The sequence below is a fragment of the Campylobacter concisus genome (assembly GCF_003048595.2).
In the GTDB taxonomy this organism is placed as follows: Bacteria; Campylobacterota; Campylobacteria; order Campylobacterales; family Campylobacteraceae; genus Campylobacter_A; species Campylobacter_A concisus_L.
On sequence record NZ_CP049270.1, the window covers coordinates 57,672 to 173,014 of the forward strand.

105 protein-coding genes, 2 tRNA genes and 7 pseudogenes (1 of these 114 only partly in view) are annotated in these 115,343 nt (G+C 36.3%); 71 read left to right on the forward strand and 43 right to left on the reverse strand.

The window, feature by feature from the left end:
• Positions 1 to 621: 621 nt before the first annotated feature.
• A complete protein-coding gene (locus tag CVT15_RS10250; protein WP_196373542.1) occupies positions 622 to 1,908 on the forward strand; it encodes a retention module-containing protein in 1,287 nt (428 codons plus the stop codon).
• Between the two features lie 2,791 nt (positions 1,909 to 4,699).
• Positions 4,700 to 8,776 (forward strand): hypothetical protein, encoded by a 4,077-nt coding sequence (locus CVT15_RS00275; protein WP_196373531.1) that lies wholly within the window; start codon positions 4,700 to 4,702, stop codon positions 8,774 to 8,776.
• A gap of 1,318 nt (positions 8,777 to 10,094) precedes the next feature.
• On the opposite strand, the gene CVT15_RS09810 is transcribed toward CVT15_RS00275, so the two are convergent.
• The 4 genes from CVT15_RS09810 to CVT15_RS09825 all read right to left on the reverse strand — a co-directional run bounded on the left by CVT15_RS09810 (position 10,095) and on the right by CVT15_RS09825 (position 11,460).
• Positions 10,095 to 10,277, reverse strand: a complete 183-nt coding sequence (locus CVT15_RS09810; protein WP_230853943.1) for a hypothetical protein — start codon at positions 10,275 to 10,277, stop codon at positions 10,095 to 10,097.
• The gene (locus CVT15_RS09815) at positions 10,246 to 10,416 is read right to left on the reverse strand and encodes a hypothetical protein (protein WP_230853944.1); all 171 of its coding nucleotides are present in this window, start codon (positions 10,414 to 10,416) and stop codon (positions 10,246 to 10,248) included. The genes CVT15_RS09810 and CVT15_RS09815 overlap by 32 nt, the downstream gene beginning before the upstream one ends.
• A 181-nt stretch (positions 10,417 to 10,597) precedes the next feature.
• Positions 10,598 to 11,185, reverse strand: a complete 588-nt coding sequence (locus CVT15_RS09820) for a hypothetical protein (protein ID WP_230853945.1) — start codon at positions 11,183 to 11,185, stop codon at positions 10,598 to 10,600.
• A 32-nt stretch (positions 11,186 to 11,217) separates the two neighbouring features.
• On the reverse strand, positions 11,218 to 11,460 hold the full coding sequence (locus CVT15_RS09825) for a hypothetical protein (RefSeq protein WP_107898323.1): 243 nt from the start codon (positions 11,458 to 11,460) through the stop codon (positions 11,218 to 11,220).
• 661 nt (positions 11,461 to 12,121) lie between these two features.
• Here CVT15_RS09825 and CVT15_RS00285 point away from each other — a divergent pair.
• The 23 genes and pseudogenes from CVT15_RS00285 to CVT15_RS10260 form a co-directional block, all read left to right on the forward strand.
• Positions 12,122 to 12,622 (forward strand): hypothetical protein, encoded by a 501-nt coding sequence (locus CVT15_RS00285; RefSeq protein WP_141089738.1) that lies wholly within the window; start codon positions 12,122 to 12,124, stop codon positions 12,620 to 12,622.
• Complete coding sequence (locus CVT15_RS00290; RefSeq protein WP_196373532.1) at positions 12,609 to 13,205, forward strand: hypothetical protein; 597 nt, start codon at positions 12,609 to 12,611, stop codon at positions 13,203 to 13,205. Before CVT15_RS00285 ends, CVT15_RS00290 begins: the two co-directional genes overlap by 14 nt.
• Positions 13,206 to 14,122: 917 nt before the next feature.
• Positions 14,123 to 15,553, forward strand: a pseudogene (locus tag CVT15_RS10255) (thioredoxin reductase).
• A gap of 173 nt (positions 15,554 to 15,726) precedes the next feature.
• Positions 15,727 to 16,137: a type VI secretion system lipoprotein TssJ gene (gene tssJ / locus CVT15_RS00300; protein WP_230853949.1), complete on the forward strand. Its 411-nt coding sequence runs from the start codon at positions 15,727 to 15,729 to the stop codon at positions 16,135 to 16,137.
• Between the two features lies 1 nt (position 16,138).
• The gene (gene tssK, locus CVT15_RS00305; protein WP_103576535.1) at positions 16,139 to 17,533 is read left to right on the forward strand and encodes a type VI secretion system baseplate subunit TssK; all 1,395 of its coding nucleotides are present in this window, start codon (positions 16,139 to 16,141) and stop codon (positions 17,531 to 17,533) included.
• Between the two features lie 8 nt (positions 17,534 to 17,541).
• Positions 17,542 to 18,105: pseudogene (locus CVT15_RS09845) on the forward strand (DotU family type IV/VI secretion system protein).
• Complete coding sequence (locus CVT15_RS09850; protein WP_230854003.1) at positions 18,038 to 18,319, forward strand: hypothetical protein; 282 nt, start codon at positions 18,038 to 18,040, stop codon at positions 18,317 to 18,319. The pseudogene CVT15_RS09845 and the gene CVT15_RS09850 overlap by 68 nt, the downstream one beginning before the upstream one ends.
• Positions 18,320 to 18,536: 217 nt before the next feature.
• Positions 18,537 to 18,962 (forward strand): hypothetical protein, encoded by a 426-nt coding sequence (locus tag CVT15_RS00320; protein WP_196373535.1) that lies wholly within the window; start codon positions 18,537 to 18,539, stop codon positions 18,960 to 18,962.
• A 744-nt stretch (positions 18,963 to 19,706) separates the two neighbouring features.
• Positions 19,707 to 19,901: a type VI secretion system contractile sheath small subunit gene (locus tag CVT15_RS09855; RefSeq protein WP_230853950.1), complete on the forward strand. Its 195-nt coding sequence runs from the start codon at positions 19,707 to 19,709 to the stop codon at positions 19,899 to 19,901.
• A 302-nt stretch (positions 19,902 to 20,203) separates the two neighbouring features.
• Positions 20,204 to 21,658: pseudogene (gene tssC, locus CVT15_RS00335) on the forward strand (type VI secretion system contractile sheath large subunit).
• Positions 21,659 to 21,665: 7 nt separating this feature from the next.
• Positions 21,666 to 22,055 (forward strand): hypothetical protein, encoded by a 390-nt coding sequence (locus CVT15_RS00340; protein WP_054195920.1) that lies wholly within the window; start codon positions 21,666 to 21,668, stop codon positions 22,053 to 22,055.
• Positions 22,055 to 22,663, forward strand: a complete 609-nt coding sequence (locus CVT15_RS10115) for a type VI secretion system baseplate subunit TssF (RefSeq protein ID WP_196373537.1) — start codon at positions 22,055 to 22,057, stop codon at positions 22,661 to 22,663. The genes CVT15_RS00340 and CVT15_RS10115 overlap by 1 nt, the downstream gene beginning before the upstream one ends.
• 64 nt (positions 22,664 to 22,727) lie before the next feature.
• The gene (locus tag CVT15_RS10120) at positions 22,728 to 23,228 is read left to right on the forward strand and encodes a type VI secretion system baseplate subunit TssF (protein ID WP_269059536.1); all 501 of its coding nucleotides are present in this window, start codon (positions 22,728 to 22,730) and stop codon (positions 23,226 to 23,228) included.
• Between the two features lie 49 nt (positions 23,229 to 23,277).
• The gene (locus tag CVT15_RS10125; protein ID WP_269059537.1) at positions 23,278 to 23,688 is read left to right on the forward strand and encodes a type VI secretion system baseplate subunit TssF; all 411 of its coding nucleotides are present in this window, start codon (positions 23,278 to 23,280) and stop codon (positions 23,686 to 23,688) included.
• Positions 23,689 to 24,143: 455 nt separating this feature from the next.
• On the forward strand, positions 24,144 to 24,668 hold the full coding sequence (locus CVT15_RS00360) for a type VI secretion system baseplate subunit TssG (protein WP_230853977.1): 525 nt from the start codon (positions 24,144 to 24,146) through the stop codon (positions 24,666 to 24,668).
• Between the two features lie 79 nt (positions 24,669 to 24,747).
• Positions 24,748 to 28,236: a type VI secretion system membrane subunit TssM gene (tssM, locus tag CVT15_RS00365; RefSeq protein ID WP_107898318.1), complete on the forward strand. Its 3,489-nt coding sequence runs from the start codon at positions 24,748 to 24,750 to the stop codon at positions 28,234 to 28,236.
• 9 nt (positions 28,237 to 28,245) lie between these two features.
• The gene (locus CVT15_RS00370) at positions 28,246 to 29,166 is read left to right on the forward strand and encodes a hypothetical protein (RefSeq protein WP_103577414.1); all 921 of its coding nucleotides are present in this window, start codon (positions 28,246 to 28,248) and stop codon (positions 29,164 to 29,166) included.
• A gap of 65 nt (positions 29,167 to 29,231) precedes the next feature.
• On the forward strand, positions 29,232 to 29,753 hold the full coding sequence (locus tag CVT15_RS00375; protein WP_054195925.1) for an Hcp family type VI secretion system effector: 522 nt from the start codon (positions 29,232 to 29,234) through the stop codon (positions 29,751 to 29,753).
• A 182-nt stretch (positions 29,754 to 29,935) separates the two neighbouring features.
• Positions 29,936 to 30,427, forward strand: a complete 492-nt coding sequence (locus CVT15_RS00380; RefSeq protein WP_230853951.1) for a hypothetical protein — start codon at positions 29,936 to 29,938, stop codon at positions 30,425 to 30,427.
• Entirely contained in the window at positions 30,424 to 30,969 is a 546-nt protein-coding gene (locus CVT15_RS00385; protein WP_230853952.1) for a hypothetical protein, read from the forward strand. The genes CVT15_RS00380 and CVT15_RS00385 overlap by 4 nt, the downstream gene beginning before the upstream one ends.
• On the forward strand, positions 30,969 to 31,361 hold the full coding sequence (locus CVT15_RS00390; protein WP_103577416.1) for a hypothetical protein: 393 nt from the start codon (positions 30,969 to 30,971) through the stop codon (positions 31,359 to 31,361). The genes CVT15_RS00385 and CVT15_RS00390 overlap by 1 nt, the downstream gene beginning before the upstream one ends.
• On the forward strand, positions 31,321 to 33,825 hold the full coding sequence (locus CVT15_RS00395; protein ID WP_103577417.1) for a type VI secretion system Vgr family protein: 2,505 nt from the start codon (positions 31,321 to 31,323) through the stop codon (positions 33,823 to 33,825). The genes CVT15_RS00390 and CVT15_RS00395 overlap by 41 nt, the downstream gene beginning before the upstream one ends.
• Positions 33,826 to 34,061: 236 nt before the next feature.
• Positions 34,062 to 34,397: pseudogene (locus CVT15_RS10260) on the forward strand (retention module-containing protein); the annotation flags it as partial.
• A gap of 157 nt (positions 34,398 to 34,554) precedes the next feature.
• Here the strand turns inward: CVT15_RS10260 and CVT15_RS09865 are convergent.
• The gene (locus CVT15_RS09865) at positions 34,555 to 34,773 is read right to left on the reverse strand and encodes a hypothetical protein (RefSeq protein ID WP_230853953.1); all 219 of its coding nucleotides are present in this window, start codon (positions 34,771 to 34,773) and stop codon (positions 34,555 to 34,557) included.
• Between CVT15_RS09865 and CVT15_RS00400 the strand changes: the two genes are divergently transcribed.
• Both CVT15_RS00400 and CVT15_RS00405 read left to right on the forward strand, forming a co-directional pair.
• Positions 34,773 to 39,797, forward strand: coding sequence for a beta strand repeat-containing protein (locus CVT15_RS00400; RefSeq protein ID WP_107898206.1), 5,025 nt, complete (start codon positions 34,773 to 34,775; stop codon positions 39,795 to 39,797). The genes CVT15_RS09865 and CVT15_RS00400 overlap by 1 nt on opposite strands.
• A 191-nt stretch (positions 39,798 to 39,988) precedes the next feature.
• Positions 39,989 to 40,165, forward strand: coding sequence for a hypothetical protein (locus CVT15_RS00405; protein ID WP_159070255.1), 177 nt, complete (start codon positions 39,989 to 39,991; stop codon positions 40,163 to 40,165).
• Positions 40,166 to 40,392: 227 nt separating this feature from the next.
• Here CVT15_RS00405 and CVT15_RS10205 read toward each other — a convergent pair whose 3' ends face one another.
• The 4 genes from CVT15_RS10205 to CVT15_RS00415 all read right to left on the reverse strand — a co-directional run bounded on the left by CVT15_RS10205 (position 40,393) and on the right by CVT15_RS00415 (position 43,462).
• Positions 40,393 to 40,812 (reverse strand): ABC transporter substrate-binding protein, encoded by a 420-nt coding sequence (locus tag CVT15_RS10205; protein WP_343219221.1) that lies wholly within the window; start codon positions 40,810 to 40,812, stop codon positions 40,393 to 40,395.
• Positions 40,802 to 41,098, reverse strand: coding sequence for a hypothetical protein (locus CVT15_RS10210; protein WP_343219216.1), 297 nt, complete (start codon positions 41,096 to 41,098; stop codon positions 40,802 to 40,804). The genes CVT15_RS10205 and CVT15_RS10210 overlap by 11 nt, the downstream gene beginning before the upstream one ends.
• 24 nt (positions 41,099 to 41,122) lie before the next feature.
• The gene (locus tag CVT15_RS10215; protein WP_343219217.1) at positions 41,123 to 41,392 is read right to left on the reverse strand and encodes a hypothetical protein; all 270 of its coding nucleotides are present in this window, start codon (positions 41,390 to 41,392) and stop codon (positions 41,123 to 41,125) included.
• Positions 41,393 to 41,626: 234 nt separating this feature from the next.
• Positions 41,627 to 43,462, reverse strand: a complete 1,836-nt coding sequence (locus CVT15_RS00415) for an aryl-sulfate sulfotransferase (RefSeq protein ID WP_103576297.1) — start codon at positions 43,460 to 43,462, stop codon at positions 41,627 to 41,629.
• A 277-nt stretch (positions 43,463 to 43,739) separates the two neighbouring features.
• Here CVT15_RS00415 and CVT15_RS00420 point away from each other — a divergent pair, with 277 nt between their 5' ends.
• The 7 genes from CVT15_RS00420 to CVT15_RS00450 all read left to right on the forward strand — a co-directional run bounded on the left by CVT15_RS00420 (position 43,740) and on the right by CVT15_RS00450 (position 49,751).
• Positions 43,740 to 44,486 carry a carboxymuconolactone decarboxylase family protein gene (locus tag CVT15_RS00420; RefSeq protein WP_103576296.1) on the forward strand — a complete coding sequence of 249 codons (747 nt, stop codon included), beginning with the start codon at positions 43,740 to 43,742 and terminating at the stop codon, positions 44,484 to 44,486.
• A 115-nt stretch (positions 44,487 to 44,601) separates the two neighbouring features.
• Positions 44,602 to 45,258 (forward strand): thiol:disulfide interchange protein DsbA/DsbL, encoded by a 657-nt coding sequence (locus tag CVT15_RS00425; protein WP_103576295.1) that lies wholly within the window; start codon positions 44,602 to 44,604, stop codon positions 45,256 to 45,258.
• A gap of 8 nt (positions 45,259 to 45,266) precedes the next feature.
• Entirely contained in the window at positions 45,267 to 45,887 is a 621-nt protein-coding gene (gene dsbI / locus CVT15_RS00430; protein ID WP_103576294.1) for a protein-disulfide oxidoreductase DsbI, read from the forward strand.
• Positions 45,888 to 45,932: 45 nt separating this feature from the next.
• Positions 45,933 to 47,582: a sensor histidine kinase gene (locus CVT15_RS00435; protein WP_103576293.1), complete on the forward strand. Its 1,650-nt coding sequence runs from the start codon at positions 45,933 to 45,935 to the stop codon at positions 47,580 to 47,582.
• Between the two features lies 1 nt (position 47,583).
• Complete coding sequence (locus CVT15_RS00440; RefSeq protein ID WP_103576292.1) at positions 47,584 to 48,264, forward strand: response regulator transcription factor; 681 nt, start codon at positions 47,584 to 47,586, stop codon at positions 48,262 to 48,264.
• Positions 48,265 to 48,354: 90 nt separating this feature from the next.
• Positions 48,355 to 48,924, forward strand: a complete 570-nt coding sequence (locus CVT15_RS00445) for a hypothetical protein (RefSeq protein WP_103576291.1) — start codon at positions 48,355 to 48,357, stop codon at positions 48,922 to 48,924.
• A 92-nt stretch (positions 48,925 to 49,016) separates the two neighbouring features.
• Positions 49,017 to 49,751 carry a hydroxymethylpyrimidine/phosphomethylpyrimidine kinase gene (locus tag CVT15_RS00450; RefSeq protein ID WP_103576290.1) on the forward strand — a complete coding sequence of 245 codons (735 nt, stop codon included), beginning with the start codon at positions 49,017 to 49,019 and terminating at the stop codon, positions 49,749 to 49,751.
• 3 nt (positions 49,752 to 49,754) lie between these two features.
• Here CVT15_RS00450 and CVT15_RS00455 read toward each other — a convergent pair whose 3' ends face one another.
• The 3 genes from CVT15_RS00455 to purM are packed head-to-tail and all read right to left on the reverse strand — an operon-like array spanning position 49,755 to position 51,419.
• Positions 49,755 to 50,177, reverse strand: a complete 423-nt coding sequence (locus CVT15_RS00455; RefSeq protein WP_103576289.1) for an RDD family protein — start codon at positions 50,175 to 50,177, stop codon at positions 49,755 to 49,757.
• Between the two features lies 1 nt (position 50,178).
• Entirely contained in the window at positions 50,179 to 50,436 is a 258-nt protein-coding gene (locus tag CVT15_RS00460; protein ID WP_103576288.1) for a hypothetical protein, read from the reverse strand.
• Entirely contained in the window at positions 50,436 to 51,419 is a 984-nt protein-coding gene (purM, locus tag CVT15_RS00465; RefSeq protein WP_103576287.1) for a phosphoribosylformylglycinamidine cyclo-ligase, read from the reverse strand. Before purM ends, CVT15_RS00460 begins: the two co-directional genes overlap by 1 nt.
• An 80-nt stretch (positions 51,420 to 51,499) precedes the next feature.
• Here purM and coaE point away from each other — a divergent pair, with 80 nt between their 5' ends.
• Both coaE and dapF read left to right on the forward strand, forming a co-directional pair.
• Positions 51,500 to 52,096 (forward strand): dephospho-CoA kinase, encoded by a 597-nt coding sequence (coaE, locus tag CVT15_RS00470; protein ID WP_103576286.1) that lies wholly within the window; start codon positions 51,500 to 51,502, stop codon positions 52,094 to 52,096.
• Positions 52,097 to 52,143: 47 nt separating this feature from the next.
• On the forward strand, positions 52,144 to 52,893 hold the full coding sequence (dapF, locus tag CVT15_RS00475; protein WP_103576285.1) for a diaminopimelate epimerase: 750 nt from the start codon (positions 52,144 to 52,146) through the stop codon (positions 52,891 to 52,893).
• Positions 52,894 to 53,113: 220 nt separating this feature from the next.
• Here the strand turns inward: dapF and rplT are convergent, their stop codons facing one another.
• Positions 53,114 to 53,470 (reverse strand): 50S ribosomal protein L20, encoded by a 357-nt coding sequence (rplT, locus tag CVT15_RS00480; protein ID WP_103576284.1) that lies wholly within the window; start codon positions 53,468 to 53,470, stop codon positions 53,114 to 53,116.
• Between the two features lie 105 nt (positions 53,471 to 53,575).
• On the reverse strand, positions 53,576 to 53,767 hold the full coding sequence (rpmI, locus tag CVT15_RS00485) for a 50S ribosomal protein L35 (protein ID WP_012000969.1): 192 nt from the start codon (positions 53,765 to 53,767) through the stop codon (positions 53,576 to 53,578).
• 201 nt (positions 53,768 to 53,968) lie between these two features.
• On the opposite strand from rpmI, the gene CVT15_RS00490 reads away from it, so the two are divergent.
• From CVT15_RS00490 to CVT15_RS00520, 7 genes and pseudogenes are all read left to right on the forward strand, one after another.
• Positions 53,969 to 55,465 carry a C69 family dipeptidase gene (locus CVT15_RS00490; protein WP_103576283.1) on the forward strand — a complete coding sequence of 499 codons (1,497 nt, stop codon included), beginning with the start codon at positions 53,969 to 53,971 and terminating at the stop codon, positions 55,463 to 55,465.
• A gap of 599 nt (positions 55,466 to 56,064) precedes the next feature.
• Positions 56,065 to 58,338, forward strand: coding sequence for a 5-methyltetrahydropteroyltriglutamate--homocysteine S-methyltransferase (gene metE, locus CVT15_RS00495; protein WP_103577104.1), 2,274 nt, complete (start codon positions 56,065 to 56,067; stop codon positions 58,336 to 58,338).
• A 66-nt stretch (positions 58,339 to 58,404) separates the two neighbouring features.
• Positions 58,405 to 59,292: a DNA-binding protein gene (locus CVT15_RS00500; RefSeq protein ID WP_103577103.1), complete on the forward strand. Its 888-nt coding sequence runs from the start codon at positions 58,405 to 58,407 to the stop codon at positions 59,290 to 59,292.
• 110 nt (positions 59,293 to 59,402) lie between these two features.
• On the forward strand, positions 59,403 to 60,773 hold the full coding sequence (locus CVT15_RS00505) for a mannose-1-phosphate guanylyltransferase/mannose-6-phosphate isomerase (protein WP_103577102.1): 1,371 nt from the start codon (positions 59,403 to 59,405) through the stop codon (positions 60,771 to 60,773).
• Between the two features lie 3 nt (positions 60,774 to 60,776).
• A pseudogene (gene gmd, locus CVT15_RS00510) lies at positions 60,777 to 61,918 on the forward strand (GDP-mannose 4,6-dehydratase).
• A 3-nt stretch (positions 61,919 to 61,921) separates the two neighbouring features.
• On the forward strand, positions 61,922 to 62,977 hold the full coding sequence (locus tag CVT15_RS00515) for a GDP-L-fucose synthase family protein (RefSeq protein ID WP_103577101.1): 1,056 nt from the start codon (positions 61,922 to 61,924) through the stop codon (positions 62,975 to 62,977).
• Between the two features lie 211 nt (positions 62,978 to 63,188).
• Positions 63,189 to 64,059, forward strand: a pseudogene (locus tag CVT15_RS00520) (flippase).
• A gap of 216 nt (positions 64,060 to 64,275) precedes the next feature.
• On the opposite strand, the gene CVT15_RS00525 reads toward CVT15_RS00520, so the two are convergent.
• Positions 64,276 to 64,485 (reverse strand): DUF6471 domain-containing protein, encoded by a 210-nt coding sequence (locus tag CVT15_RS00525; RefSeq protein WP_087585055.1) that lies wholly within the window; start codon positions 64,483 to 64,485, stop codon positions 64,276 to 64,278.
• Positions 64,486 to 64,741: 256 nt separating this feature from the next.
• Between CVT15_RS00525 and CVT15_RS00530 the strand changes: the two genes are divergently transcribed.
• The 3 genes from CVT15_RS00530 to CVT15_RS00540 all read left to right on the forward strand — a co-directional run bounded on the left by CVT15_RS00530 (position 64,742) and on the right by CVT15_RS00540 (position 67,060).
• The gene (locus tag CVT15_RS00530; protein WP_230853954.1) at positions 64,742 to 65,431 is read left to right on the forward strand and encodes an IS1595 family transposase; all 690 of its coding nucleotides are present in this window, start codon (positions 64,742 to 64,744) and stop codon (positions 65,429 to 65,431) included.
• A 403-nt stretch (positions 65,432 to 65,834) separates the two neighbouring features.
• The gene (locus CVT15_RS00535; protein ID WP_230853955.1) at positions 65,835 to 66,428 is read left to right on the forward strand and encodes a glycosyltransferase; all 594 of its coding nucleotides are present in this window, start codon (positions 65,835 to 65,837) and stop codon (positions 66,426 to 66,428) included.
• A 556-nt stretch (positions 66,429 to 66,984) separates the two neighbouring features.
• Positions 66,985 to 67,060: transfer RNA gene (locus CVT15_RS00540), tRNA-Val, on the forward strand.
• Between the two features lie 74 nt (positions 67,061 to 67,134).
• On the opposite strand, the gene CVT15_RS00545 is transcribed toward CVT15_RS00540, so the two are convergent.
• From CVT15_RS00545 to CVT15_RS00560, 4 genes are all read right to left on the reverse strand, one after another.
• The gene (locus tag CVT15_RS00545) at positions 67,135 to 68,553 is read right to left on the reverse strand and encodes an alanine/glycine:cation symporter family protein (RefSeq protein ID WP_087586810.1); all 1,419 of its coding nucleotides are present in this window, start codon (positions 68,551 to 68,553) and stop codon (positions 67,135 to 67,137) included.
• A gap of 580 nt (positions 68,554 to 69,133) precedes the next feature.
• Positions 69,134 to 69,784, reverse strand: coding sequence for an ATP-dependent DNA helicase RuvA (locus CVT15_RS00550; protein WP_103576622.1), 651 nt, complete (start codon positions 69,782 to 69,784; stop codon positions 69,134 to 69,136).
• A 65-nt stretch (positions 69,785 to 69,849) separates the two neighbouring features.
• Complete coding sequence (locus tag CVT15_RS00555) at positions 69,850 to 71,016, reverse strand: replication-associated recombination protein A (protein ID WP_230853978.1); 1,167 nt, start codon at positions 71,014 to 71,016, stop codon at positions 69,850 to 69,852.
• A gap of 28 nt (positions 71,017 to 71,044) precedes the next feature.
• Entirely contained in the window at positions 71,045 to 71,572 is a 528-nt protein-coding gene (locus CVT15_RS00560) for a pyridoxamine 5'-phosphate oxidase family protein (protein ID WP_103576620.1), read from the reverse strand.
• Positions 71,573 to 71,652: 80 nt separating this feature from the next.
• Here CVT15_RS00560 and CVT15_RS00565 point away from each other — a divergent pair, with 80 nt between their 5' ends.
• Positions 71,653 to 71,946: a hypothetical protein gene (locus CVT15_RS00565; RefSeq protein WP_072594049.1), complete on the forward strand. Its 294-nt coding sequence runs from the start codon at positions 71,653 to 71,655 to the stop codon at positions 71,944 to 71,946.
• Between the two features lies 1 nt (position 71,947).
• On the opposite strand, the gene ung is transcribed toward CVT15_RS00565, so the two are convergent.
• Positions 71,948 to 72,640 (reverse strand): uracil-DNA glycosylase, encoded by a 693-nt coding sequence (gene ung, locus CVT15_RS00570; RefSeq protein ID WP_103576619.1) that lies wholly within the window; start codon positions 72,638 to 72,640, stop codon positions 71,948 to 71,950.
• Between the two features lie 64 nt (positions 72,641 to 72,704).
• Here ung and CVT15_RS00575 point away from each other — a divergent pair, with 64 nt between their 5' ends.
• The 3 genes from CVT15_RS00575 (at position 72,705) to infC (ending at position 75,960) form a co-directional block, all read left to right on the forward strand.
• Positions 72,705 to 73,271, forward strand: coding sequence for a YbaK/EbsC family protein (locus CVT15_RS00575; protein ID WP_103576618.1), 567 nt, complete (start codon positions 72,705 to 72,707; stop codon positions 73,269 to 73,271).
• A 353-nt stretch (positions 73,272 to 73,624) separates the two neighbouring features.
• Complete coding sequence (thrS, locus tag CVT15_RS00580) at positions 73,625 to 75,445, forward strand: threonine--tRNA ligase (protein WP_107898205.1); 1,821 nt, start codon at positions 73,625 to 73,627, stop codon at positions 75,443 to 75,445.
• On the forward strand, positions 75,442 to 75,960 hold the full coding sequence (infC, locus tag CVT15_RS00585; protein ID WP_009295104.1) for a translation initiation factor IF-3: 519 nt from the start codon (positions 75,442 to 75,444) through the stop codon (positions 75,958 to 75,960). Before thrS ends, infC begins: the two co-directional genes overlap by 4 nt.
• Before the next feature lie 717 nt (positions 75,961 to 76,677).
• Here infC and CVT15_RS10130 read toward each other — a convergent pair.
• The 3 genes from CVT15_RS10130 to CVT15_RS00595 form a co-directional block, all read right to left on the reverse strand.
• On the reverse strand, positions 76,678 to 76,806 hold the full coding sequence (locus CVT15_RS10130; protein WP_269059538.1) for a hypothetical protein: 129 nt from the start codon (positions 76,804 to 76,806) through the stop codon (positions 76,678 to 76,680).
• A 457-nt stretch (positions 76,807 to 77,263) separates the two neighbouring features.
• The gene (gene gdhA, locus CVT15_RS00590; protein ID WP_103576948.1) at positions 77,264 to 78,622 is read right to left on the reverse strand and encodes an NADP-specific glutamate dehydrogenase; all 1,359 of its coding nucleotides are present in this window, start codon (positions 78,620 to 78,622) and stop codon (positions 77,264 to 77,266) included.
• 196 nt (positions 78,623 to 78,818) lie between these two features.
• Positions 78,819 to 79,406: an SMI1/KNR4 family protein gene (locus CVT15_RS00595; RefSeq protein ID WP_087586723.1), complete on the reverse strand. Its 588-nt coding sequence runs from the start codon at positions 79,404 to 79,406 to the stop codon at positions 78,819 to 78,821.
• A 269-nt stretch (positions 79,407 to 79,675) separates the two neighbouring features.
• Between CVT15_RS00595 and CVT15_RS09870 the strand changes: the two genes are divergently transcribed.
• Positions 79,676 to 79,972 (forward strand): PQQ-binding-like beta-propeller repeat protein, encoded by a 297-nt coding sequence (locus CVT15_RS09870; protein WP_230853979.1) that lies wholly within the window; start codon positions 79,676 to 79,678, stop codon positions 79,970 to 79,972.
• A 226-nt stretch (positions 79,973 to 80,198) separates the two neighbouring features.
• On the opposite strand, the gene CVT15_RS00605 is transcribed toward CVT15_RS09870, so the two are convergent.
• From CVT15_RS00605 to glmM, 6 genes are all read right to left on the reverse strand, one after another.
• A complete protein-coding gene (locus CVT15_RS00605) occupies positions 80,199 to 81,638 on the reverse strand; it encodes an acetyl-CoA carboxylase subunit A (protein ID WP_087586724.1) in 1,440 nt (479 codons plus the stop codon).
• A 116-nt stretch (positions 81,639 to 81,754) separates the two neighbouring features.
• Positions 81,755 to 82,300 carry a hypothetical protein gene (locus CVT15_RS00610; protein WP_103576949.1) on the reverse strand — a complete coding sequence of 182 codons (546 nt, stop codon included), beginning with the start codon at positions 82,298 to 82,300 and terminating at the stop codon, positions 81,755 to 81,757.
• Between the two features lie 9 nt (positions 82,301 to 82,309).
• A complete protein-coding gene (locus CVT15_RS00615; RefSeq protein WP_103576950.1) occupies positions 82,310 to 82,744 on the reverse strand; it encodes a CopD family protein in 435 nt (144 codons plus the stop codon).
• Positions 82,745 to 82,753: 9 nt separating this feature from the next.
• Positions 82,754 to 83,116 carry an NINE protein gene (locus CVT15_RS00620; protein ID WP_103576951.1) on the reverse strand — a complete coding sequence of 121 codons (363 nt, stop codon included), beginning with the start codon at positions 83,114 to 83,116 and terminating at the stop codon, positions 82,754 to 82,756.
• Positions 83,106 to 83,558: a signal peptidase II gene (lspA, locus tag CVT15_RS00625; protein WP_103576952.1), complete on the reverse strand. Its 453-nt coding sequence runs from the start codon at positions 83,556 to 83,558 to the stop codon at positions 83,106 to 83,108. Before lspA ends, CVT15_RS00620 begins: the two co-directional genes overlap by 11 nt.
• Entirely contained in the window at positions 83,551 to 84,891 is a 1,341-nt protein-coding gene (glmM, locus tag CVT15_RS00630) for a phosphoglucosamine mutase (protein ID WP_087578184.1), read from the reverse strand. The genes lspA and glmM overlap by 8 nt, the downstream gene beginning before the upstream one ends.
• A 158-nt stretch (positions 84,892 to 85,049) precedes the next feature.
• Between glmM and rpsT the strand changes: the two genes are divergently transcribed.
• The 4 genes and pseudogenes from rpsT to CVT15_RS09875 all read left to right on the forward strand — a co-directional run.
• Complete coding sequence (gene rpsT, locus CVT15_RS00635; protein WP_009295094.1) at positions 85,050 to 85,319, forward strand: 30S ribosomal protein S20; 270 nt, start codon at positions 85,050 to 85,052, stop codon at positions 85,317 to 85,319.
• A 15-nt stretch (positions 85,320 to 85,334) separates the two neighbouring features.
• Complete coding sequence (prfA, locus tag CVT15_RS00640) at positions 85,335 to 86,402, forward strand: peptide chain release factor 1 (protein ID WP_103576953.1); 1,068 nt, start codon at positions 85,335 to 85,337, stop codon at positions 86,400 to 86,402.
• A gap of 343 nt (positions 86,403 to 86,745) precedes the next feature.
• Positions 86,746 to 87,165, forward strand: a complete 420-nt coding sequence (locus CVT15_RS00645; protein ID WP_103576954.1) for a TOBE domain-containing protein — start codon at positions 86,746 to 86,748, stop codon at positions 87,163 to 87,165.
• Positions 87,166 to 87,326: 161 nt separating this feature from the next.
• A pseudogene (locus CVT15_RS09875) lies at positions 87,327 to 87,561 on the forward strand (FAD-binding protein); the annotation flags it as partial.
• A 27-nt stretch (positions 87,562 to 87,588) separates the two neighbouring features.
• On the opposite strand, the gene CVT15_RS00650 reads toward CVT15_RS09875, so the two are convergent.
• Positions 87,589 to 87,816, reverse strand: a complete 228-nt coding sequence (locus CVT15_RS00650) for a replication/maintenance protein RepL (protein WP_072594035.1) — start codon at positions 87,814 to 87,816, stop codon at positions 87,589 to 87,591.
• A gap of 1 nt (position 87,817) precedes the next feature.
• A complete protein-coding gene (locus CVT15_RS00655; protein WP_103576955.1) occupies positions 87,818 to 88,183 on the reverse strand; it encodes a diacylglycerol kinase in 366 nt (121 codons plus the stop codon).
• Positions 88,184 to 88,236: 53 nt separating this feature from the next.
• Between CVT15_RS00655 and CVT15_RS00660 the strand changes: the two genes are divergently transcribed.
• Positions 88,237 to 88,995: an exodeoxyribonuclease III gene (locus tag CVT15_RS00660; protein ID WP_103576956.1), complete on the forward strand. Its 759-nt coding sequence runs from the start codon at positions 88,237 to 88,239 to the stop codon at positions 88,993 to 88,995.
• 3 nt (positions 88,996 to 88,998) lie between these two features.
• On the opposite strand, the gene CVT15_RS00665 is transcribed toward CVT15_RS00660, so the two are convergent.
• Both CVT15_RS00665 and CVT15_RS00670 read right to left on the reverse strand, forming a co-directional pair.
• Positions 88,999 to 91,419 (reverse strand): bifunctional diguanylate cyclase/phosphodiesterase, encoded by a 2,421-nt coding sequence (locus tag CVT15_RS00665; protein ID WP_107898202.1) that lies wholly within the window; start codon positions 91,417 to 91,419, stop codon positions 88,999 to 89,001.
• Positions 91,409 to 92,281 (reverse strand): cytochrome-c peroxidase, encoded by an 873-nt coding sequence (locus tag CVT15_RS00670; RefSeq protein WP_103576958.1) that lies wholly within the window; start codon positions 92,279 to 92,281, stop codon positions 91,409 to 91,411. The genes CVT15_RS00665 and CVT15_RS00670 overlap by 11 nt, the downstream gene beginning before the upstream one ends.
• Before the next feature lie 140 nt (positions 92,282 to 92,421).
• On the opposite strand from CVT15_RS00670, the gene CVT15_RS00675 reads away from it, so the two are divergent.
• A complete protein-coding gene (locus CVT15_RS00675; protein WP_103576959.1) occupies positions 92,422 to 92,862 on the forward strand; it encodes a type II secretion system protein in 441 nt (146 codons plus the stop codon).
• Positions 92,863 to 93,106: 244 nt separating this feature from the next.
• Complete coding sequence (locus CVT15_RS00680) at positions 93,107 to 94,438, forward strand: MATE family efflux transporter (protein WP_107898201.1); 1,332 nt, start codon at positions 93,107 to 93,109, stop codon at positions 94,436 to 94,438.
• Here the strand turns inward: CVT15_RS00680 and CVT15_RS00685 are convergent.
• From CVT15_RS00685 to CVT15_RS00700, 4 genes are read right to left on the reverse strand one after another with little or no spacing between them, the layout of a single operon-like run.
• Positions 94,419 to 95,225 carry a metal ABC transporter permease gene (locus tag CVT15_RS00685; RefSeq protein ID WP_054195991.1) on the reverse strand — a complete coding sequence of 269 codons (807 nt, stop codon included), beginning with the start codon at positions 95,223 to 95,225 and terminating at the stop codon, positions 94,419 to 94,421. The two genes, CVT15_RS00680 and CVT15_RS00685, sit on opposite strands and share 20 nt — an antisense overlap.
• Position 95,226: 1 nt before the next feature.
• On the reverse strand, positions 95,227 to 96,012 hold the full coding sequence (locus CVT15_RS00690) for a metal ABC transporter ATP-binding protein (protein ID WP_103576960.1): 786 nt from the start codon (positions 96,010 to 96,012) through the stop codon (positions 95,227 to 95,229).
• Complete coding sequence (locus CVT15_RS00695; RefSeq protein ID WP_107898200.1) at positions 96,009 to 97,514, reverse strand: nickel/cobalt transporter; 1,506 nt, start codon at positions 97,512 to 97,514, stop codon at positions 96,009 to 96,011. The genes CVT15_RS00690 and CVT15_RS00695 overlap by 4 nt, the downstream gene beginning before the upstream one ends.
• 3 nt (positions 97,515 to 97,517) lie before the next feature.
• Entirely contained in the window at positions 97,518 to 98,462 is a 945-nt protein-coding gene (locus tag CVT15_RS00700; protein WP_103577289.1) for a metal ABC transporter solute-binding protein, Zn/Mn family, read from the reverse strand.
• 147 nt (positions 98,463 to 98,609) lie between these two features.
• Here CVT15_RS00700 and CVT15_RS00705 point away from each other — a divergent pair, with 147 nt between their 5' ends.
• Complete coding sequence (locus CVT15_RS00705) at positions 98,610 to 98,969, forward strand: Fur family transcriptional regulator (RefSeq protein ID WP_072594097.1); 360 nt, start codon at positions 98,610 to 98,612, stop codon at positions 98,967 to 98,969.
• On the opposite strand, the gene CVT15_RS00710 is transcribed toward CVT15_RS00705, so the two are convergent.
• A complete protein-coding gene (locus tag CVT15_RS00710; protein ID WP_103577290.1) occupies positions 98,960 to 99,352 on the reverse strand; it encodes an acyl-CoA thioesterase in 393 nt (130 codons plus the stop codon). The genes CVT15_RS00705 and CVT15_RS00710 overlap by 10 nt on opposite strands.
• A 46-nt stretch (positions 99,353 to 99,398) precedes the next feature.
• On the opposite strand from CVT15_RS00710, the gene CVT15_RS00715 reads away from it, so the two are divergent.
• Entirely contained in the window at positions 99,399 to 100,124 is a 726-nt protein-coding gene (locus CVT15_RS00715; RefSeq protein WP_103577291.1) for a class I SAM-dependent methyltransferase, read from the forward strand.
• Here CVT15_RS00715 and CVT15_RS00720 read toward each other — a convergent pair.
• Both CVT15_RS00720 and CVT15_RS00725 read right to left on the reverse strand, forming a co-directional pair.
• Entirely contained in the window at positions 100,121 to 101,002 is an 882-nt protein-coding gene (locus CVT15_RS00720; protein ID WP_103577292.1) for a DMT family transporter, read from the reverse strand. The genes CVT15_RS00715 and CVT15_RS00720 overlap by 4 nt on opposite strands.
• Positions 100,999 to 101,748, reverse strand: coding sequence for a DUF4197 domain-containing protein (locus CVT15_RS00725; RefSeq protein ID WP_103577293.1), 750 nt, complete (start codon positions 101,746 to 101,748; stop codon positions 100,999 to 101,001). The genes CVT15_RS00720 and CVT15_RS00725 overlap by 4 nt, the downstream gene beginning before the upstream one ends.
• A gap of 109 nt (positions 101,749 to 101,857) precedes the next feature.
• Here CVT15_RS00725 and CVT15_RS00730 point away from each other — a divergent pair, with 109 nt between their 5' ends.
• Complete coding sequence (locus tag CVT15_RS00730; protein ID WP_107898199.1) at positions 101,858 to 102,418, forward strand: manganese efflux pump MntP family protein; 561 nt, start codon at positions 101,858 to 101,860, stop codon at positions 102,416 to 102,418.
• Positions 102,419 to 102,500: 82 nt separating this feature from the next.
• Here CVT15_RS00730 and CVT15_RS00735 read toward each other — a convergent pair.
• Positions 102,501 to 102,575 (reverse strand) — tRNA-Glu (locus tag CVT15_RS00735).
• A 68-nt stretch (positions 102,576 to 102,643) separates the two neighbouring features.
• Here CVT15_RS00735 and CVT15_RS00740 point away from each other — a divergent pair.
• The 6 genes from CVT15_RS00740 to CVT15_RS00765 are packed head-to-tail and all read left to right on the forward strand — an operon-like array spanning position 102,644 to position 109,810.
• Positions 102,644 to 103,114, forward strand: a complete 471-nt coding sequence (locus CVT15_RS00740) for a hypothetical protein (RefSeq protein ID WP_103576560.1) — start codon at positions 102,644 to 102,646, stop codon at positions 103,112 to 103,114.
• A complete protein-coding gene (gene nfo / locus CVT15_RS00745; RefSeq protein ID WP_103576561.1) occupies positions 103,111 to 103,962 on the forward strand; it encodes a deoxyribonuclease IV in 852 nt (283 codons plus the stop codon). The genes CVT15_RS00740 and nfo overlap by 4 nt, the downstream gene beginning before the upstream one ends.
• Complete coding sequence (locus CVT15_RS00750; RefSeq protein WP_103576562.1) at positions 103,959 to 105,191, forward strand: OmpP1/FadL family transporter; 1,233 nt, start codon at positions 103,959 to 103,961, stop codon at positions 105,189 to 105,191. The genes nfo and CVT15_RS00750 overlap by 4 nt, the downstream gene beginning before the upstream one ends.
• A 12-nt stretch (positions 105,192 to 105,203) precedes the next feature.
• The gene (locus tag CVT15_RS00755; protein WP_103576563.1) at positions 105,204 to 106,880 is read left to right on the forward strand and encodes a fatty acid--CoA ligase; all 1,677 of its coding nucleotides are present in this window, start codon (positions 105,204 to 105,206) and stop codon (positions 106,878 to 106,880) included.
• Positions 106,880 to 108,607 carry an AAA family ATPase gene (locus CVT15_RS00760; protein WP_103576564.1) on the forward strand — a complete coding sequence of 576 codons (1,728 nt, stop codon included), beginning with the start codon at positions 106,880 to 106,882 and terminating at the stop codon, positions 108,605 to 108,607. The genes CVT15_RS00755 and CVT15_RS00760 overlap by 1 nt, the downstream gene beginning before the upstream one ends.
• Before the next feature lie 24 nt (positions 108,608 to 108,631).
• A complete protein-coding gene (locus CVT15_RS00765; RefSeq protein WP_103576565.1) occupies positions 108,632 to 109,810 on the forward strand; it encodes a hypothetical protein in 1,179 nt (392 codons plus the stop codon).
• A 307-nt stretch (positions 109,811 to 110,117) separates the two neighbouring features.
• Here the strand turns inward: CVT15_RS00765 and fliI are convergent, their stop codons facing one another.
• Together fliI and folE are read right to left on the reverse strand one after the other, a co-directional pair.
• Entirely contained in the window at positions 110,118 to 111,410 is a 1,293-nt protein-coding gene (fliI, locus tag CVT15_RS00770; protein WP_374057405.1) for a flagellar protein export ATPase FliI, read from the reverse strand.
• 11 nt (positions 111,411 to 111,421) lie between these two features.
• Positions 111,422 to 111,994 carry a GTP cyclohydrolase I FolE gene (folE, locus tag CVT15_RS00775; RefSeq protein WP_087586753.1) on the reverse strand — a complete coding sequence of 191 codons (573 nt, stop codon included), beginning with the start codon at positions 111,992 to 111,994 and terminating at the stop codon, positions 111,422 to 111,424.
• A 137-nt stretch (positions 111,995 to 112,131) separates the two neighbouring features.
• Here folE and tig point away from each other — a divergent pair, with 137 nt between their 5' ends.
• The 4 genes in view from tig to def are tightly spaced (at most 8 nt apart) and all read left to right on the forward strand, a layout consistent with a single transcriptional unit that may run on beyond the window.
• A complete protein-coding gene (gene tig, locus CVT15_RS00780) occupies positions 112,132 to 113,463 on the forward strand; it encodes a trigger factor (protein WP_087586754.1) in 1,332 nt (443 codons plus the stop codon).
• Positions 113,463 to 114,053 carry an ATP-dependent Clp endopeptidase proteolytic subunit ClpP gene (gene clpP, locus CVT15_RS00785; protein ID WP_054196008.1) on the forward strand — a complete coding sequence of 197 codons (591 nt, stop codon included), beginning with the start codon at positions 113,463 to 113,465 and terminating at the stop codon, positions 114,051 to 114,053. The genes tig and clpP overlap by 1 nt, the downstream gene beginning before the upstream one ends.
• 8 nt (positions 114,054 to 114,061) lie before the next feature.
• A complete protein-coding gene (locus CVT15_RS00790) occupies positions 114,062 to 115,102 on the forward strand; it encodes a GGDEF domain-containing protein (RefSeq protein ID WP_087586755.1) in 1,041 nt (346 codons plus the stop codon).
• Positions 115,099 to 115,343, forward strand: partial view of a peptide deformylase gene (def, locus tag CVT15_RS00795; protein WP_087586756.1) — the 5' portion only. It continues 274 nt past the right edge of the window; 245 of the gene's 519 nt are visible here — the first part of the coding sequence; its start codon is at positions 115,099 to 115,101; its stop codon lies beyond the right edge, outside the window. The genes CVT15_RS00790 and def overlap by 4 nt, the downstream gene beginning before the upstream one ends.

The window sequence follows — 115,343 nt, forward strand, 5'->3', positions numbered from 1 at the left end:
GCTGGGCAAGATAATGAGATAACAATTCTTAGACACAAACTAAAAGCACATACTAATCAACAAACAAAGATAAATAAACAAAATGCATTAATAGAGAGTAAGAATAGAGAAAATCTGGCTCTAACATATAAAAATAAAAGTTTACAAAGTGAAAATATCAAACTAAAAGACTTTAATGGTAAAAGCTTAGGTCTTTTGCTAGAAATAGCAAATATCAACCCAGAGCTAAAAGATATGATAGTAAATGAAATGCCAGAGCTAAGAGGTAAATTTACAAAAGATGATGCTTTGATGGAGATGGGGTAGAGAAATTTTCTAGAGACATCAAAAGTATAGTAGTAATATAAAAACAAAAAATCCCAAAAATCAATTAAAAGATAAAACACTATAAAAAGGGGCGATCAGGTGATAATATGTTCTAGGGGTAGAGCAATGGTAAATAAATTCTGAAGTATCGCAATGCTGTTTATTTATATTATAAAAATCTCGCATTGTACCCCAGTACAATAGACATATACTTCTAAAATTTATATAATTCATTTAAAATTTCAAATACTATAAACAATAAGGAGAACATGATGGCTAAAGAAGCCGGAGTAGTTAAAAAGCGTAAATGGAGGAATAGCAAGAGCACTTAATGACTTAACAGGAGAGGTAAGACAATTAAGTGTAGGAGATATTGTATACCAAGGTGAAAAGATAGTTACAGAGGGTTCTAACTCTAAAGTAACAATAACTCAAACTGATGGTAAAGATATAACTCTAATAGGTAAAGATACTATAACTCTAGATCAAGACTCTAACAATAACGAAACAGTAGCTGATATCTCAGCTTTACAACAAGCCATCTTAAAAGGAACAGATCTTAATGCTCTAGAAGAAACTGCTGCAGGTGGTCCACAAGCAGGTGGTAATGGTGGAGATGGCGTAAGCTTATCTTCTACTAGCTTTGCAGAAGGAGGCCACATTAGTAACATATACGCCAATTATGGTAATTTACCGGATAATGGAGGTAGTTATATAAGTGATTATTCTGCAATAAGTGGAGGTAGGTTAAATGCACAGGATGCAGCAGATATCATTATACCTCCTACTCCAACCGTAGAATTTACGAGAGACACAAATAATGACGGATTTTTAAATAAAAGCGAAAATGAAGCAAATGGTGATCCGAATACGACTCCTGTTAAAATTACCGTTCCTGCGGACGCAAATGTAGGAGATAAGCTAGAAATTACTATTACTAAACCAGATGGTACGACTGAGAATAAAACCGAAACCATTACTCCTGAAATAAAAAATAACGGTTATATAATACCTGACATTCCTGTTAAAGACGGAAAGCCTTCTACCGTAAGCGCCTATATAACCGATCAGGCTGGAAATAAGGGCGGCGAAGGCAGAGATACGATAACTACCGATACGATTGCTCCGACTACTCCAACCGTAGAATTTACGAGAGACACAAATAATGACGGATTTTTAAATAAAAGCGAAAATGAAGCAAATGGTGATCCGAATACGACTCCTGTTAAAATTACCGTTCCTGCGGACGCAAATGTAGGAGATAAGCTAGAAATTACTATTACTAAACCAGATGGTACGACTGAGAATAAAACCGAAACCATTACTCCTGAAATAAAAAATAACGGTTATATAATACCTGACATTCCTGTTAAAGACGGAAAGCCTTCTACCGTAAGCGCCTATATAACCGATCAGGCTGGAAATAAGGGCGGCGAAGGCAGAGATACGATAACTACCGATACGATTGCTCCGACTACTCCAACCGTAGAATTTACGAGAGACACAAATAATGACGGATTTTTAAATAAAAGCGAAAATGAAGCAAATGGTGATCGAATACGACTCCTGTTAAAATTACCGTTCCTGCGGACGCAAATGTAGGAGATAAGCTAGAAATTACTATTACTAAACCAGATGGTACGACTGAGAATAAAACCGAAACCATTACTCCTGAAATAAAAAATAACGGTTATATAATACCTGACATTCCTGTTAAAGACGGAAAGCCTTCTACCGTAAGCGCCTATATAACCGATCAGGCTGGAAATAAGGGCGGCGAAGGCAGAGATACGATAACTACCGATACGATTGCTCCGACTACTCCAACCGTAGAGATTACGAGAGACACAAATAATGACGGATTTTTTTAAATAAAAGCGAAAAATGAAGCAAATGGTGATCCGAATACGACTCCTGTTAAAATTACCGTTCCTGCGGACGCAAATGTAGGAGATAAGCTAGAAATTACTATTACTAAACCAGATGGTACGACTGAGAATAAAACCGAAACCATTACTCCTGAAATAAAAAATAACGGTTATATAATACCTGACATTCCTGTTAAAGACGGAAAGCCTTCTACCGTAAGCGCCTATATAACCGATCAGGCTGGAAATAAGGGCGGCGAAGGCAGAGATACGATAACTACCGATACGATTGCTCCGACTACTCCAACCGTAGAATTACGAGAGACACAAATAATGACGGATTTTTTTAAATAAAAAGCGAAAAATGAAGCAAATGGTGATCCGAATACGACTCCTGTTAAAATTACCGTTCCTGCGGACGCAAATGTAGGAGATAAGCTAGAAATTACTATTACTAAACCAGATGGTACGACTGAGAATAAAACCGAAACCATTACTCCTGAAATAAAAAATAACGGTTATATAATACCTGACATTCCTGTTAAAGACGGAAAGCCTTCTACCGTAAGCGCCTATATAACCGATCAGGCTGGAAATAAGGGCGGCGAAGGCAGAGATACGATAACTACCGATACGATTGCTCCGACTACTCCAACCGTAGAATTTACGAGAGACACAAATAATGACGGATTTTTAAATAAAAGCGAAAATGAAGCAAATGGTGATCCGAATACGACTCCTGTTAAAATTACCGTTCCTGCGGACGCAAATGTAGGAGATAAGCTAGAAATTACTATTACTAAACCAGATGGTACGACTGAGAATAAAACCGAAACCATTACTCCTGAAATAAAAAATAACGGTTATATAATACCTGACATTCCTGTTAAAGACGGAAAGCCTTCTACCGTAAGCGCCTATATAACCGATCAGGCTGGAAATAAGGGCGGCGAAGGCAGAGATACGATAACTACCGATACGATTGCTCCGACTACTCCAACCGTAGAATTTACGAGAGACACAAATAATGACGGATTTTTAAATAAAAGCGAAAATGAAGCAAATGGTGATCCGAATACGACTCCTGTTAAAATTACCGTTCCTGCGGACGCAAATGTAGGAGATAAGCTAGAAATTACTATTACTAAACCAGATGGTACGACTGAGAATAAAACCGAAACCATTACTCCTGAAATAAAAAATAACGGTTATATAATACCTGACATTCCTGTTAAAGACGGAAAGCCTTCTACCGTAAGCGCCTATATAACCGATCAGGCTGGAAATAAGGGCGGCGAAGGCAGAGATACGATAACTACCGATACGATTGCTCCGACTACTCCAACCGTAGAATTTACGAGAGACACAAATAATGACGGATTTTTAAATAAAAGCGAAAATGAAGCAAATGGTGATCCGAATACGACTCCTGTTAAAATTACCGTTCCTGCGGACGCAAATGTAGGAGATAAGCTAGAAATTACTATTACTAAACCAGATGGTACGACTGAGAATAAAACCGAAACCATTACTCCTGAAATAAAAAATAACGGTTATATGTTTTGCACTTCCCAGACTCCTTACTTACAAGCGTCAAACGACTAGAGAATGAAGAAGTTGTTATTTGTTGTTATATTTTCCTAACATTTATTTTTTAGTTGTAAAGCAGTGATCTTGATGCTCACAGTTTTACATTACCACTTTTATTATGGATTTTCAATGTCTGGAAACCACTATTACCTTTTCTTGCTTAGGGCGGCGAAGTGTACAACATTCTGTTGAAATTATTTTTTGAAATTCCTTTGAAAACTCCTTGGCATTTTCTCAACACGTCAAACATCAGAAACACGCAGTGTGCTTTCTGGGTACATTCCTTCTTCTTGTTTAATTTGCAGGATTTTGTAACAGCAATGAGCAGCACAGATCTGATTACATACACACTCCAACATTCCCTCTCTTGTTATTCACGATTATAGTTCCTATATTCATTATGTTCCCAATTGGCAACTTATTTACATTATTAACTTGTTGTTTTATTGTATTTTTGCTTAAAAACTTTCTTCCACGGTGTTAACTTACACCTTATTCCTTGCGATGTTATTTGAAGTACATTTATTTTGTCATTCAGAAAAACTTCACATTCTAAAAAACTCCTTATTTGATATATAAAAGTGCCTATTGTTGATTACCCAAGATAAACTTTTTTTTGAGCGCTCAGCTTTTTTGATTCTTTCTTCCAAAAACCATGTTTGGGTACATTTTTTGTATTTATATTAACATTATTCTGGACTTGTAAACATATTAAGTATTTTATTGTAATATACCACTGTTCCATTTATTTTAACACCAAACAGCTTCAAAACTCCTAAAAGAGTATTTATTTTGAATTTTACTGATCGCATTAAAAAAGAAAAATTAACATTAAGCATCCAAAATAGATTCATTTTATTTATTTGTTATGGACACATGAAGATGTCTTTGTAACATTCAAAAGCATCATCGCGGCGAAAAAAAATATCCCTCGGATGTCGATCTCTGAACCATACGCCGTATCTTATGAATTTTTGATCAAAATTATTGCCGTTGACGGGTATGATTATATCAGAAGAAAAGGCTTTTTTTTTGAATCTTCGTTCCACTACAAGTCTATGACGGTGACTGGCGGAATGCTAAATTTTTATGAAAACAGAAGCGGCGATAGTAATCTAAAAACTACTACGGCAAAGATTGAGCTTCCTTACGGCGTTAAAGCGGCTGACGATTATTTAAAATTTGATATTACAACAGACAGTACGTCTAATATAAAGCTTAAACTAAGTAATCTTTCGGATACGACCGAGACTACGATAGCTCCCGGTATAACAGCGACTATTTCGGCAGATAAACAAAGTATTACGCTAAAAGGCGTACCGGTATCTAGAGATTTTAAGACGACCATAGAAAATGCCGTAGTTTTAGAAAACAACGGCGTTACCAAAAAAAGCGACGAATCTAATAAAGACGAAGTTATAGTCGAAAAAGAGGGCATATACGTAGAATTTGCCGAAAAACAAAGCGTAAAAGTAGGTGGTGGCAACGACGCGCTATCAAGATCAGACAGCATGAAGGACGGCAAGGTAAATGAAATAGATGCAATCATCTCAATCCCTAAAAACGTAAGAGATGGCGATATATTAAGACTTGAAATAAAAGATCCTATCAAAGGGACGACAACGAGAGAATACACTATCCACACGGACGCAAAAGGATTTTTAAACTCTATAACGTCAAATAAACCAAGCGATTATCCTGACCTAGAAAGTAAATTTCCGTCTGCCGAACCGACTTCAAATCAAAAATACGAATATATACTCAAAGGCGTAGGGCTAGAAGCCGGCAAAAAAACTACCGTAGAGGCTACCTTAGACTACCGAAAAGGAACGGATGACGATACGGTAACGACGGACGTAAGCAAAAAAGCGACTACCCAGATAGAGAACATCAAGGCCCCAGAAGTAATATTTGAAGACGCAAAAGGCGGTACAAGCGTAAGTAGAACCGATGCTAGAAAAGGCGCAAATGGTGACTACCTAACCGACGTTACTATAAAAATTCCATCAAATGCTGTTAATGGTGATAAAGTAAAAGTAACCATCAAAGATCCTAACGGAAATGAAACTGAAAAAACTTACATTATTTATAAACTTGACGAGAACGGAAAAGATGCTAGTAAAAGTTCAAAGATTAGCAAAATAACGGAGTACAACAATAGCAGCAACGTAATAGAACTTTCTTCGGATAAAAAAGGTTTCGTTATAAAAGACGTAGTGATGAAAACCGGCAAGCAAACCGAAGTAACGGCTCAAGTGCTCTCGGATGCTACTCATAATAACGTAGCCGTCGATGAAAGCCCAGTAGCTAAAGCCTCTATAACCGTTTCTAATCTAAATAGAGTTTCGATAGCGTTTGATAAAGATGAGAATGAAAATTCGCTACTCTCAAGACCTGAAAGCGCAAGCGGAGATAATCTAGCGATCTATAAAACTACCGCTAAAATAACGCTTCCGAATAATATCTTGGAAAAAGACAAGGTAAGTATTGATATAGATGGAACCCAAAAGGATTATATCGTTGAAAAAGAGAACGGCAATCTGTTTCTTTCTAATGGAAGCGAAAAATTAGAAATAAAAGACGGTGCGGTAACTATAAAAGATATAGAACTAAAAACGAGCGGCGATACGAAGATTTCGGTTAGCGTTACCGATAAAAACGGAGCGGTCGCAGAGGCTAAAAATAATATATCTATGGACACCTTAAATAACGATATGTTAATTAAGTTCGACGAAGACAAAAATAACGACGGAGTTATAGCCACTACGGCAAATGAAACGACGGCAAGTATTAAGCTTCCGTCAAATACTGTTAACGGTGATATATTAAAACTTAAGATAGATAATCTTGAGAAATCTTACCTTATCGAGAAGAATGCGAACGGAAAATTTGAAATTACCGAAATAGATTCCGCTAAAAACAAAATAGGCAGGCCGATAGAAACCGACGATAATAAAATAGTTAAAGTTTCCGTTCCTATTAATGATGCAAGACCTACGAAAGTTAGCGCCGAGGTAGTCGATTACGAAGGTAAAGGCGTAGCTGTGAATTCAACAAACGATATTAAAAAAGCTTCCGGCGGCGGCAATTCGTTAATGGTAACTTATGAGGAGGATACTAATAGAGACGCTAAATTAAGTAGAGCCGAAGCTAATCAAGACGGAACAGCAAGCAAGACGAATGCTGTTATAACGCTACCTGTTGGCAAAATAGTAACCGGTGATAAACTAACGGTAGATATAAAAAATGAGCCAAGCGAGCCAAGCGGCAATAGAAAGCTAGAGTACATTCTTACTAAAAATAATGACGGCTCCATAAGTGCTGTGGATAAAAACGATAATCCAGTAAATATCGAAGAAGGGCTTATCAAAGTTCCGGTAAACGTTCAAGTTGGTACACAAACGACTACGAAAGTAACGCTAGAAGATAGCGCCGGGGTTAATAAGGGCACAACCGGAGAAAAGCCTATCGAGCTAGAGAGAGGACTAAATGATAAGCCTATTAAGGTAACGTTCGACGAAGATAATCTAAATAGGGATGGCACAATAGACCGCGTAGAAGCCGACGAAGATGGCAATATTTATACTACTACGGCAACTGTGACTATACCTTACAACGCATCTATCGGAGATAAATTAAAAGTAGAGATTAGCACAGAATCTACGCCTAGAGAATACGAGCTAAAAAGCGTAGACGGTAAAATAAAGGCAGTTTCGTCAAGTGGCGAAATACTAGACGTGATAGATAACGCGATAAAAATTCCTAACGTTAAGCTTGCATATACTGCGCCAACTTCGGGAGATCCGGCTCCAGCATTGGTTCCGACTACGGTAAAAGCTACGTTAACCGACGCATACGGCGAAGATAAAACGATAGACAATAAGAATATAAATTTAAATATGGGCTTTAGCGGAAAACTCGAAGCGGTATTCACCGAGGACTTAAGTCGCAATAAAGTTCTAAGCAGAGACGAAGCGGCGATAGACGGCAATGCCGGTAAAACTACTCTTGGTCTAAAGCTTCCAAGCAACGTTATGGCCGGAGATAAGATTAGCGTTACTATAAAAACCGACGGTCAAGTCACCAGAACCGAAAATTTTACGCTTGAAAAAGAAAACGGTGAACTTGTTGCTAAAAGTACTAATGGCAACAAGATATCTCTTGAAGGAGGAGCGTTAAATCTAAAAGATATAGATGTGAGTGTAGGCCATAAGTATAGCGCAGAAGCTGAATTAACTAACAGTAAAGGCGAATACAAGCAAACGTCTACTAACGAGGTCGAGCTAGAAAAAATGCAATATATAAGCTCTTATAGCGAAAGCGAAGATGCGAGCAACAAGGGCTTGCATAACGTAACGCTATATTTACCGGAAGACGCTAGAGAGGGAGATAAAATTTCTCTTACTTATACAGATCCGAACGATCATAGCAAAACTGTTACGAAAGAGCTAGAAGGACTAACTAAAGCCGATATAGATAACGGTCACATTTCGACTCAAATAAACGTAAATCCGGAAAAAGCCTATGACGTAAAAGTGGTGGCTCAAACGGCTGATTCAAGTGGTTCAAATCACAGCGTAGCATCTTCGTTTACTATAAAAGTAGAGCAAGATATCAGTAATGATACGGTAGAATTTAACGCAAATAACAATAGAATGTACGGCGGCAACGGTACGGATACTTTAGTATTTAAAGAAAGCGTAGATCTAAATAATGTAGCGAATCTGGGCGATAAAGTTTATAAATTTGAACAAATTAAACTTGGAGATGATGGGGCGAACGGCGCAGTTAATCTAACGATTAGTCCGAAAAACGTTTTAGATATAACTGACAATAAAGACGTTAGATTAAAAATTTTGGGCGACGATCACGATAGAGTTAATTTAGATAACCATGAATGGAAAAGAACAGCGGATACCAATAGCGGCAATAGGACCTACGAAAGTATGTATGAAATCAATGGGCATACCGTTAAAATAGAGGTAGACCAAAAAATTCATACCGACTTCTAAGAAAGCTTTGCGACGAGCTTAAAACTCGTCGCAATTTTTATCTTCATATATTGATCTTTTTTTATATTATTTCTAATATAAATTATAGTATTTAAGACGTTTTTGCTAGACGGCTTAGTCTAAAAACCAAATACATAGACTACAAAGTACCTACAGTTTTTTTGGTTCCGATAAAGTCGATAAAAAAATGGATAGTTAAATTTAGTGTAGTTGGTTGATTTTATTACACTAATAGGTTTATCTTGCTGGTAGCCTACATCTCACCTTTTATTAGTAATTCAAAGAACCATTATAAAAACGATCTATTTGCTCTTTAAAAAAATTCTCAGTGCTATATCTTTAAATATTCTTAAGTTTTTTTATTGGATCCTTAGTTATAATTTAAATGTTTTATTACCAAAAAAATCATATTTAATGGATAAAGTTCGTCTAAATTTTTTTATATTTTTTTCTTTTGCTCTACTAAATAAAAAAATTTTTGCCCGTCTGGCTAAGACCTTACAGCAAGCTCAGCCCGAGCTTGCTAAGTAAGTTTATTTATCAACATATAAAAAATGTTGATGCTTAATAGGGGTGAATCTAGATAATTAAAGTGTATGGTGGCATAATTTTTACGTAATGTTACATAAGGTAAAAACCACGTAAAACACGTATAGTGAAGTACAGTAAGGTAAAGCACGTATACCAAAAGTAAAAACTACGTAAAATAGGCATACCTAAGTATAGTAACGTAAATTACGTATAGCAAAGTAAGTATACGTATTTTACGTATAGTGAAGTCACGTGAAGTATAGTTAAGTGAAGTTAGGTTAAGTATAGTAGGGTATAGTGAAGTAAAACAAGTATACCTAGGTAAAAACCACGTAAAAACACGTATAGTGAAGTAAAGTTACGTAATAAAATGTATTATGAGATATATTAGTAACTTACCATTTCGACTTTTGCTTTTAATACAATAGCATTTATATTTGTAGCATATGTTCCAAGTAAAATTTCTATACTGCTTCTCATGTCCTACTATTTGAGCTATGATATTTGGCTCTACTTCTTGTTGGACAAGCGTATCTATAAAATAGTGCCTAAACGAGTAAAAAAAGTCTTTTGTTTGTCGCTACTTATTAGCTTTCGTTGTATTTGTGATCTCAAAGAAATTTCTGAAAAGTCTTTGTTACTTACTTTGAAGATTCTTTTTATTCGCACTAGCTTTTTTTGTTTTACAAACTCCATTAGTCCAAACTCTATTAGCTTGCTATGCACTGGCACGAGCCTTATGGGAATTTATATTTTTTTAGTACTCTTGCCATCATCTCTATTTATACTAAAGCAAAAGCACATTATTGTGTTGCACAATGTCACGTGCTCTTAGCTGAACTATCTCATTTATCATCATGCCACTATATGCTGCTATCATAGTTATATAGTATAGATCATTTGCGTTTATCCGCTTGCTTGGCGACTTGTTTATATCTTTAAAATTTTGGACTATTTTTAAAGATAGCATTAGCCTCTTCCTTGCTATAAGGTAGCACCTTGTGCTCCATCGGATTTATCTCTACTTTTACGTTTAGGTCATTTACAATGCTCTTACTTATGTAGTCGCTGTTATAGCAATACTTAAAGAACTGAATAACCCTTATCATATACTTTTTGTATAGTTACTTGTGATAGCTTAGGATCGTTTTTTTGCCTATGTGTATGATTTGCTCTAGGCTTTTGTCTTTATATTTGGCTTTTTGATTTAGCTTGGTTGGTATGAGAGCTAAAGTATTTCTAGATCTAAGTAAATCATCTCGTGATATGGCTGTGATCTCTTTGTTTGGGTTAAAAAATTTTAAATAGTATGTTTCCTACTATATTTACCAAATCCATAGTGCTATTTGACCACTTTTGGCTAATGTTAGTATTTGCTATAAAATTTTCAAATGCTGTTTTTAGTGTAATGGTCTCTTTGCTCTCTGCATTTCTTTGGCTGGCGGAGCATGGTACTATCTCATATTCTTGTCTTATTTCATCATTTAAAATACCTACACTAAAGCTTTTATCACCTACTTTTATGCGTTTACCTATGATATGACTATCACTAGTTAGTATCTGCTCTACACTCCGCTCATCGTCTTTAGTTTTTATTAGCTTAACAGGAGTGTTAAGTCCATATTGTTGCTTAGCGGTTGTCATTATGGCATGTGAGAAATTTTTAGTTAGATTTTTAATGCCTTCTTTATTAAGAGGCAGTCCATGTGTCTCATTAAGGGTTTCAATATTGTCCTGAAAGCTATCTATATCGTTTGATTCAAAGCTATGGTTTTCATCTTGTTTGTTTAAAAATTTAAGCTTTTTAGAAACAAGGTTTGTGCTTTTATCAAGCTTTGATATAAGATAGTTTAGTGATAATATATGTTTCTGAAGCAAGGTTTGAGCTATGCTGGCCTTATCATCTTGATCTATGGCTTCATCAAGTTATTAGATAAAATTTTGGCTTTATTTATTAAAGCCTCATTGCTTTGCTTGAGCAATTCAGGAAAGCTATCATTTTTTAATGCTTCTTTGAAGTGCCGATTTAGTGCATCTGTAAAGTCAATATCTATCTTTTTATCAAAAAGTGAATGCTCTTTTATGCTCTTATCGATCTTTGCTTGCATAAAACTATCAACTAGTGAATCTGTAATTCCTTGATTTAGCTTCATATCTACTGCCTTTGTTATGAGATAAATATATCTATTATAGATTCTAGCAGATTTTCTAGCTTTTAATATGGAACAAGTCCCCAAGGAGAAACACAACTCTCTTGAACAATTAAAAACTTTTCTTGCTTTTGGGGTGATGACACTTCGGTAGTAATAAATTCCATTGCGGTTTTTTAGGTGTACCATGGATTTGTAGTGGAACAAAAGTGGGACACTTGACTAGTGCTTATTGGGAAAAGTTGTTTGCAATGGCGATGTAGCAGGGCTTTAAGCGATATTTAAAAATTTATCTCATAAGCCGGAGGTCGGGAGTTCAAGTCTCCCCCGTGACACCAGAACATACTATTTTAGGCACTAGCAGTGATGCTTTTATTCTTTCCCTTTCTTTAAAATTTCCTTTAAGAGTGGAACACTTAGTTACTAAAGTGGGACAGTTTCTTAAAAATTCCAATGATTATAAAGTCATCACCCTTGTAATGCCATAAAAATAAATTTGTTTTAAATTCTTGCTTCTAGCTTTTATTTATGTCACCTTTAAAATACATTAAACATCCAATCACCGCTAATCGTTACAAATTTTAATGCTAAAGATGATGATTTGTACAGTAGATCCTTTGTAAAAATTTACTTAAAGATTATCAAGAAAGCTTTGAGAAAGACTATGCAAAGTAGTCTTGCATGCAAAAACGAAAGAGTTGCTATGACACTAATAATGCTTGCCGTTATGAAGAATTTAGGATGTCTACCAAATAATGTAAAGGCTATACATACATACGAAAGAGGATATAATAGCCAGAAAACACAAGATCATAGAGATATAAACAAAAATAGAGATGATGATACTAAGTATGCATCAAATTTCTCAAATTTTGCGACTAGATATTTCTCTCACTCTCTATGGCTAAACGATAAGAACTTCTCTAAAACGCCTCTAAGCACGGCCGTAACGCCAAATATGATAAATAACAATAAAGAATTTGCAAATCTAGATAGGAATTTGGGAGCGAATAGACCATTGCATAACGACGAAAAACAATGGATTGATAAAAATGTGGATAATTTTAAAGAATTTTATAAAGATCAAACAGGAATTTCATTAAATAATTTACAAGCAAAGAAACTATTGGATCACTCGGCAAAATTCTATAGTGGACGCCGATGAAAATATCGGCTTAATTGGTAAAATATTTGGTAAAACGCAATTTGACAAAAACGATGAATTATTGGCAAGTAAATTTATCAATGAAAATTCGCAAGGGCTTAAATTTGAAAACTATTATGGCGGCGATGAATTACTGCATTTCCAAGACTATTTCACGGCTACAAATAATCAATTTTATAAAGGTAAAGACTTTAATCAAAATACTCCCGGGGCTTTAATCGATATGTCGGGTATGTTTTTGGGCGCAGGCGGTGGTAGCTTTATTGCAAATGCAGGAACAAAAGGATTGTCAAGACTTATACTAAATCAAGAAGCTAAAACTTCGGTTAAAGCCGGTTTGGCCGGTGCTACGATAGATACTAGTTTGCAAGTAGGAACTCAAATTTATGATCAAGCTATAAACAATAATGGGTATGTAGATTTTAGAGATATTCATTTAAATTATCCTAGTGTTGTTTTTAGTGCAGTCGCAGGAGCAGCGATCGTGCCTAGCATGATAAATTCTGCAAAAAGAAGTAAAGCATTCAATTGGTGCAATATCAAAACAATGGAGAGATTTCTTAAATACAGAATCAATAAATAGGGAAGATAAATTATTAAATAATATGATAGAAAAATGGTGGAAATATTTTTTTAGACATACAATTTTTTTCAAGGAGTAAATTATGAACTTCGCAACACAATAAAAAGACAATACTATCGGCGGTAGTGGTAATGAATGATTTTTTTAATGTTCTCTGGCGAGAATTTCAATATAAAATCGTAGATTTAATCCTATATTTAGCCAATCATCACCCATTAGTTGCTTGGATTATCTTATATTTTTGGGTTTGCTTGTACTATATTTTTTTGTTTTAAGTTTATTCGCCATTGTTATATAATCTATAATAAATCTAAAAAAATATAAAAAAATTTTAAAAAAATAGGTATATTATTTTTATTCCTATTGTTATTTTTACTTTCTCATTAAATTCATAATTTACAAATCAAATGGATATTTAGTTTATTTTTTTGCATCTTTTTCATGGATTTCTACTATTGGTGTGATTTTTTTGGGCTTTTCGACCTGGAAAAATTTATACCACATAAACCACAGAATAGAAACCCTAAAAAAACAAAAAGAAGCAAAAAAAGTTAAATTTGAAAAAAAGTAAGAATTCGTTAATTTCTACAAATGTAAAATTAAGAAATAAATAAATTGGCAGCATTAATGTGGTAATGGGTATAGTATATAGATAATGGCTAGACTATACTGAAGTATTAATAAACGCTTTAAGTGACGGATTCAGTGGAGGTGCTAGTAATTGGCTAGCGGCGGTAGGAATAAGTGCTTTTTGTTAATTCACCCATAGAGCTATATTCTCAACTTAAAGATATACCAAAAGATACAGATGCAAATAGAATTATTATAAAGACTATAGTTGGCGGATTTATGGGATTCATTATAAGTGTAACTGGAAAGATAGGTGAGAGGATACTGATAGGCAAATAGGATAAAAGATGAAGAAGATTATATTTACAGCTTTAGCTATCTTAGTAATAGCCATATCATTAATAGCAATAAATAAAAGAATGAATAAAGGAAATTTAATGGATAACAATAATACATATATGGTTATAGCTCCAAATGGAATGGAAATACCATTTGATAAAAATACAAATTTATCAGTCTCACCTCTTGATTATGGGAGTGAGACTATAGGTGTAAAAGAGCACTCCCAAATGCTCCTTGACTCCCGCTCCATCCTAGACTCATCTTTATAAAAAAACTATAAACCACTATACTATAACCCTAAACCAAACTCTTTAGGTCAAACAGACTATCTATCATTTAAACCTTGGCTAGATATTAGCTATAAATCAAGTTCAAATAAGATAGCTCCTTGGACTAAATCAGAAAAAAAGCTTACTATGAAAGCTTAAAAAGATAAGAGAGATAGATATATCTATCTAGTAAAAAGAAGTAATCTAAAATGCACTATGGTAGATATCCCTGAAGATGCTATAGGTAGAGTAGATAGCAATGGCAAACTAACAAAGCCTGAGTATGCTGAAATTTTATGATGAAGTAGATAGAAATAAAAAAATACACTTAAATCAAGATTATTTAATGGTGAGTGGAATATATGTGCAGGTATATTAGGAGATAGACGATCATTTTCTTCAGCTACTGTATTAAATAACTCTGGCTTTAAAACAAGAGCTAGACAAGCAGTATTCTTAGCAGCCCAACTAGGGAGAAGTGAGATGCTTTAAAAAGTGTTAGCTAGATACTTTTCTTCTTCGTCTTATATATCAGGCTCAAATAAAGACTTGCAAGCAAAAATAAAATTTCGAGATTTATTTAAAAAAATCCACCACTAGATGAATATGGCATGATGCCCTATCTTGATGAGATAGTGGGAAGTTACTTTGTGATGGATTTTAATAGGGGTGGTGTAGTGATTAACCCTACAGGATCAATGCATAGAGTTTTAAGAGAACTTGTGGAAGACGAAGGCAAACTACTTGATCCTAGAGACCTAGATGCAAATGAGACTACAAGGGAAGAATTTGTGGCGTATGTAAAAAAAGAACTGCCAGAATATGCAGAGATTTTTTCTGAAAAAGGCTATCCAGCTAATTATGAAGATAGAGACATAGACCTCTACATCGACTCCACTCTTCTAGAATCTAAAATAATGTCTCTAACTCCACCAGTACATCGACTCCACTCTTCTAGAATCTAAAATAATGTCTCTAACTCCACCAGAAGGATATCCAAATGCACCATACTATAACACTCCAGAAGAGCTAACAAGACTATATGAGGCTGGTAAATTAGATAAAAAGCTAAACCCTCTAACACCAGTAATGTATAGAGAAAGCTTTCCTGAAGATCTTAGAGCTAAGATCCTAAGCTATGCTAAAGAGCATAATATAAAGGAATAAGAGCAAATATAAAAAGTTTTGTTTAAGAACATTAATTTTAAAATGAGCATCATCTAAATTTTTAGATATAATTACGCAAAAAGTTATATTATTAAAAATCAGGTAAAGGAACTCATGAAAAAAATATTTAAATTTCTATCTTTTTTTAGTATTTATGCTATTTCTTACAGGATGTGCAAAAAGATCTTATTATAAGCAATATGCCAAATTCAAATTTGAACTATCATGGCGATAATGTTCCTATAACTATCATAGCTTATAAATTAAGAGATGTGGCTAAATTTAAAGAAGCTAGCATTATCGATCTAGCCGAGAGAAATGGTGAAATATTAGGCTATGACAAGATTGACTCTATAAAAACACAAATTCAGCCAAATACAAATAGATACGCTTTTACAAATGTATATCCTGACGAGGTTCCGTATGTCGGTATTTTGGTACTTTATGCTGATCAGAGCAAGACAAATATCAAGGCTTATAAAGCTACAAAAGAGATAAAAGAAAAAAATATAGTTTTTGAAATAACAAAAAATGGCGTAAATGTTTTAGACGCTAGTAGCTCTAAAATACAAGCAAGCAAATAAAATGTCTGAAAAGCTAAAAGTCGTTTGGTATAACGGAATGAACGTTGATAAGGTTCATTTCGAGCAGCAAGAAAGATATTTTGAGAGAAATTTAAACCTAAAAACTATCTCTTCTTTTTCAAATTTATACGGTGTTTTAAATTTAGAAATTTCAAGCGATCTTTTGCTTCAAGGCAAAATAGGGCTAACTAAAATTTCTTGTATCTCTCAAGATGGTACGATTTTTAACGCGCCAGATCAAGATGAATTACCAGAGCCACTTGAGATAAGCCCAAGTGAACTAAACTCAGCCATTGTAGTGTTAAAACTACCTATTAGCTCAGGTCTGGTTGATATTAGCTTGCAAAATAATTTACCAAATCTAAAATTTACAGCCAAGCAAGCACTTATTAGCTCAAGAGTGCATGATGAAGCTAGCAATGATATATTAAACGAGCTAGATGATAAAGATGATTTTGAACTATCTTCTGCCTTTACACAAGATAAAGAAAATCTAATCCTAGCAAGCCAAAGATCATCTCTTGGAGTATTTGGCTCAAAGATGCCTTACGAGCTTAGCATACCAATTTGTAAAATAAAAAATATAGACCTAAATAAGCAAATAACACTTGACGAAAAATTTATTCCAACTTGTATTGACATCAGTAAAAACACCTTTATAATAAATTTTGTAGAGGAGCTTAGCTTTGCTACAAAGCAACATCAAGAGAGTTATTTTGGGTTGTTAGGAGGTGTTGATCAAGCTAAAAATAGACTTGATTTTTCAACATATTTAACACTAAATATGCTAAAAAAATGGCATTTGATATTCTCTTATTTGTTAAAGAAAGATAAATTTCACCCAGAGTATTTGTATGAAAAATTAGTTGATTTTCAGGCTGATTTGTTAGCACTTAGTCATGATAATAGTTTTAGCGAATTTATCGCCTACGATCACAATAACCTAACTCAAACTTTTGTGCCTTTGATAAATAATCTAAGACTTTTATTCTCACATATCTTATCTCCAAAATATATAATGGCACAGATTGTTAAAAATAATCACGGCTTTTATGACTGTATTTTTGATAATCCAAGCATTATTGAAAACTCAGAAATTTATTTTGCTATTCACAGTGATACGAAAAATGAGTATCTTCTTAAAAATTTTAAAGAGCAGTGCAAAATCCATACTCAATCAAATATAAAAGGCATAGTTTCTTCACAGCTAAGAGGTATAAACGTAGAGCAAATTTCTGTTGTTCCTAGTACTTTACCGAAGTTAAACGATTATATCTACTATAAGATAGACAAAAAAGATGAAATTTTTAAAAGCTTTGCAAATCAAAATGTGATTAGCGTTTATATAACGGCAAATTTACCGAATGCTGACATTAAAATGTGGGCTTTATTATAAGGATAAAAATGAACGAAAATCAAAATGAAACCTCAGTTTTAAGTCAAACAAATCTTTTGGGTCTTGGCACAAATCTTGCATTAGATCATGTGTTGCCATTGCTCCTTTTGGCAAATAGGGTTTCAAAATTACAAAATTTTTCACAAAGTGAAATGGCAAATTTACGTGAAAAATTGATAAACGATATCTTAAGCACTACTTCAAAGATATCAAATCTAGGCATTTACGAGGAAGACGATATTATTAGGCTTAGATATTGCCTTTGTGTTTTTTTTATAGATGAGAGCTTGCTAAAAATGAAATTTTTTTATGAACAGCTTTTTGGGCCAATAATACCCTGACAACAAGATTTTTTTAATGAAAAATCTAGGCGGAAATAAATTCTTTGGCATTATGGATAAGTGGTTTGAAAATGTTGGCAAAAAAATAAAGATTTCTTAGAATTTATATATGCTTGTTTGGTGCTTGGTTATAAAGGAAAATATGAAACCCAAGAAGATTGCAATGAAAAATTTTCTTATCTTTGTGAAAAATATAGCTGCGGCCGTTTCTCCGCTCATAAAGGCCGATGAAAATGTATTTGAAAAGAGTTACTTAAAACAGACAAAGAAAAGCTTTCTTGAGGTATTTTCGCTAAAGCGTTTAAAATTTTATTTCATTTTGCTAGCTATTGCCATGATTGCAGCTGCATTTTTTTATATAGTACATATTCTATGGATCAAAAACAATATCAGAAACGATAGCGTTCTAAATAATAAGATAGAGAATTTTATGGATAACAAGTAAGTGCAAGATAATTTTTTTGTAATAAATTTAATGAAGATTTTTTTAGAGAATGAGCTTTATATTAGTTTAACTGATGAAATGTCAAAGTATAAAAACTTTGATGCATGATAGCATAAAAGTGGGATTATGTATTTAGCTCATCTTTAAAAAGCCTTAAGTGAGTTTAGCCTTGATGCTAAGCTTTTTAAATTTTTAGCGATTTCTGCTATAAATTTAAATGACAAAGAGGCTTTTTAAGACACTTATAAAAAGCTTTTGCCTTTTTTTCTATCTATTTTTAAAAAAGAGCCAAATTTACTTGCAAAAAAATGAAAAAAACAACTACCTGCTAAAAAAGATAATAGCTCAAACAATAGAGCTTTTTACGCAAGCTAATGATAAAGCTTTGGATCAAGCTGACGCAAAAGCGTTTAATGACCTTGTGCCTGAGCTTTCACAAGAGCTTGGCACACGTTTTGATACGCTTCATATAGAAGAAAAAAAAGAAGAAATTTTAAAAGCCAAAGAGCCAAAAGTAATTACTAAAACTGAGCCAACTTACCATCAAAACGTTTCATTTAGCAGCAATGATATTAGCACATTTAATGATAGAGAATTTAGAGAATATTTTATAAATTTATCACTAATGCTTTTTAAAGAGTGATATTAAAAATTTTACCGCTTATGCTTTAATTTTTGAAGCAATGTGGGGCAGAATAAAGGCACTTCCATCAAGTAGCGATCAAATAACACAGATACGTTATCCTGATGAAAAATCTAATTATGATTTTTTTTAAAAAAGTAACGAACTAAATCTTGACAATTTAGAAAAAAATTTATAAGAAATTTAGCACTTAACCCATTTTGGATAGAAGGCATTAAGATATTTTGCGAGTTTTTTTAAATAGTGCTGGACTTGCAAGGCAAAGTGATCTTATTTGTGATATGGTTTTAAAATTTTTATTGATAAATTTTCCAGATATAAAAAAAGCTCAAATCTCAAAGCGGAGAAGCTTTTTAGTGAAGATATAAATAAATTTTTTTATTAAAAAGCAACTCTTTGGGAATTTACTTCCAGCGGTGATAGTAAAAAAAGATATGAGTTTTGAAGATCTAATAAAAGAACTAGACAAAAAGCAAGCATGCTTCAAGTGCTCAAAGCGAGCTTAATTTCATGCTTGAATTATCAAAAAAATTTTTACTGCTCAAGGTATGAATAATAATGCAAAAAGCTACCTATACACAAATAGTTAATTTCATAGAAAAATACCGAGCTTAAAAGATTATTTATCAGACATATATATAAAGGCAAAAAAACATTTGTGTGATAAAATATGTTTTTTTAAATCGCCTTTAATTTTTATTTAAATATAATTCTTAAATCATTTATGAAAAAAAGGATGTTACTATGGCAGATAATCTAACCCCACCAAAAGAACGCATAAATATAGTTTATAAAACTAAGACAAATGACCAAGAGGCTGATGTAGAGCTTCCATTAAAACTTATGGTAGTTGCAAATTTAACTGGTGAAAACCAAACTCCACTTGAAGATCGTGAAGTGATTTCTATCAATAAAAATAAATTTTTGATCAGGTTATGAAAAAGCTTAGATATTCATACAAAATTTCTCTGTAAAAAAATAAGCTAAATTCTAATAATGAAGACTTAAATATTGACCTTGATTTTGAGAGCATCCATGATTTTTAATCCAGATAATATTATAAATCAAATCCCTGAACTAAAAACTCTTGCAGCTTAGAAAAAGCTTTAGTTGCACTAAAAGGTCCTATGGGCAATATGCCTGATTTTAGAAAAGCGGTTTTTAGAAGCTATAAAAGATGAAGATAGTAGAAAACAACTTCTTTTTAGAGATTAAAGACGAACAAGATAAGGAATAAAAAAATGTCTGAAACTAAAGTTAAAACTCCTATCATTGAAAGCATAATGCAAAGGAGTAAATATTCAAAAGATGACGAGAGTTATAGTGTTGTAAAGCAAGGAGTTGCTGAGTTTATTTCAAATATAATCACAACAAATAATGCTGAAGATAAAATAAACAAGCTCGCACTTGATGAGATGATAGCTCACATTGATGCCCTTTTATCTGCTCAAATGGATGAAATTTCTACACAATAAATCTTTTCAAGAGCTAGAATCAACTTGGCGTGGCATTAGGTTTTTTTAGTTGAGAGAACAAATTTCTAATGAAAAATGTAAAAATTGATCTTTTAGACGCTACAAAAGAAGAAATTTTAGATGATTTTGAAAAATAATCTAGACATAACTCAAAGTACACTTTATAAACAAATTTATTCAGCCGAATATGGACAGTTTGGTGGCGAGCCAGTTGGTGCGATAGTGGCTGATTATGAGCTAGATAAATCAAATCAAGATATGACTTTTTTAAATAAAATGTCATCAATTGCTGCAATGAGTCATTCACCGCTTCTTACATCTCTTTCTGCTAAATTTTTCGGACTTGATAATTTTGGTGAGCTTGAAAATATAAAAGATCTAAAAAGCATGCTAGAAGGCCCACAATATACAAGATGGAGAACTTTTAGAGAAAATGAAGATGCAAAATATACAGGTTGTATGGTAAATAGATTTCTTACAAGATCTCCTTATGTGCCAGAAGATAACCCTATAAAGAGCTTTAATTATAGAGAAACTGTAAATAATCACGATGATATGCTTTGGGGTAATGGAGCTTATGCGTTTGCTACAAGGCTTACAGATAGTTTTGCTGATTATAGATGGTGCGGCAATATTATTGGGCCAAAAGGTGGCGGTGCCGTAAAAGATCTTCCAACTTATACTTATGAAAACTATGGAAGCGTCCAAACAAAAATTCCAACCGAAGTTTTGATCACAGATAGAAGAGAATTTGAACTTTCAGAAAATGGATTTATCGCTCTTACTTTAAGAAGAGATAGCAATAACGCTGCATTTTTCTCAGCAAACTCTGCGTTAAAGCCTAAAATTTTCCCAAATACTCCAGAAGGTAAAGCTGCTGAGACAAATTTCAGACTCGGAACTCAACTGCCTTATGTGTTCTTGATCTCTCGTTTGGCTCATTATCTAAAAGTGCTTCAAAGAGAAGAGATAGGTACATGGAAAGAGCGTAGCGATGTTGAGCGCGGCTTAAATGAATGGCTAAGACAATACATCTCGGATCAGGAAAACCCACCAGCAGATGTTAGAAGTAGAAGACCATTTAGAAGCGCAAAAGTAATCGTCAGTGATATAGCCGGCGAGCCGGGCTGGTATAAAATAGAGCTTTTGGCTAGACCTCACTTTAAATTTATGGGAGCAAATTTCGAGCTTTCTTTGGTCGGAAAACTAGACAAAGAGTAAGCTTACTATGTCGCTGATAGATAAAATTTTATATGAATTTAGTGACGAATCAAAACTACGTCCATATTTTAAAGATCTAGACAGCGACATAAAAGATCACATTGATACTATCTTAAACTCTAGACTTGGTAACTACGGCCGATTAAATGATAGCATTATTGATCTTTGGTCGATGGGTGTTGAAATAAATGAGCTTGGTCATAAACTTGGCATGGCGATATATGAACTAATCAGCTCAAATGAGAATAGAATAGAAGTAACATCTATCGGATATGATGACTCACTAAAGCCTTGGCGTATCATCTTTAATATAAATTATAAGCATAAAAACGATAATTTCAAAGAGTATTTGCTAAAAGTTATTTTTAAAAACAATAGATATTGTGAGATTTTATAATGGATTATAATGAAAATAATCTAGCTTATTTTCAAAAAGAGATAGCATATCTTGATGAAACAAGAGCCCTTTTTATTAAAAATTTTCCAAAAGTAGCACCCTTTTTAGATACTAAAAGCAAAGATCCTGATGTTGAGAGCATAATAGAAAATATGGCTATTTTAACATCTAGGATCAGGCAAGAACTAGACGAAAATATCCCGCTAATCGCTGAGTCTTTGGTAAATATATTAATGCCAAGCTATACAAATCCTTTTCCATCAGTTTGTATGCAAGAATTTACCTTAAGAGATGACTTCTCTGGGGTAAAAGAATTTATACCAAAAGGAAGTATAGTTGAGTCAAAGCAGATCAATGGCATAACGTGCAAATTTCAAACACTCTTTGACATAAATTTGCTTCCCTTAAAGATAACAAAAGCTTTTATGTCAAACAATAAGAGCGATTATCTTCTAAATTTAAATATAAGCGTTACAAAGGACGAGCTTAGCACTAAAGAACTTGATATAGACTTTTTAAATTTATATATTGGAGATAATGTTTACTTCTCTTCTACGCTCTTAATGTGGCTAAAAAAATTACCTGAAATTTATTACAATAAGTTTTGAAGATAGCGATCAAGAGATAAAGTTAAGCTCTGATAAACTTAGTTTAGATGAGTTTGATGAGCGTTTGATAAAGAGTGATGAGTTTGGATTTGAAGCGTTTGAGCTTTTAAAAGAGCTATCATTTTTTCCTTCAAAGTTAAATTTTGTGCGATTAAATGGGCTTAGCTTTCTTAAAAATTTTTCTACAAAAAGCTTTAATATTAAATTCATATTTTCAAAAGATATGCCAAGTGGATATGTGCCAAGGTTAGAGTATTTTTCTCTTTTTGCTACACCTGTAATAAATTTATTTGCAATGAGTGCCGAGCCTATTTTGAATAACAATAGACGAAGTGAATATAGAATTTTTCTAGATCGCTCGAATATCGATGCTTATGAAATCGTTTCAATCAATAAAGTGGTCGCCCATAGCAGTAATAATGAAAAAAGGATATTAAAAAACTATAAAAGTTTTGAGAGATTCGAATTTTTAAATGATGAGCGAGCAAAAGATTATTATTTTGTCAGCAATAAAACAGATATAAAACTAAACTCTTATAAAGAAATTTCTTTTTTTAAAAAGTGACTCTAAAGATCAAACCATTAGCATAGATGCACTTTGCTGCAATGGCGACTTGCCTTGCAAGCTAAGACTTGGTGAGATAGATAGGGTGTTATCCCACCAAGGTGTAACAACTAAAAATTTAACCATTCCAACTAGCGTAAAGCGAGTAAAAATAGATGGAAATCTTCTTTGGAAACTAGTTAGCATATTATCTTTTAGCTATCAAAGTATACTAGAGAAGGGCTCTTTTTTAGCACTTCTTAATACCTTTAGCGCACCAGATGATGAGTTTTTTAAAAAATTTGCAAACTCGCTTTATGATATAAAAACAAAGCAAATTTATAGAGTTGATCAAGGCTTTGCAAAAAGAGGGTTGCTCTGCATATTCTATATAGATGAAAGTGAATTTGAGAGTATTGGAAATGTCTATGCTTTAGGTATAAATTTGGCTAAATTTTTATCAGAATTTTGCATCAATTAATTCATTTTGTGAACTTAAAATAAAGTGTATAAAAGAGTAAAGATTTCTGCTTAATTATGACTTTTTAGGCGGTACAAAAAAATTAATATGAACAAAGAACTAAATCAAGCTTCTTTTTAAATTAGTAAAGAACTGCCTAAAACACCATGATAGAAGGGATATTTTTAAAAAATAGCCCAAGTTTTGCTTATCCAATTAATGAGCTTGAAAGCTTAAATAAAGAGGAAGTAGTAAAAAAATTGTCGTAAATTTTATGGGTCTTTTGGGGAAGTGGCTCGCATCTTACAAGCTATATTTTAGAAAAGATATCAAAGAGTAGCGATAATAATTTCGAGAAAATTTTTGACTTTTTTTGACAATTACTTGCTTTGGCTTTTTGATAGCATTAGTTTAAAAATTATGCAAGATCCTTTGAAAAAGAGCTTGATGATAAAATTTCAAAGATTTTATTAGATATATTAAACATAAGCAATAAAAAATTAGCAAAAAAATTCTTACCATTTTCTCCGCTTATTATTAGCCAAAGAAGGCCTAAAAGAGAGATTGAGTTTGCCTTGCAGCGTCATTTTAATTTAAAAAATAAACTATTTTTGTTAGAAAATCTACCAAATCAAATTTTCATAGCGCCTTCAAATTTAAATTCACTTGGTATCAAAAATAGGACTTTGGGTAGAAATTTTATACTTGGTAAAAAGCTTTTTGAGAAACAAACTAAGATAGCAGTTTATATAAATGGCATAGATTATGAAGAAGCTATTGATTTTTTCCCAAAAAGAAGAAAATTTAAAGAGCTTCAAGATACTCTTATCTTTTTTACGAACAATGAATTTGTTGCTGATTTATACATAAAAATAAACTATTCTCCAAAGATGCAATTAAAGCTTGGAATGGATAAAGGTTATAGTAAAATAGGCCTTGGTACAAGGCTTAAAAGTAATAAAAATATGTCAAATTTTATAAAATTTAGGCTCTGCTCTTAAATTTTTCAGATATAAAATCTAAAATATTTGTTATTATTACATTAAAGAAATATATTTATTTGTAAAAGGATGTGCATCAATGGCATTTATCGATTACCTAAGAAGATTTTTTGTCTTTTTTAGATTTAAACACAGTACAATTTTGGTAGCTTCTATTGCATTAAGTATCTTATTTTGGCTTTATGCTCCACTTATAGCTTTTAATGATGTATATAGCTTTGCTAGCATAAGTTCAAGAGTCACTATATTAATTGCATTTTGGGCAGTTATTTTGTTTTTTGTTTTAATCAAACCATTAATGCACTATTTAGCATCTCAAAAAGATGAAAAAAATAACAAGCTAAAAGAGATCAAAAAAGAGTCTATAGACAGTTTTGGTAAGGCAAAAAGAAATTTTATGCTTTCTTTGAAAGATGCCAAAGCAACATGGAAAAAAGATATAAATTTTAAAAAATTACCTTTAATAATGATAATGGGTAATGAAGGTGCTGGAAAGAGCGCATTTATAAACTACTCAAATATAGAATTTCCACTATCTGATAGTTTAGATACTTATAAAAAAATACACAAAAGTACAACAAACTTTAATCTTTATATTTCAAAATTTGGTGCACTTTTAGATACTGAGGGTATACATTTTGCACAAGAGAGCTTGTATCAGCCAACAGCTACTGAAGAGCTTCCTGAGGATGATGTGGATAAAAATAGGGATTACTTGCTTAAAAAAAGTATCTGGAGTGAATTTTTACACTTTTTAAAACGAAATGATTTTAACGCTAGATTAAGTGGTGCGGTTTTAATCATAGATACTAAAAAATTTCTCGAAGGTACTCAAGAATATTTTGATGAATTAATTAGATATATGATAAAAAGGGTTAATGACTGTGAGAAACATCTAAACATTAAATTCCCTATTTATATTGTTTTTAGCAAACTTGACTTAATAGATGGTATGGGAGATTATTTTAGGCTTTTCAATGAAGATGTTGCAAATAAAGCTCTAGGAATAAACTTAGATCCAAATTCCTCAAAACAATCACTAGAAACTGAACTAAAAAACCTAAGCGAGTCATTATTTAAACATCTCATGAGTAAGAATTCGATTTCGCATTTATTGGAAGATAAAAAACGTTCATATCTCTTTTTAAAACAACTTGATAATTTTTTTGCTTTAGTGAAAGATTTTGTAGCAAAGCTAAGCTCTCAAAATACACTTAAAAATAGCTCAACCATAAATGGAGTTTATTTCGTAAGTGCTTATCAAGAAAATATACCTATAAACTACCTTACAAACACTATTTGTGATAGGTATAATATCAAAAAACCACTTTTAAGAGCAGTAAATAACTATAGCAAACAAAGCTATTTTGTAAAATCATTTTTAAAAGAGATAGCTTTTAAAGCCAACTTAAATAAATTTGGTGCTCAAAATAGATTTACAAAATTTGTAAATTTTGTTTTAGTAGCCATACTTTGTGCTGGAGTATATTTGGGTTCTAGTTTTATTCTAGAGACCAAAAATATAAAAGAGCAAAATGCTATAAATAATGCAAATAAAATTTCTTCATACCTTGATGGTAAAAAATACAAGGATCTCTCTCCAACACAAAGGATTGAGCTTCTAAATTTACTAAAACAAAGTCTAAATGACTATCCAAGAATCTTTAGCGGGGATACTAAATTTGAGTATATAACACTAGATACTTCTTATAAAGGCTTCACTCCAGTTAAAGTACTTTACTATGATTTGAATGCTGATTTTTTCAAAAATACAGTTTTAACTGAAATGGAAAATATACTAAAAAATGAAAGCGATCCAGATAAGCTAATAAAAGCATTTTATATGTATGATTCGCTCTTTGATAAAGATTACACAAATGTGGATTTATTTAAAATTTGGATTAGTACAAACTGGGACAAATTTGAAAAATATGGCGTTGCAAAAGATGAATTTTTAGCTCATATTGAGGCTATTTTAAAGGCAGAAAATTTAAACATAACTGCAGATACAGTTGCTCAAAGTATAGCAAATACGAGGCTATCACCTGTTCAAAGAGCACAAAGGCTCTACTACATACTTGAGTTCATATCATTCAAGGACGATAAATCTTTTTACGATATTAAAAAAGATGTTGAAAATTTATACACAGTAGTCCAAGAAAAAGAAGCATTTAAGCCATTTAATAAAATTTATACAAAAGAAAATTTAAGAGATTTCTTGTCAAAGCTTAGCTCAAACATAGATCAAACAGCTGGAATAGAATCTTGGCTAATGGAGACAAATTCTTCTTTAAAAGATATTAGCTCAAATGATAAGAAAGAGCTAAGCATTGCTGTAATAGAGCTTTATTTGCAAAATTATGCTGATAAGTGGAGCCAAATTTTAAGAGAAATAGAACCAAATGAATTTACTACAAAAAAAGAGGTCATAGAAGAGCTTGACATCTTGTCAAAAAGAGAAAATCCTTTAAATTCTTTAATAAAATTAACTAATCAAAATACAAATTTAAATGATGAGAATTTACTAAAATATATCTATTCTCTAGGATTTGCTTCAAGTGAGATAAAGCGCGTTTTCAGTGATTTTAGTGCTAAATTTACTAACTATCATACGTTAAATTCTAATGACTTGCTAGATATTATAAGCAACGATGTAACAAGCGTTTATAAAAAAGTTAGTGACTATAACTTCGAAATGCTTCAAAGCAACGATGATAAAATAGTTTATGCAATAAATGGTATAAAAAATGAAAACGACCCATTTGTTGTCTTAAATAATGATGCTAAGAAGCTTCCAGATGAGCTAAATGAATATTATCAAAAGTTATCGACACTTGCATGGAAACAAGTAGAAAATGGCGCTTCAGCACTTTTATCAACAGCATATAGAGATGATGTTTTTGATGATTTTGAAAGTCTTATCAAACCATTTTATCCATTTAATGAACAATCTCCAAAGGCTGTTAGCATAGAAGAATTTAAAAGATTCTTTGGCAAAAACGGAACTTGGAATAGCTTTTATGACAGATATCTAAAACAAATCTTAAGCAAAACCGCTGATGGTTATAAAATAAGACCAAAATATGCAAAAGAGCTAAGATTTAGTAGGGATTTCCTTAAAAATATTGCCTATATAGACAGAATTTCAAATTTAATGCTTGATTCAAATGATGAGCTAAAATTAAATTATAATTTAAAAGCTGTCGACTTATCGGCAAATTTCAGTCATATAAATATTAGTTATTCTAATAACTCTTTGACTTATGATCATACAATTGCCTCAAATTTGATAGTCTCAAGTAAAAATTTTGATATATCAACACAGTTTAAATTCAATGCAGTTTCAAGTACTGGAAGCGAGAGAAAAGAGCTAAGCTTTGATGGAGAGTGGGGCTGGTATAAGATATTAAAAGCTTCAAACTTTAGTAGCGTTGGCGTTAGTACACTTAATTTTGATGGTAGAAGAGATTCTTATTTTGGCTTTGAAGTAACACCAAATGGAGGAGAGCTTTTAGAGCTTATGGATATCATACCAATGATAAATTTACCAAAGAAGATGCTTTATTAAGGAAAAAATATGCAACAAATAGCAGCAGTTATACAAAATTACGATAAAGCGTCAAGCTTTTCAGCTCAATTTATCATTTTTGATGAAAATGGCGGCGATATAGGCTCGTTAGATACTACAAAATTTTCTTGTAATGATATGAGCGATTCAATCGCACCAAAACACGCTCATGTTGGATTTGAAGAGGGGGTTTTCACAATTTGTGGCTATAAAGATTGTGAAATTTTTTATAGTGATTCATATTCAAAGCTTCCAGATGACTATGAGAGCGTCATAAATTTGGGCGATGTCTTTAGGATAGGGGAGTTAAAATTTATATTTATAGACCCTTCTAGGATTGATGAATATATAGGAAAAGCCCATAAGATAATAGAAAATACAAAAAATTTTGACAAGCTTGATGATAAACGTTTTGAACCAGTTGGTAAAATTTCAAATGTTGATTTTAAAGAAGAACCAAAGATAAACTCATTGATAAATGATAAAAAAGATATTGCTTTGAATGAAAATGCGCACGATGCAGTTTTAAATTTAAATGAGATAGCTCAAAATTTTGATGAAGAAGAAAATGCAAATAATCAAAATATGCTAACTGCAAAAAGCATGGATGAGCTTTTAGCAAAGATAGTTGAGAGTATAAAATTGCAACCAAATATGAGCCCTATAAGTGAGCAGACTAGGACTTTAAACACAAAAGATATGGAAACAATCATGAAAACTCTTCTTCTTAGTGACTCGACAGAGCTAATAAATACGGTTTTGGTCAAGCTTATCTGCAAAGAGCTATATAGCCAAATGTATGATATAGTCGAGAATAATTCGTTTTTTAAATATCTTTCAGGAGCCGTACTAAAAAGCACTAAGGAAGATAAGGAAGCGTTTAATTATTTATTGCATAAAGCTCTTCAAAGCTATATGTTAAAAAAGTAATGTTTTTAATAAAACAGAAAGTAAATAAAAGATAGAATAATCCAAACTTTTTAATAGGAGTAAATATGTCACAACCAGTGTATATTAAAGTGAAAGGTTCTACACAAGGACTTATTTCAAGTGGTGCTTCAACAGAAGCTAGTATAGGTAATCGCTATCAGTCAGGTCACGAAGATGAGATTATGGCTCAAGAGGTTTCTCATATAGTAACAGTTCCAACTGATCCACAAAGTGGCCAACCATCAGGTCAAAGAGTCCATAAGCCATTTAGTTTTACTACATCACTAAATAAAGCTGTTCCACTTCTTTACAATGCTTTAACACAAGGTGAAAGACTTCCAGAGGTTGAGATCTATTGGTATAGAACATCAACTAGTGGTGGTGCGGAACATTTCTTTACTACAAAACTAGAAGATGCAACTATAACAGATATTACTCTAGTAAGTCCAAATGCTCAAGACAAGCTAAACAGCGACAAAACAGAGCTTTTCAAAGTTTCAATGAACTATAGAAAGATAGTTTGGGAACACGTAGCTGCAGGTACAAGCGGAAGCGATGACTGGAGAGAAGCTACTAAAAAAGCTTAAAACCAACCTAGGGTTTACCCCTAGGGTTAATAAAATCATCTTCTAGCTAGAAGGACGCAGATGAGCCCTTTTTATCTTTATCTTTTAAATTAATATGATATGCGAAATGCGATATGAAACACCTAGTTATAATCATATTTCTCATAACATCTTTATATTCACACGAAGCAAATTGTACGGATATGTTTGGGCTTATTTTTAATAAAAATTTAAGTGACGTTGAAACTACTAAGTATATAAAATACTATATAGATAATCTTGGATGTGATGCTAATGTTAGTATAAATTTACCGAATTTCACAATGAAAGCCAGTTTATTAGAATTTGCATATAGCGCAAATAAGCCTAAAAGTATTGACGAGATTTTAGAAAAAGGTGCAGTACCTAATGTATGGTTAGCTGGTTCAATAGGATTAGACTTTTTGCTTTTTTTTGAAGAAAATGGTGTTAAGTTAGAAGGGCAGCCACCAAGCCCTGAGCTACTAGAATTTATAAAAACTCAAAAATATAAAGAATTTAAAGAAGAGAAATTTAAGCTAATCAAAAAACTCCTAGAATATGGACAAGATCCAAAAGGCTATATCCTTTTGCAGAAGGTATTAACGCTTGTAAATGATGAAGAGGTTTTAGATAATTTATTAAAGAATGAAACTCAAAAGGAATTGGTGCGATGAAGCAATTGGCGATAATCATATTTTTCATAACAGCTTTATATTCACACGAAGCAAACTGCAAGGATATGTTTGGACTTATTTTTAATAAAAATTTAAGTGACACTGAAACGGCTAAGTATATAAAATACTACATAGATGATCTCGGATGCGATGCTAATGCTAGCGTAAAATTAAATAATTTAACGATTAGATCGAATTTATTGGAATTTGCTTACGATACAAATAAAACAAAAACTTTTGATACTCTTTTGTTAAAAGGAACATCAGCTAATGCTAGTTTAGCAACATCCATAGGCATGAGCTTTGCATTTTTCTTTAGGGAAAATGGTATCGGTATAGACAATAAAAAAGCTAGCCCTAAGCTATTGGAATTTATAAAAACTCAAAAATATAAAGAATTTAAAGACGATAAATTTAGGCTAATTAAAAAGCTTTTATTGTACGGACAAGACCCAAAAGACTATGAGGTTTTAAAGGTTATTTTGAAAATTATAAATGATGAAAAAGATTTAGAGAAATTATTAAATGGCGGAAATAAATAATGGATTTCTTTAACGTGAATAAAAAAAAGCTAGATGTAAAAAGTAATAATTCAGAAATAAAGAATTACGAAAAACAAGATACATTTACAAAATTTAGTGAAGTCATTGATGGCACTGGTAAGACTTTTGGTTTATTGGGTTGCAAAACATGTGAAGCAGTTGCTGAAGTAGCAAAAACTGGAATAGATAACCAAAAAGAAAAAATTTACAATGAATATAAAGAAGCAAAAAGGGGTGGAATAGAAGAAAGTGTAAAAACTATGCGTAATCTCACCGACACCGATATTGAAATGTTTGAAAAAGGCATTACAACAAGAAGAAGAAAACTAAAAAAGATTGAAAGAGCAACAAATGGACAAAAACATAACATCACCAACATCATCACTAACTAAGCCAGTCATGCTAGCATCCGGTAACTCAGTGGCAACAGATGGCTTTGTGGACTACGGCGTATCTAACGATACTTTCTCGACTCTTCAGATAGCAAACGAGTCAAACGATAAATTTATCGTTACACGTGCAGATATTTATGAAAATTTAGAAAGTATATTTAGCATAGAGTGCTTTGCTTATATAAATTTGGTGAAAAACCCGCTTTATGAAAATTTAGACACCATCTACAATAACGATAAAAGTTACTCAAGTATATATAAATATCTTGATAAAAGTATAAAGCTAAGCATAAAAAGGCCGTCTTCAATAAATAAAAACATCGTTCCAGATGGTAGCTCAAACGATATGCACTTTAGTGGAATAGTAAGCGATGTAGAGTATCTTGGTGTAGATGATGAGACTAGTACAAATATAGATAAAAAATACTTCTTTAAATTCAAGCTAACTTCGCCACTATATAGACTAAGCATAAATAGAGCAAATAGAATTTATACAGACCAGAGCATTTTAGAAGTAGTAAAAGATATTTTGGCTTTTAATAAACAAAGACTAACCAAAGAGCTGGACTTCTCAAATATCAAAAATAACTACAACAAAAGAGAATTTATAGCCCAGTACAATGAGAGCGATCTAGCTTTCATAACAAGGCTTTGCCATGATAACGGTATATATTTTTATGAAGACAATGAAAAAATTTATTTTTATGATACATTTATACTAGCTTATAGCAATCAAAATGAAAATTTTACTTCAAGTGACATAAGTAACGGCAAGGAAGCTAGAAAAGTAAGTTTTAATATAAATTTGAATAATAATCTAGGAACCGAACACATAAATAAAATAACAAAGAGCGAGACGCTAAAGGCAAATAGCTTTACGCACTCTTTTCAAAATACAGCTTATCCAAATGTGCTAGAGAGTAAAAATGAAAAGATATTTGACGAGCAGGTAAATATCTATGACAAGCATATAAATTTAGATGAGTATTCATTTAGCGATACTAGTTTGCTTGAAGTTAGCACCTATCTTAAAAAACTAAGAAGCGATATGCTTTTAAAAGAATTTACCGCTAGCTCAAATGTATTTGCACTAAATTTAAATGACAATATCTCAGTAGCCATTGACGCTAGTAAGGGTGAATATGAGTTTAAAATAATAGCTTTAAAGCATACTTATATTGATGAGAGTGTTTTAGAAAATACTTTAAATTTAGGCGATAATGTTCCGTTTAAAGATAAAAAATTTATAAGCTCATACACAAATGAGATAAGCATCATTCCAAGTAGTGTGAAATTTGTCCCAAGCTACAAGCAAAAGCCAAAAGCACCAGACATCACGCTAGGTCTTGTAGTCGGTCAAGATGGACTAAACAGCCAAAATAACACGATCCATACTGATAGCTATGGTAGGGTAAAGGTGAGGTTAAATGCTTTTAGTACGCAAGAGATAATCGATAAAGACGATGCCATCAACGCAAGCTATCACAAGAGTGCTTATCTAAGAGTGATAACGCCTATTGCTAGCAATAGCTCAGGATTTTTTGCCATACCAAGGATCGGCGATGAGGTTATCATCTCGTTTTTACAAAATGACATAGACAACCCGGTAGTAAGTGGTAGCCTATATAATGCTTCAAATACGCCACTTGTAAATGTGGATAGTAACTATCACCAAACATCTCTTAGCTCAAAAACAATTGGTGCAAATGAGACTGGTATAAACGAGATCACTTTATCAAATTTAAAAAATAAAGAGCAAATTTATGTAAAAGCAGAAAAGGACTATGACGAGCTTGTAAATAACGACTTTTCTCAAACAATACTAAATGATAAAAGCTCACAGGTGCATGGAAGTTACACCGAACGAGTAAAAAAAGCTCACATCCAGACGATAGATCTAGCAAAAAATGTAAATGTCGGAGCCGAGTATCTAACAACAGTTGGACTTTCAAAAGATACAGTAGTTGGTGTCTCAAATACGCTAAACGTAGCTGTTGATAACAATACAAGAATAGGTCAAGATAGTCATGAATTTGTAGGACATGATAAATTTGTAGAAGTAAAATCAAATCTTAATACGACCATACATAATGATGAGATGAGAGAGATAAAAGGCACAAAAGAGCAAAATATAGATGGTGGCTATAAGCTAAATTCACAAAAAGGCATAAATGAATTTAGTAACGAGCATATTGTGCTTCAGGCAAATAGTTACATTGATGTAAATGCTAAGTCAAATTTCACAACAAAAACAGCTGCCCAGCACACTGAGATTGCTAATTCAAAATTTAGCAATATAGAGACGACTTATGAGGTAAATGCCAAAGATAAGGTAATCCATCAAGTAGGTAGCACAAAAGTAATGATAGAGGGATCAAGTGTCGTGATAGAAGTAGCTGGCGTAAAGGCGATATTTGATAGTAGAGGGCTAAGAGTTATCGGTGGAGATATCAAGGCTTTATAAGATCATATTTAAAGACTTACTTTCTATTTTAGTAGGTCTTTAAATTTTTAAATAAAATCAATCTCTACTAAAACTAATGCTAAGAATTTTAAAAGCAAAGGCTAAATTTTAGGGCTACGATAAAAGCTAGCCATGCAAATTTTTCAACATTGTACCCCAGTACAATAGACATATACTTCTAAAATTTATATAATTCATTTAAAATTTCAAATACTATAAACAATAAGGAGAACATGATGGCTAAAGAAGCCGGAGTAGTTAAAAGCGTAAATGGAGGAATAGCAAGAGCACTTAATGACTTAACAGGAGAGGTAAGACAATTAAGTGTAGGAGATATTGTATACCAAGGTGAAAAGATAGTTACAGAGGGTTCTAACTCTAAAGTAACAATAACTCAAACTGATGGTAAAGATATAACTCTAATAGGTAAAGATACTATAACTCTAGATCAAGACTCTAACAATAACGAAACAGTAGCTGATATCTCAGCTTTACAACAAGCCATCTTAAAAGGAACAGATCTTAATGCTCTAGAAGAAACTGCTGCAGGTGGTCCACAAGCAGGTGGTAATGGTGGAGATGGCGTAAGCTTATCTTCTACTAGCTTTGCAGAAGGAGGCCACATTAGTAACATAAATGCTAATGTAGGAAGCATAGATGCTTTATCTCTAGCAGCAGGTGGAGATAATAGCTTTGGTGTAAGTGGAGGAAATGATTTATTAAGAGATACTACACCAACTCCAGAGCCTCAACCTCAGCCAGAACCACAGCCAGAGCCTCAACCTCAGCCAGAACCACAGCCACAGCCAGAACCACAGCCACAGCCAGAGCCTCAACCTCAGCCAGAACCACAGCCACAGCCAGAGCCTCAACCTCAGCCAGAACCACAGCCACAGCCAGAACCACAGCCACAGCCTCCTTTACCAGCAGGAAGTATAAAAATTCCATTGTCGGCGTATGAAGGAGAAAGTGTATCTTCTGCACTATTAGACTCGTTTGCCTCTTCTATACCTAACGGATATCACGTATATAGACATACTGATGGTAGAGATTATCTAACTCCTAACGACCCTACTGCTCCTAGTGCATTTGAATATAAAGAAGGTTGGTACGTTAGTAATAATCTAGCTATTGGTCAAGATAATGCTAAAGGCCTAGCAGTAACTAGCACAGCAAAATCTTCAGACTACCGAGATGATGGTTCTGTAGCTAAGATAGTAGATCCTAATCCAAATTTAAAAGTATTTGGCTCAGATACTCCTAACAAGATAACAGTAGACAATACAAAGATAACATCTGTACATAGTGGAGTTGGAGAAGATAATATTGATACTAAGAATGGTGCTGAATTAGTAGAAATTTCTGGTGGTTCTGGAAATGATGGTATAACCGTAAATAATTCTACGGTAAGTGGAAAAGCTGCTAAAGATTATAAGGGTAATGATATCAAAGAGGCTATCGTAGGTGGCAAGGGCGATGATAAGATCTCTGTGCAAAACGAATCTAACGTAAAAGGCAATATTTCTGGAGATCAAGGTGGTAATACTATTACTGTAGAGAGTGGCTCTAAAGTAGCTGGTTGGGTTTACGGCGCAAATGCTAAAACCGCCGACATGTATAACGAAACCGGAAATAACACCATAACCGTTACCGGAGAAAATACCGAAGTATCTCGCGTGGGCGACGTGAGTTCCGGCGATTCTAAGATAACGATCAGCGATAAGGCTAAGGTAAAATCTGTGCACGGCGATAAAGGCGCAGATACTATTACAGTAGACAACGCTACCGTATCAGAAAAAATCGAAGGCGGACACGGCGATGATAAAATTTACGTTAGAAACGGCGCTAGAGTAGAAGGCTACGTTACTGGAGATCTAGATAACGATACTATCGAGGTTTCGGGAGAAAATACTTACGTAAAAGAAGTAAAAGGCGGTAAGGGCGACGATACGATAACAGTCGAAGATAAAGCTAAAGTCTTTACTATAGAAGGCAACGACGGCACGGATACTATAAACGTTAAAAATAACGCTACCGTAGGTAACGTGTTCGGCAATGACGGTATAGACACCATAAACGTCGAAAACGCTACGGTAAAAGGAAACATCCGTGGTGGCGCAGGCGATGACGTGATAACCGCCAAAGGAAGTTCTTCAATAGACAATATATTAGGAGAGGCCGGAAAAGATACCATAACCCTAGAAAGCGGTGCTAAAGTAATAGGACAGATAAGAGGCGATACCAAAACCATGAATGATGTTCATGAAAAGCAGGTAACCCCGACCCTGGATATAGTAGACAAAGGTGCCGATGCTGATACTATAACTTTAAGCGGTGCAGGAACCAGTGCAGAAAAAATATTAGGCGGAGATGGCAACGATATTATTAAAGTAAAAGACGGCGCAAAGACCGATCTCATTATATCGGATGAAGGCAATGATGAGGTAACCGTAAGCGGTACGGGAACTTATGTTGGCGGTATAAACGGTAGAGGAGGAGATGATACTATCCTAGTGGAAAAAGGCGCAAAAGTAGACGGTATAGTGGGAAGATGGGGTAACGACAAGATAACCGTAAAAGATGCAGGCACTGTTGTAACAGAAAATGTAGAAGGCAACGAAGACGCCGACACAATTAAAATTTTAGACGGCGCAAGAGTAAAAGGATACGTTAGCGGCGGACTCGGCGAAAACCCTAGCATATACGGCGGAGCTTCAGATTCCGATAAGGATAACGTTACTGTCGAAAACTCTACTGTTGAAGGAGTTGTAGAAGGCGGCATATGGGGCGGTAATGATGGAATGAAAATTAAAAATTCTCATATAGGCGGGATATCCGGCGGAAACGGCGAAAATAAGATAGATATTTCAAATGTTACTAATTTAGATTCAAAGACTATTTGGGGTAATAAATTTAAGGATATCGTAAATATTGACGGAACGCTCATAAATTCCGAAATTAAAACAATTGAGGGCGAAGATATCGTTAATATTAACGCTGGTGCGATAATAGATAAGATTGATATAAATACGGGAGCCGACAAAGATACCGTAAACATCAATGCTAACATTACCGCTGATGTTGGCAAGCAATCAAATATTATGACCGAGGGCGGCATAGATAAAGTAAATATCGCTAGCGGGGTAACGCTAACTCGTACTGTTATTAGCACGGGTGCCGGAGAAGAAACTATAAAGATTAATAATGGTAAAACAGGTATTGCAGATCGTATAACATTTGAAGGATCTTCTTTAGATACCGGAGCTGATAAAGATATAGTAGAAATCACAAATACTATGTTCAAGAAGGGTAGTAACGGTGAGCTATCTAATCTAAATACCGGTGACGGCGATGATAGAATTACTATAAAAGATGGAACTATATTCCAAGATATTTCTTATATACAAGCTGGAGATGGTAACGATAAGGTATATTTGGAAAGCGGTGCAAAATTTGATACCGGTAACGTATATACGGATGCAGGTAATGACGAAATATATGTTAATGGCGCAGAATTTAAAAACGGTGGAGTGCATAGTGGAACCGGAGAGGATAAAATTTTTATTAATTCCGGAACATTTGAGAATAGTAGTATAAAAGGCAATCAGGATAGCGATAAAATAACCGTAAACGGTAATACTAAGATTAAAGGTGGTAATATCGATACGGGCGCCGGAGCAAACGATAAAATAAATATTAACGGTAATGCAGAGATAGACGGTACGACGTTACAACTAGGCGCTAGTTCGGTTGATGGCGGTAAATCTACCGACAGAGCTACATTAAACGTAACCGGAAACTCCGTATTAAAAGACGTAACGATACAAGCTTCTCAATCTCTAGGCGAGCAATATATGAATTTCCATCAAAGTGGTGAAGCCAAAATTCAAACTATTACCGGTAGCAACAATAAGGATGTTATAGATATTACCGGAAACTTTACCGTTAGCGATAAGATAACGGGTAACGGCGGAGATGACGAGATAAATATTCACGGCGGAGCTACGGCAAAAATTCAACAAGCCGATATGGGTAACGGTAGTGATAAGTTAAATATCAAGAACGGCGCAACTCTAAACGGAACGAGAATTTTTACCGGCGATGGTGTCGATAATATTACTATACAAGGAACCGTAAAGGGTTATTCTAATATATTTACCGGCGACGGCAACGATATAGTAAAGGTAAAACAAGGAGGAATCATCAAGGATTCATTTATCCAAACGCAAGGCGGAAAAGATCAAATTGATATCGAAAACGGAGGAAAATTAGAAAATTCCAAAATAACCGTTGGAGAAGGAGCAGTCGTAACCGTTCAAGGAACTCTCGACAAATCTACTATTGACGCAGGAAACTCCACCGGAAGCCTAGAGGTTAAGATATTAAACGGCGCCAATATAAACGTAGAGAGTTATTCGTACGGAGTATCAAAGATCATAGGCGGCGAGAACAATGATAAGGTAACGATGGAAGGCGGTACTATAGCAAAAGGCGATATAAAATTAGGCAAAGGCGACGATATCGTAAAAATAACTGGCGGTGAGATAAAAGATAATTCTGCAATTGAAGGCGGCGAGGGTAAAGATACTATAACAATAGGCGGAAACGCTAAAATGATCGGCGGCACACTCAATACCGGAGCCGGCCTAGGCGACAAGATACTCGTTAAAGACGGCGGAGGGCTACAAGATACCGAGATTAAGCTTGGAGCAAATGGACAAAATGGTGGTCAATCGACGGACAAAGCTTTATTTGAGGTAACCGGCAGTTCGGAATTAAAAGACGTACAAATAAACGCCGCCGAATCTTCCGGCGAACAACGTATAAATTTCTATAACGATACGGTCGCCGAAGTAAAAAGTCTTACGGGTAGCAACCAAAAGGACATTATAGATATAAAAGGCAAAGTTAAATTTAATAGCGAAATCCAAACGCGCGACGGCGATGACGAGCTTATTTTACGAAATGGGGCCGTTTTAGAGAATGGACTTAAAGCCGATATGGGTAGCGGCGTCGATACCGTAAAAATAACTGGCGCTACGATACAAAGCGATGCCAGTGGTAATAATCAAACTATTATAAACACCGGCGACGGAGGAGATAAGGTAATAATAGAAAATTCCAAGATACTAAGCCCGGATCAACTCCATATGAACGAAATAAACACTGGTGACGGAGTAGATAAGGTGGATATTAAAGGCAATTCGGTCTTAGAATTCGCAAAAATAGATACCGGTGACGGAGGAGATAAAGTCAACATCGGCGGCGAATTTTTTGCTTCGTATGCACACACCAAGGAAGGCGACGATATTATAAACGTAAACGGGCAAATCAAAGGCTGGTCAGAGATTGATGCCGGAGAAGGCGGAGACGAAATAACTATAAATAGCGGAGCTAAATTATATGACGGAACCTCTATATACGGTAATAAGGGCGATGATACGATAACGCTAAAAAGCGGTATAGAGTTTATTGCCGATAGGAACGGTTCCCTTTTAGACGGAGGAGAAGGAAACGATACCTTCGTAATAGAAAAAGTAGCCGATATAAATAAAGACTACCTAGACGAAGCCGGCAATATATCCGGCCGCGTACAGATAAACGGCGATAGCGGTACGGATACGCTAAAAATCATGGATGATAGCGCAAGCCTAGATTTTAGCAAGACGAATATTTTAAGCATCGAAAGAATAGAGATGGGCGACGCTACCAAGAACGTTACGCTAAGCGCCAAAAATATACTAGATATAACCAAGGGTGAAAGTAGTACAAACCATATACTCGATATCCTGGGGGACGGCAACGATAAGGTTGATTTAAAGGGCAGCGGTTTTACCAAATTGGGCAATTATACGGATGATGACGGAAAAGTTTGGCGTCAATATTCGGCGACGAATACCGACAACACTTTAAATGGAATATCTCATACCGTAACTATACGAATAGAAGACGGTGTAACGGTAGATATATAAATAATTCATTAATCTCGGGTATTTAACCGAGATTAATTTGATAGCTAATGACGATACGACAACACTACTGTTGATGTTAGCAAGATTAGCGGCATTGAAAAGATTCAGTTAGGTGATTATATCGATGTAAATTAAGATATGGTCAACGATAATGTCATCTAAACCTAACGGCAAAGGGTGCTAAAAATATTTTGCACAACTGTGATGGGAATATACTAAAAATAGACGGTGATGGTAACGATAAATTTAACCTTTCTGGTGGCGGATGGAGTAAAGGAGCTAGTGACGACACTTATACGATTTTTACTAGCGGTACCGTTACCGTAGGAGTTAAAGACGATATGGTAAATAACGTAACATACTTATAATGAGCTAATCTTAAATACCCCAAGGTTTATCCATTGGGGTATCTCTTTCTTATCATTAATTTTTTCATAATTATTTATCTTTCTAATTAACATCAAATCCACAAATTTTTAGCCATTTAATAGTAGTTAGCATATATCAAATCAGTAAGTCTGGATGATAAGCAAATGCTGAAAATGGATTAAAATTTGGCGGTAAATGTAGATAAATTTACCGCCGCAAGGATAAATTATTTTCCAGTTGGGTCTAGGCCATTTAGGATATAGTTAACTTCATTGTTATTTAGATCGTAGTGTAGAAATTCTTTATAAAATTTCTTTGTCTCAGATGCTATGTCCAAATCTTTAAAGATTTCAGGATGTAAAGTCTTAGCCGCCCATAAAATTTGCAAAGCTCCCTCGGCTCCGTATCTATCCCAGCTAAAAACACCTGCTGGATTTACGAAGACTTTTTTGTTTTTTACAGCATTTGTACCAGTATAGACTTTGTTTTCATATATCTTTTCTATAGCGTCTGGCGATTTGGCTCTGCCTATGATGATAACGTCTGGATTTATATTTGGTATCTCTTCCGCATTGATTTCTAGCATATTGCCTTTTGCTTGTACTGCATTTATGCCACCTGCGACACTTATCCACTCATCGATTATTGTATTTGAACCATCTACTTTGAATAAATTTTTTACCCTCTGCTATGTGAAGCACTTTTGGCCTCTCATTTTGAGCTATCTTACTAGTTTTGCTTAGTACTTTTTGGAGATTTTGATCAAAATAGTCATTAAATTTTTGAGCTATCTTTGGGGCATCGCCTCCTATGGCATCAGCCATGATAGCTACGCTCTTTTTCATATCGGCATGGTTTGTCAATGACGGATAAAGGACGTTAAAGCCATTTTTTGTTAGCTCTTCTTTGTTCTTTTTATCTGCGGCTATCACGATATCAGGGCTTAGCTTGACTAGCTATTCTACTTGCAGGCTCTTACCGTTTATGCCATTTGGAATGCTTGAAATTCTAGGATAAACGTGCGCAAACCATTTGTTGTTTTTTATGAGATCGGTTGTTGCAACTATTTTGTCAGCACCGCCTAGCATCAAGACGATTTGGTTATTTGCATACCAAAGCGTAGCGATCTTTTCTATATTTACAGGGACTTTGACGATGTCGCCAGTGATGTCTTTGACGTCTCTAAACTCAGCTGCATTAAGCAAAAGGCCTGCAAACAGCACCATTAAAGCCATGAAAAATTTTTTATTTTTCTCCTTATGTTAAATATATATTTTTATATATAAGTGCTAATACTATATGTTATCGCCTTAATAAACAATATCTTTACAATATAAATTTTTAATTTATAGCTTTAAAATTTATTAGCGAATGTGAATTTGTATCTATTATTGATAGATTAAATTTATAGCAAGAACTCCCCTTCTTGCACTGGGCAAAAAGGGGAGAAAAGCGGGTGATTATTTTTCAAACGCTTTTTGCAAGCTAAATGGAAACGCTTGATAACCCATAGCATTTGTCATCTTTATCTCGATGCTAGGCTCTTTTGCACCCCACTCAAACTCATCGATGTGCGGGCTAGGAAGTCCCACTGGGCGACCTTTTGCGATGTCAAACTGCATGCCAGCAACGGCTGAATAGACCATCACACTATCAAGGTCATCTTGATACTGCGTAAGGCTTGTAACTGAGCTGTACCACTCTTTACCGCGCTCTTTGCCGTACTCCCAGATCTGCTCAACGGTCTTTTTGTTCTCATCGATCTTATAAACGACTGCGCGAGAGTACTTCATGCCAGCGATGGCTGGTTGCTCCATGCCCCTTGTGTCACCGTTGTCAAAGACGCTTAGATAAATTTCGCCTTTTTTAGACTTGCTATCTATCCTAAATGCTGTGTGTTGCGTCCATTGCCAGTCAAAGCCACCTTTGTCACTCTCGTATCCTGGGCATTTTGAGTACTCATCTTCGCAAACGATCTTACTACCTTTGCTATCAACTGGCTGAAGAAGTTTATCTTTAAATTTATCGCTCCAGCCCTTGTGAGCGCCCATGATCCATTTTACTTGTTTGTCACGACCGATCTTTATAACTGCGTCTTGGTGGCGGCTTGAGATGATGATACTATCATCGCTTGGGTCGTAATCCACGCTATTTACGTGTGCCCAGTTGCGTCCAGGACCAGCGCCAACTATGTCGCCCCATTTATCGTGTGTATCCATAGACTGAAGCTCATCAGAGCTTGCAGTGTGGCCTGCTTTTTTAGCGTCTATGTTTAAGCAAACTGCGCCTTGATCGAGTGTTTTTAGCACGATATCGCGGTAAGGATCTAGAATTTCATATAGTCTAAAGTCATCAACTACGTTGCCGTCGCGGTCAAGCTCAACGATCACGTCGCGCACTGTTCTTACGTTTTTGCCATCGGCTCTTTTGTAGTCAGCATTTGCAACGCGCAAGAAGTAGTGTCCATTTTGTGCTACGTCCATCGAGTGAGAGAAGTCGTTGTAGCTAGCTGGTAGCTCGCGGTTGAAAATTTCTCTACCCATGATGTCGTATTTTGCGTATCTTTGGCCATATCCCCAAGTCATAGCGCCGTCATCATTTTGCTTAAAGCCCATCATTACGCCAGCATAAAATGGCTGTTTTAGATCGTAAATTTTGCTTGGCTCAAGATACCATCTAACCTCGCCTTTTGTATCAAGGATGAAGTTATTTGGGCTGTAGTTCCACTCGATCGCACCGCCAGCTGGGTTGTTCCAAACGACTTTTGTGCCCTTGCCTGTTTTATTGACAAAGTTATTTACATAGTAAAGCCTGTTTGCAAATTTAGTACTCGCAGGCTTAGTAACCTCGATCTTGTCAAATAGCGCGCCCTTTTGATTTGGCGTACCAGCGCTCTCTAGGTAGATAGCTGGAGCGTAAATTTTATAGCTCTCTTTTATGTGTTCAGTCTTGCCTTTATAGCTCTTGTCGTACTCGACTTCAACAGTGTTTTGATAGTCAGGGTACATGCCAAAAACTGGGATGCCGCCATGTGTGCGAAGATGCTTGTCAGCCACTTTGTAGCTTATCACCTGACCGCCTTGTTTTGGCACGATGGTTACTTTTGCATTGCTTAGTGTGTAGCCGCCATTTTTGATGACTGCTGTAAGTGGGGCAGTATCATATGGATTTACCACTACTTCACCTATTTGCCCAGTGATAGCATAGTCTAGTTTAGCCCCACTTGGACCGCCTATCGCAAAAGCGCTTGAGCAAAGCACAGAAGCTAGCGCAACACAACTCAAAGTCTTTTTCATAACATCTCCTTTGGATAAATTTTATAAACTCTACTCATAAAGCTTATAAAATTTAGAAAAAGCCTTGGAATACCCAAGGCTTAAAATAGGTAAAAGGAGTAATAAAAAATATTGCGTCCTTCGTAATTGTAATAAAACCTTATAACATAAAAATCACGATAAACTTTATAATGGCTTAAAATCTAAATTTATATTAAAAATTTTTGCCTTTTTGGACATTAAGCTAGTATTTACGCTTTAGCACTTATAATCAGCCCCAAACAATGGAGCAGAACTTATGACACTAACTTACAATGCAAAGAAAATTTATGAAATTTGGTTTGACTCAAAAAGTGAGCTTGAAGAGAGCAATGCTAGCTTTTTAGAGGATTATTTAAATTTTTTAGGCGATATTAGTGAAGTGATAAATATTGATGAAAAAACAAGGCTTTCGGTTATCATCGCCTCTCTTTGCGTGAGCAAAGGCGCGAAAAGCTCATTTAAAAGCTTCGTTAGGGCTGCTTTAAATGTAGGCATATCAGCAAAAGAGATAAGAGAAATTTTATATCAAGCAGTGCCTTATGCTGGGCTTGGCAAGGTAGAAGATTATATATTTTTAGCTGATGAAATTTTTAATGAGCACCATATAGAGCCTGAAAATATGCCTAAAAAATCAAGAGAAGGCAGAGGCGAACGAGGCCTTGAGATACAAAGAAAACTCTTCCCAGCAGTTGATAAATTTATCGCATCAATGCCAAATGATCAAAAACATATAATGGAGTTTTTATCGCAAAACTGCTTTGGTGATTTTTATGCAAGAGATGGGCTTAGTTTAGAGCTTAGGGAGCTTTTGACATTTGTCTATATCACGACTCTTGGCTTTGCAAAGCCACAGCTTTTAGGGCACATTGCTGCAAATTTTGGTATCGGAAACGATAGAGCTAAGCTAATAAGCGTTGTTACGACACTTATACCATTTATAGGCTATCCAAGTGCTTTAAACGCATTATCAGCAATAAATGAGATAAGTTCTAGTAAAAATTAATTTTTTAATCAATGCGATTTCTTATAAAATTCAGCCAAAATTTATTCTAGCGTTAAATTTGCGGTTGAGCTTGGTTGTAGAATAACTCAAAATAAATCATCTAAAGGAGATTATTATGAGTTTTCTATCTAAATTTAGTAAGGCTATCTTTGCAGTTGCGGTAGCTGGTGCGATTAGTGCTAGTGCATTTAGCGAGGGTGAGGACTATGTCAAGCTTGAAAAGCCACTAAGTGTCGGACAAAATACGCTAGTTAAAATTTTTAGCTACGCTTGCCCATTTTGCTACAAGTACGACAAAAGCGTCACTCCAAAGGTGGTCGAAAAAATTCCTGGACTAAAATACGAGCCATTTCACCTAAAGACAAAGGGCGATTATGGCGAGGTTGCGAGCAAGGTTTTTGCCGTGCTTATCGTTATGGACGAGGCAAAAGGTGTCGGCTTATTTGATGAAAATTCGCTATTTAAAAAGGCTAAATTTGCCTACTACAAGGCTTATCACGACAAAAAAGAGCGCTGGAGTGATGGCAAAGACGCTGAGGGCTTTTTAAAAACTGGTCTTGATGCAGCTGGCGTTAGCAAATCAGACTACGAAAAAGAGCTAGCTAATCCAAAAGTGACTGAGCTGCTTAAAAAGTGGGATGAGAGCTATGACGTGGCTAAAATTCAAGGCGTACCAGCATTTGTCGTAAATGGCAAATACCTCATCATGACAAAATCAATCAGCTCACTTGATGGCATGGCAGCACTCATCGAAGAGCTTCTTAAAAAATAAGGCGTCACATGAGCTTTTTTAAAAAAATGGCTAAATTTCAAGACTCACGTATCTCTTGGGCGATCTTAGTCTTTGTGAGCGTCGCGCTTGTCGTTATCGCGCACTCGCTCTTTCAAAACTACGCTTATATGCCTCCTTGCGAGCAGTGCGTCTATATACGTTTTGCATTTTTATGTATGGCGCTTGGCGGCGTGATCGCTATGATAAACCCAAAAAATTTACTCTTTGCTCTAGTTGGCTACGTCTTTGCCTTTTGGGGAGCGGTGCAGGGCATAATGTATAGCGTAAAGTTAGCTAAAATTCACGATGCAGTGCATGGTGATGATCCTTTTGGCGTGCAGGGCTGCTCTACTGAGCCACACTATCCATTTGGCTTACCGCTTGAAAAGTGGGCGCCTGACTGGTTTATGCCAACAGGCGACTGCGGATATGACAGCCCTATGGTGCCTGATGGTGCGGTGCTAAGCGATTTGCAAAAGAGCATAGTTGATCTTTATGTAGATGGTTGGTATCTTATCCCGTCATCTAAATTTATGTCGATGGCTGATTGCACGCTACTTGGGTTTGGCATTTGCTTTGTTGTGCTTGCACTTATGCTTGTTTCAAAGCTTTTATCCTTTTTAAAATGAATTTAGTTAGCCCAAATTTGGGCTAACTTAGGATATACTGCACGCATGGGTATTAATTTAAAATCACAAAATATTAAAATCTACGCCATCATCTTGCTTGCTAGCCTTTTTGTAATACTTCTTGGGCTAAATATTTACAGCAATGCAAAAGAGAAAATCATAGAGCTATCTGATAAAAATAACATAGCAGTTAGCAAAAATATCGTAAATAACTTTCAAATTTGGCTTGATGAACGTATAAATTCACTTATTCGTGCGTCAAAATTTATACAAAATGCAGGCATCGTAGATGACGATGAAAAGATAGCTGGCTTTATAAAGCTCTTTAAGCAAAACGCAAAAGAATTTGATCTAATGCAGCTTTTAAGGGATGATGGAGAAATTTTTGTAGATGGAGAGAAAATTTTAGAAGAAGTTATGCCAAAAAGTGAAAGAGCAGGGCTTATCTGGTATGTGGAGACAAAAAATACAAATGCCCCAAGCGTAAATTTCATGCAAAAACATAAAATTTTAAAAGGCTCAACTCTAAATTTATGCGTTCCAGTCACAAAACAAGCGAAATTTAAAGCAGCACTTTGTGGCGTCGTGCGTATAGAAAATATCTTTAATAGCATTAAAAATTTTAGCCTTGCGCCAAATTCTTACTCATTTTTAGTGACTCATAGCGGTGAAATTTTAACATCGATACCTGATCTTGCTTTAAAAAAAGAGATCGAGGAGAAATTTAAAGAGTTGTTTTTAAAAGATGAAGATATTACGAGCTTAAAAATAGGACAAAATTTAATTCAAGTAGCTGAGATACCAACGATAAATTGGTTCATAGGAGCTGGCACAAATAACGAAGAAGAAATTTCAGCTTTAACAAAAGAAGCTTTAAAAAATGCTCTAAGCTTACTTTTTGCCTTCGTTGCGCTCACATTTTTGGCAAATATTCTTCATAATTTTATGTATAACAAGATAAAAAAGATACAAGATGAGTATGAAACTTTGCTAACTCATAGAGCCAAAATGAGTGAGGCTGGCGAGCTAATAAGTGGCATTAATCATCAATTCATTCAGCCAGTAAATTCGCTAAAACTAATGCTAAGCTCGTGCATAATGTTAAAAAAAGAAGGTAAATTAAGCGATGAGGAGCTAATAAATTTGCTTGAAAAAGGACAAAGCTCGGTCAAACTTCTTTCAAGTACTATTGAAATTTTTAGAAATTTTTACAAAAGCGCTGAAAATGTGAGCGAATTTGAGATACAAACAAGCGTTAAAAATCTAATAACTCTTATGCACACAGAGCTAAGCCGTGCAAATGTTAGTGTAAAATTTAGTGGTTTTAATGAACAAAAAGTTCGTCAGATAGAAAATATAATCCAACAAATTTTACTAATCCTAATACATAACGCAAAAGACTCACTTGTCGAAAGCTACAAAGATGAGCCACTAAAACGTATCATCGAAATAAAATTTAGAAGCTTTGAAGATAAGTGCTACATCGGAGTTTATGACAATGGAAATGGCGTAAGCGAGCAAATGAGCGAGAAAATTTTTACTTGGCTAAATACCACCAAAAAGCAAGGAAATGGCATAGGGCTTTATTTTGCTAAAAAGCTAGCGCAAGAAAAGCTAAATGGCGACGTAAAGCTCGTAAATAACGTAAAGCCAACGGTATTTGAGTTAAGTTTTGATATAAATTTAAAGGACTAAAATGCAAGAAGTCTTAGAAATTTTAAAAAAGACGTCCGTCTTGGTAGTCGAAGATGATGATATGGCAAGAGAGCTTATTATTAGTGGGCTTAAACCTTATTGTGAACAGGTAATTGGTGCTTGCAATGGACAAGATGGCGTGGAGAAATTTAAAAAGCAAGGTTTTGATATCGTGATGAGCGATATTCACATGCCAGTGCTTAATGGCTTTGAGATGATAAATGAGATGAAGCGTACAAAACCGCACCAAAAATTTATAGTCTTTACCTCTTATGATAGCGATGAAAATTTGATAAAAAGCATGGAGGAAGGGGCGATGCTTTTTTTAAAAAAGCCTATTGATATGAAAGATCTTAGATCAATGCTTATTAGTTTAAGTTTTGAACGAGATGAAAAGCTGGTTTATTTAAGCGATGAGGTGAGTATAAATTTAAAAAGAGAGAAAATTTATAAAAACGGCATTGAAATTTATCTTAGCTTTTTGCAAAATAAGATATTTTGGCTCTTTGCTTATAATCTAAATAAGCTAGTTACTTATGAGATGATAGAAGAATTTGTCTATGAAAGCGATGTTAGCAAGGCGGCTATCCAAAATGTGATACTTCGCCTAAAACGTGAGCTTGGCGTGAAATTTAAAAATATTAGTGAGAGTGGATATATTTTAATCACAAAATCTGAATGATTTAGAATTATCGCCACCTTGTACCATAGTACAATATACAAAAGTAATTAAATATACTAAAATACCGACAAATAAAAATAAGGAATAAAGATGGCAGCAGTAGCTGGTATAGTTAAAAGTGTTTCATCTGATGTTGTAGCGATAGACCAAAATGATCATGTAAGAGTTTTAGACGTAAATGATAAAGTATATATCGGAGAGGCTATAAAGGGCGAGAGCGAAAGCTCAAGCATTACAATCACTGCAAATGATGGACAAGATATATCAATAAACGGATACGATACTCTTTGGCTAGATAGTAGCGTAGTAAGCGATGATGTTGGCGAGTCTAGCATAGATACTGACGCATTGTTTAAAGCACTTCTTGGCAATGATTATGTATCGATTTTAGATCATATAAATGAAAAAGTAGATGATATCCTTAGTGCAACCAATTTAGAGCAAGAAGAGCTAAATGATGAGACTAGCGTAAATATTAGTTTTAATGATATAGATCCAAATTTAGCAAATGAGCATGGATTAAGAGAAGATGATCTTTTAGCTAAAATGAATGAACATAAAGAGAGCGATAAGCATGTAGATCCTAGCTTTGAGCATACAAATCTTAACGCAACTACGATATATATAGATATCGATAACGATTTAAATAAACTTTCATAAATTTGAGCTTTTTGCTCAAATTTCTTCTGTTTTAAAAAACTCAAATTTATCTAATATCCTCTATAATAAGCCAAAAATTTCAAAGGAAAACGATGAAAAAAATTCTAATCATCGCAGGCTCTTGTAATAGCGGCACAGCTGGGCTTCAAGCAGATATAAAAACATGTGCTAGGCTTAATTGTTATAGTGCAACAGCGGTAACTTCTTTGGTCGCTGAGACTACGGATGCTGTAAAGAGTGTAGTTTGCTTAGAGCCTAGTTTTGTCAAAGATCAGCTAAATACGCTTGCGGAAGAATTTAGCTTTGATGCGATTAAGATAGGCATGTTATTTAGTGAAGAGATCATGGAGGTGGTGCGTGAGTTTTTGCTAACTCAAAATACCAAAGTAGTGCTTGATCCAGTTTGCGTCTCAAAAAGCGGACACAAGCTTATAAAAGATAGTGCGGTAGCAAAGCTAAAAGAGCTAATGAGCTTAGCTACGGTAACTACTCCAAATTTAGATGAGGCAAATGTGCTTTTTGGTGATGATTATAAAGATTTGCCTTGTGACGTCATCGTAAAGAAACATATCAGTGAAGATAGCAGCATAGATACACTTTATAAAAAAGATGGCTCACTAAGAAATTTTAAAACCCCACTTGTTAATCCGCTTGTAATGAGCGGGACTGGTTGTAGCTTCTCAACTGCACTTGCTTGCTTTTTAGCAAAGGGCAAGAGCTTAGAGGAGTCTATACAACTTTCAAAAGAGTATATTTGCTCTATCATAAAAGAGAGCATAGATACAAAACTTGGTAAAAATCGCCTACTTTGGCATGGAGCGAAGTAAAATTTATCTCTCTGATTTTTGCACGGCAGCTGAGTGAGTGATGATGTCGTGCAGATTTAGTTTATCTTTTCTAAAGAAGCAAAGACAAAGTCCAAGTATGCTAAAGCCAGCAAAGGTAAAGCAAATTTGGCGCAAGATGGTGTGAAAAAAGCTTAGTTTTCTACCGGTTTTTAGGTTTATTAGATAAATTCCTTGTGCTTTATAGCCTGGAGTTTGTGCTTTTATGCTAAAAAAAAGGCACATTATAAGCGAGATCAGGCTATTTGCACCAAAAATGGCAATTTGGTTATGCAAAAATGCCTCTTTGCCATCAAGCACAAGATATGTTGTCGCATAAAATATCGGCATACCGATGATAAAAAGATCGATAACGAAGGCCTTTGCTCTAGCCCAAACAGATGCGATTTTTGCCTTTTGCTTTGCCAACTCAATTTCCTGTATTTATGTAGATACGGCTAAATTTCTCCCAGTCATATAGATAGACTAGGTTGTCACTCTCGCCATTATCATGCGTGACGCAGAGCATAGTAGAGGTGCGTGAGACCTTGCACCAGTGATTATAGAGATCAAGTTTTTTGATATCGCTTTCTAGTACACCAAAACAACCTATATACTCATAAATGCTAAGATCAAAAAAGCTCTTATTTTTGGTCTTTAGCAAGCATTTTTTGCTATTTTCTTGCATTAAATTAGCTCTACGCCTTTGCCATTTACTACTTCGCCGATCACGTAGCCATCGCTATTTGCTAGGATAGCATCAACGTTTTCTTTTGGCACAACTAATATCATGCCAACGCCCATGTTAAAGGTTCTCATCATCTCGCTATCTTCTACTTTTTGAGCGATGATTTTAAAAATTTCAGGCGTTTTTATAACGCTTTTTTGTACTTTTGCACCAAGTCCAGCAGGGAAGACGCGAGGTAAGTTTTCAACTATGCCACCACCGGTGATGTGAGCCATTGCCGTAATCTTATCTTTTAATCTTAAAAAGTCGCTCACATAAATTCTTGTTGGCTCAAGAAGCACATCGATGAGCTTTTTATCGCCTACTTTTTCATCAAATTTTAGTCCAAGCTCGCTTACTACTTTTCTCGCAAGCGAAAAGCCATTTGAGTGCAGGCCACTACTTGGAAGTGCGACTAAAACGTCACCAGATTTTACAAATTTACTCCTGTCTATCTCGTCAGCCTCAGCGATACCCACGGCAAATCCAGCAAGATCGAAGTCGCCCTTTTCATACATCGACGGCATCTCGGCTGTCTCACCGCCGATCAGCGCGCACTGCGCCTTTTTGCAGCCATTTGCGATGCTTTTTACCACCTCTTTGGCACTCTCTATCTCAAGCTTTGCTGTTGCGTAGTAGTCGAGGAAAAAGAGTGGTGTGGCGAAGTTGCAGATGAGATCATTTACGCACATTGCGACTAGATCCTCGCCAACGCTGTCAAATTTCTTGGCGTCGATAGCTAGGCGAAGCTTTGTGCCAACGCCATCAGTCGCTCCCAAAATAGCTGGATTTTTATATCCGCTTGGTAGTCTGACCGCTCCTGAAAATGACCCAATGCCACCTATAACGTTTGGTGTTTGTGTAGATTTTACGAAAGGCTTTATCGCCTCAACAAAGCTATTTCCAGCATCTATATCCACTCCAGCATCTTTATAGCTTATCATCTTTGCCCTTTTTTGTAATTTTCTAAAACTTTAGCCAAAAGTTGCTAAAATTGTCATCAATTTTCAAAAATGGAGCGAGTTTGCAGAAATTTCCAAACGCTTATGTTATCACAGGCTCGATCGCTAGTGGTAAAAGCACAGCTATAAATTTACTAAAAAAACGAGGCTTTAGCGTGATTGATGCGGATGTGATCGCTCATGAACAGCTTGAAATTTGTAAATGTGAGATAGTGGAATTTTTTGGCGAGCAAATTTTAGATGAGACTGGCAAAATCGATCGGCAAAAACTTGGTGCCATTGTTTTTAGTGATCCAAAAAAGTTAAAAATTTTAGAGCAAATTTTGCATCCAAAGATAAAGGGAGAAATTTTATCTCACGCTGCAAAGCTTGAGTGTTTGGGGCAGGTTTATTTTGTGGATATTCCACTATTTTTTGAAAAGCAAGATCGATACACCGAGTTTAAAAATATAGCTGTGATCTATGCGCCAAAAGAGCTACTAATAAGCCGTTTGATGAGCCGAAATGGTCTAAATTTAGAAGTAGCAAAAGCTAGAGTGGAGCTTCAGATGGATATTGAGCAAAAGCGAGAAAAGGCAAATTTTGTTATAAACAACAGCGGTGATAAAGAAAATTTAGAGCAAGAACTAGAGAAATTTCTAAGGCAAATTTATGGCTGAGCTTATATAAATTTGGCAAAAAGTAGAGCAATTTTAAAGGAAAAATAATGCAAGTTTCAAAGTACAACGCTAGTGGCAACGATTTTGTCATATTTCATACATTTTTGAGCAAAGATAGAAGTGAGCTAGCAAGGCAAATTTGCAGCAGGACTAACGGCGTGGGAGCTGATGGGCTAATAGTACTTTTGCCTTACGAAAAGGGTGTGAAATGGGAGTTTTACAATAGCGATGGAAGTTACGCTGCGATGTGTGGCAATGGCTCGCGTGCGGCTGCTAGATATGCCTATCTAAATGGTCTTGTTAGCTCAAACGAATTTGTCTTGCTAACTGGTAGTGGCGAGGTTATGGCAAGTGTTAAAAATGAGTGCGTCGAGGTTGTGCTAACAAGTCCAAAAATTTTAAGCGAACCGATAAATGAAAACGGCAAAACTTGGTATTTTTATGATACTGGCGTGCCTCATCTTGTAAATTTCACACAAAATTTAGAGGAATTTGACGTCAAAGAGTGCAGGGCGCTTCGTCAAAAGTACAATGCAAATGTAAATTTAGCCAAATTTGAGGGTGGAGTTTTAAAGGTGAGAACCTACGAAAGGGGCGTGGAGGACGAGACGCTAGCTTGTGGTACTGGCATGGCGGCTTGCTTTTACGGCGCTACATTAAATTTAAACGCAGCGCAATGCCTAAAAGTCTATCCAAAAAGTGGCGAGGAGCTTGGGCTTAGGCTTGAAAACGGCAAAATTTTATTTAGCGGAGCGGTGAAACACTGCTTTGATACGAGTATTGAAATTAGCTTTTAGGGTGAGTTTTATACTTATTCTTGGCTAGTAACGGTAAGCAAATTTTTCAAATTTATATTACTAAATTTGCACCTAGCTGATGAAGTAAAATTTTTATAGTGGCTTTAATTTAAAATTTGAATACAAAATAACTAAGTTAAAAACTCGAAAAATAAATTTTAATAAAAATTTGAATAGAAAATAAAAAAAAGAAGATCTCCGCCGAAGCGGAGAAAAGGTATTATTTCAAAGCATCTTTTGCTTGTTGTGCAAGTGCCGCAAATGCCTTCGCATCATTCATAGCTAGATCAGCTAAAATTTTTCTATCAAGTTCGATCTTAGCTTTATTTAAGCCGTTGATAAATCTTGAATAGCTAATGTCATTTAGTCTGCAAGCTGCGTTGATACGAACGATCCATAAACGTCTAAAATCACGTTTTTTCTGGCGTCTGTCGCGGTATGCGTAAACTAAACTTCTCTCTAGTTGCTCTTTAGCTTTTCTAAAGTGTTTATGTCTAGCACTGAAAAAGCCACGTGCTAGCTTTAAAACTTTCTTATGGCGTCTTCTTCTAACTACGCCCGTTTTTACTCTTGCCATATTTATCCTTTTACAAATTGGCGCTCACAAAGTGAGTCTTGCCCCTAAATTTTTTTTGGGGGGAGTTTGAATGACTTTTTGTCAAAAACTTAAATCTACAGCTGCTTATACGCCGAGCATTTTGCGAACGGCTGGGACATTTGTGCTGTCCACGTATTGTGGGCCACGCAAATCTCTCATACGCTTACTAGGTTTTTTTGTTAAGATGTGGCTTCTAAATGCAGAGCCTCTTTTTATCTTATTTTTACCTACTTTAAAGCGCTTAGCAGCACCGCGAACGGTTTTCATCTTTGGCATGCTAATCCTTTTTGAAATTTTATACGCAAGTGCGTAAGTTTTGGATTATAGCGAAAAATCCTTTAGAAAATTTAAATTTCACTTAGACAAAATTTGCAACAAATTTACATTTAACTTAAAAAAATTTTAAAATATGAAACTAGTTTATTAAATTTGGCGTATAATCACATAAAGAAATTTTATTTTACTAAAGGAGTAAAAATGAAAGGCAAAATTCTTGCATCAATCGTCGCTATGAGTGCTATTTTAGGCACAAGTAGCTTGGCATGCACTACCATTTTAGTAGGAGATAAAGCTTCAAACGACGGCTCTATGTTGGTTGCCAGGAGTGCAGATAGTAAGGCTGTAAAGGCACAAGTCTTTTTAATCCATCCAGCAAAGAAAAACCAAACTGGTATGTACAGCTCAAAGGCCCATGACGGCGCAAATGACTTTACATATCCGCTTCCAAAAGACGGTATGAGATACACAACCATCGCAAATTCACACACAAAACTTCACGGAGCAGTCGGCTACAACGAGGCTGGCGTTGGACTAAGCGGCACTGAGACCATCTACGCAAAAGATGAGCTTTTAAAGATCGACCCATATAACGAAGAGACCGGCATCACCGAAGATGACATCCCAGACGTGCTTTTGCCACGTATGAAGAGCGCAAAAGAGGGAGTAAAACTACTTGGTGAGATAGTGGAGACAAAAGGCGCTGGCGAGGGCTTTGGCGTGGTATTTATCGACGCAAACGAGCTTTGGTACTTTGAGACTGGCACAGGCCACAAGTGGATCGCCACAAAGATCCCACAAGAAGACTATTTCGTCACTGCAAACCAAGGCAGACTTCAAAACTATAAAGAGAACGATCCAAATTTCATGGGCGCAAAAGATGTGATCAAATTTGCGATCGATAACAAGACTTATGACCCTGCAAAAGATGGCGAATTTAACTTCACAAAGGCCTATACAAGGGACGATGAGAGAGATGTGACCTATAACTACCCACGCGTTTGCTGGGTGCAAAGCATGTTTAACCCAAGCTTAAAACAAGACTTCGCCGATGGTCAGAAATTTCCAGTATTTTTAAAACCAGAGAAAAAGCTAAGCGTTGAAGACCTAAAAGCTGCGATGAGAGCTCACTACGACGGCACACCGTTTGATAACTACGCTAGCAAAAATGAAGATAAGAAAAACATCTACCGCGCTATAAGCGTCTTTAGAACATACGAATCTCACGTCATGCAGGTGCGCCCTTGGCTACCAAAAGAGATCGGCCGCGTGACCTACGTCGCTCTTGGCATGGCTGATCTTAGCGTTTATTTGCCGTATTACGAGGGGCTCGATGGCTTTATAAAAGGCTACTCAGATGGCTCATACGACGCTGATGACACTTCGATATACTGGGTTTATAGAAAGCTTCAAACCCTTGTAATGACTGACTATGAGAAGTATTCGCCAGTGGTAAAAGAGGCCTACGCTAAATTTGAAAAAGAGTTGGCGGTAAAACAGGCTAAATTTGAAGATGAATATGTCAAGCTTTATAAAAAAGATAAGAAAAAAGCGGACAAACTCTTAAATGATTTTAGCAAAAAGACAATGCAAGAGGCTAAAGACCTGACTGGGGAGCTTACAAACAAGGTCTTTACGATGCTTACAGCCGATATGGACGCTAAGCTAAAATCCTTAAATAAAGGCAAAAAAGACTAAAAGTTTTGGGTGTGAAATTTAGTAGCGCCCAAATTTAAACAAAAATTTGGCAAAGAGCATTTATAATGCGACAAAAATTCACTACAAAGGAAAAACGCTGATGCCTTGTCCCATGCATAAAGCTCGTTAATCTCGGCAAAAAACATATCAGCGATTTTCAAAAATCACGCAAATTTTTAAACAATTTTACATTTTTTCACATTGATATAAATCCATTTTTGCTAGCAGGTCCGCTGCATTGTAACTGCATTTTTAAAAATAAAACTAAGCAGTGTTTGAAATTTGGCAAGGATCTTTTTAGTAGGGTTTTTTATAAATTTTACTTTAGTTTAAGAAGAAGCGGGTGTCATCCACCATGTTTGTGGTGATTAAATTTATTGTTTGAGCTGTGATAGTGAAAATTTGGCTTTTGGTGGCAGAAGGGGTTTCTACTTACGGTCTGCTTGCAGTTGCGAGCTTGCGACGCAAAACGTCGCCCCTTCCGCCCCCAAACCCCCACCTACCCAACTGCACGTTCAAGGTTGCTGTGCCTTGCACAGTTTTATAGTAGTCCGCAGAGCGAATTTTTGTCTGCAAATTTAAATTTAAAAAGGATAAAAATGATAAAAAGTTATGTTTTGGGTTTTCCAAGAATCGGAGAGAAAAGAGAGTTAAAGCGCGCGTTAGAGGGCTTTTGGGCTGGCAAAGAGGGCTTTAGTGAAGAGAATTTACAAGAGACTGCAAAGACGCTTCGCCAAAGACACTGGAAATATCAACAAGATGCTGGCATTTCGGCTATTAGCGTTAATGATTTTTCATTTTACGACCTAATGCTTGATAACATCATCGCTTTTGGCGCTATACCTCCAAGATTTGCAAATTTAAGCGGCTTGGAGCAATATTTTGCTTGCTCAAGAGGCAACAAAAGTGGCGTTGCGATGGAGATGACAAAGTGGTTTAACACAAACTACCACTACATCGTGCCAGAGCTTAGCAGCGAGAGCAAATTTAGTCTAAAAGCGGACAAAATTTTAAATGAATACAAAGAGGCGAAGGCTAACGGCGTAAAAGGCAAGGTAAATTTGATCGGCCCTATCACATTCTTGGCTCTTTCAAAGACGACTGACGGTAGCTGCCCATTTAGGCACCTTGACGCACTTGTGAGCGAGTACAAAAAGCTACTTGAGCAAATTTCTAAGCTTGATGATGAAATTTTAGTGCAGTTTGATGAGCCGATCTTTGTAACTGACAAGAATGAAAGCGATCTTTTGCCACTTATAACTAAGGTTTATAACGAACTAACAGGCGTTGCAAATAATGTTAAAATCGTGTTTGCGACATATTTTGAGCATGCGATCAAGGCAGTAAATGAGGTGGCTAAAACTAAAATTTATGGTATCGCACTTGACTTCATCCACGGCAAGAGAAATTTCGAAGTTCTTGAGACTATCAAAAATAGCCATTTGACGCTATTTGCTGGCGTGATAGACGGCAGAAATATCTGGAAAAGCAACATCGATGAAAAAGTAAAACTCGTAGCTGAAATTTCAGAAAAAATAGGCGGTAAAGACTTTTATATTGGCACTTCATGCTCGCTTCTTCACGTGCCATACACTCTAAAATACGAAGAGAATTTAAACCCAGAGATCAAAAGCTGGCTAAGCTTTGCGGTCGAGAAGCTTGATGAGATCAAGATCATTACAAAACTAGCAAATGGTGAGAAGCTTGATGAGAGCGAAACAAAGATTTATGAAGAGAACAAAAATGCAGTTAAAACTCGCACTACTTCAAAGCTCATCCACTCAGATAGCGTTCAAAGCCGTATCAAAAATTTAAGCAAATTTGAGCGTGACGAGAAATTTGAAGACCGCATAAAAATCCAACGTGAAACGCTAAAATACGGCATATTACCAACAACAACGATAGGTAGCTTCCCTCAAACAGTAGACCTTCGCGTACTTCGCCAAAATTTCAAAAAAGGCGAGATCGATGCGGCTGCTTATGAGGTAGGTATCAAAAAATATATTGATCACTGCGTGAAATTTCAAGAAGATATCGGCCTAGACGTGCTGGTACACGGCGAGCCAGAGAGAAACGACATGGTCGAGTACTTTGGCGAGCAGATCAGCGGATATGCATTTAGCCAAAATGGCTGGGTACAAAGCTACGGTAGCCGCTGCGTCAAGCCACCACTCTTATTTGGTGACGTAAGCCGCCCAGAGCCAATGACTGTTAAGTGGATGAAATACGCTCAAAGCATCACAAAACACGTAATGAAGGGCATGCTAACAGGTCCTGTGACTATGCTAAACTGGAGCTTTGTGCGTGATGATCTTCCAAGAAGCGAGGTAGCAAAACAGCTTGCACTTTGTATCTATGACGAGATCGCAGACCTTCAAGATGCAGGCATCAGAGTGATCCAAGTCGATGAGGCAGCGTTTAAAGAGGGCTATCCGCTAAGAGCTGAAAATATCCCAGCCTATGAGAAATTTGCGGTTGATTGCTTTAAGCTTTCAGTAAGCTCAGCCGAGGCAAAAACTCAGATCCACACACATATGTGCTACTCTGAATTTAATGATATTATTAAGACCATCGAAGCTATGGACGCTGATGTCATCAGCATCGAGACTGCAAGAAGTGGCAACGAGCTACTTAAAATATTTAAGGCTGTTGGCTACAAACAAGAGGTTGGGCCTGGTGTTTACGACATCCATAGCCCACGCGTGCCAAGTGTCGAAGAGATCGTCGCTCAGATCAAAGCTCTGCTTGAAGTCTTGCCAAAAGAGCAGCTCTGGATCAACCCTGACTGTGGTCTAAAAACTAGAAAATGGGAAGAGGTTGAGCCAAGCCTTAAAAACATGGTAGAGGCCGTCAAAATCGTAAGAGGTCTATAATCCAAATTTTAGCGTCTAGTAAGCCTAGGCGCTAAACTCCGTTTAAATTTCAAAAAAAGTTAGAAAATGTTAAAAGATAAGATCATAAACAATGAAAGTGGCATAGTGCTTTATGGCCTAACGCCTCCAAAGGCTGAATTTGACGAGGCAAAACTTAAAGAGATCGCTGCAAAATGGGACAAGAGGATCACAGAAGTGCAGGCTGATGGCTTGGTGCTTTATGAGATACAAGACGAAAGTAGCCGCATAAAAAGCGAGCGAACTTTTGAATTTAGCGATACATTAAGCCCTGAAATTTACTATTCAAAATATCTAAATTTAAAGACACCAAGCATCTTTTATAGGGTCGCAAATAAATATAACGAGAGCGAATTTAGAGCAAATTTAGCCAAAAGTAGCAGCGATATAAATGTCTTTGTCGGCGTTGCTTCTGGCAAGATAGAACCTAAAATGAGCCTAGAACGCGCTTATGAGATCGCTAGAGACGAGTTTAAAGAGCTTGTAGTGGGTGGTGTTTGTATAGCTGAGAGGCACGCTAAAAAGGGAGATGAAGAGCAAAGGATGAGCCAAAAGGCCAAAATGGGGGCGAAATTTTTCATCTCACAGGCGGTTTTTGATATAAATTTGGCTAAAAATTTAATAACAAGTGTGGCAAAAAGTGGGTTAAATTTGCCTATTATTTTGACCTTTACGACTTGTGGCACACCAAAAACGCTAGAGTTTATCAAGTGGCTTGGAATAAGCGTTGATGAAAAGAGCGAAAAAAGGATGCTTGGGAGTGATGATTTTTTAGCCATGGCATCGCAAATTTGTCTTGAAAATTTCGTAGAGCTTTATGAATTTGCTAAAAAGATTGGTATAAATATTGGTGTCAATGTTGAAAGTGTAATGGCAAAAAGAGCCGAGATAGAAGCGAGCCTAGAGTTAACACATAAGATGAAAGAATTGTTTTGATAGTTTAAAGCTATCAAAGCTTATATTTTAGATGATTTTAGTAAGTTCTTAGTCTTTTTTAGCTTTAATTATATAAGATTTCTAAGCTCATTTTAAAGTAGATAAAATTTATGACAAATATATTATTATGTGGTGGTTCTGGTACGAGGTTGTGGCCTATTAGCAGGACTTTGATGCCAAAACAATTTATTAAATTATTTGACGATAGATCACTTTTTCAGCTAACTGCACTACGAAATAGTGAAATCTGTGACAATACATTTGTGATTACAAATATCGATCACTACTACTTGGCGATGGATCAGATAGAAAATTTAAATATCACAAATTTTAAATATCTGCTTGAGCCAGTTGGTAGAAATACTGCACCAGCGATCACACTAGCTTGCCTTGCACTTGATCCAAATGAGATTGTTTTAGCAACGCCATCGGATCATTTGATAAAAGACATTAAAGTATATCACACAAGCGTAAAAGCTGCAAAAGAGCTGGCAGAGCAAAATTTCTTAGTTACTTTTGGTATAAAGCCAAGGTCACCTGAGACGGGATTTGGATATATAGAGAGCTATAATGGTGATGTAAAGGCTTTTTATGAAAAGCCAGACTATGAAAGAGCGGTGAAATTTCTAAAAGATCAAAATTTCTACTGGAATTCAGGTATGTTTGTCTTTAAGGCAGGCGTTTTCTTGGATCAGATGAAAATTTTTGCTCCTGGGATACTTGAAGCATGTAAATTAGCTTTTGATAACGCAAAAAAAGACGAAATTGATATCAAAATAGACGTTATCGACATGCAAAATATTCCCCAAAATAGTATAGATTATGCTGTGATGGAAAAGTCTGGTATCGTAAAAATGGTAGTACTAGATGCGCCTTGGAGTGATCTCGGAAGCTTTGATAGTTTGGATGAGCAGCTACAAAAAGATATCAATGGAAATACAATAAATAGCGATCTGGTGCAGATAAATTCTCACAATAATCTAGTCCTATCTAGTGGCAAAAAAATAGCTTTAATAGATGTCGATGATCTAACTGTAGTTGATACAAAAGATGCTCTTTTAATATCTAAAAAATCATCTAGTCAAAAAGTAAAAAATGTGGTGGAAATTTTAAAAGAGGAGAGCTCTGAGCTTTGCAATGCTCATGTTACGACAAATAGACCTTGGGGAAACTATACTGTCCTTGAAAATCAAGATGGTTATAAGATAAAGATAATAGAAGTAAAACCTGGCAAAAGACTATCTTTGCAAAAGCATTTTCATAGAAATGAGCATTGGATAGTGCTATCAGGTAGCGCTACCGTTACGATAGGTGAGACAACTAGACTCGTTTGCCCTAATGAGTCTATCTATATAAAAATGGGTGAAATTCATAGGCTGTCTAATGAAGGAAAAATTCCTGTGGTTTTAATAGAAGCTCAAGTCGGCGAATATACAGGTGAAGATGATATAATTCGCCTAGATGATGATTTTAAAAGGTGATTTATGGATAAAAAGGTAGCGTTAATAACTGGTATAACTGGTCAAGACGGATCGTATCTGGCAGAATTTTTACTAAAAAAAGGTTATATAGTCCATGGTGTAAAAAGGCGAACGAGCCTTTTTAATACGGACAGAATAGATCATCTATATCCAGATCCACATGTTGATAATAGAAATTTTTTCTTACATTATGGTGATATGACGGACTCTATGAACTTAACAAGGATCATTCAAGAAGTACAGCCAGATGAAATTTACAACCTAGCTGCCATGAGCCATGTGCATGTCAGCTTTGAGACACCAGAATATGTCGCAAATGCTGATGGTACAGGCACTCTTAGATTGCTTGAAGCTATAAGGATATTAGGGCTTGAGAAAAAGACTAAAATTTATCAAGCCTCTACATCTGAGCTTTACGGAAAAGTGCAAGAGACGCCGCAAAGCGAAACGACTCCATTTTATCCAAGAAGTCCTTATGCGGTCGCAAAGATGTATGTGTACTGGATAACGGTTAATTATAGAGAGGCTTATGGCATTTTTGCTTGTAATGGCATATTGTTTAACCATGAATCACCAGTTAGAGGCGAGACATTCGTAACTAGAAAGATTACAAGAGCAGCTAGCAAGATAACGCTTGGGCTTCAAGACAAGCTTTATCTTGGAAATTTAGATGCCAAAGAGACTGGGGTCATGCAAAAGACTATGTGAAGATGATGTGGATGATACTGCAAGCTCCAGAGCCAGAAGACTGGGTGATAGCAACTGGACAAACAACAGCGGTTAGAGATTTTGTAAAATTTGCATTTGCTTATGCTGGCATAAATTTGAGATTTGAAGGGGCTGGCGTAGATGAGGTAGGAGTCGTGGACTCACTAAATTTTGAAAAAGCAAAAGAGTTAAATTTAAATTTGTCCCATTTAAGTATCGGACAAACTGTGGTTTGTGTGGATCCAAGATATTTTAGGCCAACAGAGGTTGACTTACTGCTTGGAGATCCTAGTAAAGCAGAGAAAAAACTAGGCTGGAAGAGAGAATTTAACCTTCAAGATCTAGCAAACGATATGATGAAGTCGGACTTAAAGCTCATGACAAAAGATGTCTATCTAAAAGATGGCGGATATGAGACAATGAGCTATTTCGAGTAAAAAATGGATAAAAATAGTAAAATTTATGTAGCAGGACACAAGGGTCTGGTAGGCTCTGCTATATTAAAAAATTTAAAATCAAAGGGCTATGAAAATATAATTACAAGAACTCATAGCGAGCTTGATCTAATGGATCAAAAGGCAGTTTGTGAGTTTTTTGAAAAAGAAAAGCCCGAGCACGTGGTGCTAGCTGCTGCAAAGGTCGGTGGCATAGTGGCCAATAGCACCTATAGGGCTGATTTTATATATGAAAACTTACAAATTCAAAATAATGTGATCCACCAAAGTTATCTGCATAAGGTAAAAAAACTACTATTTCTGGGAAGTACTTGCATATATTTTAAAAATGCCCCACAGCCAATGGGCGAGGAGGTGCTTTTGACATCTCCGCTTGAATACACAAATGAGCCATACGCAATAGCTAAAATAGCTGGCATGAAGATGTGTGAGAGCTATAATTTACAGTACGGCACAAATTTCATATCTGTAATGCCTACAAATTTGTATGGTCCAAATGATAACTTTGATCTAGAAACTTCGCATGTATTGCCAGCACTTATAAGAAAGATACACCTTGCAAAGCTTTTAAGTGAAGAAAAATTTGACGCAGTGGTAAAAGATCTAAAAGCAAAAGATATAAATGAAGCTATGGCTTATCTTGGTAAATTTGGCATTTCAAAAGACGGAGTAGAAATTTGGGGCACAGGAAAGCCTAGACGAGAGTTTCTACACTCAGAAGATATGGCCGATGCCTGCGTGTTTTTACTGGAAAATAGAGACTTTAAAGATACTTATGATAAAAATAGCAAAGAGATAAGAAATACGCATATAAATATAGGTACAGGTAAAGATATCTCGATAAATGAGCTAGCAAATTTGGTTAAAAATATAATTGGCTTTAAAGGTGAGCTATATTTTAATGATAACAAGCCTGATGGAACGATGCTAAAACTAACGGACCCATCTAAGCTCCACTCTCTTGGCTGGAAACATAAAGTAGAACTTGAAGATGGAATAAAGATGCTTTATAAGTGGTATTTGAAAATAAATGATAGATAAAATAATATCATTAAAAAATCATCAAGGCTTTATGAAGTATTTTAAAAATACATCATGGCTTTTTTTGAAAAAATACTCCGTATGTTTGTTGGACTTTTCGTTGGGATTTGGGTAGCTAGATACTTGGGTCCTGAGAGGTTTGGACTTTTTTTCATATACTTAAAGCTTTGTAAGACTTTTTGCTGCCATTGCTACGCTTGGACTTGATGGTATAGTAGTAAGGGAGCTAGTAAAGGATGAAGGTAGAGCAAATGAGCTAATAGGCACCGCTTTTTACCTTAAGCTTATCGGTGCTATTTTGACGCTATTAGTTTTGGTAATTGCTACTTATTTTACTTCAAATGATAGGTATACAAATTTATTAGTATTTATCATAGCTAGCGCTACTATATTTCAATCATTTAATGTAGTAGATATGTATTTTCAATCAAAAGTTCTATCAAAATATGTAGTGTTTTCTAATATTATCTCTTTTTTTATAAGTAACATAGTAAAGATTATACTTGTTTTGATTAACTCTCCGCTTGTAGCTTTTGCATGGGTCATTTTATTTGATAGTATAGTTTTGGCTTTAGGATTTATTTATTTTTTCTTGAAATATTCAACTTCTGAGATTAAAAAAATAAAATTTAATAAAACTATCGCTATATCTCTTTTAAGAGATAGCTGGTCACTTATCCTAAGTGGAGTTGTAATATCTATATATGAAAATAGATCAGGTTATGATTCAAGAGATGCTAGGAAATGAAGCTGTTGGACAGTATGCTGCGGCAACTAGGTTAAGTGAAATTTGGTATTTTATACCTACTGTAGTTGTATCTAGTCTATTTCCTGCAATAGTAAATGCAAGAAGACAAAGTGAAGAGCTTTATTGTGATAGGCTTCAAAAGCTTTTTGACCTTGTTGCATGGATAGCCATTGCAATAGCACTACTAATGACTTTTTTATCTGATATGATAGTAAATATGCTTTATGGTGAACAATATAATCAAGCAGCAAGTGTATTGACAATACACATCTGGGCTTTTTTGCCAGTTTGCTATAGCTATTTCATCAATATCCGCCGCTACCTTTTTATTTAAACTATCGTATTTTAAAAATTCCCCATATCCGCAAGAGCTATCAAGTAATGTAATGTTTTCAAATTCCTCTTTTATATTATTTTTTAATAGCTCATAAGCTAAATTAACTAATTTTTAGGGCGTATAATATGAAACCAAATTAACCGTATCAGCTTTGTTTAAATGAATTTGTGTATGTGTGTGTATTTCCATATCTTATTATTCTTTTATCTTTTATTAATCTGCAATTTTATGTTCGAGCAATTCACATACCATCAAAACAAACGCAAAACTAAACTTACCTCGGTTAATTTTATTTGCTAAATTCTCTCTTGATTCGTTTATGCCTTTTTCTTTTAATAGCTCCGCTAGTCTCGGATAATCTATGTCGGCTTTTGCCATTTGTATTTTTAGATACACCTTTGCTCGTTTTTCATATTCGGTCATCGGTAGCCTTTTTGGTTTATATTCGTTCGTAATACCGAGACGAATATTTTTTATGACTATATCTAAATTTTTACAATATGGCAATAAATAATTATAAATAATCTAATAAAATGAAATATCTTTATATATTTATTAAAATATAAGTATATATGTGATATAATATCATCATAAATAAAGATATAAAGGCTTAAAAATGTCCCAACACTTCCTTCTCTAGTCTAAAGCTAGAACAATATCCGTTAGAAAGATAGCTTCTATGAGCGAGAACGAGTGTTACGAATATTTTAAATCGATTTGTTGGAGTAGCAATAAAGGTAGTCCTATTTGTCCGACTTGCGGAAGCGCATCGTCTCACTACTTTATAGAAAGTAGACTACAATATCGTTGCAAGGATTGTTTTCATACCTTTAGCGTTACAAGCGGAACAATATTTCACTCTCATAAGCTTGATTTTAAAGCTATACTTCTTGCTATCGTTATATTTTCTAATGCTACGAAAGGTATTTCAGCCTTACAACTTAGTAGAGACCTAGACGTTCAATATAAAACGGCTTGGGTCTTATCTCATAAAATAAGAGAAAGCCTTATGACTAGCGATAGCGGAAATAAATTTAGCGGCATAGTCGAGATGGACGGAGTATACGTCGGAAACTATATAAAACCCGCTAATAATATAAACAACAGGATAGATAGACGAAAAGCTTTTAAGCCTAATAAACGAGTTATCATATCGCTTCGAGAGAGAAATTTATTTGGAAGCGGAGCAGGTAAAACTAAGACCTTTATTCTAAAGAGTAACCACATCTTGCCTAACTCGGAAATTCATACAGACGAAAACTCGGCTTACGACGATTTGTTAGCTCATTACAATTTAAAAAGAGTAAATCACCAAATAGAGTATTCGGGACTAAATGGGGAGAATAACAATCAATTTGTAAAAATTTAAAATCCATTGATAAAGAAGTAGCGAACATTTGACTTATATTAGAAAATACCAAATTTCCTATACTTAAAAAAGTTATTTGTTTATTGCCATTTATTGGGCTCGATAGATTATTTAAATTTTTTTAGAGATATTTATAAGAGAGAAGATTATTGTGAAAATTTTTATAATTAGCAATATCGCCTCCATGATGATAAATTTTAGAAAAGAATTTATCTAAATCCTTGTATCAAGCGAGTATGAAGTTTATTGTTTGGTTAGTGACTGCGATAAAAAAGTAGAAAAAAGATGAGTTCTTTTGGTGTAATACCGCTTGACCATACTTTAAATACAAAAGGGCTAAATCCATTTAAAGATATTATTGCCACATATGATTTGATTAAGCTATTTAGGCAATATAGTCCAGATGCGGTTTTTTCTTTTTTTTGTTAAGCCAGTCATTTTTGCAACTATAGCCGCAAAAATAGCAAGAGTGCCACGAATAGTAGGCATGATAGAAGGGCTTGGCGGGGCTTTTACGGTTCATAAAAATGGGCAAACAAAAAAGGCGAAAATTATAAAAACTATACAAGTTCTTTTATATAAAATTTCACTACTTGGATTAACTCAAGAAGAGCTAAAACCTTATCTTGATAGTGGCGTAGTTATATATCCTGGCTTCGTAAATGATATAAAAGAACGGATAGTGAATAGTTCCATTTTTGTCTTGCCTTCGTATTACAGAGAAGGTGTGCCAAGAAGTACGCAGGAAGCCATGGCAATAGGAAGGGCAGTAATAACCACAAATAGCGTAGGATGTAGAGAAACTGTTGAAGATGGTGTAAATGGATTCTTGGTGCCACCATTTGATAGTAAAATTTTGGCACAAAAGATGATTTATTTTATACAAAATCCAGAAATGATAGTCCAAATGGGTATAGAAAGCAGAAAAATAGCTGAAATAAAATTTAATATAAATGAAAAAAATGAAAGACTTGCAAAGATTATTATTGGGAAATAGCACATTACCATTTTTAGATTTTTAATTTAAAAATTTATATTGACTTGACTTCGGCAAGCTTATCGTGATTTAAATAATAAAACCAAGACAAGCTCACTAGTTTTCTAGGCTAGACTTCTACCCCGTTAGTCCACTAACTGATTTTGTATTATTCTTATCAGCCTTTTGTTTTAAAAATTCCTATTCATCTTTTGTAGGTTTATATTTATCTTTGAAGAATTTTTATTAGCATCGATCTTTTTCTCTAGTATCTTCTTCCCATAAATTTTTATATATCGGCTTTTAGTATTCAAGGTAGTTTCTAAAGCTAGCCCTGTGTTCTGCATCATAGTGGCAGCTTACACATTTTAGCTCTTTAGGAGTGCCAAGAGGTTTTTGTGGCGATAACTTGTGAGTTACAGATATTGACTAGGTAGTTTTCATCTTTACCGATAACCGCGAAGCAAGCGTTAGCCAATTCTAAATTTATCCATTACATTTACTGCTTATAAATAAATTTAATTACTAAAGAATTAAGCTAAATAAAATAGAAAATAAAATATAATCCCAAATCTTTGGTCCCGTAGCTCAGTTGGTAGAGCACTACCTTGACATGGTAGTGGTCGATGGTTCGAGTCCATTCGGGGCCACCACTTCTAATAAAACATCCTAAGCAAGAGATTTAAAAATTAATTATTAGTAAATTTTCTAAAGATGTGGTAAAGATTTATTTCAAATAATCTTTCACATCATACTCTTTGCCAGCATCGTGATCTTTTAAAAGCTTTGCCACGATAGGGCTTAAAATGATGATGGCAATTAAATTTGGTACGACCATCAAGCCATTAAACATATCTGCTAGGCTCCAGACAAAATCAACCTTTTGCAAGCTTCCCAAAAATACAAAAACGACTACTAAAATCTGAAAAGCTCTGACCGCTTTTGCCCCAAGAAGGTATCTTACGTTGATCTCAGCAAAATAGTACCATCCCAGAATCGTTGTAAATGCAAAGAAAAATAGGCAGATCGCTACAAAGCTATAACCGCCAACCTTGCCAAAGATATGCGATGAGAAGGCCTCTTGTACTAAGGTTATGCCTGTAAAGACTGCCTTGCCATTTTCAAAGCTAATAACATTTGCAGTGAGCACTACAAAAACGGTTATATTTAAAACAATAAAAGTATCTACAAATACGCTCATTATGCCAAGTACTGCTTGATCGACTGGGTGTTTGACATTAGCTGCGGCGTGTGCGTGCGGAGTTGAGCCCATGCCAGCTTCATTGCTAAAAAGCCCTCTTGCGATGCCGTATCTCATCGCAGCTGCTATGCTAGCTCCAGTTGCTCCACCCCACGCAGCTGAAGGATCAAATGCTGCTTTGTAGATAAGCAAAACTGCATCTGGAATTTCGTGAAAATTTAAAGCGATAATGATTAGTCCAACACCTACATAAAGTAAAGCCATCAGAGGCACGATCTTTTCAGCCACTCTTGCGATCGCCTTTACGCCACCTATAAAGATTACTGCGCAGACGATTGCTAAAAAAGCTCCAGTTATCCACTGAGGTATACCAAAGGCTCCTTTAAAGCCGTCTGAGATCGAGTTTGCTTGCACCATATTGCCGATAAAGCCAAGTGCGATAATGATAGCGATAGCGAAAAAGCCAGCTAGAATTTTTGCCCATTTTCCCTTTAATCCACGACTTATATAAAATGCCGGACCGCCTATCGTGTGCCCGCTATCGTCTTTTGTGCGGTAAATTTGAGCTAGGCAAATTTCAGCAAAATTTGTAGCCATGCCTAAAAACGCAGCGCACCACATCCAAAAAATCGCTCCAGGTCCACCCATGATAAGGGCCGTCGTTGCGCCTACTAGATTGCCAGTGCCAACTTGTGCAGCGATCGCAGTTGCGACCGCTTGAAACTGACTCATTCCAGCCTTGCCAGCAGCTTCGCCATGGAGTGAAAAATTTCCAAAAAGCTCTTTTAATCCCATTTTAAACTTAAAAATTTGAACAAAACCAAGCCTAATAGTAAAAAATAGTCCAGTGCCGCAAAGTAGGGTAATAAGGAAGTATGGACCCCAAAGAAATGAATTTATACTCTCGACACAATTATTTAAAATTTCAGCAAAATTTGTAGGCATTTTCTTGACTTTCATTGGTGTAGTTTAGAGAGCGAGTATATTTAAAAAAATATAAAATTAGAATAAATAAGAAAAATTTTTTAGCTTTGCTTAAAATTTCGTACTAGTTTCGGCTTACTCGTAGTGAACTTGTTTTTACTAGCAAGATTTTATGACCAATATTTTTACGCTCTAAGGCGTTTTTTGATTGATAATTTCTAAATTTATTCCGCAAAGACGGCTTATGAGGACTAAAATTATTTCTTGATTTTTGGATTTTAAAATTAGATTTTTGCGTTTTTTAGAAGGCTTTTACAAACAATTCGCTGTTTTTCCTGCGTGGGCATAGCTTGGCAAAACGTATTTGACTATTAGTTTTGCTAAAAATTTTATCAAAAGCGTTTAAAAGGCTTTGGCTATTAAATTGCTTAGTCATCTTTGTAAAATTTGCCCGTCTTTTGTTTAACTGGGTTAAATTTACTGCTTTGCGCCGATTTTTTATAAAATTAAGCAAGCTAGTAATGCCTTATAGACTACCAATAAGTTTGCTTTCTAGTATAAATTTAATGGTAAATTCTAGTCTTACCGCACAAATTTAACGCTATTCTATAGGCTTAAACTGCTTAAAATCCACACCGGTCGCGTCAAGGACTGTACGCGAATAAAAGTAAAAACTATAAAACAAATCATCATCATAAAAGCATTCTTCCCAAAGCTCCTCGTCGTTTTCATCGCTTTGTGGCCACAGGTATTTTTCGGCTAACATATCAGCAAAGCTATTCAGTGGTGTAGTATGATTAATTTTATCGGCATCGCTACAAACCATAAGCATAAACGCGAAAAATTCACCCAGACGGGATACGATAAGCTCTGCCACCTCGTTTTTATCGCCGTTATCAGCGACCAACTTCGCCCGCATAAAAATTCTCGCCAAAAATACAAGTGCAAAAGGCGTAGCGTGCCAAAAAGTACTTTGATGCTCTATTTCTTTAAAAATTTTATCAAGCACGTCACAAGCAGCTTTGGCGTTAAATTTTGCTTCATTGTTATTTGCTGGATTTGCCGTATTTTGTCCGCTATTTGACTTGCTGGTAGTCAAACTTTGTGTCAAATTTTTCTCGCCGATCGCTGCCGAAAGCTGTTTAAAAATTTCTGGAAATTCGCTTGCTCTACCATAAGTCGTTGTTAATCTACTCCAAGGCACGTCTTCTATCTCTAAATTTGTGATGTATGCTAAATTTTGCTTATTCATCTATATACCTTTAAAATTTACTCTTATGCTTGGCATAAATAAATCTGACAGAGTAAAGCCAAAATTTAGCCCTTGGATTTTATTTTATCTAGCCACTCATTTAGTGTTTTTTCAAAGCCTATGCCCTTGCTTTTGTAAAAAACGAGCGGTTTTTCTAGGTATTTTTGCTCGATCCAGCCGCCAAAATCATGCGGATAAAGGTAGTCTTTGCTCTCTTTTGTGTGATTTTTTAAATATGGTGGGATCTTTAAAATTTCTTCGCTTTGCACGTATTTTAGGGCGGCATTTATCGCGTTGTAGCTGGAGTTTGACTTTGGCGAGCTAGCTAGATAGATGGCGCACTGAGCCAGTATGATCCTAGCCTCTGGAAAGCCTATCTCTTTTACGACGCTTAGCGTGCTAGCGGCTAAATTTAGTGCATTTGGGTTTGCATTGCCGATGTCTTCGCTGGCAAATATCGCCATCCTTCTAGCGATGAAATCAGCACTCTCGCCAGAGTCTATGAGTCTTGCGAGATAGTAGATGACGGCGTTTTCGTCACTTCCACGCATACTTTTTATAAAAGCGCTTGCTAGCTCGTAGTGCGTGTCATCCTCTTTTGCTCCCTCTTTTAGGGCGTTTTGGCGAAGTGTTTTTAAATTTTCTAAACTCACATTTTCATTAAGCGTGACGGCAAATTCGAGTAAATTTAGCATGGCTCTTGCGTCACCACCACTACTTTTAAAGAGATACTCTTTTGCTTCTTCGTCAATGCTAAATGAAATTTGCTCTTTTATCTTGGATAAAAGCTCCTCAAAATCGCCACTGCTAAGCGGCCTAAACTCAAAGAGCATAGAGCGACTTCTGATGCCTGAGCTTAGCGTAAAAAAGGGATTTTCTGTGCTTGCCCCGATAACTAGGGCTTTGTAGTTTTCCATGGGGATCAAAAGTGCTTCTTGCTGGGTTTTACTAAGCCTGTGGATCTCGTCTATGAAAAAGAGTGGTTTGTTTAAGGCGTTTTCGTAGTTTTTTAAAATTTTACGAAAGTCATCTATCTTTAAATTTCCGCCGTCAAACTCGTAAAAGTCGTAGTTTGCCCCACTTGCCACAGCCCTTGCAAAACTAGTCTTGCCACAGCCTGCTGGGCCGTAAAATATGGAGTGTGGGATCTTGCCTGTGGCTATAAATTTTAAAAATGCCGCTTTAACCGCCTTTTGACCGCAAATTTCATCCAAGTTTTTTGGTCTAAACATCAGTGCAAGTGAGCTCAAATTTGTTCCTTTAATTTGCTGGTTTTGGCAAAATTTTAGCTTTTGCGCTAAGGCTCTCTATCTTTAGCTCGTAAATTTTCATGATCTTTAGCCCATACTCGGCCGCCACATCAAAGGTGCTCATCGCATAGGCGGTGTATTTTTGGCTGAGAATTTTTAAAATTTCATACCTTTTGGCTTCATCTGTCACTTCGTAGGCTCTTGTTTTTGCGATGGCACTTTTGTACTCAGTCGTAAAAACCTTGCCTCCAAGTGCCTTGCCATCGTCTTTTATCACATCTAGCTCGCTTTCGCTTAGATACGGGACTTTGTTAAAACTAACGCAGACAAACTCTACTTTTCGTCCATCTTGAAGTAGTTTTGCCTTACAGCCAGTGGTAGCTCCGTGTATAAAAATGCTTTCACCAACTCTAACAGGCGAGATCGGTACGCTAAAAATTTCTCCCTCATCATCAACGCATGAGATTACGCCGTATTCGCAACTATCGATGATCTCAAGCGCCTCTTCACGGCTTAGCTCTCTATCTTTTCGTCTCATTTTTTATCCTTTTTTTGAAAGAGCATTTTAAAATTTAAGTGCTTAAAGGCTAGTATAACGCAAAAATTTCAAGGAAAAACATGAAAAAAATAGCTATTTTTGCCATTTTGCTTGGCGTAAATTTAGTCCATGCAAACGATGTTTGCAATGAATATATCAAGCAAAGCAGGCTCTATCTTGACGAGTTTTATGCCAAAGAGAGCAAACGACTTGCAAATGATGAAAAGGCGTTAAGGCTTTTTGAGCTTAAATTTGATGAGTTTAAACAAAGACAAAGTGGCCAAGAAGCCATAATTTTGCAAAACAAAGATGAGAAATTTTGCAAAAGAAAGCTTGAAGAGACAAACAAGCTTTTAAATGATCTAAAAAAGTAGATCAAATTTTTACGTTTAGATCCCAGTCTATTGGCGTTTTGCCGTGGTTTGCTAGATAGATATTTGCCTTTGAAAAGTGCCTGCAGCCAAAAAACGCGCCACGAGCCAGTGGGCTTGGATGTGCTGCCTCTAAGATGAGGTGCTTGCTGGCGTCTATAAGCGGCGCTTTTGCTTTGGCTGGGTTGCCCCAAAGCATGAAAACTACATTTTGTAAATTTTGGCTAATTTTTTTTATTACGGTGTCAGTAAAGCCCTGCCAGCCAAAATTAGCATGAGAATTTGCCGCTCCAGCGCTAACGCTAAGAGTTGAGTTTAGTAGAAGCACGCCTTGTTTTGCCCATTTTGTGAGATCGCCGCTATTTGGCTCTTTTATGCCAAGATCAGCGTAAATTTCTTTATATATATTCACAAGACTTGGCGGGACTTTTACGCCATTTGGTACCGAAAAGCTTAGCCCCATGGCTTGATTTGCACCGTGGTATGGATCTTGGCCTAGGATGACGACTTTGACAGAGTGAAAAGGCGTTAGATTAAATGCATTAAAAATAAGTGCACTTGGTGGATAGACGACGCCAGTACTCTTTGCTTTTAAGAAATTTTCTTTGATATGCGCGAAATTTTCACTCAAAAACTCATCTTTTAGCACCTCTTTCCAACTTGGCTCAATCTTTATATCATCTAAATTTATCTGCATTTTCCTGCCTTTTGTAAGTTTTAGCGGTATAATTTTAACTAAAATTTATCTAAAGGAAAGAGTTGTGTCTGAGCAAATTTTTAATAAGATATATGAGCTTCTTAGCAAGAATGAAGCCAAATTTAAAGTCCTAAATCATGAGAGTGCGACCACTTCAGAAGAGGTGGCAAAACTTAGGGGAACAAAGATGAGCCAAGGCGCAAAGGCTCTAGTTTGCTCTATAAAAGGGGTAGATGAGGAAAAATTTAGGCAAATTTTTAAAGATGAAAATGTGCTAAATGATTATTCGCTAAGCGATGAAAAGCCAGCTATGAAGGCTGGTAAAATTTATATTTTGGCTATTTTGCCAGCCGATATGCAAGCAAATCTTGATAGCTTGACACAAAAATTTGACGGCAAAAGAGCAAGCCTAGCTAGTCCAGATGAAGTTTTGGCATTGACAGATTGTATTTTTGGTTCGGTGCCGCCATTTAGCTTTCATAAAAATTTACACATTGTAGTTGATGAAAGGTTACTACAAAGAAACGATGAGATCGCATTTAATGCAGGACTACTTGATAGATCGATCATTTTAAATACAAAAGATTATACGAAGATAGTACGACCAACGCTAATAAATTTTGCAGAATAAAAAAGTGCTAGGCTAACCACTTCCTAGCACTAAATATTGTCGGGAGAAAAATGAATTTAAATAATGCAAAGACGAGAAATTGCTAAATTCATTTCAAGAACAAATATTATCAGGCATAATCTTAAAATATAATAAATTATATAAATAAAATATGTATAATTTAGGTTCTTTTATAATTTTATATAAAAATATATATTTAATAATCCAAAAATTTTAGCTCGAATTTATTAAAATTTAAAAAGAATTTATAAAAATTTGCTTAGTAATTATTAAGTTTAGCTTAAAGCCCATTTAGATAAAATCCTTAATCGTTCTTTTATCGTAAAAAAGACAATTTGATATAAGGAAAAACAATGAGCGATATCATCGCATACAAACTAAATGGCGAAATAGTCGATACTCAAAGTATCGTAGGGCGCGAGAGTAGTGCCGAGCCTATCTATTTTGACAACTCAAAAGAGGCACTACACGTTATCAGACACTCCTGTGCACACCTCATGGCACAAGCTATCAAATCACTCTATCCAAAGGCAAAATTCTTTGTCGGACCAAACGTAGAAGATGGGTTTTATTATGATTTTAGAGTTGATGATGAGGGCACGAAGCTAGGCGAGAGCGATCTAGCAGCGATCGAAGAAAAAATGAAAGAGCTTGCCGAGAAGAAAATTGATATCATCAAAACCTGCTCAACCAAAGCTAATATGAGCGATAAATTTAAAGATGACGACCTAAAACAAGAGGTCTTAAAAAGAATCCCAGATGGTGAAGTTAGCAGCTATTCGCAAGGCGATTTTGAGGATCTTTGCCGCGGACCACACGTACCAAATACTAAATTTTTAAAATTTTTCAAGCTTACACGCGTGGCTGGAGCTTATCTTGGCGGCGATGAGAGCCGTGAGATGCTAACTAGAATTTACGGCACAGCTTATGCAGATAAAGAGAGTTTAAAAGAGCATATCCGCATCATCGAAGAGGCCAAAAAACGTGACCATAGAAAACTTGGTACAGAGATGAAGCTATTTACTTTTGATGAAGAAGTGGGGGGTGGCTTGCCGATCTGGCTACCAAATGGTGGACGCTTGCGCTCGAAGTTAGAGCAGCTCTTATACAAAGCTCACCGCGACCGCGGCTACGAGCCAGTGCGAGGTCCTGAGCTTTTAAAGGCTGATGTGTGGAGAAGAAGCGGCCACTACGCAAACTATAAAGAAAATATGTACTTTACAACGATCGATGAGACAGAGTATGGAATCAAACCGATGAACTGTGTTGGTCACATTAAAGTCTATCAAAGTGACATCCGCTCTTACCGTGATCTACCGCTTAAATTTTTCGAGTACGGCGTCGTTCACCGCCATGAGAAAAGCGGCGTGCTTCACGGACTTTTCAGGGTTAGAGAATTTGCACAAGATGACTCACATATCTTTTGTATGCCAAGCCAGATCAAAGAAAATATCTTAGAAATTTTAAAATTTGCTGGCACGATAATGAAAAATTTTGGCTTCCACTATGAGATGGAGATATCAACCAAGCCAGCCAAAGCGATCGGTGGCGATGAAATTTGGGATACAGCTACAAAAGCACTAAAAGAAGCTCTTGATGAAAATGGCTTTAAATACGGCATCGACGAGGGCGGCGGCGCATTTTACGGTCCAAAAATCGACATTAAGATCACTGATGCGCTTAAGAGAAAGTGGCAGTGCGGCACGATACAAGTTGATTTTAACTTGCCAGAGCGCTTTGATCTAGGATACATCGATGCAAACAACGAAAGACAACGCCCCGTAATGCTTCACAGAGCACTGCTTGGCAGTTTTGAGAGATTCATAGGAATTTTACTTGAGCACACTGCTGGTGAGCTACCATTTTTTATCGCTCCTACGCAGGTTGTCATTGTGCCTATTAGCGACGTGCATTTAGACTACGCAAAAGAAATTTCACGCGAGCTAAGAAAGATCAACGTCGATAGCGAGATTGCAAGTAAAAATGAGAGTTTAAATAAGAGAATAAGAACGGCAGAAAAACAAAGGGTGCCTATGATAGTCGTGCTAGGAGACAACGAAGTAGCGAACAAGAGCGTTGCGCTGCGCGACAGACAGGCTAGGACGCAGAGCGATATGAGCTTGGCGGAATTTATAAATTTAACGAAGGAGAAACTTAGTGAGGTACATTTTTGAGTAAGGAAAATGAAGTATTGCTCAATGAGGACATAAGGGCGAGAGAGGTAAGATGTGTAGGGGATGATGGCACAGCATACGGTGTCATCTCAAGAGATGAGGCTTTAGAGATCTCAAATAAGCTTGGGCTTGATCTAGTGCTTATAGCGCCTGATGCGAAGCCGCCAGTTTGCAAGATAATGGACTACGGCAAATTCCGCTATCAGCAAGAGAAAAAGCAAAAAGAGGCCAAGAAAAAGCAAAAAACCATCGAGATAAAAGAGATAAAACTCTCTGTCAAGATCGCCCAAAACGATATAAACTACAAGGTTAAACACGCAAGCGAGTTTTTGCAAGATGGCAAACACGTTAAATTTCGTGTATTTTTAAAGGGTCGCGAGATGAGCACCCCAGAAGCTGGCGTAGCCATGCTTGAGAAGGTCTGGGAGATGATCAAAGATGAAGCTGACCGCGACAAAGAGCCTATAATAGAAGGTCGTTATGTAAATATGCTTGTAACTCCAAAAAAGGGTTAAATTTCTACAAAGAGCAGGCTAGGGCTTGCTCTTTTTTATTAAATTTTTAATACAAAAACTCACAAATAACTATTTTCCAAAATCCTATCATTTTTGTATGTGTTAAATTTACGCAAAGGCGTTTGCAGGGTTGATATACCTTATGGTTAAATTTGATAGGCAAAATTTGGATGTGGTTTAAATTTAGTAAATTTTGGCCTTTACTTGTTGGAATTTACCCGCTTTGTTATCGCTCGCATGGGTGTTGTACTGAAAATAATCTAGGCAAATCGACTTTCTTGTGAGCTTACAAAATTTTAGTGCTTGCGTGAGTGTTTTTAAGCCAAATTTTGCCTAATATCTAGCTAAATTTGGTAATGGGATATTGCTTTAATAATACTTTTTACAAAAAGCTTTGACTACTCTTGGTTTTATGTGGCGACTAAATTTGACGAGAAGTTTGATTGTTTGTGGATTAAATGTAGCAAATTTTAATTTTTGCTTACTAGAATTTGCTCCATCCTTTTTCTGCCAACCATTACATGGGCGCTTTACTGAAATTCGACTAGGCAAGAGCTCGCCTGAAAGAGTAAATTTGATAATTTGTAAGTTTATGACACTTGTGTTTAGCATTTTAAGTTAGATTTCGCTTAATAGCAGGCTAAATTTGCTAAAAAATTCGCTTGTTTATAGTTTAAATTTATAAAAGAGAATTTAGGCTGGGTGAGCATAAATTTACTAAATTTTATAAGCCATTTCTTGGCAAAAATCAAATACCCTATAATCTGCTTGGATAAAATTTAGTGTTTGCTCATTCTCTACCAGAACTTCTTCATTTTGCCTTGCTATATCGATGCCAGCTAACACTATAAGAATTTCTCGATTGTAACGCGCCTGCTACAAATTTCTTCATCTTTAAACAGCCACACATAAACATACCACTCGTACAATCAAGCAAAAGCATACATGGCAAAAACTTTCAAATTTGTTGCACAACCTCGCCACTCCACCATTTGCCACCACGCCAGCTTTTTTGACAAAATTTCTATTAAATGCTCTAAAAATAGTAATCTGCTCGCCACCCTAGTGCAATTTAACCAAGCTTCAGATCCACGTCTGCCACGCCAGCGAAAATTTGTCAAAAAACACTCTATATACACCGCATAAAAATGCATCAAAGCAGCATAAATTTGATAGCTTGCTAGTAAAATTTGCCGCGCAAAAGTCAAACTCTCTTTTAGCTAAAATCCCAGCCAGCCTTATATTGATTTACGTCCAAATTTAACTTGGACGCAAATTTATAGAGCCAAGAGCAAAATCAGTCCTACACATACCCTTGATCTATCATCGCATCGGCTACCTTGCGAAAGCCCGCGATATTTGAGCCAAGCACCAAATTTCCCTCGTCGCCAAACTCCTTGCTAGTTTCGTAGCTAAGCTCAAAGATATGATTCATGATGCCGTGCAGTCTGCGGTCAACCTCTTCAAAGCTCCACGAGCTCATGCCGGCGTTTTGCATCATCTCTAGGCCCGACGTGCCCACGCCGCCTGCGTTTGCAGCCTTTGCTGGAGCGAAGTAAAAATCTTTTTGCGCGAGCATGAAATTTATTGCATCAAGTGTGCTTGGCATGTTCGCGCCCTCGGCGACGAAGCGGCAGCCGTTAGCGTAGAGCGTCTTTATGTCGGCTAGGTGCAGTTCGTTTTGCGTCGCACACGGAAACGCTCCGTCGCACGGCACGTCCCACACGCCGTTTCTGCCCTCTTTGTACTCGCTTACGCTTACGTATTTTGCGTTTGGTCTAAATTTGGTGTATTCGCTAAGGCGCGCGCGTCTTGCTTCTTTTAGCTCTTTAAGTACCGCTAGATCGATGCCCTCTGCGTCGTAAACGTATCCGTTTGAGTCAGAAACCGTGATAGGCAGCGCGCCTACTTGATAGAGCTTTTCTACCGTGTAGATAGCGACGTTTCCGCTACCGCTTATGCTGCATTTTTTGCCTTCAAGCGATAGACCAGCTTTTTTTAGCATATTTTGTGTGAAATATACCAGTCCGTATCCAGTGGCCTCTGTGCGAGCTAGGCTGCCGCCCCAGTTTAGCCCCTTGCCTGTTAGTATGCCGTCAAATCTACCCGTGAGCTTTTTGTACTGCCCAAACATATAGCCGATCTCGCGTGCACCCACGCCGATGTCGCCTGCCGGCACGTCCACGGTGTTGCCGATGTGGCGGTAAAGCTCGCTCATAAATGCTTGGCAAAAGCGCATTATTTCGCCCTCGCTCTTGCCCTTTGGATCAAAGGTGCTACCGCCCTTTGCGCCGCCGATATTTACTCCTGTGAGCGAGTTTTTGAAAATTTGCTCAAATCCTAGAAATTTTAGCACGCCAAGATCCACGCTAGGGTGGAGCCTTAGACCGCCTTTATAGGGGCCCACGGCTGAGTTAAACTGCACGCGGTAGCCGTTATTTACCTGCGGTCTACCGTCATCGCCCGTGTATGTCACGCGAAAGATCACCGTGCGCTCAGGTATCACGATACGCTCTAGGATCGCATGTTTTTGGTACTTGCTCTCTCTTTTTATAAGCGGCTCGAGGCTGTTTAGCACCTCGGTCGCAGCCTGGACAAAGACGCCTTGACCCGGATTGGTTCTTTTTATCCACTCCATCGTTTTTTCGATGTATTCGCTCATTTTGGCTCCTATTCGTCAAATTTTCGTAGTTGAATATTAACTCTCCTAGAAAAAATTTTTATTTAAATTTATTTTTATATTTTTATTTTAGGCAATGAGCGTTACATATCGAAACTAAATTTATAAAATATGATTTTTGTTTCGGTCGCTGGGATAAATTTATAGAAGATAATTTAGGCTGGGAAGCCTAAATTTGCTAAATTTCATATGCCATCTCTTGCCAGAAAAGAAGGGCTCTACCATCTGCTTGGACAAATTTTAGGATTTGCTCGGTTGATGGCATAGCTTCATCATTTAGCCTTGCTATATCGATGCTAGCAAGCGCTATGAAAAATTTCTCAAAGTCACTTGCGATGCATCTACTGCAAAGCTCCTCATCTCCAAAGAGCCACGCATAAACTGCACCGCTCGTGCAATCAAGCAAAAATATCCATGGATCACCCACGGCAAAGACTATCAAATTTAAAGGGCGAGCCTTGCCACTCCACCATTTGCCACCAAACTCATCTACGCTATTTAGCCGCACTAACTCACTTGCGTAGTCGCCTCTAGAGCCAAATTTGACATTGCAAATTTCAAAATTCCCAAGGTCAAATTTGCTTAAAAGCTTTGTAAATTTAGCTGGGAAATTTATGCCAAGAGCTTCTTGTGCGTTTTTAAGTGCTTGTGCGGTGGCTTTAACATCATTTTGAAGCAAGAGTCTCATGCCAGTCATACCCTCTTGCTCCAGTGGTAAGAAAATTTGATCTAACTTTTGAGAGATTTCATCTAGCTTTAAAAACATATTAGTCCTTTAATCTGCTGGATTTTGGCAAATTTTATCAAATTTATTTCAGGGAGCTTTTAATTTTGGCTCATTTGTCACCAAATTTAGACCATGATCTTCATAAATTTAAAAAGTTGGCAGAGATAACTAAGAAAACTAGCAATCACTAAATGTGAGATGTTATAAAGGATTAATGATGAGGTAAATTGGCTTGGTAAAGCCGCGTAGCCTATAAAAGAGATTTATGACGATGCTAAAATATACGAACTTGAGGCTTTTGCGTGCGAATGAGCTCGCCATTTATGATGGAGTGCAAAGAAATTTTGGGCGGCACAGAGTTCAAAAGCGAAGCAAAAGATGAAAATTTAAACGTGAGTGCGCCACGTAAAGAGCAGGGCGTAAGGATAGGCAAGACTATCTGGCGGCTAAAGCTTGGCGCATATCTTTATATACCAGTTTGCCTGCGTGAGGGAGTGCTTTACTTTGGCACCGCTGGCAAGGGCGGAGATCTATATGCCGTGGATGTAAAAAGTGGCGAAGTGGTGTTTAAGTTTAAAACCAGTGGCGCGGAGCATTTTCCTTGAGTCGATGGTTAAATTCTACTCGCAGACAACAAAAATAAGCCAGCTTTGATAAGCGCTAAAAATAGCTCATTATTAAAAGAGATAGAGTTTGAAATTTAGACTTAGCACAGTAGTAAGCGGTGGCAAGCTCTACGCTGTGGTAATTGACGGAGCTAAGACGTACGCAGTTTGTGTAGAAATTTAGCTTTGGCGAAATTTATCGCCAAAGCCGCAATGCGAGATAAATTTATCTCTTCTTTTTATATCTTTTTATCGCCTCTACGATGACCTCTTCTAGATCGTCGCTTGGCTCTTTATTCATATCGTCATAGGTGTTTTCAAGGATAGTTTTTAAGTTTTTCTCAACGTAGCTAGTATCGAAGAATCCTCTTCTAAACTCTTTACTTTTGCTGATCGTTAGCAAAAATGGGATGATCGTTCGCACACCTTCGATGGTAAATTCTTCAAGAGCTCTTTCAAGCTTATTTACCGCCAGATCGTAGTCGGTCGCCTTTACGATCAGCTTTGCGATCAAAGAGTCATAAAATGGCGGTATGGTGTAGTCCTTATAGACGTGGCTATCGACGCGCACAGATGGGCCAAGAGCGGGATAGTAGCCCTCGATCGTGCCTGGTGCTGGGATGAAATTCTCCCAGACATTTTCAGCCGTGATCCTAGCTTCTATCGCGTAGCCTCGTGGCTTGATATCGCTTTGCTCGATCTCTAAAATCTCGCCAGCTGCTATCCTTATCTGCCTAACGACTAAGTCGTGGCCGGTGATCTCTTCAGTGATGCCGTGCTCCACTTGGATACGGGTGTTCATCTCCATGAAGTAAAAGTTGTTGTAGTCATCTAGCAAAAACTCGATCGTTCCTACGTTTGAGTAGCCCACAGCCTTTGCAGCGGCCACCGCGGTTACGCCCATTATCTTTCTTAAATTTTCGCTGATAGATGGGCAAGGTGCGATCTCGATGATCTTTTGGTGGCGCCTTTGGATAGAGCAGTCACGCTCGCAAAGGTGGATGATATTGCCGTAGTTATCGCCTAAAATTTGAAATTCGATGTGACGAGGATTTACGACAAGCTTCTCCATAAAAACTTCATCGTTGTTAAAGTAGGTCTTTGCCTCTCTGGTGCACGACTCAAAGGCATCTTGCATATCTTCTTCTTGCCAAACCTCTCTGATGCCACGGCCGCCACCGCCACCACTTGCTTTTAAAATGACTGGGTAGCCGATGCGTCTAGCGTGCTCTTTTATGGCGTCCATACTCTCGTCATTTAGCTTTTCTGTGCCTGGAACGATTGGTATGCCGTTTCTCTTCATTAGGTATCTTGCGATATTTTTATCACCCATTTTTCTGATCACTTCAGCCTTTGGACCGATAAAGATAAGCCCAGCGTCCTCGACCGCCTTTGCAAATTCGTAGTTTTCGCTTAAAAAGCCGTATCCTGGGTGTATCGCGTCAGCTCCGCACTCTTTAGCAAGCTTTACGATCGCTTTGGCGTCAAGATAGCCTTTGATCGGATCTTCGCCCACTTGATAGGCCTCATCAGCGATCCTTACATGCAAGCACTCGCTATCTGGTGCTGTGTAAATTCCTACGCTTTGGATGTGTAAATCCCTACAAGCTCTGACTATCCTAACTGCGATCTCACCACGATTTGCGATAAGAATTTTATGTATCATAGGCTATCCTTTTTGAGTTTTGCTTATCATATAACTATTCGTTTTATTTTTAGATAAATTTATTAAGTCTGGTTTTAAAATTTGAGTGCAAAGGCTAAATTTACACTCAAATTTTTCTATCTATTGATGATTTGTGGAAAAGGTGTGGCTAGGGCTTTTTTGATAAAATCTTGCGACTCGATCGTGAAATTTGTAGCAAATCTTTGAATGCCCTCTTTTTTATAAGCACGCCTTTGGATGGTAAAAAGGACTAGATTTCCGCCTTGCTTAGTGTAGCGATATATCGAGTGCTCGGCTGTTGGCACGCCATTTAGGTTTGAAAATATCGTGATATCAAGATAAATTTCATTTGCGAGCGAGCCCTTTTTATAAGCCACTTTTAGCCCTTTTGCTTTTAGCTCTTTTAGATCATTTATCTTTTGCTCGACCGCTTGCTCTGGCGTAGCGTCAAATTTAAGCGTATTTAGCGAGAGCATATAACTAAAGCTATCTAGTTTCTCGCCAGGGAGCAAATACTCCTGCGTGAATAAATTTGGCACAGGCTTGGCTGAACTTGCTAGTGAGTAGAGTCTGTTGTCAAATTTTATCTGCACCGGCTCAAAATACTGAGTCGCTGCAAGTAAGAGTGCTGGCAAAGCGATAAATGCTAAAAATTTCTTCATCAAATTCCTTTAAAATGGATTTACTATCATGACCCAGATGATGATAAGCATCGCGATAGTTGGCACTTCGTTGTAAGCTCTAAAGAAGATGCCACTTTTGTTACAGCGTTTCTCCTTGAGCTGCTTCATGTAGCGTCCAAGGTCTAGGTGATAGATAGCCATCAAGATGACAACTAAAATTTTGACGTGTATGTGACCAGTTTGTATAAGATCAGGCATCGCGATAAGTATCAAAATGCCAGTAAAAAATGAGCCAATCAGTGCGACCCAGCCGATGTAGTGATACATCTTATACTCCATCACTTCGACCACTTTTACAAAGTCAGGTTTGTCCATGTTTTCTACGTGATAAACGTAGAGCCTTGGCTGATAAAACAGCACTGCCATCCACGAGATGAAAAACAAATAGTGGAGGTATTTTAAGTAAAGATAATATTCTGCCATAACGTCTCCTTATCTAAAAAGTATCTCTTTTCTAGCTTCAAATTCAGCCTTGCTGATCGCACCACTCTCAAAAAGCTCGTAAAGCCTTTTTAAGTCGTCCTCTTTATCTTTTAGTTTTAGCCTCTCTTTTAGCTCGACTTTTTGTAAATTTTTCTCGACATAAGCACCAACCAAAAATGCATCGATGATCCACCAAATGCCCCAAATAGCCAAGAATAAATAACCAACGAGGATGATTTGTAAAGAGTAACCGATAAAAAATAACCCCATCATCAAAAAACCAGTGATAAATTTACCAAGATAAATTCTATGCGCCCCAAGCCAGCCAGTAAATAGCCAAAGCGCGTATGCGACGTAGATATTATTTCCCACTCTCTCTCCTTTTTCTAAAACTTTGCCAAAGTATCATCACCACGCAAAGATCGATCATCACATCAGCGAAGTTAAAGACCGCAAAGTTAAACCACTTATGCCAAAAGACATAATCCACGACGCCACCATGGACAAATCTATCTGTGATATTTGAGCTGCCAGCTCCTAGCAAAGCTCCAAGCCAAATGGCATGCGAGCAAAGCAGCTTTTTTTCTACCAGCAGATAGATAAAAACGCCTAAGATAAGGGCTATTTGTATAAATTTCAGCCACTCATCTAAAAAGGCTAACATCGAAAATGCAACGCCCTTATTATATGTAAGAACTAGCGAGAAAAACTCGCCTTCCCACGAAAAACCATCTATGAATATCATTTTTATCGCTTGATCAACGATAAAAATGACAAAAAACGCAATGAAAAATTTAACTAAGCTTTTACGCATTTAGGGCTTTTACGAAAAATTTCTCAACTTCATCCATGCGTTTTTCAACTAAAGTTTGATTTTTGCCCTCAAGCAAAAGTCTGATCAAATTCTCAGTGCCGGAGTATCTAAAGAGCGATCTTATACCCTCTTTTGCAAGGCTAGCCTCAAGCTCTTTTAGCCCCTCTATCTTATCAAGCGGCTTTTTCTCTGTGATCTTTAAATTTAGTAAAATTTGTGGATATGGCTTTAGCTCACCAAAAATTTCGCTAGCTTTTTTACCTTTTTTAAGCATCATCGCGACAACTTGCATTGAGGTAACAAGGCCGTCGCCAGTTTTAGCGTAGTCGTTAAATATCACGTGACCGCTTTGCTCACCGCCAAAATTTATACCATTTTCTTTCATCATCTCAAGCACGTATTTATCGCCTACGTTTGAGCGAAGTAGTTTGATCTTATGAGCTTTTAGATAGTCATCAAGTGCGGCGTTACTCATCACCGTAGCCACAATGGCTCCGCCTTTTAGCGCCTTTTGCTCGTGCAAAAATGCTGCAAGTGAGCCAAGTATCGCATCGCCATGTACAACTTCGCCGTTTTCGTCAACTACTACAAGCCTATCAGCATCGCCGTCAAATGCAAAGCCAATGTCAGCACGAAGCCTTTTTACCTCGCTTGCTAGATCTTCTGGGTGGAGCGCACCGCAGTTTTGATTGATATTGCTACCATTTGGCTCGTCGTTTATGACGATGACATCGGCTCCAAGCTCGCTAAATACAGTTGGTGCGACCTTGTAAGCAGCTCCGTTTGCCACGTCTAAAACTACTCGTAAATTCTTTAAATTTAACTCTTTTGGGAATGAATTTTTGATCTGCACGATATATCTACCGATAACATCATCGATCCTCTTGTTTGCACCGATCTCTGTCATCGTCTTTTGAGCGTTAGCAATGAGCTCATCGTCGTAGAAAATTTTCTCTATCTCGGCTTCTATTTTTTCATCTAGTTTGTTGCCAAAGCTATCAAAAAATTTTATGCCGTTATCGTAGTACGGATTGTGCGATGCACTTATCATGATACCAGCGTCACAGCGCATATTTTCTGTTAAAAATGCGATCGCAGGCGTTGGCATAGGGCCTATTTGAAGGACGTTGTATCCAACAGCAGTTAGCCCTGCAACAATTGCAGTTTCGATCATATAGCCGCTTTTTCTAGTATCTTTTCCAACCAATATCACATTTGTCGCTGAGGTCTTTCTAAAATAAATTCCAGCTGCCATTGCAAGACGCATAGATGTTTGAGCTGAGAGCTTTTCGCCTGCCTTGCCACGAACACCATCTGTTCCAAATAGTTTCATAAATTTATCCTTTTTATTATAAAATTGGACTATTTTATCAGAAATTAGCAAATTTGAAAGCTAAAATTTTACTTCTTTTAAGGATGACTTAAATTAAGGTTAAATTTATTATAGTTTTCATATAATCACCGACTAAAATTATCAAATAAAGGTATATTATGGCAAACCATAAATCTGCTGAAAAAAGAGCTAGACAAACTATAAAAAGAACTGAGAGAAACAGATTTTACCGCACTAGACTTAAAAATATCACAAAAGCAGTGCGTGTAGCTGTAGAAGCTAAAGATATTGAAGCTGCAAATGAAGCTTTAAAAGTTGCTAACAAAAGCATCCATAGCTTCGTAAGCAGAGGCTTTTTGAAGAAACAAACTGCTGCTCGCCGCGTTAGTCGCCTTGCTCAATTAGTAAACACTCTAAAAGCTGCTTAATTTATATAAATTTTAATGTTTGCTGATAAACTTCATCCATTTTTGGATCGCTATAATGAAATTTCTACGCTTCTAAGCGATCCAAATATAGCAAACGATATCGAAAAGATGACAAAGCTTTCAAAAGAACAGTCATCAATCGAGCCAGTCGCAACTACCGCAACAAAATATCTACAAATTTTAAATGACATCGATGAGAACAAAGCCCTACTTGAGGACTCTGAGCTTGGCGAACTTGCAAAAGAAGAGCTAAAAAGTTTAGAAATTTCAAGGGAGAAGCTTGAGGAAGAGATCAAAATTTTACTTCTTCCAAAAGATCCAAACGATGATAAAAATATATTTTTAGAAATTCGTGCAGGTACGGGCGGCGATGAAGCAGCACTATTTGCTGGCGATTTATTTAACGCATACATTAGATACGCAGAGCTTCGCGGATATAAATTTGAGATCGTTAGCCAAAGCGAGGGCAACACTGGTGGTTTTAAAGAGATCATCGTGCTAATAAAAGGCAAAGGTGCTTACTCGAGGCTAAAATTCGAAGGCGGCACGCATAGAGTTCAGCGTGTGCCAGAGACTGAGAGCCAGGGCAGGGTGCACACCTCGGCTGTGACTGTGGCTATCATGCCAGAGGTCGAAGATAGCGAGATCGAGATCAATCCAAATGATATTAGAGTCGATGTTATGAGAAGCTCAGGCCACGGTGGCCAGTCGGTAAATACAACCGATAGTGCCGTTAGGATCACGCATATACCAACAGGCCTTGTCGTGACAAACCAAGACGGCAAGAGTCAGCACAAAAACAAAGAAGCTGCGATGAAGGTACTAAAGGCTAGACTTTACGAGATGCAAGAGCAAGAGAGGCTTGCTAAAGAGACTAGCGAACGCAAGAGTCAGGTCGGAACTGGAGACCGCTCTGGTAGGATAAGAACATATAACTTTCCACAAAACCGCATAAGCGACCACCGTATAAATTTAACACTTTACCGTCTCGATGCGATCATGGCCGCAGGCCTTTTTGACGAGATCATTGAGCCACTTATTACACATTATCAAGCCGAAGCTATGCTAGAAGCTGGCATTTAAACTTTCAAATTTTTACTTCAAATTTTATAATTTATTTCTTTACTTAAAAATATTATTTTAGTTTAAAATACTTTTAAATTTACCAAACTTTAAAGCCAAATTTACAAGAATTTTATAAAAATAGATATTTAGAAGTAGTAGTTAGTAATATTTTTTCTCATTTTTTTCAAAATAATATAAATTAAATTTTTAGATTTTATTTCTCAAATAGCGATTTTTAGGACATTTAAAAGTATAAAATTTTTATTTTTGATATTATAATTTTGTATAAATAGTTTTAAGTTTTGCTTAATAATTCTACCTTACAATTTCACCATAATTTAATTCAAAAGAAGGAGACAAAATGTCAATAAGTGCAAGAAATCAACTAAATGTTGAGATCACAGAGGTAAGAACAGGTGTGGTAAATTCGCTAATATCTGCTAAGCTTGCAAGCGGTGAAGTGTTAAAAGCAACTGTTACGGTTGATAGTGAAAAAGGTCTTGATCTTAAAGTTGGCAAAAAAGCTATCTTTTTATTCAAAGCTTCAAGCGTTATCGTTTCAAAAGATGACAGCATCAAGCTTAGTGCTACAAACCAAATCAAAGGTGTTGTTAGCGAGATAAAAGACGGAGCTGTAAATGCTGAAGTTATTATCGATGTAAATGGCAGCAAAATTTCTGCTATCATCACAAGAGAGTCAGTTAGTAGTCTAGCTTTAAAAGCAGGAGATAAAGTAACTGCAATTATCAAAGCAACTCAAATCATAGTTGGTGTTAAATAATTTACGGAGCAATTTTGCTCCGTTCTCCTAACTAAATCCCATTCTTAAGCTAAGATCTAAAATACTATAAAATTTATCAACGAAATTATAAATTTAAATAAGTCGTAGTGAATATTTTTTAGAAAATTTATAACTAAAATTTATATTATTTTTTTACTTTTATAGCCTATCCGCCATTTTAAGCAGAGCATGGCACGCCAAAAGTTCACCACACAATAGGCGGCCAAATATCAACACAAAAGCCCAAGTTATAAGCTATCAAACGGCTATGCCTATACCAAATTTATATGCATCTGGCGAGAATGTAGGTGGCGTTCATGAGCCATTCGTCTAGGTCCAGTCGTGATAACTGACCGCTTGACATTTAGCATGATCACTACTGAGAGTATCAGTTAAAAAGATGTGGCAGACGTTTGCTCGCCACTATAAATTTTTAAATCTATAAACTCCATTTTTCACTCGCTCGAAAATTTTCTTCTCTTCAAGTAGCTTAAAGGTATTTATAACGGTTGGTTTGCTCACGTCTAGCTTTTCACAAATTTCTGAAATTTTTACTACAATAAAGCCATTTTCATCACAGCTTTTAACTAGCAAATTTATAATTTCTACCTTTTTCTCGCCAATTATTGCCTTGTAAATTTCTTCATTCATGCTAGCTCCAAATTTTATATCCTATTGTCACGCACCAAAGTGCGCCACATAAGAAATTTGCGATCATCACAGCTGCACTTCCTGCATCTTTCGCCGCCTTTGCTAGGGCGTGATAGTCTGGGCTTGCAAGATCAGTTACTCGCTCTAAGCCTGAGTTTAGGCACTCGCAAACTAGCACAAATGCCATGCTAAAGATCAAAAATAGATTAAAAACAAGGTCAAAATTCCAAAAAAATAGCGATAGTGTCGCTAATAAAAATATGCAAATTTCTATCCTAAAGCTCTTTTCATTTTTAAAAATTTCAGCCAAACCCTCTCTTGCATAGCCAAAATTTTTTAAAAATTTATACTCTGGCTGGTTTCTCATAATTTTCCTTTTTGTGATTTTTGGCATAATTATAATTAAAAAAAGGATGAAATTTGAAACTTATTAGCTGGAATGTAAATGGCCTTAGAGCACTTGTAACAAAGGATGGTTTCGCGTGGCTTACGGAGCAAAAGCCTGATTTCTTAGCGCTTCAAGAGATTAAAGTCAAAGAAAGTGATGTGCCAAAAGAAATTTATAACCTTGGCTTTAAAGATATAAGCGTAAACTCAGGTGAGAGAGCTGGATACTCTGGCGTGATGAGCCTAGCAAATTTTGACATTTTTACACAAAAGGCAGCCTTCTTTGATGACACGGAGGGGCGTGTTTTGGAACATAGATTTGGCGATATTGTGCTTTTTAATATCTATTTTCCAAACGGACAAAAGGATGACGAGCGACTAGCCTATAAAATGGATTTTTATAAGAAATTTTTAGCTTATTGCAAAGAGCTTGTAAAAAGTGGCAAAGAGGTAATATTTTGTGGCGATGTAAATACTGCTCACCGTGAGATCGACCTTAAAAATCCAAAGGCAAATGCCAAAACTTCAGGCTTTTTACCTATCGAGCGAGCATGGATAGATGAGGTGCTAAAAAGTGGTTTTATAGATACCTTTAGGGCCGTAAATGGCGACGTATCAGATGCTTACTCGTGGTGGAGCTACCGTTTTAATGCAAGGGCAAAAAATGTTGGCTGGAGGATTGATTATTTCTTCATCTCGCAAGGATTAAAAGATAGGCTAAAAGACGCATTTATCTTGCCAGAGATCACAGGCAGCGATCACTGCCCAGTTGGGATAGATATAGAAATTTAGCCACTATTCCATTCTGCGAGGCTTACCTAGTAAGAAGCCTTGTGCGTAAGGTATTCCAAAATTTTTGATTTGGTTTAAAATTTCTTCTGAACTTGCAAACTCGGCTACTATTTTGTAGCCTTGCTTTTTTGCAAAGCTTACGATGGTTTCTACTAGAACTCTAGCATTTTCATCAAATGGAAGCTTTTTGATTATCGAGCCATCTATCTTTATGGTGTCTATATCAAGCTCCAAAATTCGGTAATAGTTTGAGTACCCTGAGCCAAAGTCATCAATGGAAATTTTACATCCATAGCCCTTGACGCGTTTTATAAAAGAATTTACCGCAACATAGTCGCTAAGCTCTTCGCTCTCTAGCATTTCAAAGCAAATTTTATTAGGATCTTTGCACTCGATTAGTTTATTTTCTATAAGCTCTCTCATACTAGCGTCAGCAATATCGGTAATTGATAAATTTATAGAAAACATATAATCTGGATATCTTTTAGCAAGATCAAACGCAAGACTTATCACCTTTTTGGTTATTTGCGGATATAGTTGCGTTTTCATGGCAATATCTAAAAATTCGCCCGGATAATGAATCTTGCCATTTTGATCAATTATACGAACCAAAACTTCATAATACTTTGCTTCGGTTTCATTTTCTTCTAAGTTAAAGATGCCTTGTGCTTCTACGATGACTCTATCGTTTTCTAGCGCATCTTCGATTAGTTGAACTGCCAGCTGGTTTTTGTGATATTTCATCTCAATGGCGTCATTTTCTAGATAGTAGTAAATATTGCTACCATTTTCTATTGCGAGCTGATTTGCAAGGACTGATTGCATTAGGCGGTTAGTTTGTGGGGTATCGTTTGGCAATGAAACACCAAATACTATCTTTATGCCTGGTAGGTTTTCAAATTTTTCATCAATAGCGACATTTATTCTATTTGAACCAAAATATTCTCTAATATATTCAATATCTCTTACGATATTATCGCCTTCATACCATATATAAAATGCGTCATCTTGAAATCTAAATAGCTTTGCTTTTATCTCAGAAGTATCTATGCAAAGCTTTAGTGTATCAGCTACTGCTTTTAGCATTGCATCGATAATCTTAGTTTGATAAAAGAATCTTAAAATTTTAAAATTCTTAATGCTTAAGCAAATTAGCACTCCATCTTTTTGCGCGTCTAAAATTTCAGTTAAAGCAAAGTAGTTACCAAAGCCTGTTAGCTTATCGATTGAAGATTGTATTTTTATTTGTTCATTTTTTTGAGTTAGCTCGTTTAGTATTAGCGTCTCTTTAGTCCTATCAAGCTTTACGGCTATATAGCCCTCAAATTTATTTTTAAAGAAAAATGGCGAAAATTTCACCTTTTCATATAAAAAATCACCACTTTTTGTTCTGCTTATAAGCTCATCGCTCTCCCAAGGTAGAGATTTTTGCACAGCCTCTTTTATGGATTCATAAAAGCTTTGCGGGTGCATATATGATTTTAGTATTCTAGGGTTTTTGCCTATTACTTCTTTTAGCTTGTAGCCAGTTTTTTCTTCAAAGGTTTTATTTACGTATGAAATTCTATTGTATTTATCGCAATAGATAATAGAGCTATGATCGTTTTCGACTGTCGTTCTTAGGAGTTTTATCTGCCTTAAACGCTCTGAGGCCATTTTAATTTGATAGAGACCAAATGAACAAAATATTATAAATGTAAGTAAGCAAATTCTCTGAGCTATTTTTGTGTTATCCACCGCATCAGAGTGAAATTCTAGGATTTTATCTCTAAAATTTTCTAGCATATTATCAAGATGTAGCTCTTTTGCACTATTTGAGATTGTATGTAAAGTTTTTGTAGCTTGAGTTGCATAGAGTATTTTGTCTAATACATTTTGAGCTTTCTTGTTATCTTTATACTCGTTTTTATACATTTTTATTTGCTTTGAAATATCATCTATTGCTTCAGGACTAAGCATCAAAGCACCTTTTATCGCATAAAATATAGGCTCAAGCTTATTTAGAGGTGCGAGATTTTGTATCTCATATTGACTTATTTGGATATAAGAATCTATAGATGAGTTTACATAAGCTGATCTTTGTAAAAAAAATACTTTTTTACTAAATGTATCTTTTATGTTTTGTATGTCTTTTGCTATTTCATTTTGATGAAACAACATCATCTCATCACTAAGCATTGAAAGGTTACTCAAATTTGTATCAAAAGAATTTATGTCAGCATTGAGTTTGTCGTAGTTTGAGACATCATAAATATTATTTAAAGAAAAAGTTATCTCATTGTCTATAAATTTTAGATTTAAAATCCCGTCATCAAATTTATGAGCCGTATCAATGGCTATATTTGCTTTATATATAAAAAATGCACTAATGAAAAATATAGCTACTAAGAAGCTAAGTACGGTTCTTGTTCGTTTAGTACTCATTTAGTATCCTAGGCTTTTTACCATTTAATGTCAGAAAAAATGAGTATAAAGCATCAATTTCATCTTTGCTAAGCTCATATCCTAGCTGATAATTACCAATAAAGCTTATAGCCTCTTTTAGATCATTTATCTCTCCATGAGATAAATATGGAGCAGTCTTTGTAATATTTCTTAGTGATGGCACTCTTCTTAATCTTTTGTTTGCATCTAAGGCAGAAATTCTTTCTCGACCAATATCTTGTGTCAAATTTCCTCCTAAATTTCTACCATTGTGGCAAGCGGCACAGCCTATATTATTAAATATCTCAAATCCTTTCTTTGCGCTATCATCTATGGCATTGTTATCACCTGATATAAAACGATCAAATGGCGAATCAACACTTAAGACAGCCTTCTCAAACTCAACTATTGCATCTGCAATATTATCAAAATTAATGCCGTCATTATAAATTTTTTTAAATAAAATTTTGTACTCAGAGATGTTATTTACAGAATCCACTATCTTGTCGTTATCTGAGTTTAGTTCTATTCTAGAAGTTATAGACTCTTTTACTTGATCTTTTAAATTGCTAATCTTTGCATCGCTATAAAATAGATAGTTTGCTGCAGCATTTAATATGGTTGGAGGATTTAAAGTGCCTTTTTCCATGCTATCTTGGTTGCTTCCACTTAAATTCCAATACAAGTTGTGACAAGTTTGGCAAGAGTAGTTTTCATTTGGGCTTAGTCTTTTGTCAAAAAAGAGTTTTTTGCCAAGCAGAGCCTTTTCTTCATTATATTTTACTACTGTGAGAGGTTTGTAGGATTCATATTTACAAAATGAAATCGTGATGATAAATAGACAAAGTATAACGCCCTTCATAACGCCCCTAATTTTTAATTTTCTTTTTTATATCGGCAAATTTTTGATTTTTTATATAGTACGTTATTTTATTGTTTTTTGAAATTTATGATACAATTCGCTCGATTTAGAAAATATTTATATTTCAGGGAGGAGAAGTCATGAAAAAAGGCTTTACGATGATTGAGTTGATCTTCGTGATCGTTATATTGGGTATATTAGCTGCGGTTGCTATACCAAAACTAGCTGCAACAAGGGATGATGCAGAGATATCAAAAACTGCTTCAAATATACAAACACTTATTTCGGACTTGGGTTCTTACTATACTTCACAAGGGGAATTTGCTTCTGGTTCAGATGCTGTTAAGAAGATGTCAAATGTTAAAAATCCAGTAAATGCAAAAAATGATAAATGCCTAGAAGTAGGTACTGGAAATAATACTAATGGAGAGATAGGCATCACCATAAAAACAGATGGCCTTTGCAAACAAGTTTGGGAATTACCAGGCTTAGCAGACGTTAAAGCCCTAATCGAAAGTAGCGATAATAAGACAGCTAATACGCTTAAATTTGGCGGTATGGGTATAAAATATAAATTTTAGCAAGGTATTTTCCTTGCTTTTTATGATTTTTGTCCTACTAAATTTTTAATATAACAAAGACTGATAGAAATATAAATTTTCTTTTATACAAATAATTTATATACATAAAAATAAGCTTTCTAAGATTTAATGCATTGCCAAAAAAGTATCAATCCTAACTATGCTAATAGGCAATGGCTTTTTATTAAATTTAATTGATTTTCTTCTTTACAAATTTTAAAGATAAAAAACGTAAAATCAAACCATGGATTTACTAAAAGACCCGTTAAATAAGCTCATCATTTCGCTCTCGCTTCCAGCTGGCACCGCAATGATGTTTAATACTCTTTATAACGTTACTGGCACATTTTTTGCAGCAAAAATTTCTACCCTTGCCGTAGCTGGTATGGCTATGAGCTTTTTGCTTTATCTAAGTATTGTAGGCATTGGGCTTGGTTTTGGCTCAGCACTAACTGCGCTAATAGGCAATAGCCTTGGAGCAGGAAAGATAAAAATGGCTAAATTTTATGCGGCAAATGGAATTATCTTTGTGTTAGTATTTGCTATTTTTATGGGGTTTTGTGGCTATTTTTTAGCACCAAATTTACTCACTTTTTTAGGAGCCGATCATCACTATTTAAAAGAGGCGCTTGATTACGCAGGTGTTATCTTTCTTGCTGCACCATTTTTCTTGATTATCAAATCTCTAAACGGCGTGCTTGTGGCACTTGGAGATACAAAAAGTTACCGCAATTGGCTATTTTATGGCCTTTTTATCAATGCATTTTTTTGCTACTTTTTTGCATTCATTTTGGGTCTTGGTGTAAAAGGGCTTGCTCTAGCAACAGCTAGTGTTCAGCTTTTGGGTATGATCTACCTTTTTGCAAAAGTTAAAAAAGCTAAGATGATCGAGCCAAGAAATTTAAGCTATTTTGTGCCAAATTTTAGCATTTGGGCAAAGATTACAAAGCAAGCTCTACCAGCTTGTTTGAACTATCTATCGATGTCACTTGGCTCACTTGTGCTTTTAAAATTTATAAGCTACTATGGCGTAAATGCCGTAGCAGGATATGGTATAGCCTTAAGGATAGAGCAAATTTTGGTATTACCGACCATTGGTATGGCTGCAGCAGTTTTAAGTATCGTTTCAAGAAACTATGGCGCTAAAAATTTTAAAAGAGCTAAACAATGCTATAAAATTTCGCTTCTTTTTTTACTTATTTATTGTGCACTTGCTTGCGTTTTTATTAGATTTTTTGGTGAAGATATGATAAGAATTTTTGATGATACGCCGGCAGTTTTGGAGATAGCAGGGCTTTATCTTGGTATAAATTCTCTTGCTTACGTAGCTTATGGCACGATAAATGTCTCAGGCAGTACTCTTCAGGCCATAAAACGTCCAGTGGCTATCTTTTTGCTAAATGGATTTAGGCAATTTGTGCTTCAAGGATCACTTTTTTACGCGGTAGTCTTCTATTTTGGTCTTGAGATAAAATTTATATGGCTGGCTCTATTTTTTAGCGTCTATCTCACAGCTATTTGCTTCGTCTTTTGGACGCTTTATCAGTTAAGAATGACTACTGACGTAAGCTTTTAAATTTAAAACAAAATGCAAAAAAGCAAAGTGAAGCAACTAAGATTATGCTAGCTCCGCCTGTTAGGTTAAAATAAAAGCTAATAAATAGACCGCTAAAGCAAAAAACGACCGAAAAGATAGTAGAGATTAACATCATCAGTCCAAGTCTTTTGGCAAAAATTTGTGCTAAATATGGCGGTATAGTAAGAAGAGCGATGACTAGAATCAGCCCAACAACACGAATCGTAGCCACCACACAAAGTGCCATCATACACACTAATAAATAGTGAAAAAATGTTGTATTTACACCGCGCAACTTTGCAAACTCTGCATCAAAGCTAATAGCTACAAATTGACGGTAAAAAAGGGCAATGAGTGCTAAAAATAAGATATCTAAAATACTCATAAATGTTATATCTTGCCCGCTTACTGCTAAAATAGAGCCAAAAAGATAGCTCATGAGATCGGCATTGTATCCCGGAGTTAAATCGATAAAAATAATGCCAATAGCCATGCCAAATGCCCAAATAGCACCGATAACTGAGTCGATGTTGGTTTTATCTTTTAACGTGATAGTGGCTATTATAAGGGCTAAAAAGAGTGAAAATATACTAGCACCAAGAAGTGGTTCAAGCGAGAAGAAAAAGGCAAGTCCTATGCCGCCATATGCTCCGTGTGCGATACCGCCAGCGATAAAAGTCATTTTATTTATAACAACGAGTGAGCCTATGAGCCCACAAATGATACTAACTAAAATGCCAGCAATAAAGGCATTTTGCATAAAATTTAACTCTAAAATTTCACTCATTTTATCTCTTTAGCTTAAAAACATTACTTTTGATTTTGCACTCACATTCGCCAAGTGCGATCTCGACATCGCAAAAATGGCTATGAGATTTTGCCAAATGCTCTATAAATTCTCTTTTTGCGGTATCTTCATGAGTTTTATGAATATGTAAATTTTTACTCACATAGGCGATTTTTGTAGCATAATTTAGCACGATATTTAGATCGTGACTTACCAAAACTATGCCAACACCGCTTGCATTTATATTTTTTAAAATTTCATAAATTTCAGCCTGACCCTTTGTGTCGATACTGGCTGTTGGCTCGTCTAAAACGAGGACTTTTGCATTTGCACAAAGCGCTCTTGCGATATATACACGCTGTCTTTGACCACCGCTTAGCTCACCAATTCTAGCGCTTGCAAATTCTTTCATGCCAACTTTCTCAAGGGCACCAAGAGCCATTTGTTTCTCATCTCGCGAGTAAAAACCAAAAATTTTTTTATCGATTAGCCCCATTAAAACTACTTCTAAAACCATCATCGGAAAGCTTTGATTTGAGAGAAAATTTTGAGGCACATAACCTATAAATTTACTAACTTCGCTTGGCTCTTTTCCAAAGAGCTTTATCTCGCCACTTTGAGGCTTAAGTAGCCCTAAAATAAGCTTTAAAAGCGTACTTTTACCGCCACCATTTGGACCGATGATAGCTAAAAATTCATCGCTACTATAATCTAAATTGATACCTTCTAAAACCACTTGCTTATCGTAGCTAAAGTTTAAATTTCTAATTTTTATAATTTCTTTCAAAACAGACTCTTTTGCGTAAATGTCGTAGTAAAAATAAAAAGCCCAAGCCAAAGCATAACGCTAAGAGCCATAAATTCGGCATAGATTTTAAACTTTTTTAACTTAATGTTTGTGCTCTCATTTATCTTGGCTCCAAAAACAGCCGCTAAAAATATCACTGTGCTCATGCCAAGCGCCATAAATACGCCACTTATAACGCCTGCAAAGTAGCTGCCTAGCTCATTTGCTAGCACAAAGACAAGTATCGTGCCAGGACAAGGAATAAGTGCCGCAGCAGCCGCAATCAGCCATTCTTCTTTGTTTTTTGGTTTTTTTGTAGTACAGATATTACAGCCACAGTCGCTAGTAAATTTTGTATTTTTACTCAAATTTTGGCTTAGACTTGAGCTAAAAATATAAAATTTACTTAACTCTTTTTTGCTTGAAAGATAAATTTTGACCTTTTTATAAAGCATAAAAATCGCTACAAAAAAGATAATAACGCCAGAAAATGCTGTCGTAACGCTTGCTGTATCTTTTGTCAGATCGCTACTAATCTCACGTAGTATCATAAAACTAGCAAGCACAAAAATAAACGCACCCACAACATGTAAAAATCCGATCTTTAAAGAGAAGAAAAAGGCTTTGGCGTAGCTTCCGCCAGTTGCGGCAAAATAGGAGCTTGTAAGCACCTTGCCATGTCCCGCAGATGCAGCGTGCAAAAAGCCATAACCAAATGATATGAGCGCTAAAAATAGCAGAGTTAGTGGACTTTTTTGATCAAAATTTCTTAGAATTTGCTTTAATCTATCAAGCATGCTTAGACTTGTTTTTGAAACAAGATCAAACTTAGCTTCATCGATTTTATCGATCTGGCTTAAATTTTCATCTTCAAAATTTACTGAGTTTGGCTCTTTTAGAAGCTCTTTTAATGCAGGTTTTTCGTTATGAGCCTTGGCTGCAGCTTTACTTGAAAATGTAAAAAATATTAAATTTGCATTTGCATTTGGTATCGTCCAAAACTGATCTGATACCAAAAATGCGTTGTTTTGTGTAAATTTAAAATTAAAATATCCCTCTTTGTCGTCCATTTCAACAGACACCACAAAGCCATCTTTGATGAGCAAATTTGTCTTAAAACTAACATCAAATTTTAATCTACCCTCATCAAAATAGAGTTTATACTTTTTTAAATTTAACTCAAGTTTTGTAGCATTTTCATCTTTGTAAAAATACTCAATATTCGTTAAATAGTGCCTTGGCACAAGATAATCAAGTAAATTTAAGCGGATCTTTTTGATCTCGCTTTCATCTATCTTTTCATCCTGATTTAGGTCAAAATTTTGCCTCATAAGCTCTGAGAAATTTTGCGAAAATGTCCATAAAAAAGCAATTGTAGTGATATTGTTTTCATTTGAGTCAAATTTAACGCTTACGTGAGCGGTCGGGCTATAAAGCGAGCAAAGAGCACACCCGAAGGCATTTATAGCAAAGAAGCAAATGACAATCAGGCGTGCTAACATCTTTTATAGACTCTTAGCAAAAATTTCTGCTGTTTTTTTCATCTCATCTAGCCAATTTTCTGGGAGCTGATCAATGCTTATGACCTTTGAGCCAGTCTCTTTTGCTACTAAATTCGCAGCCTTTGTTGGAAACTGCGGAGCCACGAAAATAACCTTTACGCCGTGCTCTTTAGCCTCTTCGATGAGCTCTTTTAGCTCAGCTGGCTTTGGCTCTTTACCCTCTATCTCGATAGCGATTTGCTCTAAATTATAACGTTTTGCAAAATACCCCCAAGATGGGTGATATACGATAAATTCGCGAGTTTTAACATCTTTTAGAGTATTTTTGATAAAGCTATCAAGCTCGTCAAGATTAGCTTTAAATTTAGCTAAATTTTCCTCATAGAGCTTTGCATTTTGCGGGAATTTCTCTATTAATGCCTTAGCAATATTATCAGCTTGGGTTTTTACTAAAACCGGATCAAGCCAAATGTGCGGATCAAGGCCATCATGATGATGGTGATGATGCTCGCCAGCTTCGTGGTCATGGTCATGATGCTCGTGATGCTCATGTTTATGCTCGCCCTCGTGCTTGTGCTCGTGATGTTCATGATGTTCATGATGTTCATGATGCTCGTGTTCATCGCTCATAGCTATCTTTTCGATACCTTCTTGTGTTTTTATAATGCGTAAATTTTTAAAAGATTTTGAAAAACGCTCTAGCCAAGTATCTTCAAATTCAATACCAATAGCAAAGTAAAGTTCGCTCTTTTCAAGCTCCTTCATCTGTTTTGGCTTTGGCTCATAAGTGTGCGGATCAGCACCTTTGCCAACCATTGTATTTACGCTTAGTGTATCACCAGCGATCTGCTCAACAAAAAATTTTGTAGGCAATATACTTGTCGTAACAACTGGCTTTGCAAAAAGCGACAAAGCGCAAACTGCTAAAAAAACAAAAATCTTTCTCACCATCTCTCCTTTATTTGAAAAAATATTGCGGAAGTTTAGCAAATTGCAACTTGGTTGCAACTTAAAGAACAAAAGCCTAAATATAGTGCTTTTTAAATGAAATTTAAAACTTTTAGCGTTAATATACAAAAAATAAAAAGGGCAAGGATGAATGCAAGAAATTTCTTAGAAGAGCATAGTATCAAGGCAACTACTTTTCGCATAAAGCTCGTTGAAATTTTGCAAAATGCCAAAACTCCATTAAGTTATGATGAAATTTTAGAAAGCCTTAATGCAAATAAAACCACTTTTTATAGAAGCATAGAAATTTTTGAAAAAAAAGGCCTTGTCATAAAAACTGAAAACAATCATAAAAGCTACTACGAACTAGCAAATGAGGCAAAAGCGTACTTTATCTGCGATATCTGTCATAAAGTCACAAACATCGATATGCCCCATCTAAACGTCGCTAAAAATATAAAAAGCGCCGTGATAAAAGGCGTTTGTGATGAGTGTGATCACGAGTAAAGAGCGATGACCTCAGCTGGAATGGCTTTTGGGCGATTTGTTTTTAGATCAACGTAAACAAACTCGGTCTTGCCAGTTGCTATTAGCTCGCCATCTTTTTTAAACTCAAAGTATCTACAAGAAGTCGCCTTGCCCTCAGCTTGCGTGTAAGTGTGGATTTCTATCTCATCCATTAATTTTACGCTTTTTATATATTTGGCTTCATTTTTTCTAATGAGCCAGATCTCGCCTCTTTTATACTGCGCCTCAACCGTATCGCCAACCGCGGCAGAGTGTGCGAATGCAGCCTCTTGCATAAGAGTAAAATAATAGACATTATTCATGTGTCCGTGCATATCAATGGCTTGTGGAGGGATTATTACTTTGTAGATAAAATCTTTCATTTATGGCCTTTTTTGCTAGAATTATAACCAAAAATAAGGAGCTAAAATGCAAAATTTATGGGATAAAAAGGCGTCAAATTATCAAAGGTTTGATGGCAAAGTAAGTGCTATTCAGCAACAAATTTTTGCTAAAGCCTTAGCTTGGGGAGTTGATTTTAGCGGTAAAGAAATTCTTGATATAGGTTGTGGTACCGGTGTTTGGACGATATTTTTATCAAAAACCGCAAAAAATATAACAGGTATCGATAGCTCAAAAAATATGATAGAAATTTTAAATGAAGATGCTAAAAGATTTGGGGTGACAAATTTAACTAGCGAGGTTTGCTCGTGGAGAGAATTTAAGCCCGCAAAGCGCTTTGATATCGCCATTTGCACGATGAGTCCAGCGATTGCTAGCGATGAAGATTTTGCTAAATTTCATAGTATCGCAAAACAAAAACTCTATCTTGGCTGGGATAAGCCTAGAAGCTCTGATCTGCTAGAGCCATTTTTTAAAAAATTTGGCCGAACGCTCTCGCAAAAAAATGTTGTAAATAGGCTTGAAGCGTGGCTAAATAAGCAAGGGATCGCTTATAAGAGTGAAATTTTAAACGAAACAAGGATCGCAAGACGAAGCGTGAAGGAAGCTGCTGAGAACATCTGCTGGCACCTTGAGATAAATGGAGCTAAAAACTACGATGAAAAGGCGGTTTTAGCGATGTTAAAAGAGAGATTTGACGGCGACTTTATAGATGAAAAGATAGAGTCGCAGATGAAGCTTTTTGTCTTTTAAGCTAGTTTTAACCTAGAGAAAAATTTTTTACCAAATTCGCTAAAAATAACTCCAAAGATTATTAAGATCGCGCCAAAAATTTGTATGAGTGTTAGCATTTCGCCAGCAAAAAAATAGCCGATAAAGCCAGCAGAGACTGGCTCAAGGCAGAAAAATAAAGCTGCTTTACTAGCCGTTGTATATCTTTGAGCGATCGTTTGCACAAAGTAGCAAAATATGGTGCCAATCACTGTTGTGATAAATATCGCTATGAAAAATTCCCTGTCAAAATTTGGCACCACACTACCTTCAATAAATGCAAAGACAAATGAGAGTAAAGAGACGGTGAGAAATACCACAAATACAAGCAAATAAAGCTCGCACTTTCTTACAAAGTGGCCATTTAAGCTTGTGTAAAGTGCGTAAAATATGGCACAAAGTAGGGCAAGTGCCTCGCCGCTCCCAAGTGCTAGCGTGGCGCCACTTAAGAGCCAAAGCCCAAAAATGGCAACAAGCGCACCAAAAATAGCAAAAACGGTTATTTTATTTTTAAAAATGAGTGCTGTCATAAAAGGCACAATCACACACTCAAGCCCTGTAATAAAGGCAACACTTGAGCTAAAAGTAAGCTTTAGAGCGTAAGTTTGAGCAACAAATGAGCCAAAGAGAACTACGCCAAGGATAGTGCCATAAACCACACTTTTTTTATCAAAAATTTTAGAAAATTTAAATGCTATAAGCCCCATAAAGATAGCAGAAATAAAAAATCTACAAAAGAGCATGACAAAGACACTATTTGTTTTTAGTGCATTTGCCATAGGTAAAAACGTAGCGCCCCAAACGATGGCAACTACGATGAGTGCGATGTCGGCTCTGTTTTGTGCGCTTAAATTTTTCATTTAAAGATCGAGTCTAGCACCTTTTTACCACTATCTAGGCCAAAGCCACTTCTTAGCCCTTTTTCCTTCTCGCTCATCACGTTAAATAGCCCATCTAGCGTCTTTCTTGTGATATATGCATTTAGGTCCTCGCCGTCATCTGGTACATACTCGCTTGCACCTAAATTTTTAGCTAGGCTCTTTACCGATTTTATCGTTTCATTATTTTTTGCTGAGCCGACGATGAAAGAATTTAGCCCATTATAGGCGGTTGCAAAGCTATTATCACTCATCATTTTTTCAATTATCGGTGTAAAAGCCGCCTTTAGCTTTTGACTTGAGCTTTGCTGCAAATATTTCGTAACGCTGTCACTGCCGCCGTTAAAGAGCTTTTTGACATCTGCTTCGCTCATATTTTTTATGCTTTCGCTAAAAATTTCAGCAGCCTTTGGCACGGCCGTGGTCGCAGCGTTGTTTATCGACTTGCTAAGGTCCTGCGCCCACTTCTCGCCGCCTACTTTTTTGGCTAAATTTGACGCCATCTCAAGGCTTTTTGGGAGCGGAATTTTAGCTGTGGCATTGTTTATAAAGCCCTCTTTTGAAAGCTCGCTAACAGCGGCATTTAGTGCCTCGCTAACTAGGCTTTTATAATCGCCACTTGATGCGTGAGTGGCTATTTTGACGCCTTTATTTATCATATCGTCCATGCTTGCGGCTTGTAAATTTAAAGCAAGCGCGCCACAAAGAATAACAAGAGATCTTTTCATATTCTCTCCTTTTTTAAATTTAAAGCAAAATCATACAAAAAATATCTAAACACTTAAAATAAATTTAATCTTTTTGCACTAGAATTCACCCTTTTTCTAAAGGGAGATTATGCAACTTTTACTTCTTAGCTTTGCTCTTAGTATGGATAGTGCGGCACTAAATATGGCAAATGGCGCAAGATATAAAAATTTAGCTCTTAATAAAATTTTATTTATTGCTTTTATGCTTGGCTTTTTTCAGTTTCTTATGCCGCTTCTTGGCTATTTTTTAGGTATTAGCTTTGCAAAATTTATAAGCTCGGTTGATCATTTTATTGCATTTTTTATACTTTGCTTTCTTGGTTTTAGAATGTTTAAAGAGGCCTGCAGCAAAGAGGAGTGTGAGTATCTTAAGATAGGATTTAAGACCATTTTGTATGGGGCGTTTGCTACTAGTGTGGATGCGCTTGCCGTTGGCGTCACACTTAGCTTTGAAGAGATAAACATCTTTCAAAGCTCGCTCATCATCGGTGTAGTCTGCTTTGCATTAAGCCTGATTGCTTTTTATATAGGTAAATTTATGGGTGAAATTTTAGAGAAAAAGGCACTCTTTTTGGGAGGAGCGATATTAATTTTTCTAGGTTTTAAAATTTTAATAACACATTTAATTGAAAGCGGCACAGTCCAGTAAAATTTAAAATAACAATTAAAAATAATATTTAAGATTAACTATATTTTAAAGCTTATATGGATAAGATTTTGATTTTTAGAAGTGGTGACCCATACGAGACTCGAACTCGTGTTACCGCCGTGAAAGGGCGATGTCCTAACCGCTAGACGAATGGGCCACGTGTCGGTTATGAAGTTGGGATTATATTTCTTTTATACTTAATTTTAGATTAATAAGGAAAAATTTTTGAAAAATTTTTTATTTACTTTGTTGTCTGTTTTTATTTTTACAGGTTGCGTAGCTACCAAAACGCCGCAAAATTCACAAGCTTTTCAAGTTACTTTATTTTCGCCGATGATCAAGATAAATGATGTTGGATTTTTCCATAAATATAAAAATGAGCTAAATTTACAAATTTATAGCTCTGGCGTAAACACCGCAAACATAAGCATAAGAGATAAAATTTGCATAAATAATGCTTGTTTTAACAAGACTGAGTTTAATGAGAAATTTTTTCTAGCCCCGCATTATGAGAGCCTTTTTGAAGAAATTTTGCAAAAAGAAAAGATTTATGATGGCAAAGGCTTGTTGAATACGGAGTGTGGTTTTAGCCAAGATCTAAGTTCATATTTTATAAAATACGAGGTTTGCGACAACTACGTCAAATTTATAGATAGCAAAAATAAAATAAGAGTGATAATAAAAGAGTTAAAATGAGATACATCGGAGCTCACGTAAGTGCTGCTGGGGGCGTGTTTAATGCACCTTTAAATGCTGCAAAAATAGGAGCAAATGCCTTTGCGCTTTTTACAAAAAATCAACGCCAGTGGAATGCAAAAGAGCTAAGTATAAGCGAAATAGAGCAGTTTAAGGAAAATCTAAAAATTTCTGGCATAAGTACAAAGCATGTTTTGCCACACAGTAGCTACTTGATAAATTTAGGCCATCCGGATGAGGAGGCAAGAGTAAAGTCGCTTGAAGCCTTTGTGGATGAGATAGATCGCGCCAGTAAGCTTGGGCTAGAGCTTTTAAATTTTCATCCAGGCTCACATCTAAAACAAATAAGCGAAAAAGAGTGCTTAGATAATATCGTAAGCTGCATGAACGTGGCACTTAAGCGCACAAGTAGCGTAAAGCTAGTCATCGAAAATACAGCCGCACAAGGCTCAAATTTAGGCTTTAGTTTTAAGCAGATCGCTTATTTGATAGAACGAGTAGACGATGAGAGTAGGGTTGGTGTTTGCTTTGATACCTGTCACGCATTTGCTGCTGGATATGATCTAAGAAGTAAAGAGGCCTACGCTAAAACTATGGGGGAATTTGATGCGATCATTGGCTATAAATTTTTATTTGGCATGCATTTAAATGATGCAAAATTTGGACTTGGCTCAAAAAAAGATAGACACGAGAGTCTTGGCAAGGGTGAGCTTGGATTTAGTGCTTTTAAAAATATAATAAATGATGATAAAATAGGCGAAATTCCTTTAATATTAGAGACGATTGACGAGAGTATTTGGGAAGATGAGATAAAAATTTTAAGAAATTTCGAAAAGGAAAAACTATGAAAAAAGTGCTATTAAGCATTATTATGGCATCTACTTTGCTAAATGCTGGAGGTTATAAGGTTCCTGAGCAAAGTGCTGATTCTTTAGGTCTTGCTGCTAGTAACGTAGCCTTTAGTTTTGGAGCTGATGCGGCGTATTTTAACCCTGCAAATATGATGTTTTTAGATGGACGCCATCACATAGAAGGTACCCTTGGCTGGTTTCATATAAATAAGCTCGAGTTTAAAAGTGATAGTGGCAAAAGCTATAGATCAGAAAAATTTGACTCACTAGCTGGTACATTTAGTTTTGTAACGCCAGAAATTTATGAAAACTGGAAATTTGGTTTAGCTCTTGCCGTTCCTGCTGCTGTTGGTGTATCATGGGAGGATCCAGCTACCGCATTTACTGCTAAAAGGTTTAAGCTGCAAGTTGTTGAGCTAAATCCAACCGTGGCTTACCGCATAAACGATAAGCTCGCCGTTGCTCTTGGTGCTAGAGGTGTTTACACCAAAGGTAAGATAGCAAGTGACTTTGGACAGATAGGCTACAGAGAGATAAAAGGCGATGGTATGGGCTATGGCTACAATGTTGCGCTTACTTATAGACCTATTGAGGATTTGAGCTTTGCTGTTACTTACCGCTCAAATGTAAATTTAGACCTCAAAGGCCATACAGATGCTGATTTTAACGGAGCGCTATCTCCTATAAGCTATCATGGCAAAACAAAAGTTGAGATCCCACTTCCTGCACAGCTTGTACTTGCAACTGGATATAAATTTAGCGACTTTACTCTTTTACTAGCTTTTGAGAGGACGTATTGGTCTAAATTTAAAGGCTATGACTTTGAATACATGGATAAAGGTCCAGCTCACTCGCATCCAGCTTTTGCAAGATTCATGGACGATCCAGTTATTAAAAACGCAAAAGATACAAATACATATAGACTAGGTCTTGCCTACGACGTAAATGAAAAATTTAGACTAATGGCTGGCTTTGCTTATGATGAAGACATTACAAGTAGTAAGCATACTGGCTTAGAGCTTCCAAATACTACGTCTAAGGTATATTCTTTTGGAGTAAATTATAAATTTACACCAAATCTTGAAATGGCGCTTGGATATGTTTATCAACACCGTGATAAGAAGCGTGCGACAGGTATTACCAACAGTATTGCTACAAAAATGTCAGGGGAATTTGATACTGGTACGATCCAAATCCTTGGTACGACTTTTAAATATACATTTTAGTTAGGGTCAATAATGCGATACTCTTATAATAATTTTTATGAAATTTTAACCAAAGTAGCAAAGGAAAATCCAAATCAAGTAGTTCTTTTTGAAGAAAAAGAGAAGCTAAAATATCGCGAATTAAAGCAAAATGTCGATAAAGTGGCGGCTTATTTGCAGCTTGCTGGAGTAAAATTTGGTGATAAAGTAGCTATGGCGGTTACAAACTCGAAAGAATTTATTATTTCATACCTTGCGATAACCGCAATAGGCGGCATTGCAGTGCCTATGAATACTTTTTTAAAAGCAAACGAGTTTGAATATATCATAAATGATTGCGGCGCAAAGGTGCTTTTTGCGTCTAGCTCGCTTGCAAAAGAGTTAATCGCATTAAATGAGCTTGAAATTTTAAGAAAGATAATCTGGATCGGAGCAATACCAAAGAAACTTCAAAGTGCTTCAAAAGATGAATATATAGACACTGACGAAGAGTATGGCGAGAGCGCGTATCTCACTTCAACACCTCAAATTTCAAAAGAGGATATGAGCAAGGGCTATGAAAATAATGGCCTTGTTAAAAACATAAATTTTACAGAAACTCTAAATCATAAATACGCTCTTAGTATCACAAAGTATCCGGTAATAGATGATTTAATGCATATAATTTACACTTCAGGCACTACTGGCAAGCCAAAAGGCGCGATGATAAGCTATAAAAATATCTTTTCAAATTTAATTGGAGCTCATGATCGTTTCATAGTAAAAAAAAGTGATCGTTTCATAGTCTTTTTACCGATGTTTCATAGTTTTACGCTAACTGCAATGGTGTTGCTTCCGATATTTGCGAGCGCTTCGATGGTTCTTGTAAAATCAGTATTTCCATTTTCAAATGTACTAAAACAAACTTTACTAAAGCGTGTAACTGTATTTTTGGGAATCCCAGCCATCTATACAGCTATCGGTAAGGCAAAAATTCCTTGGTATTTTAGATGGTTTAACCGCATTAGATTATTTGTAAGCGGTGCAGCTCCGCTTGCAAAGCAGACGATAGATGACTTTAGAGTGAAATTTCCACGTGCAACACTTGTCGAGGGATATGGCCTTAGTGAATGCTCACCTGTCGTAGCTGCAAATTTATATGATAAACAAAAGCTTTTAAGTGTAGGGCCTGTGCTTGATGGCTATGAGGTAAAGATCGTAAATGATGAGATGATGGAGCTTCCAGTTGGCCAGATCGGCGAGATCATTGTAAAGGGCGACTGCGTCATGCAAGGCTACTATGGTATGCCAAGCATCACTGATGAGACCATAATAAACGGCTGGTTAAAGACCGGAGATCTTGGCAAAGTCGATGAAGAGGGCTTTATCTATATCGTTGATCGTAAAAAAGACCTCATCATATCAAAGGGCATTAACATCTATCCACGTGAGATCGAAGAGGTTATTTACAAACTTGAAGCAGTCGAAGCAACAGCGGTAATTGGCGTAAAAGACGTACATGCTGATGAAGAGGTTGTGGCGTTTATTCAGGTAAAAGATGGCATGGATCTTGATGAAAAAACAGTAAGAGAGCATTTGAAGAAAAATTTAGCGAATTTCAAGATACCAAAGAGTATCTATTTTGCCGAAGAGTTACCTAGAAATGCCACTGGTAAGGTGCTAAAACGTGTATTAAAAGAGCAGATAGAGCAGATGAAGGATAAATTTTAGTGAAATACTTGCTTGATTTTTTAAACCAGGACCTCAAAAAAAGCAAAATTTACGAGCTGATAAAGTGCGGCGACGAAGAGGGAGAAATTTTAAAATATCTAAGTAAAGCTTATGTGCAAGGAACGGCTAATATGAGCGTTTTTGAGCTACTTGGAGCAGTCTTTGGCACGCAAAATGAAAAGCAGCTTTTGTATCTAAAATTTATAAAAAATTTGCTTGATAGCGGTTGGATTGTACAAAATTATAGTCTTTTTAAAATACCTGAGAGCACACAAAGGGCTTCAGCTCAAGGGCTACTCTCGCTACTTCATTCTGAAATTTCTCTATCAGCCACATTTTTAAAAATTCTTGAAGATGGCAACGCTGATATAAATTTACCAGAGCTTACGCCATATGAGGATCATTTGGAGTATTTAAAAGATCAGTTTTTAAAGGTGGAGCTTTACTCAAAGGCTGCCATTTTTGGTGATGGCTCAAGTGATGCCAAAAAGCGAATCAACGAGCAAATTTCTGAGCTAATAAAGCGAATCAACGAGCGCGTCAAACTAAGTAAGATCAGCCTAAAAATAGAGCAAATTTTTAAAGAAAATTCGCTTAATGAAAAAGAGCAGATCATATTTTTAGCCCTTTTAAAAGAGGAGTATGCGGGCGACTTTGAAAACGGCCGCGACCTAAACACACTAGTTGGACTAATAAGCAAAGATGAGCTTGAACGCATCAAAAATCGCACTCTTTTAGAGGACGGCTCAAGGCTCATTGAAGGTGCGCTCATTGACTACGATGAGGTTTTAAATGCTTACGGCAACGTTAGCAAGAGCTTTTTTATAAATGAAGATATCTTGCAAAGCATAATGCACCCAAAAAACGATAAAAATAGCAAAAAAATCAAGATCGAAAGCCTAGTAAAAGAGCAAGAAATTTTTGAGCTAATAGAGCCAGTAACGAGCCTAGAAGACGTCGTGCTAAATGAGAAGACAAAGCAGCTTTTAAGCACAATACTAAAGCAAGTCGATAAAAAAGTGCTCGCTAGACTTAGCAGCTGGGGCATAAAAACTAGAAAAAATATAGACGCCAAGATCATTTTTTACGGCGAGCCTGGTACTGGTAAGACAATGAGTGCCGTTGGGCTTGCAAAGAGCCTAAAGAAGCAAATTCTAAGCTTTGACTGCTCAAAAATTTTAAGCAAATATGTCGGAGAGAGCGAGCAAAATGTAAGGAAAATTTTTGATACTTACAAAGAAATTTGCAAAAAAAGTGGCAGCGAGCCAGTGCTTTTGCTAAATGAGGCCGATCAGTTCTTAAGCACGAGAGTGGAGAGCTCGAGTGGGGCTGAGAAGATGCATAATCAAATGCAAAATATCTTTTTAGAGCAGATCGAGCGCTTTGAGGGTGTGCTGATCGCCACGACAAATTTCTTACAAAGCCTTGATGTGGCGTTTTCTAGAAGGTTTGATTATAAGATCGAGTTTAAAAAGCCTGATTATAACGGTAGACTTGCCATTTGGCGTAAAATTTTGCCTGAAAATGCGAGCTTTGAAGATGGCTTTAGCGTAGAAAAGCTGGCCGAGTTTAACCTAAGTGGCGCGCAGATCGTCCTTGCGCTAAAAAATACCGCTTTAAAAGTCGCCGTGCGTGAGGACGGAATATTTACGATGGGCGACTTTGAAAGCGAAATCAAACGCGAGATGAGCTCAAATTTCGGCGAGGATAAGAAAGTCGGATTTTAATATAAATATTATAAAGGAGTCGTTATGGTGGATGGAAAATTTAAATTTGATATGGTAGGGCAGGGTCTATTTTATTGGGGTATCCTTAATGTTAATGGTTGCCAAAATATTAATGATTGCCAATTTAGTTTCGTATATGACTGCGGAAGCACAAGCCAAACTAGAATTAACGAAAGAGTTAAAAGCTTCAAGAAAATACTAGGGCATAATAATGAGTTAGATATGCTTGTGATTTCGCACTTTGATAAAGACCATATGAATGGCATAAGTGAACTTCTAAGAGATACTAAAGTTAAAAATATTTTTATCCCATATTATCATCTAGATGATTACTTGCTTTTTGTATGTTTTATATACGGTTACGGCATAGCTGCAAACATAGGAAATATCATACTTGTTCCGTCGACAAACAATATGAATGGAGGTATTGGAATTTTAGGAGATGACTATATTGAATTACCACGCGCAAATGATATCCCAGGTAAAATGAAAATACCTAATAAAAATGTATTTATAAACAATAAAGAAGAATTTGATCTTAAGGAAATCTGGGAGTTTAAATTTTACAACGTAGAATTAAAATCCAAAGACTATGAAGGCATTGAAAGTGAGATAAAAAAGAAACTTGATGACTCTTCTTTAGAAGAATTTATCAAAAAACCTGGCTCAGAAAAAGAATTACAAGAAATTTACAAAAAATATATAAAAACTCACCACAACAATAGCAAACAAAATCAATCCAGCCTATGCTTATACCACGGCCCACGTGACGACCTAAGGCTATTAATGCGCCACCGTTGTATCTGTGGACTAAAATTAAGCCGTTATATCCATGATTTTTACCGGTTTTACGTTCGTAAATTAAGGTTTTGTGAATTAATGTCAAACGGTACTATTTTGACCGGCGATATATCACTAGTCGATAGCGCCTCCGATAAAGAAAAGCCATACTACGAGTCTTTTATACAATGTTTTGAAAACTATCTAAAAAGGACGGGCGTCTTTCAGATACCTCATCACGGCTCAAAAAATACTTGGAACAAACAAATACTAGAAGATTTTCCAAATTCTATTTTTGTAAATTCCGCCAGCGAAAATAACCACAACCATCCAGACAGAATAGTATTGTGCGATATATTAAATGTTGGTAGAAATATTAGATTCTCAAATGAGAGATATGGAGTATGTTATAAAATTTATTAGTAAATATAAAATAATTTTTTATGCTTTTGCTTATAAGCTTTATTCAATTTTAATAAAATAGTTAAATTGAGTTTTGAATTGCTAGACGAGTTTAAATTTATAAAAAGTCCAAAAACATGGATTAAAAACAAATCAGTAAAGGTAGTTTTATTTCAGTTTTTAAAATACTCTAATATACGATATTTAAGCGCCTTTAAGAACATGTCCAAGATAAGAAGTCTAATAATTTTTACACTTCGAGGAAAATTATAAGTAAGATATTATTTGACTTTGAAATTCTTACCATGTTAAATACTGTAAAAATAATTTACTGATTGATCTTATCTAGCAGCTCTTCGACCTCTTCAAGGGAAAAGGCTTCTTCTGAGCTTTGTTTCAAGAAATTTTCCATAAATTCTTTCTTTGAGATCGCAAGGTCAAGCTCCTTGTCGCTACCTTTTTGATAAGCACCGATGCGAAGCAAGACCTCGTTTTCTTTTAAAAGCGAGTAAAGGCGCTTAAATTTCATCGCATTTAGCTTATGCTCTTTGCTGATCACATCGCCCATGACACGCGAGGCTGAGTTTTGGATATTGATAGGTGGATAAATTCCAAAGTCTGTTAGCTCACGGCTTAGCACGATGTGTCCGTCTAGGATAGAGCGGCTTTGGTCAGCTATCGGATCGCTCATATCATCGCCTTCAACTAGCACGGTGAAAAATGCCGTGATACTGCCCTTACCCTCCTCTTTGCCAGCGCGCTCCATTAGCTGAGGTAAAAGTGTGAGCGAGCTTGGTGGATAACCCTTTGAGGTCGGTGGCTCGCCAAGCGCAAGGCCGATCTCACGCTGTGCCATCGCAAAACGAGTGACGCTATCCATGATGAAAAGCACGTCGTTGCCCTGCTGTTTGAAGTACTCAGCCACGCTCATCGCACAAAATGCGCCATATTTTCGCATGAGCGAGCTATCATCACTGGTTGCTACGATGATGACCGTGCCCTCTAGGTCGCCGCCTAGGTTTTTTTCGATAAATTCAGGCACCTCACGGCCACGCTCGCCTATTAGCGCGACTACTTTTATTGGTGCAAGTGTGTTTTTTACGATCATGCCCATGAGGGTTGATTTGCCCACGCCTGAACCTGCGAAAATTCCCAGTTTTTGCCCTTTACCACAAGTGAGCAGTCCATCTATCGTCTTTATCCCAACGCTAAAAGGCTCGTTTATAAGCCCCCTTTTCATCGCATCTATCGGCGCTCTCATGATCGGCATATACTCGGTCGTCTCGATCGCTCCTTTACCATCAATGGGCTTCATAAATGGATCAACCACGCGGCCTAGTAAATTTGGCCCCACCGGTATGCTCATGCCTTGATCGCTCTCATAGACGAAGTCGCCTATCCTAAAGCCCTCAACAAAGCCAAATGGGCTGATATAAGCGCCATCTGTCTTTATCTGCGTGACCATGCCAAGGCCATTTTTGCTCTTATCTTTTGCAACTATACGCACGATGTCACCGATGCTTGGACGAAGTCCGGTGATCTCTATAGTTGTAGCTGTGATTTTGGTTATGATGCCAAAGGTGTTTGAGAGTTTCACACCCTCTTTAAGCTTTAAATTTATATGCTCTAAGCTCAAAAATGCGTTTCCCTAGGAGAATTTATAAGCGAGAAAAATTCTCGCCTTGTGTCTGCGTTTTTGATAAAGCAGCCTCTAAGTGCTGAGGTCGTGGTGGTTGAGTTTATCTTTTGCACACCTCTCATCTCAACGCACATATGTCTAGCCTCGACGACGACTCCAACGCCTTTTGGAGCGATCACATCCTCAAGTGCTTTTGCGATCTGCTCAGTCATCTGCTCTTGAATTTGCAAGCGTCTTGCGTAGATATTTACCATGCGTGGAATTTTACTAAGGCCAACGACCTTGCCATTTGGGATGTAAGCCACATGCACACGGCCGATAATAGGTAACAAATGGTGCTCACAAAGACTGTAAAACTCAATATTTCGCATGAGAACCATTTCGTTGTTTGAGCTAGTAAATAGCGCATCGCCAAGCACCTCTTTTGGGTCTTGATCGTATCCGCTAGTTAGAAATTTAAAAGCTTTATAAACGCGCTCAGGGGTTTTAATAAGCCCCTCTCTGTTTGGATCCTCACCGATAATAGTTAGCATATTTTTAATCAAATTTTCAAAACTCTCTTGCATAAATTTTCTCCATAATTTTATTGCTAGATTCTACGTTAAAACGCCTTTTATATCTATAAAAATTTACAAATTTACAATGAAATAAGGAAAATTCTGCTATATTTTGGGCTAAAAATTTGTATTCATAAAGGAATTCGATGGAAATCAAAACAAAAGCTCTAGACAGCGTAAATACCCTAGCAAGCACGACTGTAAGTGCAGATGCTATAAAGTCTAGCGTAGAAAAGCTAGCAAAAAAAGCAGCAAAAACTATGAAAGTAGATGGCTTTAGACAAGGCCATGTGCCAGTCGCTGTTGTGCTAAAACGCTACGAGAAAGAGCTAACAAGCGACGCTGAGCAAGATGTCTTAAGAGATGTAGTAGAAGAGGCTATCAAACAAGCAGGCAAGAAAAATGATGATCTTATCGGCGAGCCTATCGTTTCAAAATTTGATAGAAAAGATGGTAAGATCGACGTTGAGCTAACAGTTTCATTTAAGCCAAGCGTTGATGTGAGCGGCTATGAGAGTTTAATACCTGAGTTTTCAAATCCACGTGTTTTGAAAAAAGATATCGATGAGAAAAAAACTGAACTTTTAAAAATGATAGCTCCACTTGAAAAAATTGATGGTAAAAGAGGCCTAAAGGTTGGCGATTTTGCCAAATTTGACTTTGAAGGCTTTGTTGATGGCGTTGCATTTGATGGTGGCAAGGCTGAAAACTATGTACTTGAGATCGGTTCAAATCAATTTATCCCAGGCTTTGAAGATGGTATGGTAGGCATAAAAGCTGGTGGCGAAAAAGATATTGAGGTTAAATTCCCAGAAAACTACGGCGCTACACATTTAGCTGGTAAAGACGCCGTTTTTAAAGTCAAACTTCATGAAATTCAAGAGAGAAAGATCCCTGAAAAACTAGATGAAGAGATGTTAAAAACTCTACTTCCAAATGAAGAAAAACCAACTGAAGAGCTACTTGATGAGCGTATAAAAGAGCAAATCCGCCAAGAGAAAATTTATAAACTTATAAACGATGAGCTTAAGCCAAAATTTGCTGAAGCTGCGGTCGAGAAAATTAAATTTGACGTGCCAAAAAATATTGTCGAGCAAGAGATCGATATGCAGTTTAGAAACGCATGGAGCTCATTTACTCCAGATGATATGAAAAAATTTAGAGAGGACAAAGATGCTCTTTCTAAAAAACGTGACGAGTTTAGAAAAGACGCTGAAAATAGCGTTCGTTTAACTTTCATTATCGATGAGCTAGCTCGCGTAAGAGGCGTGAAAGTAAGTGATCAAGAGGTTATTCAAGCGATCTATTTTGAGGCGTATAGAAGCGGACAAGATCCAAAAGCACACCTTGATATGTACCGCAACCAAGGCATGCTTCCAGCTATAAAGATGTCAATGATCGAAGAGAAGCTATTTAGCGAGCTTTTCAACAAAGAAAAAGACGAAAAAAAAGCAAGTAAAAAAGAGAAGGCCGAGTAATGAGCTATTACGTTCCTGTCGTAGTTGAAAGAACTAGTAGAGGTGAGCGAAGCTATGATATATATTCCCGTCTTTTAAAAGACAGGATCGTTATGCTAAGCGGTGAGATAGAAGACGGCATGGCCGCTTCTATCGTCGCTCAGCTGCTATTTTTAGAGGCTGAGGATCCAGATAAAGATATCTATCTATATATAAACTCACCAGGTGGCGTGATAACAAGTGGCTTTAGTATCTATGACACGATGAACTACATAAAGCCAGATGTTTGCACGATATGCATCGGTCAAGCGGCTAGCATGGGTGCATTTTTGCTAAGCTGTGGCGCACCAGGTAAAAGATATGCATTGCCAAATTCTCGCATCATGATACACCAACCCCTTGGCGGCGCTAGAGGACAAGCGACTGATATCGAGATACAAGCTCGTGAAATTTTGCGTATGAAAGAGATTTTAAATGGAATTTTGGCCAAAAATACAGGTCAGAAGCTAAGTAAGATCGTAAAAGATACTGAACGTGACTTTTTTATGAGTTCGGCCGAAGCCAAAGAGTACGGACTTGTTGATAAAATTTTGGAGAAAAGTTTTAAATAAGGCCCAAAGTGATAAAGATAGATAATGCACCAGACCCTAAGAAAAAAGCGGTTGAAGTAAAACATATTCTAGAAAAAGAAAAGGTAGATATCTACAGATTTTCAGAAAATGTTTTGCATGAATTAAGTGACGATAATGTTCCATCTACGCCAAACAATTACTCTATTTATTTTGAGAAAATGCTTGATGGACAGCCTGATGAATTTAGAAAAGAGATCGGTGATATGATAGTTATAAATTCCGAGATATCAGTACCATCAGGCAGTAATATCTCTATTGAAAAAGAGATAAAGCAAGGATTTATCCAGATAAAAAGTATGCTTCAAGCCGTGGTGCTAATCTATAAAAATTTAGGCATCATGAGAGGCCTAGTACAAAAGCGCATGGATGCACTCAAAAATAATACAAATATCCTAGCTCTTCAAAATGTTTTAAGCGCATTTAACCATGACCTAATAAAATTAAACAGCCTTATGGATAAGCATCTTGATGTCATTAAAGTAAGCTATGATGAAGTAGCCAAGGTGCTTAAATCTATTGAAGAGCAGTCGATTTACGATACTACATATGACGTCTATAATAAAAAATTTCTAGTAGCCACAGTACAAAGTGAAGTAGAAGCCGTTAAAAGATATGGCTATAACGCATCGTTTTTACTAGTAAGAGCAAAAGATAGATTTACAAATCGTGTTAAAAATTTAAAAGAGCGAAACAATATGTATAAAGCTATATCACAGCTTCTTTTAAGAACCTCTAGAAGAAGCGATATAGTAGCTCATTACGGTGATGGCTGTTTTGCTATGGTTATGAAATATACTGATGAAAATGGTACAAAACAAGCCGGTAGCAGAATTTTAAATATGCTTTCATCTATACCTTGGAAGATAGATGGTGAAGAGTGCAAGCTTGACATCCAAGTGGTTTCTAGCATGATAACAAAATCAAAAAGCGCTGAGGAACTAATCTCTTATTCTTTGGATCAATTGATGCTTACACAAGACGATGAACAGCCTATATTTTTAGGCGAAGAAGCAGGAGCAGAAGTTTGATCTTAGAGGTTTTATCTTATCCGAATAAAAAACTTTACGAAATTTCTAAAGAAGTTAAAAATTTCGATGAAGAGCTTCACAAGTTGCTTGATGATATGTATGATACGATGATAGCAAAAGAGGGCATTGGTCTTGCAGCCATTCAAGTAGGTGTTGCAAAGAGAATTTTTATCATAAATTTAGCCAACGAAGAGGGCGTACAAGATAGAGAAAATTTAATCGAGATCATAAACCCAAAATT

Bases quoted from the DNA above. Each gene is read 5' to 3' on its own strand.
- CVT15_RS00320 (WP_196373535.1), top strand. From the start codon at position 18,537: ATGACAAAGAGGCTTTTTAAGACACTTATAAAAAGCTTTTGCCTTTTT.
- CVT15_RS00525 (WP_087585055.1), bottom strand. From the start codon at position 64,485: ATGACCGAATATGAAAAACGAGCAAAGGTGTATCTAAAAATACAAATG.
- CVT15_RS00675 (WP_103576959.1), top strand. From the start codon at position 92,422: ATGAAAAAAGGCTTTACGATGATTGAGTTGATCTTCGTGATCGTTATA.
- CVT15_RS09850 (WP_230854003.1), top strand. From the start codon at position 18,038: ATGAAAAATTTTCTTATCTTTGTGAAAAATATAGCTGCGGCCGTTTCT.
- CVT15_RS09865 (WP_230853953.1), bottom strand. From the start codon at position 34,773: ATGGAATTTTTATACTTCCTGCTGGTAAAGGAGGCTGTGGCTGTGGTT.
- CVT15_RS09810 (WP_230853943.1), bottom strand. From the start codon at position 10,277: ATGCTATCTTTAAAAATAGTCCAAAATTTTAAAGATATAAACAAGTCG.
- CVT15_RS00425 (WP_103576295.1), top strand. From the start codon at position 44,602: ATGAGTTTTCTATCTAAATTTAGTAAGGCTATCTTTGCAGTTGCGGTA.
- lspA (WP_103576952.1), bottom strand. From the start codon at position 83,558: ATGCGTAAAAGCTTAGTTAAATTTTTCATTGCGTTTTTTGTCATTTTT.
- gdhA (WP_103576948.1), bottom strand. From the start codon at position 78,622: ATGAGCGAATACATCGAAAAAACGATGGAGTGGATAAAAAGAACCAAT.
- CVT15_RS00595 (WP_087586723.1), bottom strand. From the start codon at position 79,406: ATGTTTTTAAAGCTAGATGAAATCTCTCAAAAGTTAGATCAAATTTTC.
- prfA (WP_103576953.1), top strand. From the start codon at position 85,335: ATGTTTGCTGATAAACTTCATCCATTTTTGGATCGCTATAATGAAATT.
- CVT15_RS00515 (WP_103577101.1), top strand. From the start codon at position 61,922: ATGGATAAAAATAGTAAAATTTATGTAGCAGGACACAAGGGTCTGGTA.
- CVT15_RS00670 (WP_103576958.1), bottom strand. From the start codon at position 92,281: ATGAAGGGCGTTATACTTTGTCTATTTATCATCACGATTTCATTTTGT.
- CVT15_RS00755 (WP_103576563.1), top strand. From the start codon at position 105,204: ATGCGATACTCTTATAATAATTTTTATGAAATTTTAACCAAAGTAGCA.
- CVT15_RS00445 (WP_103576291.1), top strand. From the start codon at position 48,355: ATGGCAGCAGTAGCTGGTATAGTTAAAAGTGTTTCATCTGATGTTGTA.
- CVT15_RS00440 (WP_103576292.1), top strand. From the start codon at position 47,584: ATGCAAGAAGTCTTAGAAATTTTAAAAAAGACGTCCGTCTTGGTAGTC.
- CVT15_RS00715 (WP_103577291.1), top strand. From the start codon at position 99,399: ATGCAAAATTTATGGGATAAAAAGGCGTCAAATTATCAAAGGTTTGAT.
- CVT15_RS00460 (WP_103576288.1), bottom strand. From the start codon at position 50,436: ATGCAAGAAAATAGCAAAAAATGCTTGCTAAAGACCAAAAATAAGAGC.
- CVT15_RS00390 (WP_103577416.1), top strand. From the start codon at position 30,969: ATGGATTTCTTTAACGTGAATAAAAAAAAGCTAGATGTAAAAAGTAAT.
- CVT15_RS00530 (WP_230853954.1), top strand. From the start codon at position 64,742: ATGAGCGAGAACGAGTGTTACGAATATTTTAAATCGATTTGTTGGAGT.
- CVT15_RS00550 (WP_103576622.1), bottom strand. From the start codon at position 69,784: ATGAATAAGCAAAATTTAGCATACATCACAAATTTAGAGATAGAAGAC.
- CVT15_RS00490 (WP_103576283.1), top strand. From the start codon at position 53,969: ATGAAAGGCAAAATTCTTGCATCAATCGTCGCTATGAGTGCTATTTTA.
- CVT15_RS00395 (WP_103577417.1), top strand. From the start codon at position 31,321: ATGGACAAAAACATAACATCACCAACATCATCACTAACTAAGCCAGTC.
- CVT15_RS00765 (WP_103576565.1), top strand. From the start codon at position 108,632: ATGGTGGATGGAAAATTTAAATTTGATATGGTAGGGCAGGGTCTATTT.
- tssM (WP_107898318.1), top strand. From the start codon at position 24,748: ATGGCATTTATCGATTACCTAAGAAGATTTTTTGTCTTTTTTAGATTT.
- CVT15_RS00545 (WP_087586810.1), bottom strand. From the start codon at position 68,553: ATGCCTACAAATTTTGCTGAAATTTTAAATAATTGTGTCGAGAGTATA.
- clpP (WP_054196008.1), top strand. From the start codon at position 113,463: ATGAGCTATTACGTTCCTGTCGTAGTTGAAAGAACTAGTAGAGGTGAG.
- CVT15_RS00370 (WP_103577414.1), top strand. From the start codon at position 28,246: ATGCAACAAATAGCAGCAGTTATACAAAATTACGATAAAGCGTCAAGC.
- CVT15_RS00560 (WP_103576620.1), bottom strand. From the start codon at position 71,572: ATGAGACGAAAAGATAGAGAGCTAAGCCGTGAAGAGGCGCTTGAGATC.
- CVT15_RS00665 (WP_107898202.1), bottom strand. From the start codon at position 91,419: ATGAGTACTAAACGAACAAGAACCGTACTTAGCTTCTTAGTAGCTATA.
- CVT15_RS00555 (WP_230853978.1), bottom strand. From the start codon at position 71,016: ATGTTTAGACCAAAAAACTTGGATGAAATTTGCGGTCAAAAGGCGGTT.
- CVT15_RS00275 (WP_196373531.1), top strand. From the start codon at position 4,700: ATGTCGATCTCTGAACCATACGCCGTATCTTATGAATTTTTGATCAAA.
- CVT15_RS09815 (WP_230853944.1), bottom strand. From the start codon at position 10,416: ATGATAAGGGTTATTCAGTTCTTTAAGTATTGCTATAACAGCGACTAC.
- CVT15_RS00605 (WP_087586724.1), bottom strand. From the start codon at position 81,638: ATGATACATAAAATTCTTATCGCAAATCGTGGTGAGATCGCAGTTAGG.
- CVT15_RS00380 (WP_230853951.1), top strand. From the start codon at position 29,936: ATGTTTGGGCTTATTTTTAATAAAAATTTAAGTGACGTTGAAACTACT.
- CVT15_RS00565 (WP_072594049.1), top strand. From the start codon at position 71,653: ATGAAAAAAATAGCTATTTTTGCCATTTTGCTTGGCGTAAATTTAGTC.
- CVT15_RS00710 (WP_103577290.1), bottom strand. From the start codon at position 99,352: ATGAAAGATTTTATCTACAAAGTAATAATCCCTCCACAAGCCATTGAT.
- folE (WP_087586753.1), bottom strand. From the start codon at position 111,994: ATGCAAGAGAGTTTTGAAAATTTGATTAAAAATATGCTAACTATTATC.
- glmM (WP_087578184.1), bottom strand. From the start codon at position 84,891: ATGAAACTATTTGGAACAGATGGTGTTCGTGGCAAGGCAGGCGAAAAG.
- CVT15_RS10215 (WP_343219217.1), bottom strand. From the start codon at position 41,392: ATGGTGCTGTTTGCAGGCCTTTTGCTTAATGCAGCTGAGTTTAGAGAC.
- CVT15_RS00695 (WP_107898200.1), bottom strand. From the start codon at position 97,514: ATGTTAGCACGCCTGATTGTCATTTGCTTCTTTGCTATAAATGCCTTC.
- tig (WP_087586754.1), top strand. From the start codon at position 112,132: ATGGAAATCAAAACAAAAGCTCTAGACAGCGTAAATACCCTAGCAAGC.
- dsbI (WP_103576294.1), top strand. From the start codon at position 45,267: ATGAGCTTTTTTAAAAAAATGGCTAAATTTCAAGACTCACGTATCTCT.
- CVT15_RS00450 (WP_103576290.1), top strand. From the start codon at position 49,017: ATGAAAAAAATTCTAATCATCGCAGGCTCTTGTAATAGCGGCACAGCT.
- nfo (WP_103576561.1), top strand. From the start codon at position 103,111: ATGAGATACATCGGAGCTCACGTAAGTGCTGCTGGGGGCGTGTTTAAT.
- CVT15_RS00435 (WP_103576293.1), top strand. From the start codon at position 45,933: ATGGGTATTAATTTAAAATCACAAAATATTAAAATCTACGCCATCATC.
- CVT15_RS00720 (WP_103577292.1), bottom strand. From the start codon at position 101,002: ATGAAAAATTTAAGCGCACAAAACAGAGCCGACATCGCACTCATCGTA.
- CVT15_RS00285 (WP_141089738.1), top strand. From the start codon at position 12,122: ATGCAAAGTAGTCTTGCATGCAAAAACGAAAGAGTTGCTATGACACTA.
- CVT15_RS00500 (WP_103577103.1), top strand. From the start codon at position 58,405: ATGTTAAAAGATAAGATCATAAACAATGAAAGTGGCATAGTGCTTTAT.
- CVT15_RS00505 (WP_103577102.1), top strand. From the start codon at position 59,403: ATGACAAATATATTATTATGTGGTGGTTCTGGTACGAGGTTGTGGCCT.
- CVT15_RS00655 (WP_103576955.1), bottom strand. From the start codon at position 88,183: ATGAGAAACCAGCCAGAGTATAAATTTTTAAAAAATTTTGGCTATGCA.
- CVT15_RS09825 (WP_107898323.1), bottom strand. From the start codon at position 11,460: ATGAAGCTAAATCAAGGAATTACAGATTCACTAGTTGATAGTTTTATG.
- CVT15_RS09870 (WP_230853979.1), top strand. From the start codon at position 79,676: ATGAGCTCGCCATTTATGATGGAGTGCAAAGAAATTTTGGGCGGCACA.
- CVT15_RS00645 (WP_103576954.1), top strand. From the start codon at position 86,746: ATGTCAATAAGTGCAAGAAATCAACTAAATGTTGAGATCACAGAGGTA.
- thrS (WP_107898205.1), top strand. From the start codon at position 73,625: ATGAGCGATATCATCGCATACAAACTAAATGGCGAAATAGTCGATACT.
- dapF (WP_103576285.1), top strand. From the start codon at position 52,144: ATGCAAGTTTCAAAGTACAACGCTAGTGGCAACGATTTTGTCATATTT.
- CVT15_RS00685 (WP_054195991.1), bottom strand. From the start codon at position 95,225: ATGAGTGAAATTTTAGAGTTAAATTTTATGCAAAATGCCTTTATTGCT.
- CVT15_RS09855 (WP_230853950.1), top strand. From the start codon at position 19,707: ATGGCAGATAATCTAACCCCACCAAAAGAACGCATAAATATAGTTTAT.
- rplT (WP_103576284.1), bottom strand. From the start codon at position 53,470: ATGGCAAGAGTAAAAACGGGCGTAGTTAGAAGAAGACGCCATAAGAAA.
- CVT15_RS00535 (WP_230853955.1), top strand. From the start codon at position 65,835: ATGCGGTTTTTTCTTTTTTTTGTTAAGCCAGTCATTTTTGCAACTATA.
- metE (WP_103577104.1), top strand. From the start codon at position 56,065: ATGATAAAAAGTTATGTTTTGGGTTTTCCAAGAATCGGAGAGAAAAGA.
- CVT15_RS10115 (WP_196373537.1), top strand. From the start codon at position 22,055: ATGGATTATAATGAAAATAATCTAGCTTATTTTCAAAAAGAGATAGCA.
- CVT15_RS00415 (WP_103576297.1), bottom strand. From the start codon at position 43,462: ATGAAAAAGACTTTGAGTTGTGTTGCGCTAGCTTCTGTGCTTTGCTCA.
- CVT15_RS00650 (WP_072594035.1), bottom strand. From the start codon at position 87,816: ATGAATGAAGAAATTTACAAGGCAATAATTGGCGAGAAAAAGGTAGAA.
- CVT15_RS00340 (WP_054195920.1), top strand. From the start codon at position 21,666: ATGTCGCTGATAGATAAAATTTTATATGAATTTAGTGACGAATCAAAA.
- CVT15_RS00615 (WP_103576950.1), bottom strand. From the start codon at position 82,744: ATGGCAGAATATTATCTTTACTTAAAATACCTCCACTATTTGTTTTTC.
- rpsT (WP_009295094.1), top strand. From the start codon at position 85,050: ATGGCAAACCATAAATCTGCTGAAAAAAGAGCTAGACAAACTATAAAA.
- CVT15_RS00750 (WP_103576562.1), top strand. From the start codon at position 103,959: ATGAAAAAAGTGCTATTAAGCATTATTATGGCATCTACTTTGCTAAAT.
- tssK (WP_103576535.1), top strand. From the start codon at position 16,139: ATGTCTGAAAAGCTAAAAGTCGTTTGGTATAACGGAATGAACGTTGAT.
- ung (WP_103576619.1), bottom strand. From the start codon at position 72,640: ATGCAGATAAATTTAGATGATATAAAGATTGAGCCAAGTTGGAAAGAG.
- CVT15_RS00730 (WP_107898199.1), top strand. From the start codon at position 101,858: ATGCAACTTTTACTTCTTAGCTTTGCTCTTAGTATGGATAGTGCGGCA.
- CVT15_RS00680 (WP_107898201.1), top strand. From the start codon at position 93,107: ATGGATTTACTAAAAGACCCGTTAAATAAGCTCATCATTTCGCTCTCG.
- CVT15_RS00725 (WP_103577293.1), bottom strand. From the start codon at position 101,748: ATGAAAAGATCTCTTGTTATTCTTTGTGGCGCGCTTGCTTTAAATTTA.
- CVT15_RS00420 (WP_103576296.1), top strand. From the start codon at position 43,740: ATGACACTAACTTACAATGCAAAGAAAATTTATGAAATTTGGTTTGAC.
- CVT15_RS00705 (WP_072594097.1), top strand. From the start codon at position 98,610: ATGAATGCAAGAAATTTCTTAGAAGAGCATAGTATCAAGGCAACTACT.
- CVT15_RS00610 (WP_103576949.1), bottom strand. From the start codon at position 82,300: ATGAAGAAATTTTTAGCATTTATCGCTTTGCCAGCACTCTTACTTGCA.
- purM (WP_103576287.1), bottom strand. From the start codon at position 51,419: ATGATAAGCTATAAAGATGCTGGAGTGGATATAGATGCTGGAAATAGC.
- rpmI (WP_012000969.1), bottom strand. From the start codon at position 53,767: ATGCCAAAGATGAAAACCGTTCGCGGTGCTGCTAAGCGCTTTAAAGTA.
- CVT15_RS00385 (WP_230853952.1), top strand. From the start codon at position 30,424: ATGAAGCAATTGGCGATAATCATATTTTTCATAACAGCTTTATATTCA.
- CVT15_RS00375 (WP_054195925.1), top strand. From the start codon at position 29,232: ATGTCACAACCAGTGTATATTAAAGTGAAAGGTTCTACACAAGGACTT.